General features: G+C 71.1%; 95 protein-coding genes, 3 tRNA genes, 3 pseudogenes and 1 riboswitch (1 of these 102 running past the window's edge). Of the genes and pseudogenes, 72 read left to right on the forward strand and 29 right to left on the reverse strand.

Translation table 11 applies throughout. The features are described 5' to 3' along the window. Positions 1 to 127 (forward strand): annotated as a pseudogene (locus MTQ12_RS08185) (IS5/IS1182 family transposase); the annotation flags it as partial. Here the strand turns inward: MTQ12_RS08185 and cas4 are convergent. The 6 genes from cas4 to MTQ12_RS15205 all read right to left on the reverse strand — a co-directional run bounded on the left by cas4 (position 110) and on the right by MTQ12_RS15205 (position 7,919). Further along, positions 110 to 874, reverse strand: coding sequence for a CRISPR-associated protein Cas4 (gene cas4 / locus MTQ12_RS08190; RefSeq protein WP_247618227.1), 765 nt, complete (start codon positions 872 to 874; stop codon positions 110 to 112). The pseudogene MTQ12_RS08185 and the gene cas4 sit on opposite strands and share 18 nt — an antisense overlap. Beyond that, a complete protein-coding gene (locus MTQ12_RS08195; protein ID WP_101652352.1) occupies positions 867 to 1,907 on the reverse strand; it encodes a hypothetical protein in 1,041 nt (346 codons plus the stop codon). Before MTQ12_RS08195 ends, cas4 begins: the two co-directional genes overlap by 8 nt. Continuing rightward, the gene (gene cas3u / locus MTQ12_RS08200) at positions 1,904 to 4,720 is read right to left on the reverse strand and encodes a type I-U CRISPR-associated helicase/endonuclease Cas3 (RefSeq protein ID WP_247618228.1); all 2,817 of its coding nucleotides are present in this window, start codon (positions 4,718 to 4,720) and stop codon (positions 1,904 to 1,906) included. The genes MTQ12_RS08195 and cas3u overlap by 4 nt, the downstream gene beginning before the upstream one ends. After that, positions 4,717 to 6,339, reverse strand: coding sequence for a type I-U CRISPR-associated protein Csb2 (gene csb2, locus MTQ12_RS08205; RefSeq protein WP_247618229.1), 1,623 nt, complete (start codon positions 6,337 to 6,339; stop codon positions 4,717 to 4,719). The genes cas3u and csb2 overlap by 4 nt, the downstream gene beginning before the upstream one ends. 5 nt (positions 6,340 to 6,344) lie before the next feature. Beyond that, positions 6,345 to 7,544, reverse strand: a complete 1,200-nt coding sequence (cas7u, locus tag MTQ12_RS08210) for a type I-U CRISPR-associated RAMP protein Csb1/Cas7u (RefSeq protein WP_101652346.1) — start codon at positions 7,542 to 7,544, stop codon at positions 6,345 to 6,347. Between the two features lie 210 nt (positions 7,545 to 7,754). Then, entirely contained in the window at positions 7,755 to 7,919 is a 165-nt protein-coding gene (locus MTQ12_RS15205) for a hypothetical protein (protein WP_219618257.1), read from the reverse strand. Here MTQ12_RS15205 and MTQ12_RS08220 point away from each other — a divergent pair. The 9 genes and pseudogenes from MTQ12_RS08220 (at position 7,846) to MTQ12_RS08260 (ending at position 18,667) form a co-directional block, all read left to right on the forward strand. Then, positions 7,846 to 8,130, forward strand: a complete 285-nt coding sequence (locus MTQ12_RS08220; protein WP_146000600.1) for a hypothetical protein — start codon at positions 7,846 to 7,848, stop codon at positions 8,128 to 8,130. The genes MTQ12_RS15205 and MTQ12_RS08220 overlap by 74 nt on opposite strands. 500 nt (positions 8,131 to 8,630) lie before the next feature. Continuing rightward, a pseudogene (locus tag MTQ12_RS08225) lies at positions 8,631 to 9,975 on the forward strand (IS256 family transposase). A gap of 150 nt (positions 9,976 to 10,125) precedes the next feature. Further along, positions 10,126 to 10,656 carry a MaoC family dehydratase gene (locus MTQ12_RS08230; protein ID WP_247618230.1) on the forward strand — a complete coding sequence of 177 codons (531 nt, stop codon included), beginning with the start codon at positions 10,126 to 10,128 and terminating at the stop codon, positions 10,654 to 10,656. Then, positions 10,653 to 11,516, forward strand: a complete 864-nt coding sequence (locus MTQ12_RS08235; RefSeq protein WP_247618231.1) for a CoA ester lyase — start codon at positions 10,653 to 10,655, stop codon at positions 11,514 to 11,516. The genes MTQ12_RS08230 and MTQ12_RS08235 overlap by 4 nt, the downstream gene beginning before the upstream one ends. A gap of 50 nt (positions 11,517 to 11,566) precedes the next feature. Further along, positions 11,567 to 12,088, forward strand: coding sequence for a peptide-methionine (S)-S-oxide reductase MsrA (gene msrA / locus MTQ12_RS08240; protein ID WP_247618232.1), 522 nt, complete (start codon positions 11,567 to 11,569; stop codon positions 12,086 to 12,088). Further along, positions 12,085 to 12,672, forward strand: a complete 588-nt coding sequence (locus MTQ12_RS08245; protein WP_247618233.1) for a nitroreductase family protein — start codon at positions 12,085 to 12,087, stop codon at positions 12,670 to 12,672. Before msrA ends, MTQ12_RS08245 begins: the two co-directional genes overlap by 4 nt. Next, positions 12,669 to 14,042: an MFS transporter gene (locus MTQ12_RS08250; protein ID WP_247618234.1), complete on the forward strand. Its 1,374-nt coding sequence runs from the start codon at positions 12,669 to 12,671 to the stop codon at positions 14,040 to 14,042. Before MTQ12_RS08245 ends, MTQ12_RS08250 begins: the two co-directional genes overlap by 4 nt. 177 nt (positions 14,043 to 14,219) lie before the next feature. Further along, positions 14,220 to 17,798 carry an efflux RND transporter permease subunit gene (locus tag MTQ12_RS08255; protein WP_247618235.1) on the forward strand — a complete coding sequence of 1,193 codons (3,579 nt, stop codon included), beginning with the start codon at positions 14,220 to 14,222 and terminating at the stop codon, positions 17,796 to 17,798. Between the two features lie 5 nt (positions 17,799 to 17,803). Continuing rightward, positions 17,804 to 18,667: a CPBP family intramembrane glutamic endopeptidase gene (locus MTQ12_RS08260; RefSeq protein ID WP_247618236.1), complete on the forward strand. Its 864-nt coding sequence runs from the start codon at positions 17,804 to 17,806 to the stop codon at positions 18,665 to 18,667. Between the two features lie 13 nt (positions 18,668 to 18,680). Here the strand turns inward: MTQ12_RS08260 and MTQ12_RS08265 are convergent, their stop codons facing one another. Both MTQ12_RS08265 and MTQ12_RS08270 read right to left on the reverse strand, forming a co-directional pair. Beyond that, positions 18,681 to 19,322 carry a VOC family protein gene (locus tag MTQ12_RS08265; RefSeq protein ID WP_247618237.1) on the reverse strand — a complete coding sequence of 214 codons (642 nt, stop codon included), beginning with the start codon at positions 19,320 to 19,322 and terminating at the stop codon, positions 18,681 to 18,683. 205 nt (positions 19,323 to 19,527) lie between these two features. Continuing rightward, entirely contained in the window at positions 19,528 to 20,064 is a 537-nt protein-coding gene (locus tag MTQ12_RS08270) for an inorganic diphosphatase (protein WP_137318066.1), read from the reverse strand. A 266-nt stretch (positions 20,065 to 20,330) separates the two neighbouring features. Between MTQ12_RS08270 and dacB the strand changes: the two genes are divergently transcribed. The 19 genes from dacB (at position 20,331) to MTQ12_RS08365 (ending at position 42,747) form a co-directional block, all read left to right on the forward strand. Then, positions 20,331 to 21,782 carry a D-alanyl-D-alanine carboxypeptidase/D-alanyl-D-alanine-endopeptidase gene (gene dacB / locus MTQ12_RS08275; protein ID WP_247618238.1) on the forward strand — a complete coding sequence of 484 codons (1,452 nt, stop codon included), beginning with the start codon at positions 20,331 to 20,333 and terminating at the stop codon, positions 21,780 to 21,782. Further along, the gene (locus MTQ12_RS08280; protein ID WP_247618239.1) at positions 21,779 to 22,972 is read left to right on the forward strand and encodes a zinc-dependent metalloprotease; all 1,194 of its coding nucleotides are present in this window, start codon (positions 21,779 to 21,781) and stop codon (positions 22,970 to 22,972) included. The genes dacB and MTQ12_RS08280 overlap by 4 nt, the downstream gene beginning before the upstream one ends. Positions 22,973 to 23,028: 56 nt before the next feature. Further along, positions 23,029 to 24,210 carry a tRNA lysidine(34) synthetase TilS gene (gene tilS / locus MTQ12_RS08285; protein ID WP_247618240.1) on the forward strand — a complete coding sequence of 394 codons (1,182 nt, stop codon included), beginning with the start codon at positions 23,029 to 23,031 and terminating at the stop codon, positions 24,208 to 24,210. Between the two features lie 44 nt (positions 24,211 to 24,254). Then, positions 24,255 to 24,806 (forward strand): hypoxanthine phosphoribosyltransferase, encoded by a 552-nt coding sequence (gene hpt / locus MTQ12_RS08290; protein ID WP_247618241.1) that lies wholly within the window; start codon positions 24,255 to 24,257, stop codon positions 24,804 to 24,806. Positions 24,807 to 25,015: 209 nt separating this feature from the next. Beyond that, on the forward strand, positions 25,016 to 27,217 hold the full coding sequence (ftsH, locus tag MTQ12_RS08295) for an ATP-dependent zinc metalloprotease FtsH (RefSeq protein ID WP_247618242.1): 2,202 nt from the start codon (positions 25,016 to 25,018) through the stop codon (positions 27,215 to 27,217). Between the two features lies 1 nt (position 27,218). Continuing rightward, positions 27,219 to 27,782 carry a GTP cyclohydrolase I FolE gene (gene folE / locus MTQ12_RS08300; RefSeq protein WP_247618243.1) on the forward strand — a complete coding sequence of 188 codons (564 nt, stop codon included), beginning with the start codon at positions 27,219 to 27,221 and terminating at the stop codon, positions 27,780 to 27,782. Between the two features lie 4 nt (positions 27,783 to 27,786). Next, on the forward strand, positions 27,787 to 28,722 hold the full coding sequence (gene folP / locus MTQ12_RS08305; RefSeq protein WP_247618244.1) for a dihydropteroate synthase: 936 nt from the start codon (positions 27,787 to 27,789) through the stop codon (positions 28,720 to 28,722). Further along, positions 28,722 to 29,759 (forward strand): 2-amino-4-hydroxy-6-hydroxymethyldihydropteridine diphosphokinase, encoded by a 1,038-nt coding sequence (folK, locus tag MTQ12_RS08310; protein WP_247618245.1) that lies wholly within the window; start codon positions 28,722 to 28,724, stop codon positions 29,757 to 29,759. Before folP ends, folK begins: the two co-directional genes overlap by 1 nt. Beyond that, positions 29,756 to 30,217, forward strand: a complete 462-nt coding sequence (locus MTQ12_RS08315; protein WP_137318058.1) for a DUF3180 domain-containing protein — start codon at positions 29,756 to 29,758, stop codon at positions 30,215 to 30,217. Before folK ends, MTQ12_RS08315 begins: the two co-directional genes overlap by 4 nt. Continuing rightward, positions 30,214 to 30,687 carry a PH domain-containing protein gene (locus MTQ12_RS08320; RefSeq protein ID WP_247618246.1) on the forward strand — a complete coding sequence of 158 codons (474 nt, stop codon included), beginning with the start codon at positions 30,214 to 30,216 and terminating at the stop codon, positions 30,685 to 30,687. The genes MTQ12_RS08315 and MTQ12_RS08320 overlap by 4 nt, the downstream gene beginning before the upstream one ends. A gap of 6 nt (positions 30,688 to 30,693) precedes the next feature. Then, positions 30,694 to 32,823, forward strand: coding sequence for a PH domain-containing protein (locus tag MTQ12_RS08325; protein WP_247618247.1), 2,130 nt, complete (start codon positions 30,694 to 30,696; stop codon positions 32,821 to 32,823). A 37-nt stretch (positions 32,824 to 32,860) separates the two neighbouring features. Further along, positions 32,861 to 33,364 (forward strand): Rrf2 family transcriptional regulator, encoded by a 504-nt coding sequence (locus tag MTQ12_RS08330; protein ID WP_137318055.1) that lies wholly within the window; start codon positions 32,861 to 32,863, stop codon positions 33,362 to 33,364. A 185-nt stretch (positions 33,365 to 33,549) separates the two neighbouring features. Next, a complete protein-coding gene (locus MTQ12_RS08335; RefSeq protein ID WP_247618248.1) occupies positions 33,550 to 34,818 on the forward strand; it encodes a globin domain-containing protein in 1,269 nt (422 codons plus the stop codon). A gap of 87 nt (positions 34,819 to 34,905) precedes the next feature. Next, on the forward strand, positions 34,906 to 35,799 hold the full coding sequence (locus MTQ12_RS08340; RefSeq protein WP_247618249.1) for a DUF2520 domain-containing protein: 894 nt from the start codon (positions 34,906 to 34,908) through the stop codon (positions 35,797 to 35,799). Between the two features lie 150 nt (positions 35,800 to 35,949). Next, entirely contained in the window at positions 35,950 to 37,485 is a 1,536-nt protein-coding gene (gene lysS, locus MTQ12_RS08345) for a lysine--tRNA ligase (protein ID WP_247618250.1), read from the forward strand. A 328-nt stretch (positions 37,486 to 37,813) separates the two neighbouring features. Next, positions 37,814 to 38,107 (forward strand): hypothetical protein, encoded by a 294-nt coding sequence (locus MTQ12_RS08350; RefSeq protein WP_247618251.1) that lies wholly within the window; start codon positions 37,814 to 37,816, stop codon positions 38,105 to 38,107. A 10-nt stretch (positions 38,108 to 38,117) separates the two neighbouring features. After that, positions 38,118 to 38,444: an Lsr2 family protein gene (locus MTQ12_RS08355; RefSeq protein ID WP_302630562.1), complete on the forward strand. Its 327-nt coding sequence runs from the start codon at positions 38,118 to 38,120 to the stop codon at positions 38,442 to 38,444. A 403-nt stretch (positions 38,445 to 38,847) separates the two neighbouring features. Then, positions 38,848 to 41,472 (forward strand): ATP-dependent Clp protease ATP-binding subunit, encoded by a 2,625-nt coding sequence (locus MTQ12_RS08360; protein ID WP_247618252.1) that lies wholly within the window; start codon positions 38,848 to 38,850, stop codon positions 41,470 to 41,472. Positions 41,473 to 42,231: 759 nt separating this feature from the next. After that, positions 42,232 to 42,747, forward strand: coding sequence for an amino-acid N-acetyltransferase (locus MTQ12_RS08365; RefSeq protein ID WP_247618360.1), 516 nt, complete (start codon positions 42,232 to 42,234; stop codon positions 42,745 to 42,747). 49 nt (positions 42,748 to 42,796) lie between these two features. Here MTQ12_RS08365 and MTQ12_RS08370 read toward each other — a convergent pair whose 3' ends face one another. Continuing rightward, on the reverse strand, positions 42,797 to 43,747 hold the full coding sequence (locus MTQ12_RS08370) for an A/G-specific adenine glycosylase (protein ID WP_348983860.1): 951 nt from the start codon (positions 43,745 to 43,747) through the stop codon (positions 42,797 to 42,799). Positions 43,748 to 44,225: 478 nt separating this feature from the next. Here MTQ12_RS08370 and MTQ12_RS08375 point away from each other — a divergent pair, with 478 nt between their 5' ends. After that, positions 44,226 to 44,891: a hypothetical protein gene (locus MTQ12_RS08375; protein WP_247618253.1), complete on the forward strand. Its 666-nt coding sequence runs from the start codon at positions 44,226 to 44,228 to the stop codon at positions 44,889 to 44,891. An 18-nt stretch (positions 44,892 to 44,909) separates the two neighbouring features. Here MTQ12_RS08375 and disA read toward each other — a convergent pair whose 3' ends face one another. The 4 genes from disA to MTQ12_RS08395 all read right to left on the reverse strand — a co-directional run bounded on the left by disA (position 44,910) and on the right by MTQ12_RS08395 (position 51,147). After that, positions 44,910 to 46,022 (reverse strand): DNA integrity scanning diadenylate cyclase DisA, encoded by a 1,113-nt coding sequence (gene disA / locus MTQ12_RS08380; protein WP_348983861.1) that lies wholly within the window; start codon positions 46,020 to 46,022, stop codon positions 44,910 to 44,912. A gap of 380 nt (positions 46,023 to 46,402) precedes the next feature. Continuing rightward, on the reverse strand, positions 46,403 to 47,809 hold the full coding sequence (radA, locus tag MTQ12_RS08385; protein ID WP_247618254.1) for a DNA repair protein RadA: 1,407 nt from the start codon (positions 47,807 to 47,809) through the stop codon (positions 46,403 to 46,405). 433 nt (positions 47,810 to 48,242) lie between these two features. Further along, on the reverse strand, positions 48,243 to 49,805 hold the full coding sequence (locus MTQ12_RS08390) for an aldehyde dehydrogenase family protein (protein ID WP_247618255.1): 1,563 nt from the start codon (positions 49,803 to 49,805) through the stop codon (positions 48,243 to 48,245). A gap of 169 nt (positions 49,806 to 49,974) precedes the next feature. Then, positions 49,975 to 51,147, reverse strand: coding sequence for an FAD-binding oxidoreductase (locus MTQ12_RS08395; RefSeq protein ID WP_247618256.1), 1,173 nt, complete (start codon positions 51,145 to 51,147; stop codon positions 49,975 to 49,977). A gap of 318 nt (positions 51,148 to 51,465) precedes the next feature. Here MTQ12_RS08395 and MTQ12_RS08400 point away from each other — a divergent pair, with 318 nt between their 5' ends. The 4 genes from MTQ12_RS08400 to MTQ12_RS08415 all read left to right on the forward strand — a co-directional run bounded on the left by MTQ12_RS08400 (position 51,466) and on the right by MTQ12_RS08415 (position 54,959). Further along, positions 51,466 to 52,389 carry a LysR family transcriptional regulator gene (locus tag MTQ12_RS08400; RefSeq protein WP_247618257.1) on the forward strand — a complete coding sequence of 308 codons (924 nt, stop codon included), beginning with the start codon at positions 51,466 to 51,468 and terminating at the stop codon, positions 52,387 to 52,389. Between the two features lie 199 nt (positions 52,390 to 52,588). Continuing rightward, on the forward strand, positions 52,589 to 53,275 hold the full coding sequence (locus MTQ12_RS08405; RefSeq protein WP_247618258.1) for a class I SAM-dependent methyltransferase: 687 nt from the start codon (positions 52,589 to 52,591) through the stop codon (positions 53,273 to 53,275). A gap of 245 nt (positions 53,276 to 53,520) precedes the next feature. After that, entirely contained in the window at positions 53,521 to 54,141 is a 621-nt protein-coding gene (locus MTQ12_RS08410) for a hypothetical protein (RefSeq protein ID WP_247618259.1), read from the forward strand. Further along, positions 54,138 to 54,959 carry a class I SAM-dependent methyltransferase gene (locus MTQ12_RS08415; protein WP_247618260.1) on the forward strand — a complete coding sequence of 274 codons (822 nt, stop codon included), beginning with the start codon at positions 54,138 to 54,140 and terminating at the stop codon, positions 54,957 to 54,959. The genes MTQ12_RS08410 and MTQ12_RS08415 overlap by 4 nt, the downstream gene beginning before the upstream one ends. A gap of 206 nt (positions 54,960 to 55,165) precedes the next feature. Here the strand turns inward: MTQ12_RS08415 and MTQ12_RS08420 are convergent, their stop codons facing one another. From MTQ12_RS08420 to MTQ12_RS08435, 4 genes are all read right to left on the reverse strand, one after another. Then, on the reverse strand, positions 55,166 to 55,945 hold the full coding sequence (locus MTQ12_RS08420; protein ID WP_247618261.1) for an energy-coupling factor transporter transmembrane component T: 780 nt from the start codon (positions 55,943 to 55,945) through the stop codon (positions 55,166 to 55,168). Further along, positions 55,942 to 57,477: an ABC transporter ATP-binding protein gene (locus tag MTQ12_RS08425; protein ID WP_247618262.1), complete on the reverse strand. Its 1,536-nt coding sequence runs from the start codon at positions 57,475 to 57,477 to the stop codon at positions 55,942 to 55,944. Before MTQ12_RS08425 ends, MTQ12_RS08420 begins: the two co-directional genes overlap by 4 nt. An 8-nt stretch (positions 57,478 to 57,485) precedes the next feature. Then, a complete protein-coding gene (locus tag MTQ12_RS08430; protein ID WP_265809127.1) occupies positions 57,486 to 58,226 on the reverse strand; it encodes an ECF transporter S component in 741 nt (246 codons plus the stop codon). 28 nt (positions 58,227 to 58,254) lie between these two features. Beyond that, positions 58,255 to 58,359: riboswitch (TPP riboswitch) on the reverse strand. A gap of 331 nt (positions 58,360 to 58,690) precedes the next feature. After that, on the reverse strand, positions 58,691 to 59,236 hold the full coding sequence (locus MTQ12_RS08435) for a DUF4916 domain-containing protein (RefSeq protein ID WP_137318037.1): 546 nt from the start codon (positions 59,234 to 59,236) through the stop codon (positions 58,691 to 58,693). Between the two features lie 224 nt (positions 59,237 to 59,460). On the opposite strand from MTQ12_RS08435, the gene MTQ12_RS08440 reads away from it, so the two are divergent. The 8 genes from MTQ12_RS08440 (at position 59,461) to proC (ending at position 67,649) form a co-directional block, all read left to right on the forward strand. Then, positions 59,461 to 60,957: an MmgE/PrpD family protein gene (locus MTQ12_RS08440; RefSeq protein ID WP_247618263.1), complete on the forward strand. Its 1,497-nt coding sequence runs from the start codon at positions 59,461 to 59,463 to the stop codon at positions 60,955 to 60,957. A gap of 1 nt (position 60,958) precedes the next feature. Continuing rightward, positions 60,959 to 61,864 (forward strand): methylisocitrate lyase, encoded by a 906-nt coding sequence (prpB, locus tag MTQ12_RS08445; protein WP_247618264.1) that lies wholly within the window; start codon positions 60,959 to 60,961, stop codon positions 61,862 to 61,864. Next, a complete protein-coding gene (locus MTQ12_RS08450; RefSeq protein WP_247618265.1) occupies positions 61,861 to 62,985 on the forward strand; it encodes a bifunctional 2-methylcitrate synthase/citrate synthase in 1,125 nt (374 codons plus the stop codon). The genes prpB and MTQ12_RS08450 overlap by 4 nt, the downstream gene beginning before the upstream one ends. A gap of 5 nt (positions 62,986 to 62,990) precedes the next feature. Continuing rightward, positions 62,991 to 63,761 (forward strand): enoyl-CoA hydratase/isomerase family protein, encoded by a 771-nt coding sequence (locus MTQ12_RS08455; protein ID WP_247618266.1) that lies wholly within the window; start codon positions 62,991 to 62,993, stop codon positions 63,759 to 63,761. Positions 63,762 to 64,064: 303 nt separating this feature from the next. Then, entirely contained in the window at positions 64,065 to 64,535 is a 471-nt protein-coding gene (locus MTQ12_RS08460) for a DUF3592 domain-containing protein (protein ID WP_137318033.1), read from the forward strand. Positions 64,536 to 64,733: 198 nt separating this feature from the next. Beyond that, positions 64,734 to 65,714 carry a Ppx/GppA phosphatase family protein gene (locus MTQ12_RS08465; RefSeq protein ID WP_137318032.1) on the forward strand — a complete coding sequence of 327 codons (981 nt, stop codon included), beginning with the start codon at positions 64,734 to 64,736 and terminating at the stop codon, positions 65,712 to 65,714. 148 nt (positions 65,715 to 65,862) lie between these two features. Next, positions 65,863 to 66,837, forward strand: coding sequence for a sugar phosphate isomerase/epimerase (locus MTQ12_RS08470; RefSeq protein ID WP_137318031.1), 975 nt, complete (start codon positions 65,863 to 65,865; stop codon positions 66,835 to 66,837). Continuing rightward, positions 66,834 to 67,649, forward strand: coding sequence for a pyrroline-5-carboxylate reductase (gene proC, locus MTQ12_RS08475; protein WP_247618267.1), 816 nt, complete (start codon positions 66,834 to 66,836; stop codon positions 67,647 to 67,649). Before MTQ12_RS08470 ends, proC begins: the two co-directional genes overlap by 4 nt. Before the next feature lie 175 nt (positions 67,650 to 67,824). Here the strand turns inward: proC and MTQ12_RS08480 are convergent, their stop codons facing one another. From MTQ12_RS08480 to dctP, 4 genes are all read right to left on the reverse strand, one after another. Continuing rightward, positions 67,825 to 68,757, reverse strand: coding sequence for a hypothetical protein (locus MTQ12_RS08480; RefSeq protein ID WP_247618268.1), 933 nt, complete (start codon positions 68,755 to 68,757; stop codon positions 67,825 to 67,827). Between the two features lie 344 nt (positions 68,758 to 69,101). Next, a complete protein-coding gene (locus MTQ12_RS08485; protein WP_175406789.1) occupies positions 69,102 to 69,797 on the reverse strand; it encodes a TrkA family potassium uptake protein in 696 nt (231 codons plus the stop codon). Beyond that, complete coding sequence (locus tag MTQ12_RS08490; RefSeq protein ID WP_247618269.1) at positions 69,790 to 71,193, reverse strand: potassium transporter TrkG; 1,404 nt, start codon at positions 71,191 to 71,193, stop codon at positions 69,790 to 69,792. Before MTQ12_RS08490 ends, MTQ12_RS08485 begins: the two co-directional genes overlap by 8 nt. Before the next feature lie 131 nt (positions 71,194 to 71,324). Then, positions 71,325 to 72,599, reverse strand: a complete 1,275-nt coding sequence (gene dctP / locus MTQ12_RS08495) for a TRAP transporter substrate-binding protein DctP (protein WP_247618270.1) — start codon at positions 72,597 to 72,599, stop codon at positions 71,325 to 71,327. Positions 72,600 to 72,939: 340 nt separating this feature from the next. On the opposite strand from dctP, the gene MTQ12_RS08500 reads away from it, so the two are divergent. The 14 genes from MTQ12_RS08500 to ccsB all read left to right on the forward strand — a co-directional run bounded on the left by MTQ12_RS08500 (position 72,940) and on the right by ccsB (position 87,496). After that, entirely contained in the window at positions 72,940 to 74,142 is a 1,203-nt protein-coding gene (locus MTQ12_RS08500; protein WP_247618271.1) for an acetoin utilization protein AcuC, read from the forward strand. Between the two features lie 241 nt (positions 74,143 to 74,383). Continuing rightward, positions 74,384 to 74,482 (forward strand): AURKAIP1/COX24 domain-containing protein, encoded by a 99-nt coding sequence (locus MTQ12_RS08505; RefSeq protein WP_003792170.1) that lies wholly within the window; start codon positions 74,384 to 74,386, stop codon positions 74,480 to 74,482. Between the two features lie 90 nt (positions 74,483 to 74,572). Then, positions 74,573 to 74,830, forward strand: coding sequence for a glutaredoxin family protein (locus MTQ12_RS08510; protein WP_137318026.1), 258 nt, complete (start codon positions 74,573 to 74,575; stop codon positions 74,828 to 74,830). A 78-nt stretch (positions 74,831 to 74,908) separates the two neighbouring features. After that, positions 74,909 to 75,640, forward strand: coding sequence for a redox-sensing transcriptional repressor Rex (locus tag MTQ12_RS08515; protein ID WP_247618272.1), 732 nt, complete (start codon positions 74,909 to 74,911; stop codon positions 75,638 to 75,640). Next, a complete protein-coding gene (hemA, locus tag MTQ12_RS15210; protein WP_348983862.1) occupies positions 75,637 to 78,135 on the forward strand; it encodes a glutamyl-tRNA reductase in 2,499 nt (832 codons plus the stop codon). Before MTQ12_RS08515 ends, hemA begins: the two co-directional genes overlap by 4 nt. Beyond that, complete coding sequence (locus MTQ12_RS08530) at positions 78,128 to 79,798, forward strand: uroporphyrinogen-III synthase (protein WP_247618273.1); 1,671 nt, start codon at positions 78,128 to 78,130, stop codon at positions 79,796 to 79,798. Before hemA ends, MTQ12_RS08530 begins: the two co-directional genes overlap by 8 nt. Position 79,799: 1 nt before the next feature. Then, entirely contained in the window at positions 79,800 to 80,798 is a 999-nt protein-coding gene (hemB, locus tag MTQ12_RS08535) for a porphobilinogen synthase (protein ID WP_247618274.1), read from the forward strand. After that, positions 80,795 to 81,274 (forward strand): MarR family winged helix-turn-helix transcriptional regulator, encoded by a 480-nt coding sequence (locus MTQ12_RS08540; protein ID WP_247618275.1) that lies wholly within the window; start codon positions 80,795 to 80,797, stop codon positions 81,272 to 81,274. The genes hemB and MTQ12_RS08540 overlap by 4 nt, the downstream gene beginning before the upstream one ends. 28 nt (positions 81,275 to 81,302) lie before the next feature. After that, on the forward strand, positions 81,303 to 82,649 hold the full coding sequence (gene hemL, locus MTQ12_RS08545) for a glutamate-1-semialdehyde 2,1-aminomutase (RefSeq protein WP_247618276.1): 1,347 nt from the start codon (positions 81,303 to 81,305) through the stop codon (positions 82,647 to 82,649). Continuing rightward, the gene (locus MTQ12_RS08550; protein ID WP_247618277.1) at positions 82,646 to 83,305 is read left to right on the forward strand and encodes a histidine phosphatase family protein; all 660 of its coding nucleotides are present in this window, start codon (positions 82,646 to 82,648) and stop codon (positions 83,303 to 83,305) included. The genes hemL and MTQ12_RS08550 overlap by 4 nt, the downstream gene beginning before the upstream one ends. Continuing rightward, positions 83,302 to 83,886, forward strand: a complete 585-nt coding sequence (locus MTQ12_RS08555) for a TlpA disulfide reductase family protein (protein ID WP_137318019.1) — start codon at positions 83,302 to 83,304, stop codon at positions 83,884 to 83,886. Before MTQ12_RS08550 ends, MTQ12_RS08555 begins: the two co-directional genes overlap by 4 nt. Before the next feature lie 3 nt (positions 83,887 to 83,889). Continuing rightward, positions 83,890 to 84,666: a cytochrome c biogenesis protein CcdA gene (locus tag MTQ12_RS08560; RefSeq protein WP_137318018.1), complete on the forward strand. Its 777-nt coding sequence runs from the start codon at positions 83,890 to 83,892 to the stop codon at positions 84,664 to 84,666. 34 nt (positions 84,667 to 84,700) lie between these two features. Further along, positions 84,701 to 86,275, forward strand: a complete 1,575-nt coding sequence (locus MTQ12_RS08565) for a cytochrome c biogenesis protein ResB (RefSeq protein WP_247618278.1) — start codon at positions 84,701 to 84,703, stop codon at positions 86,273 to 86,275. A gap of 63 nt (positions 86,276 to 86,338) precedes the next feature. Beyond that, positions 86,339 to 87,496: a c-type cytochrome biogenesis protein CcsB gene (gene ccsB, locus MTQ12_RS08570; protein WP_137318017.1), complete on the forward strand. Its 1,158-nt coding sequence runs from the start codon at positions 86,339 to 86,341 to the stop codon at positions 87,494 to 87,496. Positions 87,497 to 87,904: 408 nt separating this feature from the next. On the opposite strand, the gene MTQ12_RS08575 is transcribed toward ccsB, so the two are convergent. Further along, a complete protein-coding gene (locus MTQ12_RS08575) occupies positions 87,905 to 88,366 on the reverse strand; it encodes a PLD nuclease N-terminal domain-containing protein (RefSeq protein ID WP_247618279.1) in 462 nt (153 codons plus the stop codon). A gap of 51 nt (positions 88,367 to 88,417) precedes the next feature. On the opposite strand from MTQ12_RS08575, the gene MTQ12_RS08580 reads away from it, so the two are divergent. Further along, on the forward strand, positions 88,418 to 88,948 hold the full coding sequence (locus MTQ12_RS08580) for a DUF4229 domain-containing protein (protein ID WP_137318016.1): 531 nt from the start codon (positions 88,418 to 88,420) through the stop codon (positions 88,946 to 88,948). On the opposite strand, the gene MTQ12_RS08585 is transcribed toward MTQ12_RS08580, so the two are convergent. The 3 genes from MTQ12_RS08585 to MTQ12_RS08595 form a co-directional block, all read right to left on the reverse strand. Further along, a complete protein-coding gene (locus MTQ12_RS08585) occupies positions 88,916 to 89,851 on the reverse strand; it encodes a 1,4-dihydroxy-2-naphthoate polyprenyltransferase (protein WP_247618280.1) in 936 nt (311 codons plus the stop codon). The two genes, MTQ12_RS08580 and MTQ12_RS08585, sit on opposite strands and share 33 nt — an antisense overlap. A gap of 232 nt (positions 89,852 to 90,083) precedes the next feature. Then, positions 90,084 to 91,412 carry an AMP-binding protein gene (locus MTQ12_RS08590; protein ID WP_247618281.1) on the reverse strand — a complete coding sequence of 443 codons (1,329 nt, stop codon included), beginning with the start codon at positions 91,410 to 91,412 and terminating at the stop codon, positions 90,084 to 90,086. Positions 91,413 to 91,579: 167 nt separating this feature from the next. Further along, on the reverse strand, positions 91,580 to 92,509 hold the full coding sequence (locus tag MTQ12_RS08595; RefSeq protein WP_137318014.1) for a 1,4-dihydroxy-2-naphthoyl-CoA synthase: 930 nt from the start codon (positions 92,507 to 92,509) through the stop codon (positions 91,580 to 91,582). Positions 92,510 to 92,579: 70 nt separating this feature from the next. On the opposite strand from MTQ12_RS08595, the gene MTQ12_RS08600 reads away from it, so the two are divergent. Then, complete coding sequence (locus tag MTQ12_RS08600; protein ID WP_247618282.1) at positions 92,580 to 93,725, forward strand: o-succinylbenzoate synthase; 1,146 nt, start codon at positions 92,580 to 92,582, stop codon at positions 93,723 to 93,725. Here the strand turns inward: MTQ12_RS08600 and MTQ12_RS08605 are convergent. Beyond that, complete coding sequence (locus MTQ12_RS08605) at positions 93,634 to 95,283, reverse strand: alpha/beta hydrolase family protein (RefSeq protein WP_247618283.1); 1,650 nt, start codon at positions 95,281 to 95,283, stop codon at positions 93,634 to 93,636. The genes MTQ12_RS08600 and MTQ12_RS08605 overlap by 92 nt on opposite strands. Before the next feature lie 271 nt (positions 95,284 to 95,554). On the opposite strand from MTQ12_RS08605, the gene MTQ12_RS08610 reads away from it, so the two are divergent. Beyond that, a complete protein-coding gene (locus tag MTQ12_RS08610) occupies positions 95,555 to 97,273 on the forward strand; it encodes a thiamine pyrophosphate-binding protein (protein ID WP_247618284.1) in 1,719 nt (572 codons plus the stop codon). Between the two features lie 10 nt (positions 97,274 to 97,283). Here the strand turns inward: MTQ12_RS08610 and MTQ12_RS08615 are convergent, their stop codons facing one another. Beyond that, positions 97,284 to 98,741: an isochorismate synthase gene (locus MTQ12_RS08615; protein ID WP_247618285.1), complete on the reverse strand. Its 1,458-nt coding sequence runs from the start codon at positions 98,739 to 98,741 to the stop codon at positions 97,284 to 97,286. A gap of 81 nt (positions 98,742 to 98,822) precedes the next feature. Between MTQ12_RS08615 and MTQ12_RS08620 the strand changes: the two are divergent. The 3 genes and pseudogenes from MTQ12_RS08620 to MTQ12_RS08630 all read left to right on the forward strand — a co-directional run. Continuing rightward, a pseudogene (locus MTQ12_RS08620) lies at positions 98,823 to 99,512 on the forward strand (demethylmenaquinone methyltransferase); the annotation flags it as partial. A 197-nt stretch (positions 99,513 to 99,709) separates the two neighbouring features. Beyond that, positions 99,710 to 101,017 carry a geranylgeranyl reductase family protein gene (locus tag MTQ12_RS08625; RefSeq protein WP_137318010.1) on the forward strand — a complete coding sequence of 436 codons (1,308 nt, stop codon included), beginning with the start codon at positions 99,710 to 99,712 and terminating at the stop codon, positions 101,015 to 101,017. A 74-nt stretch (positions 101,018 to 101,091) separates the two neighbouring features. After that, complete coding sequence (locus MTQ12_RS08630; RefSeq protein ID WP_247618286.1) at positions 101,092 to 102,153, forward strand: polyprenyl synthetase family protein; 1,062 nt, start codon at positions 101,092 to 101,094, stop codon at positions 102,151 to 102,153. A gap of 261 nt (positions 102,154 to 102,414) precedes the next feature. Here the strand turns inward: MTQ12_RS08630 and rarD are convergent, their stop codons facing one another. Beyond that, a complete protein-coding gene (rarD, locus tag MTQ12_RS08635) occupies positions 102,415 to 103,338 on the reverse strand; it encodes an EamA family transporter RarD (RefSeq protein WP_247618287.1) in 924 nt (307 codons plus the stop codon). 123 nt (positions 103,339 to 103,461) lie between these two features. Between rarD and MTQ12_RS08640 the strand changes: the two genes are divergently transcribed. Then, on the forward strand, positions 103,462 to 104,868 hold the full coding sequence (locus tag MTQ12_RS08640) for an FAD-dependent oxidoreductase (protein ID WP_137318009.1): 1,407 nt from the start codon (positions 103,462 to 103,464) through the stop codon (positions 104,866 to 104,868). Between the two features lie 109 nt (positions 104,869 to 104,977). Here the strand turns inward: MTQ12_RS08640 and MTQ12_RS08645 are convergent, their stop codons facing one another. Next, complete coding sequence (locus MTQ12_RS08645; RefSeq protein ID WP_247618288.1) at positions 104,978 to 105,469, reverse strand: YajQ family cyclic di-GMP-binding protein; 492 nt, start codon at positions 105,467 to 105,469, stop codon at positions 104,978 to 104,980. Positions 105,470 to 105,594: 125 nt separating this feature from the next. Between MTQ12_RS08645 and MTQ12_RS08650 the strand changes: the two genes are divergently transcribed. The 9 genes from MTQ12_RS08650 to MTQ12_RS08690 form a co-directional block, all read left to right on the forward strand. Continuing rightward, a tRNA-Tyr gene (locus tag MTQ12_RS08650) sits at positions 105,595 to 105,676 on the forward strand. 182 nt (positions 105,677 to 105,858) lie between these two features. Next, positions 105,859 to 107,652, forward strand: coding sequence for a glutaminase A (gene glsA / locus MTQ12_RS08655; RefSeq protein ID WP_247618289.1), 1,794 nt, complete (start codon positions 105,859 to 105,861; stop codon positions 107,650 to 107,652). Next, complete coding sequence (locus MTQ12_RS08660) at positions 107,649 to 108,446, forward strand: glycerophosphodiester phosphodiesterase family protein (RefSeq protein WP_137318006.1); 798 nt, start codon at positions 107,649 to 107,651, stop codon at positions 108,444 to 108,446. The genes glsA and MTQ12_RS08660 overlap by 4 nt, the downstream gene beginning before the upstream one ends. A 143-nt stretch (positions 108,447 to 108,589) precedes the next feature. Beyond that, positions 108,590 to 110,899, forward strand: coding sequence for a hypothetical protein (locus MTQ12_RS08665; RefSeq protein WP_247618290.1), 2,310 nt, complete (start codon positions 108,590 to 108,592; stop codon positions 110,897 to 110,899). Positions 110,900 to 110,906: 7 nt separating this feature from the next. Beyond that, positions 110,907 to 112,238: a hypothetical protein gene (locus MTQ12_RS08670; protein ID WP_247618291.1), complete on the forward strand. Its 1,332-nt coding sequence runs from the start codon at positions 110,907 to 110,909 to the stop codon at positions 112,236 to 112,238. Between the two features lie 104 nt (positions 112,239 to 112,342). Next, a tRNA-Thr gene (locus tag MTQ12_RS08675) sits at positions 112,343 to 112,415 on the forward strand. A 26-nt stretch (positions 112,416 to 112,441) separates the two neighbouring features. Next, a tRNA-Met gene (locus MTQ12_RS08680) sits at positions 112,442 to 112,515 on the forward strand. A 166-nt stretch (positions 112,516 to 112,681) separates the two neighbouring features. Further along, positions 112,682 to 114,130, forward strand: a complete 1,449-nt coding sequence (locus tag MTQ12_RS08685) for a phosphotransferase family protein (protein WP_247618292.1) — start codon at positions 112,682 to 112,684, stop codon at positions 114,128 to 114,130. A 1-nt stretch (position 114,131) separates the two neighbouring features. After that, a protein-coding gene (locus MTQ12_RS08690) for an acyl-CoA dehydrogenase (RefSeq protein ID WP_247618293.1) crosses the window boundary here: on the forward strand, positions 114,132 to 115,343 show its 5' portion. Its footprint extends 57 nt past the window's final position; 1,212 of the gene's 1,269 nt are visible here — the first part of the coding sequence; the start codon lies at positions 114,132 to 114,134; the stop codon falls past the right edge of the window.

A 115,343-nucleotide genomic window follows, 5' to 3' on the forward strand; every position in this document is an offset into this window, starting at 1 on the left:
CTACAGCCGCCTGAAGCAGTGGCGGGCCCTGGCCACCCGCTACGACAAACTCGCCATCGTCTACCGCGCAGCAGTCGTACTCAACGCGGCTATTGCGTGGCTACACCATTTATCGGACACGCCCTAGTCGCTCACCGGCTTTGGTGACCACCAGACGGCCGCTGCGCACTCCGGCACGGCTTCCCGGAGTCGCCAGGTGGACGACTTGAGTATCCGGGTCAGCGACGAGGATCCGACGCGTTACCGGAACCGCAGATCGTTCGTCCGGAAGGCAAACCGAGACATGCGAGCATCGCGTGCATCGCGGGTCGTCCTCCAAAGGTTCGGGCGCCTTCGGAGCTGTGATCACCGCCCGGGTCTGATCGACGTAGCGGCGAGCGTCGGCGAAATCCGCTTCGTCGAGCTGCACCTCGACCCTGCGCCGGGTGGAGGTGAAGAAGACCTCCCATCCGGTGACCTCATTCCCCATGTCTTCCAGGCACAGCGTCTGGAGCGCCAGCTGAACACGGGTGGGGTGGGTGACCGAGCTCTGGCGCCGTACCGGATTCGCTTTAAACTCGACGACGGTCAATGGATCTCCAGGATCGCCTTCGACCACGTCGCACCTGCCGGAAAGGCCCAGCTCTGCATGCGTCACATCGAGTGCTCGGTGCTCGGAACCGCGTGATCTGCTCCGATCATCGCTCCGCGCATGGGCAGCTGCTCCGCTCTGCATCTGCGAGGTGTCGGTGTGCTCACCTGCGGCCTCGAGCCACGCCCTGCGCGGGCAGAAGACCGTGTGGGACACCAGGCTGAGCGGGATCGGACTCTCCACTTCTCGACGGAGATACTCCGTTGCAGGGGCGACGTACACCTCGTCGGTATCATCATCCATGACGATACTCCTCGCCGAGCGGGGTGACTTCGACGTCGAGAATGACCCGTTCGGGAGCTGAAGAACTGCCCCGAAGGTCGACCCGTGCGGCTCCGAGTGCAACCGAACCGAGTTCGACCAGCTGTGACTCCGCGGCGCGATCATATGCGCCCACGTGATCGTCATCGGCGATCTGTCTGCCCAGGACGGCCAGCGGCTCCGAGGCGATGACTGATCGCCAACGCGATAGGCTCACCGGTCGATCGAAGATCGGGACGACGAACCATCGCGTGTGCAACCGGTCCTGCGGAAACGCTCCTGCCGTCTGAGACTGCGCGTGCGGGTCGTGGGCCACCGGAAATGCGGTCAGTCCCCACAACGCCACCCATGCCTGAGCGGAATCGACTGGGCCGGGCCGCTGCAGGCCGGTGGCCGTCCGAGAATCGGGTGACCCATCGAGCTCGTCGTCGGTCCGCTCTCCCGTCACTCCGGCAAGTACGTCCTCCGGGGCACGGAGAGCAACCGTCCGGGCCAAGGGGGCGAAACGGTCCCCGATGAACTCAGCACCTCTGTTCCGGGTCTTCATCTCCCATCGACTGGCACCGGCGTCGGGCCGGGGCGACTGGCGCTCGAAGCGCCAGTAGGAGGGTTCCCCAAGAGCACCGATCATCGAAAGCGACAACCGATCATTGCGCTTGAGAAGCGCATCGAGGGAGCGTCTCCGCAGACGGGTGAGATTCGCCCACGAGTCGCCCGAGGTCGGTACTTTGATCCGTGGGCTAAAGACTCCCGTCGACTGCCTCTTTTCATGGTTCATGGTCTGCTGGACCCAGGATTCCGGATCTGCCATGCTCACAGCGTGTGCATGCAGCGAAGTGGCGATAGAGTCTGCCGACTCATGAGGGAAGCTCACTGATAGCCGAGGTTTGTCCTCGTCCGACCAGGACAACCGGATTCCGACAAACCCGGCGGCTTCGCCGATGGTGGCGAGCCCAAGGCCGGTGAAGTGCGTCAGCGCCGATTCGATCTCCCCGTTCACAACGATGTCGGTCATGATCTCTCCTTCGAGACTTGAGCGTCTGCGGCGCGCAGCACCGCCTCCAGATAGGCCATCCCCCACGTTCCATATGCGCGGCGGTTACGCTCGACGAGGCTGTCCCATTCCCCGCCGTCGAAGAGCTCGAAGGCTTCCCGGGCGGATTCGCACCGGTTGTCTCCGATCGCTGGCGAGTCGGCGGTGACGTCTTCCCTCGCGCGGGTGCCTTCGGAACTCATCGGCTCGGTCCCGAGGAGCAGCCGTTCGGCGCCGTGGGAGAAGAACGGTCGTCCATGCCCGTGTGTGGTTCCTACGAGCTGGATGAGGAGGTCCGACTCCGGCCTAGTCATCCTCCGTTCGAACGCAACACGGGCCGCTGCCGCAGCCGAGAGCTGTTCGTGGCGCCACCCGCTGGGCAATCCTGAGCGCTCTCGGGCGGCTCGAACCTCTACGGGAGAACGCTGCGTACTCTTCGCGATGAACCCCGTCTGCGTGCGTGCTCCCAGCATGCGCTGGAACCGCTCGGCCGATTTCCCCTCATCGTGGAGCAGCCCGGCCAATTCGACTACGGCACTGACATCGGAGTCCAACCCCAGGGCGTCGGAGTGGAACCGTGCGCGCGATGCGACTGCTCGTGCATGCTCGGAGAGCGCAACCGGGACCTCGGCCAGGCTGAACTCCTGCACAGTCGACTCGTCGTCGAGTGCACGAGCGCGCTCGGTGATGAGTACCCACGCCGGATCTTCGCCGGCAACCGGTTCGGAGAACCGCGCTTCTACATCGATGCCGGCAGGGTCACCCCAGATCACCTGGGCGTGGTCAGCAACGATCTCGTGATCCCAATCGGGACCCAACTCCGAAATCTCGGGTTCGGACAGGAGTGCGACCACGCCGTCGAGTTCGCTCCAATCCACCGCCGCGGCTCTGCGAGTCGGATTGCCGGACACCACGCCGTCCCGCAAGATCGGATGTATGTCGTCGACGATGACGATGTCCCCGCTCCGGACGTATTGGTGGAGAGCACCGGCATCACCGTTCGGGAGCTGCAGTACCATGCGGTCGCGGACGCGGAATGCTCGAGCGCGGGCCGCCGGCTCCCACTCGGCGGGGTCGTGCAGGATCCCTGCGATGAGGTCTCTGCCGTGCCGGGGCTCGACGGGGAATACCTCGAGCGCCTGCGGGAGAGCTTCGGACAGGAGTGCGAGGGCATCCCCGTCGTCCTCCGGAAGGCGACTCCGCACGACCAGACCCATGGATTCCCTCTCCGGCGAGAGGTCGTCGCGCAGGTGCAGCGTCACATCGTCCGAGCCGAAGCTCGGCTGCGAGGAGTGGGACCATCTCCGCGCGTCCCAGTCCTCAGGGCGCTGCAAGACCTCGCGGTCGAGTTCGGCCTCGGGCGGCGGGTTCCGGGTCACCGCCCATGGTGAGACCCCGTCCTTCGAATCGACTCGGGACCTCAGCCATTCCAGTGCACGGTCGAGTTCGTCAGTGGTATATGGCGGCCGGGCATAGTCGCCGGCGCGGTTCGCCGGGACGATGACGCTGATCATGGTTCTGGCGCTACGACCGATCCGGTTCACCCGGCCGAAGCGCTGTACGAGCGAACTCCCAGGGGCGAGCTCAGTCACCATCGCGGAGAAGTCGATATCCACACCGACCTCGACCGCCTGGGTGGTCACGAGAACGGACACATCCGGGTTGCCATCGATCGTGTAGAGGCCCGGGAAGCGCTGGACCGGTGCGCCCTCCTCGCCGGTGACGCCCCGCTCGATGTCGATCGGGCGGGACTGGCCAGTGCGGCAGACGACGGCGAGATCACGTCGTGAGCGGAGGAGTTCGGCGGCTACGAGGTTGGCGGTGTCGACATTGTTGACTACGCAACCGACCGTCCGTTCGCCGCCTTCCGCCGACATCAGGTCATGCACGTCGAGGACCTCGCGGCATAGCGCCTGAATGTACTTCTCGCGGGGTTTCGCGGTGCCGGAGTGCTCCGCCGATTCGACGATGCGCACAGGCTTCGGTGTGCACAGACGACGTCGCAGAACCTCATCGCTGTCGAGGTCAGCGGGCAGGACGCCTTCGACTTCATCGCTATGACCCTCCCCGGGAAGGGTCGCCGAGGTGCTCATAACCTGCAGGCAGGGAACAGTGGGAGGTCTGTCCGCCATGGATTCGAGAGCATCGATCCGGCGCGCGGTGAGATCGAGCTGGCGGGAGAGATGGGCCTCATCGATCACCGCGACGGTGTCATAGGCCAGGAGTCCGGCCTCGCGCGGCCGCGCGAGACGGCTGGAGCCGTAGCCGCGGAAAAGCAACCTGCTTCCGAACATCTCCGGAGTCGCACAGATCACCGTGCAGGTCGAGACGTCATCGACCCAGGACCGATCGCGAGGCGCGGCTCCGCGCAGCAGCACCGACCGCAGACCAGGCGTGGCCGTCCCCGGCGGTCGCGCAGGGGCCAGTAAACGGAGAGCCTCGCGAACCCGCGCGACGACGCCTCCTTCCGGCGCCATCGCCAAGCGATTGATCAGCTTCTGCGCCTGTGCGAGGTGGGAATCGACCAGTGCACGGCGACCCACGATCATCGCCATTCTGCGCGGCACGCGGGTGCCGGAGAGCGAAGCGGCGGCGACCGCGAATGCGTGGATCTCGATCACCGAGCTCTTGCCCGCGCCGGTGGGCGCCCCGAGAGCTGCCGGCCAACGGCCGGTGCGCAGCACCGTTTCGAGGAGCCTCGTCTGCCAGGCGAACGGCGTGTGCCCGGTGATCTCGGCGAAGAACTCGCTGAACTCCTCGGCGGTGAGCTGCGCGGTGGTGGAGGGCACATTCATCTCGATTCACCTCGAGTCCTGATGAGCGATGCCGGCATGTCGACCGGAACGAGGAGGCCCCCGCCCAGGTGGCGGCTCTGGCCGATGGCGGCCATCGCACCGTCCGGCAGGTGGTCACCGAGGTCGATGAGTGCTCTGAAGGGCACTGCCGGGACACCCTCGGGGAGTCGGTGAACGTAGTCCGAACCGTCGACGGGCAGCCGGTGGACGTCGAGGACAACGGGGTCGAGATCTTGTCTGACTGCGTCGACGAGTCGTCGATACCGCTCACCGCGACCGGCCAGCACAGGGCCGTATCCCTGCTGGTCCCGCCAGGTGAAGCCGATGGATGCGAGGACGGTCTCGACAAGAGACCACGGGGACCGCTGCCGGCGTATGTCGGCGATCATCGCGGGGATCGTCGACCGCAGGCGAACCATGCCGGCGGCCGGCGGATTCCAGAAGTCTTCGCACGAGACCTCGACGTCGCGCACCCGGACGCGGGCGAATCCGTGGCGGGAGCGAATCTCGCGCAGGCCGATGAGCGCATGCTCGAGTGCGAGCAGGTCATCACTTGCTGCCAAGGCGGGCAGGAGCAGCAGGAATGCGCCGTATTCTCCTGCGAGCGACGAGTACCTGCTGGCAGCCATGAGCGCCGGATCCAGATACTGGAGCGCAAGACGATTGGCCGGCTTCGTGAGGCCGTCCGGGTATCGCCCCGTGATAAACGACGGAGCCGGCCCGCTGATCCTCTTCACCAGCGCCCGGTGCAGCGCCACGCACCACGCGACGCGCTGCGGCTCGGGAATCTCGTCTGCGAACGCCCTCGGCTCCGCGCCGGGATGTGGTGTGAGCTCATCAACGGCGATGACGATAGCGTTCGTCCAGGGGAGCGAGGATGCGACACGTTGCGGGCGGACGTAGCGCTGACGCCGGTTCATCGATTCGGGGACCGGGTGCCGCCTCGACGACTCACTGGCCGTGTGCTTGTCACCGGCCACCGTCGGAGGCTTGAGCGGGTTCGCGTGCTCATGGGCATGCTGAAGCTCGTCGAGCCTGCCTGGCTGCGGGATGCGCACCCGGATGCCACCGCGGGTGAAGCGGCGCGCCTCCGGATCGCGCAGCCACGTGGCGTTCAGTTGCGTGCCTTCAGCGGAGGTTCTGGCGACCTCGAGGACCGCGGGTGAGAGCGCCTCGCCGATATGTGAGACCTCTGCGCAGAGGTGATCGAGCGCGGTGACGACCTCGTCGGGCGGGATCTCGTTCCATGACATACCGAACACCCCGTCGACGGAGACACCGTCGTCGGTCGCCTTCCCCGAAGTCTTGTCGACGAACCTCCCACCTTCCTTCGGAATGAGGCCCTCTTTGCGAAAGGCGATCGGCGCGTCCGGATTCGGGCGCGACGTCCGGGGCAGATGCAGCGCATCCGGCGGGTGGGTTTCGAACCAGCGCAGTGCCGCGCGGCTTTCCGGCGACGGCTGATTCCGGCCGGCTTCGACGACGGCGCTGGTACCGGTGAATGCGGATTGGGTCAGTGCGGAGTACACCCGGGCCGGGTCGGGGAAGTAGTCTGCGGAACCATCGGCGCGATGGCCGGTGTACGTTCCCAGGGGGAACCGGATTCTGAGCTCGAACACACCCATCATTCGTCCGATTCCTCTTCGGCGGCGTGGTGGACCTCAGGGTTGCCCACCACGTGGAGCACTTCGCCGTCCCAGCTGATGCCGGCGGTCGACTCTGCCTGCTGAATTGCAGCGGCGAGGAGCTCGTCCGCCTCAGGAATGGTCAGCGGCTCCAGCGTGACAGAGTTGCCGTGCCGCTGGTCGAGGGTGACCACGGGCGCGCCGTCCTCGACGAGGTGGCAGTCGGCTCGCAGGAGGAGTTCGGAATCCGACCGGGCAAGGCCATTGAGGGCGTATGCGGCCAGAAGTGCCCGGCACGCGGCATCTCCCTCAGGACCTGCGCCGAAGCGGAGCTGCCGCAGAGCGGCGAAGGACAGGACGTGGGAGCGGACGATTCGGGAGCAGGAGACTCCGCCGAGGGATTCCAGGGTGGGTGGTACCCCGCCCAGGCCCAGCGTGGATCCGGAGAGCGTGGCGCCTTTCGCCTTCTTGGCCTGTGCTCGCGTTTCCGTGACGGTCTTGGGGCTCAGCTCGTCCTCCTGCGCGTCGATGAGAGTGGTCATCTGGTCGCCGGTGAGCTGCACGCTCATGCCGACGGGGTCGACGCGAGCTCCGCCCTTCCGGGGAGGATCGGTAGCTTCTGCGCCGGACTGATCGGCGAGGAACCCAATGATCTCACCTGAGAGGGCGCTTTGATAGCGGCCCTGGTTCGATGCGCGGGAGGAGTCCCACGACCCGAACACGAGGCTACCGGGGCTGAGTTCGAGCAGCGCACGGGCGTTGGTCTTGCTCGCATTGCGGGCTTCGCGGTAGATCGGGTTTTTGGTCGCGGGCGCGCCGTCGATGGAGCCGGCACGGATATGCCCGTCGAATGCTCGGTGTGGGAGTTCGATATCGGTGAACGCCTGATCAGAGTACGTGACTCGAATGCGAGGTGTGCGGCTCAGAATTGCGTGACCATCGGCGATCGCAGCGGCGATCTGCTCCTCGCAGCGATTGAGCTGTGACTGCTTCGAATCGATGAGCACTGCATGCTGTGCCGAGCCGTTCACGAACCTGATGAAGTACGAGAACGCCGAGGATCGCCCTGAGACGAATTTCGCGGGGGAGACGGCTGCGTGTGGGCCGGCCGCAGGGCTCAGTGCGGTGACCGAGGTGAGGACGCTGGGGCCGCCTGCCCGGCAGGCGGCCGTGAGGGTTTCAAGAGTGAGCTTCTCCATGGGATCCTCCTGGATCAGAGTGTGGTGGGACGGGACGGAGATCGGAATGATCTGGGCAGAGGGATTGAAGGACTGCGAGCTCTGTGCGCATCACCGGATCAGTGACGCATGTCTGCTCCCGCGGGGCGCCGGCACGCTGCAGATCAGGGGCTCTCGTGGAGCTCCGCGTCCGTCTCCCCGGGGTCTCCGGGAAACGTCGGAGAATCGGGTCTACAGTTCCTCCTTCGTTTCGGCTGCTCTGGGCGGGACGGGCGTCACGACGGTGTTGCGGGATTTGATGAACTCACGCGTCCATCGGCGGATGGAAAACACGCTGACGTTCTCCTTGCGAGCGGTCTCGCTGATGTTCACCTCACCCGACAGGACGCTCAGCACGATCCGGCGCTGCTATTTCGGCGGAACCGGGGCAGTTCTAACCATGATCGAACTCTCCTTCGGGCGCGATGTTTCAGCACTGTCATCGGGCGTAGGTGCGACGGTTGTTTTCACCGCGCCCTCCGCCCTGCCCATGGTTCGTGTTGAGTCCACGATCATCATTGGCCGAGGCACGGACACGGGCTGCTGCGGAGGGTTCGTGCCCAATTAGTAGGGGTGATGACGATCACAGCCTAGCACGAGAGTGAGTGTTTAACAGAAGTTAACACATTAGCTCTTGTGGACGAGCTGGTGAATGCTGTCGAATGGTGTCACTGAGGTGATGGAGACCGGTGCCGCTCCCGAGCATTGAGCGGCACCGGAAACGAAGCGGAGAGGCGTGGGTGCGCATCTCCGGTGCGCGACGCGGCATGTGCGCGGTTCAAGTTGACACACCCTCAACGAAGTACTGCATATCGTACGCGTGTCGCGTCATTCACCCGCAGCAGTGGTCGTCGTTCTGACGGTGGGATGCGCGGCGCAAGCACGAGGCTAGCAGGGAAACGTCCCCGGGTGTGTGCCCGCGGACGCGCGACTCTCTCCCATACTCTGCCGAGAGAGCCACCGCATCGACCTCCCGGTTCCACCCTATTCCGGATCCAGCTCGTGATCCCCGGGCGTGCATGCCGGGGGTGTCAAATGAATTGTGTACCGGTTCACTCATGAGAGGACATGATGGTGACTGTGACCGATGCACAATCGAACCCGAATCAGGCATCCGAGCTGATTGAGCAGCTCAAGGCGTCCGGGGCTCTGGATGAGCTGTTTTCCAAGATCGATTCCGGTGAGGTCGAGCTGACCGGCGACGGTGGTCTGGTGCCGGCGCTGATCAAGGAGACACTCGAGCGAGGCCTGCAGGCGGAGATGACCTCGCACCTGGGCTACGGGCGACCGCGACGACAAGGTGACGGCCAATTCCCGCAACGGCTCCTATGCCAAGACCGTCGCGTCGGAGGCCGGCGATATCGAGATCGCCGTGCCCCGGGACCGGGACGGGTCGTTCACCCCCAGGCTGGTGCCGAAGGGCTCCCGGCGGTTGGGTGGACTCGATGACATGATCATCAGCCTCTACGCCGGCGGGATGACGATCCGGGACATCCAGTACCACCTGCTGTCGACGATCGGCACCGAGTTGTCGCACGAGACGATCGCCAATATCACCGATGCGGTGCTGGAGGCGGTGATGGAGTGGCAGAATCGACCCTTGGAGGAGTTCTACCCGGTCATCTACCTCGACGCGATCCGGGTCAAGGTCCGCGACAACGGCCACGTCAGATCCAAGGCCGCTCACATCGCCGTCGGTGTCGACATGGACGGCATCAAGCACGTGCTCGGCATCTGGGCGCAGAACACCGAAGGCGCCTCGTTCTGGGCCCACGTGTGCGCGGAGCTGGCCAACCGCGGCGTCCGCGACGTGCTCATCGTGTGCTGCGACGGACTGACCGGCCTGGCTGAGGCGATCGAGGCGACCTGGCCGGATTCCATGGTCCAGACCTGTGTCGTCCACCTGATCCGGGCAGCGAATCGGTTCGTCGCTTACGGCGACCGCAAGGCCGTGTCGAAGGAGCTCAAGACGATCTACGCCGCTGCGAACGAGGAGACGGCCCTGCAAGCGCTCACGGAGTTCGCCGAATCACCATTGGGCCAGAAGTACCCCTCAGCCGTGGCGGTATGGGAGAACGCCTGGGACCGATTCACCCCTTTCCTGCAGTTCCCACCCGACCTGCGCCGGGTGATCTACACGACCAACGCGATCGAGTCGCTGAACTACCAGCTGCGCAAGGTCACGAAGAACCGCTCCCAGCTCCCCACCGACGACTCCGTGGTCAAGCTGCTGTGGCTGGCGATCTGCAACATCGAGGACAAGCGCGCCCGTGAACGCGAGAAGGAGTGCGGCAAGGCCGGCACACGAAGAGCTTCCGGCCGGCTCGTCGAGGGCCAAGTCACGACGAACTGGAAACAAGCCCTGGCCCAGCTGGCCGTGGCCTACCCCGACCGAATCAACCGATACCTGTAAAACCCCGCACACAATTCACTTGACAAGCCCTGCATGCCCGGCTCACCAGCACAACACGTGCGCCATCGGGCCTGCGCATTCCGCTCGACGCCCGGGCCTGCGAGAATCGGGATCACGACCAGCATCGTCAGCACACGAAGGGACATCGGCATGACCACCGAGGCGAACCCAGACTCCACGTCCGCACCGAGGACCATCACCCAACGCGGCCTGTGGTTCGACGAGATGGAGGTCGGCACGGTCTACAAGCACGCGCCGGGCCGCACCATCACCGAGGCCGACAACACCTGGTTCACCGCGGTGACCATGAACACCCAGGCGCTGCACCTCGACGCTGCCTTCGCGGAGTCCGAGCCGTTCGGCCAGCGGCTGGTCAACTCGATGTTCACGCTCGCCACCCTCGTCGGGCTCTCCGTCTCGCAGCTCACCCAGGGCACGATCGTCGGCAACCTCGGCTTCTCCGAGGTCTCCTTCCCCAAGCCCCTGTTCCACGGCGACACCCTCTACGCGGAGACCACGATCCTCGACAAGCGCGAATCGAAGTCCCGCCCCAACCAGGGCATCGTCACCCTCGAACACATCGGCCGCAACCAGCGCGGCGAGGTCGTCGCCAAGGCCGTCCGCCAGACTATGGTCTTCACCTCCGCCCACGACCCGCAGAACCCGGAGATCACCGCATGAGCCCCACCGACTCCGCCCACACCGGCCCCACAACTGACAAGGCCACCACCCAGCCCGCCGACTTCGACTTCGCGCCGGCCTGGCTGTTCGTGCCCGCCGACCGCCCGGACCGCTATGCCAAGGCCGCCGAGCGCGCCGACATCGTCATCATCGACCTCGAGGACGCCGTCGCCCCTGCGGACAAGGCAGCCGCCCGCCAGTCGGTCAAGGAGAACCTCCTCGATCCCGCGCGCACGGTGGTGCGCATCAACCCGCGCGACACCGAGGAGTTCTCCGCCGACCTCGAACTCCTCGCCACCCTGCCCTACACCCACGTCATGCTGCCCAAGGCGGAATCCGCCGCTGACTCCGCACCCCTGTCCGACTACCGCGTCATTGCACTCATCGAGACCGCCCGCGGCGCCGTCAACCTCTCCGAGATCGCCGCCGCCCCCGAGGTCGCCGGCCTCATGTGGGGCTCCGAGGACCTCATCGCCGACCTCGGCGGCGGCTCCTCCCGCCTGCCGACCGGCGGCTACCGCGACGTCGCGCTCCACGTCCGCTCGCAGACCCTGCTCACCGGGCGCGCCCACGGCAAATGGGTGCTCGACTCGATCTGGGCCGACATCCACGACCTCGACGGGCTCGCCGCCGAGGCGCTCGACGCAGTGGAGAGCGGCTTCGCCGGTAAGGTCTCCATCCACCCCAAGCACATCCCCGTGGTCCGCGACGCCTACCGCCCCACCCCGGAGCAGCTCGCCTGGGCGCGCGCCGTGCTCGAACTCGCGGAGACCTCGGCCGGGGCCTTCAGTTACGAGGGCAAGATGATCGACGCCCCGCTGCTCAAGCACGCCGGCCACATCGTCGCCCGCGACCGCTGACGCACAGCCGCCCACGGAATAATCACCGGGTCGCGGGTGTCCTACACGGTATGCAGACTCTCACTCTGGCCGCCGGGTGCTTCTGGTGCCTCGACGCCGTCTACCGCCGCACCCGCGGCGTGACCGACGTGACCTCCGGGTACACCGGGGGAGAGGTCGAGGACCCGGACTACTACTCCGTGTGCGCCGGCATCACCGGCCACGCCGAGGCCCTCCAGGTCACCTTCGACGAATCGATCGTCCCCGCCGAGGTGATCCTCGGCCAGTTCTTCACCGGCCACGACCCCACCTCGCTCAACCGGCAGGGCAACGACGTCGGCACCCAGTACCGCTCCGCGATGTTCTACCGCGACGAGGACGAGCGCGCCCGCTTCGCCGCCGCCATCGAGCAGGCGCAGGAGCTCTTCGACGAGCCCATCGTCACCACCCTCGAACCCCTCGGCACGTTCTACCCCGCCGAGGAGGTCCACCAGGACTTCTACTCCCGCAACCCGTACAACGGCTACTGCACGTACATCATCGACCCCAAGCTCGCCCGGGCCCGCGCCGGGTACGCGAAGTGGATGTCGTGAAGCACTTCGAGGACCCCGTGCTCCAGGCCATGGCCTCGCGCCGCTCGGTGTCGAAGGTCGGCCCGCACACCCCCACGGACGCAGAGATCGCCCGGCTGCTCGCCGCCGTCACCCCGGTGGCGGATCACAAGGCGCTGCGCCCCTGGCGGCTCCTTCTGCTGCGCGGCGACGACCGCCTGCGCCTGGGTGAGGCCCTCGACACCGCCTCCGGCACCGAGCGCGCCCCCCGCGAGGTCAACCCCAAGCCCCTGCGCGCCGAACTCCTCATCGCCGTCATCGCCTCACCCACCGAACACCCCAAGGTCCCCGCCTGGGAGCAGCACGCGACCGCCGCCGGTGCCGCCCACCTCCTCGAGCTCGCCCTGTTCCAGGCCGGGTGGGGCGTGATGTGGCGCTCCGGACGGGAGGCCAACGCACCGGCCGTCCGCGCTCTCCACGGCCTCGACGACTCCGAGCTCCTCATGGGCTGGCTCTACGTCGGCGACATCGACCCCGCCTTCCGCGAGAAGCTCGCCGCCTCCAACCGGCCCCCGCTCGACCCAGCACCGTTCCTCGGCCGCCTCCCGGACCCGACGCCGAGGTGACCCGCACCCGCCCGGACACCACCGTCCCGGAGGCGAAGCTCCCCGCCGACATCTGGGTGCTCGTCTCCGCCGCCTTCATCGTCGCCATCGGCTACGGGATCATCGCCCCCGTGCTGCCCCAGTTCGCCGAATCCTTCGGCCTGGGCGTGACCGCCGCGACGATCGTCGTGAGCTCCTTCGCGTTCTTCCGGCTGATCTCCGCGCCCGCCGGCGGCCGCCTGGTCAACCGGCTGGGGGAGCGGCCCGTCTACGTCACCGGCCTCCTCATCGTCGCCGCCTCGACCTTCGCCGTCGCGCTCGCCCAGTCCTACTGGCAGCTCCTCCTGTTCCGCGCGCTCGGCGGGCTCGGCTCGACGATGTTCACCGTGTCCGCGATGGCGCTCATCATCCGCCTCGCCCCGCCCACCGCCCGGGCCCGCGCCGCCGGCCGCTACGCCACCGCCTTCCTGCTCGGCAACATCGCCGGCCCCGTGGTCGGCGGACTCATGGCCGGCTGGGGCATGCGCGTGCCGTTCCTCGTCTACGCCGCCGCCCTCGTGGCCGCCGCGGCCGTCGTGTACTTCCGGCTCGGCCGCAACGAACGCCTCCTCGCCGCCGAACAGGCCGCCCAGGACCAGGCCGACCGCGGGCCGGAAGACCGGGACCTGGTCACCGACGGCGGGGACACCGGGACCGCCGCCGAGGCGCCCGCAGCACCCCAGCCTGCCCCCAGTGCCGCCGAGCCCACCGCACCGGCCGAGCCCGCATCCGACCGCTCGGTCATGCGGTTCCGCGAGGCCTGGCGGGACTCCGCCTACCGGGCAGCACTTGTCTCCGGGGCCGCGCACGGCTGGACGTCCATGGGCATCCGGGTGGCGATCTACCCGCTGTTCGCCCTCCACGTGCTCGGCGCGGGTGCGGCCGTGTCCGGGCTCGCGCTCACCGTGTTCGCGCTCGGCAACACCTTCGCGGTGGCCGCGGTGGGCCGCTGGGCCGACCGCCTGGGTCGCCGCCCCTTCATCCTCACCGGCCTCCTCATCCTCGGCATCAGCACGCTCGCGCTCGGCTTCTCCGCCTCGATCACGATGTTCTTCGTGCTCTCCGTCATCGCCGGGATCGGCGCCGGCCTCCTCAACCCCTCCCAGCAGGCCGCCGTCGCCGACGTCGTCGGCAACCACCGCGCCGGCGGCATCGTGCTCTCCCGCTACCAGATGGCGATCGACACCGGCGCGATCTTCGGCCCGATCATCGCCGGCGTGCTCGCCGAATCGATGGGGTACTCCGCGGCGTTCATCGCCTCCGGCGTCGTCGTCCTCATCGCCTTCGCCGTGTGGCTCGGCGGCCGCGAGACGCTGCCCGCCCGCGCCGGCACCTCAGCAGCGCGCACCTGAGCGGCCGGCACCTCGGCCGCCGTCACCTCGGCCGCCGGCGCCCACCTCGGGCACCCGCCCGCAACCCCGCCCACCAGTAGGGAAACCCCGACCCGGATCCGGGGAGAACCCTGAGCGTGAGCCGAGCGCGAGCCGCCTAGACTTGGTGCGATCATCCCCGCCGGCGAAGGGCTCTCCGTGAACCAGCTGACCGCTATCAGCCTCAAGAACCGGGCCCTCATCGCCCTGATCTCGCTGTGCGCTGTGATCTTCGGCGTGATCGGCGCCGGCGCCCTCAAGCAGGAGCTGTTCCCCTCCTTCGAGCTCCCGCAGGCCGTGGTCTCCGCCCAGTACGAGGGCGCCTCCCCGGAGGCCGTCGAATCCGAGGTCACCGAACCCCTCGAAGCTGCGCTGGGCGGCGTCGAAGAGGTCGAATCGGTCAACTCGGTGTCCTCCACCGGGTCCTCCCAGATCACCGTCGAGACCTCCTACGGCACGAACTCCGACGACGTCGTCCGCTCCCTCCAGCGCGCCGTATCCCAGGTCGAGTCCCAGCTGCCCGACGGCGTCGAGCCCTCCGTCATGTCCGGCAGCCTCGCCGACTTCCCGATCATCGTTATGTCCGTCACCGGCGGGGACGACACCGAGCAGCTCGCCGCCGACCTCGAGGACATCGCGGTGCCCGAGCTGCGCGACATCGAGGGCGTGCGCGAGGTGCAGGTCACCGGCGACCTCCCGCAGGAGGTCGCGATCACCGTGCGCGAGGACGACCTCGAGGACGAGGGCATCTCCGTCGACCAGCTCGCCTCGATCCTCCAGGCCAACGGCATCCCCACCTCCGCCGGCGCGCTCGAGACCGGCGAGGGATCCGCCCCCGTGGAGATCGGCACCCGCCTCACCAGCGTCGAATCGATCGCCGACATCGCGCTCACCGGCCCCGACGGCCCCGTGCTCGTCCGCGACGTCGCCGACGTCGAGCTCCGCGACGAGGCGGCCACCTCGATCTCGCGCACCGACGGCAAGCCCTCTCTGACGCTCGCGGTGACGAAGAAGCCCGATGCGAACACCGTCGACGTCTCCAACGGCGTGCTCGCAGCGCTGCCGGAGATCAGCGACACCATGGGCGGCGACGTCGACTTCGTCACCGTGTTCGACCAGGCCCCGTTCATCGAGCAGTCGGTCGAGGACCTCGTCATGGAGGGCGCCCTCGGCCTGATCTTCGCCGTGGTCGTCATCCTCGTCTTCCTCTTCAGCATCCGCGCGACGATCATCACCGCGATCTCCATCCCGCTGTCCCTGCTCATCACGCTCATCGGCCTGTGGCTGGGCGGCTACACCCTCAACATGCTCACCCTCGGCGCGCTGACGATCTCGATCGGCCGGGTGGTCGACGACTCGATCGTCGTCATCGAATCGATCCGCCGCCGCCACTCCCTGGGCGGGGCGAAGTTCGCGAACATCCTCGCCGCCGTCGGCGAGGTCGCCGGCGCCATCACCGCCTCCACCCTGACATCCGTGGCGGTGTTCCTGCCGCTCGTGTTCGTCTCCGGGCAGACCGGCGAGCTCTTCCGGCCCTTCGCCCTCACCGCCACGATCGCGCTGCTGAGCTCCCTGTTCGTCGCGCTCACCATCGTCCCCGTGCTCGCCTACTGGTTCCTCCGCTCCCGGGAGAGCCGCGTCAAGCTCACGAGCGAGCAGAAGGCGCGCGCCAAGGAGAACCGGAAGGCCGCGCTCGCCGAATGGAAGGCCGAGCGGAAGAAGGAGAAGCGGCGCGACGTCGACGTCGAGAACCCGGCCGGCCGCCACTCGACCTCCGAGCTGCCGATCATCGGCCCCGGGCCCCGCCAGGAGGCCGCCGAGGTCGACGAGCTCGCGAGCCTGAAGTCCCCGGTCACCCGCCTGCAGAAGACCTACCTGCCCGTCATCTCCTTCACCACCAAGCACCCCGTGCTCACCGTGCTCGCCTCCGCGCTCGTGCTCGTCGCGACCTTCGCGATGACCCCGCTGCTCAAGACCGAGCTGTTCGGCGACACCGGCGAGGACAGCGTGCAGATGACGCAGACCTTCGCCGCCGGCACCGACCTCGACGAGGCCGGGCGCACCGCCGAACCCGTCGAGGACGTGCTCGCCAACCACCCCGACGTCGAGTCCTACCAGCTGTCGATCGGCGGGGACATGGCGTTCGGCTCCGGCGGCGGCGCGACCACCGGCAGCTACTTCGTCAACCTCGTCCCCGGCACCGACACCGCCGCGTTCACCACGGACCTGCAGGCCCAGGTCGACGAGCTCGAGGACGTCGGCGAGGTCGAGGTGCTCGCCGGCGGCACCATGCCCGGCGGGTCGACGATCGACATCACGCTCACCGCCAACGACCCCGACGAGCTCTCCGCCGCCGCCGAATCCCTCACCGGTGAGCTCGACGGGCTGACCGAGGTGCAGACGGTGACCACCGACCTCGAAGCGGTGCAGCCGGTCATCGAGGTCGACATCGACCGCGAGGAGGCCGCGGACAACGGCCTGTCCGAGGCCGAGGTCGGCAGCATCGTGTCCCGTGCGATGCGCGGCCAGGAGCTCGGCTCCGTCGTGCTCGACAACGTCACCCACCGCGTTCTCCTCTACGACGGCAGCATCGAATCCGTGGAGGAGCTGCGCGAGCTCGAGATCACCGTGCCGGCATCCGCCGCCGCTGCTCCCGCACCCGAGGCGCCCGGCCCGGGTGCCGGACCGGGCACCGGTCCCGGCGGCGGCGCCGGCGCCCCGGGTGCGCCCGCCGCCCCGGCTCCGGAGCCGGAGACCATCGAGCTCGACGAGATCGCCGACGTCAACGAGATCATGACCCCGCCGACGATCACCCACTCCGACGGCCTGCGCTCCGTCACCGTGAGCGTCACTCCGGCCGGCGACGACCTCGGTGCGGCGAGCACGGCCGTCACCCAGGGGATCGAGGACGCGGACCTGCCGGCCGCGGTGAGCGCCGACATCGGCGGTGCCACGGCAGAGCAGAACGAGTCGTTCCGCCAGCTCGGGCTGGCGATGCTCGCCGCCGTGCTCATCGTGTTCATCATCCTCGTCGCGACCTTCAAGTCGCTGCTGCAGCCGGTCATCCTGCTCGTGTCGATCCCCTTCGCCGCGACCGGCTCGATCGGCCTGCTGCTGCTGACCGACACCCCGCTGGGCCTGACCGCGATGATCGGTCTGCTCATGCTCATCGGCATCGTCGTGACGAACGCGATCGTCCTCATCGACCTCATCAACCACTTCCGGGCGCGCGGGGTGCCGCTGCGCACGGCGGTGGTGCACGGCTCGCGTCTGCGCTACCGGCCGATCCTCATGACCGCGGCGGCGACGATCTTCGCGCTCGTCCCGATGGCGCTCGGACTCACCGGCGGTGGGGTGTTCATCTCCAAGCCGCTGGCGATCACCGTGATCGGCGGGCTCGTGAGCTCCACCGTCCTCACGCTCGTCCTCGTGCCCGTGCTCTACCAGCTGCTCGAGGGCGTCAAGGAGCGCCGGGCGGAGCGGAAGGCGATCCGCGACATGACGCGCGGCGAGGTCATCGACGAGGCCGAGGCTGCCGAGGACGCCCGCCGCGAGCAGGAGCGCTCCGAGCGCATCCGCGCCGAGGCCGCGCAGAGCGCGGACAGCGTGAACACGGACCGCGTGAACGGTGACGCGGGTGGGACCGGTTCGGCGGGCGCTGCCCGTTCGGATGCCGGTGAGGCCGGCCCGGGTGGTGCGCCCGGATCGGCTGAGCCGGGTCCCGCCGCTGAGCGGTGACGCCGGTGGATGAGCGCCTCGGGCGGCCGCGGTGGGGGTGGGAGCTCACGCTCGTCGCCGCGCTCGCCCTCGGCCAGTCGGCGGTGTACGCGCTCGTCCGGTTCATCGACATCTCCACCCGCGGACCGCTCACCGAGGCCCAGGCCCGGCTCAACGTCGAGGCATCCCCGCGGCCGTGGTTCGACCTCGTGTACCAGCTCCTCGGCATCGGGTTCGCGCTCGTGCCAGTGCTCCTCGTCCTGTTCCTCCTCAACCGCGACCGGGTGTGGGCGGCCACCGGTGCCGACCTCGGCGGCGGGCCAGTTGCCCTGCGCGGCGTGTTCGGGAGGCGTGCGGAGAGCGCGGCGGACCCGGTGATCACCTCGGCAGCGGACACCCGGCCGGCGACCACCCGCGTGGGCTTCGACTTCCGGCGTCCCGGCTGGGACCTCGGGACGGGGACGGCGCTGTTCCTCGTCATCGGGATCGGCACGCTCGGCGTGTACGCGGCCGGCCGGGCGGCCGGGCTGACCGCGGAGATCCTCCCGAACAACCTCGCCGCCTACTGGTGGACGGTGCCGGTGCTCCTGCTGTCCGCGGCGAAGAACGGGATCCTCGAGGAGGTGCTCCTCCTGGGCTACGGCGTCGACCGGCTCGAGAAGCTGCGCGTGCGCCCGTGGATGATCATCGTCGGCCTCGCCCTGTTCCGCGCCTCCTACCACCTGTACCAGGGGGTGGGCCCGTTCGTCGGGAACGTCCTCATGGGGCTGCTGTTCGGCTGGCTGTACCTGCGGTGGCGCCGCGTCATGCCGTTCGTCGTCGCCCACACCCTCATCGACGCCGTGGGCTTCCTCGCGCCGGGCATCCTCGCCGCCGTCGACCCGCTCTGAGAGCGCCGGCCGCTCAGAGGGTGATCGAGCCCCGGGGGGTCTCGAAGGTCACCGACATGACGCCGGGCGTGCCGTGCGGGGCGGTCCAGTCGATGCTGATCTCCGGGATCGGCTTGGCCTGCTCGGTGCCGAGCCATTCGCGCAGGCGCTCCCGGTCGCCGGCGATCTCGATCGCGGAGATCGTCACGCCGGACTCGGCGCCGCGGGCGGAGGGGTGCTGGGCGGCCGGGGAGAGCCAGTGGATGAAGAACGGCAGCTGCGGGTCGGCGATGAGGCCCTTGACGCCGATCTGCTTCCACAGCAGCTCGACCCCGTCATCGGGGGTGCGGTTGCCGTCGACGGCCTTGCGCTCGAGGCGGTCCTCGACGGAGCCGAGGTCGTCGACGGAGACGCACCAGCCCATCCAGCCGCCGCCGAGCTCGCTGCGGGCGCGCACGGCCTGACCGAACGGGGTGCTCAGCGCGGCGGGGTGCTCGAGGGCTTCGACGACCTCGAGGTAGTGCCCGTCGGCGAGCGGGAAGATGAGGTTGCGGGTGCCGAACCGCGGGTGGACGCCGCCGTCGTACGGTTCGATCCCGAGCTTCTCGGAGATCCGGGCCGCGGTGGCCTGCAGACCGTCGTGTTCGCTGGCGAAGGAGACATGATCGAGATGCATGCCACGAGAATCCCATATCGCCGCCGCGTCTGTGAGTTAGGTCACCCTAACTTGTTTTCTGTGGCGCGCGTCACTCTCTCGTGCGCGCCCGGCCGAGCACCTGCGCCCGGCTGATCCCTGAATGCGACTGAGGTGTCGATCCAGTGCGGATTCCCGTGCGGAACCGCACTGGATCGACACCTCAGCGGAGGAGCGGGAGCTCAGCTCACTCGACGTCGCGGCCCTGGCGGCCTTCGCGGTCGTCGGGCTCGGAGGGCTCGCCGGCGGCCTGGAAGCGCTCGAGCGAGGCCTTGACCTCCGCCTCGGCCTCCTCGCGGCCCACCCAGTTCGAGCCCTTGACGAACTTGTTCGGCTCGAGGTCCTTGTAGTGGACGAAGAAGTGCTCGATCGCGTCGCGGGTGAAGGAGTCGACGTCGTCGATGTCCTGGATCGCGTCCCAGCGGGGATCGCCGGCGACCACGGCGAGGACCTTGTCGTCGCCCCCGGCCTCGTCGGTCATCTTGAACATGCCGATCGGGCGGACGTCCACGCCGCAGCCGGGGAACACCGATTCGGTGAGCAGCACCATGACGTCGAGCGGGTCGCCGTCGAGGCCGAGGGTGTCCTCGAAGTACCCGTAATCCGTGGGGTAGGCCATCGAGGTGTAGAGGTAGCGGTCGAGCTTGACGTGACCGGTCTCGTGGTCGACCTCGTACTTGTTGCGCGAACCCTTGGGGATTTCGACGGTGGCGAGCAGTTCCATGCGGACTCCTAGAAATGATGTGCGAACGGGGTGCACGACGTGCTGTGTGCGGCGCCACGAGCATTGTGCGACTCCACTAGCATAATGAAGGGCGAGCCGCGGCCCGCAATCGGTCCATGCGCCGCGCACCGCGTCATCACAGCGGCGCAGGGCCGGTACCGCTCCCGAGGTGCCCGCCGGGACCGCCCGGCCCGCACCACCGCACATCGCACCGCCGCTCACCACCGCACAGCGCACCACTGCACACGACAGGACAGGACGGTCACGTGGAGGACACCCGAGGCAGCCGCCGCGACGCCCGGCGCCGCGACCGGCGCCGTTCGCGTGCCCTGCCGCTCACCGCCGGCGCCCTGGCTCTGGCGCTCGTGGGCTACGGGACCGCCGACGCCTTCGACGTGGCCCCCGGAATCCTCACCCTCGATCCGCCGATCACCGTTCAGGCGCTGCCGCAGCCCCGGGCCGACGCGGCCTCCGCCGAACCGGTGAGCCCTCTGCCGGAGTCCGCCCCGATCCCGCAGGACCTCGCCTCCCGGATCGACCCGATCCTCGACCAGGACGGGATGACCGGCGGGTTGAGCATCGACATCCGCGACGCGATGACCGACGAGGTGCTCTACACGGCGGATGAGAACAGTGCCAAGACCCCGGCCTCCGTCACCAAGGTCCTCACCGCGGCCGCCGCGCTCGGCACGATCGGCGCCGACACCCGCTTCCGCACCGAGACCCGCCTCTCCGGCCAGTCCGACGCCGGCGCCACCGTGCACCTCGTGGGCGGGGGAGACGTGCTCCTGGGTGCCGGGGAGTCGAAGCCCGACGGTGTCATGGGCCACGCCGGGCTCGGCACGCTCGCCGCGGACACCGCCGCCGCCCTCAGCGAGGCCGGCATCGACACCGTCACCGTCGCCGCCGACCTCTCCCGCTACTCCGGGCCCGCGTTCAACCCCGGCTGGGACCGCGCGGATATCGGCAACGGCTACATCTCACCCATCGAACCCCTCATGACCGATTCCGGGCTCACCTCCACCCAGCGCGGCACCCCCCGCCAGGAGGACCCCGCCCAGGTCGCGCTCGACGCCTTCGCCGCAGCCCTCGAAGGCCACGGCATCGCCGTCGACACCGCCGAACCCGCTCCTGCACCCGAGGGCGCCACGGAACTCGCGTTCGTCGAGTCCGCGCCCGTCGCCGGGGTGGTGCGCCACCTCATGCTCGCCAGCGACAACGTCGTGTCCGAGGCGATCGGCCGGGAGGTCGCGCTCGCCCTCGGCCGTCCCGGGGCCGCCGCCGAGGCGCCCGCCGCGGTCATCGACGCGCTCGCCGCCCAGCAGCTCGACACCGGTTCGATCGAGCTCTCCGACACCTCCGGACTCGACTACGCGAACCGCATCTCCGCGCACGACCTCACGACGATCCTCCAGGCCGCCGCGGCCACCGATGGCGACCTCTCCCTCCTCCTGCCGAGCATGCCGGTGGGCGGGCTGTCCGGCACCCTGTTCGACCGCTACCTCGACGAGGACACCCGGGACGCCGCCGGGAAGGTGTCGGCGAAGACCGGCACCCTGCGCACCGTGACCTCGCTCGCCGGCGCCGTGCTCACCGCCGACGGCCGGCTCATCGTGTTCTCGATCCTCGCCGACGACCTCGACCCCGGCACCGCCGGCCGCGCCCGGCAGGTCGTCGACGAGGCGGTCACCGCGATCGCCGACTGCGGGTGCCCGTGAACCTCATCTCCGTCCCCGCCGTCACCGCTGCCGCCCGCGAGCTCATGCCGCCCGGCGCGCTGCCGGACCCCGCCGAGGCGCGCGCCCTCGTCCACGACCTCCGCGAGGCGGCGGAGACCTCGACCGACCTCGTCCTCGACGCGATGCGCCTGGCGCCCGCGGTGGAGGACGCCGCCCGGGCGCGCCTGGCTGCCGGGGAGACCCGCGTGGTCGACCGGCTCGGCTGGGTGCAGGCCAACGCGGAGACCTTCGCGAGCCTTCTCTCCGGCGCGCAGCCGGGCGAGTCCGGCGGGGCGCGGGAGCGCGGCACGGCGCACGGAGGAGTGCCCACGCCGGGCGGCACCGCCGGGACCGGACCCAGCGGCTCGCGTGGAACCGGGCCCGAGGGTTCGCGCGGGACCGTGCCCCAGGGTTCGCGCAGCCCCGGCATGCTCCGGCGGCTGCGCGATCGTTCGGCGCGGACCACGGCCTCGGTGGAGCTCGGCGGGGCGCTCGCGCTCGTCGGCTCCCGGGTGCTCGGCCAGTTCGACCCCTTCGCCGGGGAAGCCGGGGTGCTCTACCTCGTCGCCCCGAGCGTGTGGGAAGTCGAGCACGCCCTCGACGTCCCGCCGCGCGACTTCCGGCTCTGGGTCGCCCTCCACGAGCGCACCCACCACGTCCAGTTCGCCGCCGCGCCCTGGCTCGCCGACCACCTGCGCTCCCGGATCGACGGACTGCTGAACCCGCTGCTCGGCGCCGAGGCCGGCGACGGGTTCCTCGACAGCCTGCGCGCCCTGCCCGATGCGCTGCGCGAGGGCGAGAGCCTCCTCGATGCGGTCGTCGGACCGGAGCAGGCCGCCGCGGTCGAGGAGATCGGCGCCCTCATGAGCCTCCTCGAAGGCCACGCCGACGTCCTCATGGACACCGTCGGCCGGAAGGTCATCCCGCGCGTGGGCCGGATCCGCCGGGCCTTCGACGCGCGGAGGCGTTCGGCCACCGGGATCCGCGCGATCGTCTCCACGCTGCTCGGCATCGACGAGAAGATCGCCCAGTACGCCCGCGGTGCCGCGTTCGTCCGCGCCGTCGTCCGCGATCGCGGCCACGACGGGCTCGCCGCCGTGTGGGAGGCCCCCGAGCTCCTGCCGAGCGCGGCGGAGATCGCCGAGCCCGCACTCTGGCTCGCCCGCGTGCCCCGCCCCGGCGACGCCTGAGGCTGCTCCGATGGCAGGACCACGGCCGAGGCGGCGGCGATGACGGGACCGGCAGGATGACCGGGTCGGCGGGGAGTCGACTGCCGCGCCTGGACCGGGCGACCGCGGAGATCCGCAACGCGGTGCGCGCCCTGCTCGCCGAGGCGCCCGCCTGCCCACCGGACCACCCCGCCGTCGCGGCCCCGGCCCCGCAGCACGGGCAAGAGCCCGCGCCGCGGCCCGCGCCGGAGTTCGTCCTCGCGGTGTCCGGGGGAGCGGACTCGATGGCGCTCGCCGCCGCCTGCGCCCACCTCGGCACCCGCCCGGATCCGGGACCGAGCCTCCGCTCAGGAGCTGGCACCGCTGTCGGCACCCGCCCGGACCTGGCACAGAACTCCGCACCAGCAGCACCCGCTCCCCGCTTCCACGCCGTCGTCGTCGACCACGGCCTCCAGGACGGCTCCGCCGCGACCGCCGCCGCAGTCGTCGAGCGCCTCACCGGCCTCGGCCTGTCCGCGGAGTCCGTGCGCGTCGCCGTCGACCCCGCTCACTGCGGCATCGAGGCCGCCGCCCGCACCGCCCGCTACACCGCCCTCGAACGCATCCGCGCCACCCGGGGAGCAGCGGCGATCCTCACCGGGCACACCCGCGACGACCAGGCCGAGACCGTGCTCCTCGGGCTGCTGCGCGGCTCCGGTGCCCGGTCCCTGGCCGGCATGCGGTCCCGCTCCGGGTACCTGTGGCGGCCGCTCCTCGACGTCACCCGCGCACAGACACGGGCCTCCTGCGCCGCCTCCGGCATCCCCGTATGGGAGGACCCGATGAACGCCGACCCCCGGTTCGCGCGGGTCCGCGCCCGCACCCGCGTCCTGCCCGTGCTCGAGGCCGAACTCGGCCCCGGCGCCGCCCGCGCGCTCGCCCGCACCGCCGCCCTCCTCGCCGCCGACTCCGACGCCCTCGAGGCGCAGGCGGCGGCCGCCCGCCCGGCCCATACCTCGGGCCCGGAGGTGCACGCGAGCGCTGCCGGACTCCCGCAGGCGGTGCGCACCCGGGTGCTGCGCGACTGGCTGCGCGAGCACGCCGGCACCGCGCAGGAGGTCGGCGCCCACCACGTCGAGGCGGTCGACGATCTGCTCACCGGGCGGCGCCGCGGCGCGGTCTCGGTGCCCGGCGCCGCGGAGGTGCGGCGGACCGCCGGCGGAGGGCTGATCTTCACCCTGCTCGGCCTGCCGGCCCCCACCGGTTCTGGGATACGCTGAGACCGGACCCCGAGCATCGCGCACAGCACCGAGGAGCTGACACAGTGGATCAGAACGACCTGGGCACCGACATCGAGAAGGTGCTGGTGACCGAAGCGCAGATCGCGCACCGCCTCACCGAGATGGCCTCCGACATCGACCGCGACTACCAGGGCAGGGACGTGCTCCTCGTCGGCGTGCTCAAGGGTGCCGTCATGGTCATGGCCGACCTCGCCCGCGCACTCCACTCCCCGGTCCGGATGGACTGGATGGCGGTGTCCTCCTACGGCTCGGGCACCAAGTCCTCCGGCGTCGTGCGGATCCTCAAGGACCTCGACACCGACCTCAAAGACCAGCACGTGCTCATCGTCGAGGACATCATCGACTCCGGCCTCACCCTGTCGTGGCTGCTGTCCAACCTCCGCTCCCGCGGCGCGGCCTCGGTGGAGATCTGCACGCTGCTGCGCAAGCCGGAGGCCGTCAAGGTCGAGCTCGACGTGCGCTACGTGGGCTTCGACGTGCCCAACGAGTTCGTCATCGGCTACGGCCTCGACTACGCCGAGCGCTACCGCAACGTCCCCTTCGTCGCGACGCTCGCCCCGCACGTCTACCAGTGACCCGCCGCGGCCGCGAGCCGCGGCACGAGGCCGAGGCGCGAGGCCGAGGCACGGTGCCGAGGCGCGGGCGCCTCGGCACCGGTGGCCCACCGGCGCTGCGGTCCGCCGCCACCTGGCGGCTCCAGCCCTTCCGCTCCGTCACAGGGATTCCCAACCCACTCGGGTAGGCTGACCGTGCTCCGAACCGATCCGTCTGCCTGAGAGGACCCATGGCCGAGACCAAGAAGAGCGGCACCGACGTCAAGAAGCTGGCGCGCGGGCCGCTGATATGGATCATCCTGGCCATCATCATCGTGTCCTTCGGCACCATGCTGCTGTCCGGTGGCGGGTTCCAGCGGATCGACACCGATCAGGGGCTCAAGCTGCTCTCCGACGGCAAGGTCGAGCAGGCGAAGATCGTCGACAACGACCAGCGCGTCGACCTCGTTCTCACCGAGGACTTCACCGTCGACGACCGCGAGTATGGCACGCAGGTGCAGTTCTACTACGTCGAACCCCGCGGCGAGGCCGTCGTCGAAGCCGTGGAGCAGGCCGCCCCGGAGCAGGGCTACACCGACGAGGTGCCCCGCCAGTCGTGGCTCACCACCCTGCTGCTCAACATCGTCCCCTTCATCATCATCATCGCGATCTTCTGGTTCCTCCTGTCCCAGATGGGCGGCGGCGGCAAGATCATGAGCTTCGGGAAGTCCCGCGCCAAGCTCGTCAACAAGGAGAACCCGGACGTCACCTTCGCCGACGTCGCCGGCGTCGACGAGGCCCTCGAGGAGCTCGAGGAGATCAAGGAGTTCCTCGCCGAGCCGAAGAAGTTCCAGGACGTCGGGGCGAAGATCCCCAAGGGCGTCCTCCTCTACGGCTCCCCGGGCACCGGCAAGACCCTGCTCGCGCGCGCCGTCGCCGGCGAGGCCGGGGTCCCGTTCTACTCGATCTCCGGCTCCGACTTCGTCGAGATGTACGTCGGCGTCGGCGCCTCCCGCGTGCGCGACCTGTTCGAGCAGGCGAAGAACAACTCGCCGTGCATCATCTTCATCGACGAGATCGACGCCGTCGGCCGCCAGCGCGGCGCCGGCATGGGCGGCGGGCACGACGAGCGCGAGCAGACCCTCAACCAGCTCCTCGTCGAGATGGACGGCTTCGACGCGACGAGCAACGTCATCCTCATCGCCGCGACCAACCGCCCCGACGTCCTCGACCCCGCGCTGCTGCGCCCGGGCCGCTTCGACCGCCAGATCTCCGTCGAGGCCCCGGACATGAAGGGCCGCCAGCACATCCTCGAGGTCCACTCCCGCGGCAAGCCGCTGGCCCCCGACGTCGACCTCGCGATGGTCGCCAAGCGCACGCCCGGGTTCTCCGGCGCGGACCTGGCCAACGTCCTCAACGAGGCCGCGCTGCTCACCGCGCGGATGAACAGGACCGTCATCGACAAGTACGCCGTGGACGAGGCGATCGACCGCGTCATCGCCGGCCCGCAGAAGCGCACCCGGCTGATGAACGACAAGGAGCGGCTCGTCACCGCCTACCACGAGGGCGGGCACGCGCTCGTCGCCGCGGCGATGAACCAGACCGACCCCGTCACCAAGGTCACGATCCTGCCGCGCGGCCGGGCCCTGGGCTACACCATGGTCATGCCGACGGAGGACAAGTACTCGACCACCCGCAACGAGCTGCTCGACCAGCTCGCCTACGCGATGGGCGGCCGGGTGGCGGAGGAGATCGTCTTCCACGACCCCACCACCGGGGCGAGCAACGACATCGAGAAGGCGACCGGGATCGCGCGGAAGATGGTCACGCAGTACGGCATGAGCGAGAAGGTCGGCATGGTCAAGGTCGGCGAGGACAACTCCGAGCCGTTCGCCGGCAAGGGCTACGGCCACGGCGTCGACTACTCCGAGGACACCATCAGGGTCATCGACTCCGAGGTCCGCAGCCTCATCGACGAAGCCCACGCCGACGCCTACTGGGCGCTGACGACCAACCGCGACGTCCTCGACGCGCTCGCCCACGAGCTGCTCGAGAAGGAGACGCTCGACCAGCACGAGCTCGCCGCGATCTTCGCCCCCGTCACCAAGCGCCCCGTGCGCGAGGTGTGGCTCGCCAACGACGACCGCCCGGTGTCCGAGCGCGGCCCCATCCCGATCCCGGAGCGCCGCCTCAACCCCTTCGAGCCCGAGTTCATGGCCGGCGGCTCGCACGCGCCGGGTGCCCAAGGCGGACCGGGTGCCGGCGGCTCGCACGCGCCCGGTTCCGGTCCCGAGGGGCCGGGCGCCCCCGGTGCCGGCGGGCAGCCGCCGGTGCAGCCGGGCCCGACCCCGCCGGACGCCGGCCCGCAGCCCCCGCACGAGGGCCACGGCGGCGTGCCCCCGCAGGGCCCGACCCAGCCCCCGGAGAGCGGACCCCAGGGCCCGGTGCACTGACATGGTCGACCAGCCGCGCATCGAGGCCGCCGTGCGGGAGATCCTCGCCGCGATCGGCGAGAATCCCGACCGCGACGGCCTCAAGGGCACCCCGGCCCGCGTCGCCCGCGCCTACGAGGAGATCTTCTCCGGCCTCGGCCGCGACGCCGCCGAGGTGCTCGGCGTGCACTTCGACGTCGGCTACGACGAGATGGTGCTCGTCCGCAACATCGAGATGTACTCCACCTGCGAGCACCACCTCGTGCCCTTCCACGGTGTGGCCCACATCGGCTACATCCCGGGCACCGACGGGTACGTCACCGGGCTGTCCAAGCTCGCCCGGCTCGTCGACATCTACGCCCGCCGCCCGCAGGTGCAGGAGCGGCTCACCGCGCAGATCGCCGACGCGATGGTCACCCACCTCAACCCCGCCGGCGTCATCGTCGTCGTCGAGGCCGAGCACCTGTGCATGTCGATGCGCGGCGTGCAGCGCCCCGGCGCCTCGACGATCACCTCCGCGGTGCGCGGCCAGCTGCGCGACGGGGCCTCCCGCGCCGAGGCCATGAGCCTGATCCTGGGGAAGTGAGCCGATGCGGACGCAGATCATGGGCGTGCTCAACGTCACCGCGGACTCGTTCTCCGACGGCGGCCGCTGGCTCGACTTCGACCAGGCGGTCGGCCACGGCATCGCGCTGCTCGAGGCCGGCGCGGACATCATCGACATCGGCGGGGAGTCCACCCGCCCCGGCTCCGTCCGCGTGCCCGAGGACGAGGAGCTCGCCCGCGTCGTCCCCGTCACCCGCGAGCTCGCCCGGCAGGGCGCGGTGATCAGCGTCGACACCATGCGCGCCGCCGTCGCCCGGGCCGCACTCGACGCCGGCGCCCGCATCATCAACGACGTCTCCGCCGGGCTCGCCGACCCCGCGATGCTCGGCGTGGCCGCCGAATCCGGTGCCCCCATCGTCCTCATGCACTGGCGCGGCCTCCTCACCGACGCCCACGCGGAGTACACCTACGACGACGTCGTCGCCGAGGTGCGCACCGAGCTCAGCGAGCGGATCGACGCCGCGCTCGCCGCCGGGATCGCCGAATCCGACATCATCCTCGACCCCGGCCTGGGGTTCTCGAAGAACGCCGAGCACAACTGGCAGCTCCTCGCCGGCCTCGACGCCTTCACCCGGATGGGCTTCCGGCTGCTCGTCGCCGGCTCCCGCAAGCGCTTCCTCGCCTCCCTGCTCGACCCGCAGGACCCGGCCGGCGTGACGAACACCGACCGGGACTCAGCGACCGCCGCGATCAGCGCCTACTGCGCCCGCGCCGGGGCCTGGGCGGTGCGCGTCCACGAACCGCGCAGCTCCCTCATCGCCGTGCAGGTCGCCGAGGCGCTCGCCGAGCACGCCGCCCGCGCACCCGAGCTGCCGCTCGACCCGGCCGGGGCGGAGGACTCCCCGAGCCCGGAGGCGGCAGTCGGGCCGGGGACCTCCCGCCCGGCCCCCGGCACCCGACCGGACTCCGAGGTCCCCTGATGGACCGGATCCGGCTCACCGGGCTGCGCGCGTTCGGACACCACGGGGTGTTCGACCATGAGCGCACGGACGGGCAGGAGTTCCTCGTCGACCTCGAGGTGCCCGGAGACCTCTCCACGGCCGGGCGCGGCGACGCGCTCGCCGACACCGTCGACTACGGGGTGCTCGCCGAGGAGGCCGTCGCGGTGATCACCGGGGAGCCCTTCGACCTCATCGAGAGCGTGGCGGAGGGGATCGCCCGCCGCTGCCTGGCCCACTGCGCGCAGATCACCGTCACCGTCCACAAGCCGCAGGCCCCGATCCCGCACGCCTTCGCCGACGTGTCCGTCACCGTCACCCGCTCCCGAGGCGCGAGCAGCGCGGGCAGCCGGCCCGCCGGGACCGGTGAGGCGCAGGCCGGGACCGAGAGCGGTGGCGACGCGGCGCGGCAGCGCCCGGCCCGCGCGGTCCTCTCGCTCGGCGCGAACCTCGGCGAGCCGCTCACCGCGCTCCGCACCGCGGTCGCTGCGCTCGAAAGACACCCGCACATCACCGTCACCGCGGCCTCCCACGTGTACCGCACCGCACCCGTCGGCGGGGTCGAGCAGCCCGACTTCCTCAATGCCGCCGTCCTCGTCGACACCGCACTCACCCCGCTCGAACTCCTCGGCGTCGCCCAGGGGATCGAGGTCGCCGCCCACCGCACCCGCGACGTCCGCTGGGGCCCGCGCACCCTCGACATCGACCTCATCCGGTATGCCGCACCGGGTGCCGAGCTCGACGACCCGGCGCAGCAGATGCGCCTCGCGCTGCCCCGCCTCGACCTGCCCCACCCGCGGGCCGCCGAGCGCACCTTCGTCCTCGCCCCCTGGGAGGAGATCGCCCCCGGCGCTCGGGTGGAGGTCGCCGGTGCGGCCGTCGGCCTCGCCGAGGCGATCGCCCGTGCCGCCGACGCCGGCGGGATCGAGCGCACCGCGGACACCCTGGGGCCTGCGGTTCCGGAACCGCCCACCTCCCCGGCACCGCAGCCGGCTCCCGGGAGTGAGGAGGCGCGATGAAGCAGACCACCTCCACGCAGCTCTTCAGCTGGGGGTTCGTCGGACTCCTCGCCTCGCTCGCGTTCCACTACGTGTGGGAGTCGCTCGGCCAGGCGCTGCCCGGCCTGCCGTGGCCGGCGATCCTCGGGATGATCGTGCTCTCCCTCGTCCTCCTCGTCCTCGGCTGGCCGATCAAGAAGTGGAACGACGGCGACCGCAGCCGCGACATCGACCACGTCGCCGCCGCTCGCACGGCGATGCTCGCCAAGGCCGCCTCGCTCACCGGGAGCCTGCTCACCGGCTGGTACCTCGGCGCCGCCGCCTACCTGTTCATCAGCGCCGCCGGGGTGCGGGCGAGCGCCGCACTCGGCATGCTGCTCGCCGTCGCCGCCTCGGCGATCCTCATGATCGTAGGGCTCATCGTCGAGTCCTACTGCACCCTGCCACCCGACGACACCGCAGGAGCCGATCCCGCATGACCGACATCGAGTTCGTCCCCGTCAGCCGCAAGCTCATCCAAGTCCACCTCCTGGGACTGCTCATCTGGATGGTCCCGCTTCTCATCCCGATGATCGTGCTCGGCGTGATCTTCGAAGCCGTGCGTCCCTGGATGTGGGCCGCCGCCGCGCTGTGGCTCGTCGTCGTCGTGTGGAGTGCGATCGTCCTCATCCGCCAGGTCGGGCGGCTCGGGTACGCCGAGCGCCCCGACGACCTGCTCATCCGCCGCGGCATCCTCTTCCGCTCGACCACCGTGGTGCCGTTCGGGCGGATGCAGTTCGTCGACGTCAAGTCCGGGCCGATCGAGCGGCTGTTCGGGCTCGCCACCGTCGAGCTCCACACCGCCTCCGCCGCCACCGACGCCTCGATCCCCGGACTGCCCGCGGCGGAGGCCGAGCGCCTCCGCGATGCGCTCGCCGCCCGCGGCGAGGCCCGGCTCGCAGGGCTGTGATCGCCGATGACCGGAACGCCTGAACCCGGACTGCCCGAACCGCGTGTGCCCGAGCCCGGAGCGCCCGCCCGCGAGGTGCCCGCCTCCGGAACGCCTGAACCGGGGTCCTCGGCCCCCGACTTCACCGAGTGGCGGCGCGTCCATCCCCTGACCCCGGCACTCAAGAGCTGGCTGTTCATCCTCGCCGCGATCGGCGTGCTCCTGGCGCAGAGCCAGCAGTTCCTCCAGGAGCTCGTCACCGGCCGGTTCACCGGGACCAGCGGGCTCCTCGAGTGGCTGTTCGCCCACCCGCTCGCGGTGCTCGGCATCCTCGGCGGCCTCATCCTGCTCCTCGCACTCATCGGGTTCCTCAACTGGCTCGTGTGGCGGCGCACCGGCTACCACATCGACGACGAGGCGATCTACCTGCGCAAGGGCCTGCTCAACCGGCAGCTGCGCACCGCCCGGCTCGACCGGGTGCAGTCGATCGACATCAACCAGCCCCTCGTGCCGCGCCTGTTCGGGCTCGCGAAGCTGCGCTTCGACGTCGCCGGCGGCAAGGACTCCTCCGTCGACCTCGAATTCCTCGGCCGCGACCGTGCCGAGGCGCTCCGGGACGCGCTCCTCGAACGTGTGCGGGCGCTCCGCGCGGCCGAGGACAGCCGCCTCGCCGGCGGCCCGGCCGGTGCCGGTCCTGGTGCTGGACATGGCATCGCCCCCGGCACCGCCTCCGGCGCCGGCCCCGGAGGAACGTATCCCGGCGGTGCCGACCATCCCGGCGCCGTGAGTGCCGGGGGCGGGGTCCCCGGCGGCCCGGGAGCCGGCCCACCGGCCGCCGGGGCACCGACCGACCCGCACCTCGGCCCCGGTGGCGGCCCCGGTGGCGGTCCCGGAGCCCATCCGGGAGGCCACGCGGCGGGTGCTACGGGCAGCGCGCATGCGCCGGGTGCCGGACACGGCCGGGCGAGTGCCGCCTCGGCGCCGGGGGCGAACCTCGGCAGCCGGCTCATGGCGCGGATCGAACCGACCGCGGCCGGAGTGATCGGCGACATCGGCGGCACCCTCACCGACGTGCTCAGCCCGTACCGGGTGCGGGCGGGCGCCGACGACGACGGCCGGATCCTCCGCATCCCCGCCCACACCGTGCTGCTCTCCGGGCTGCTGTCGACCGGCACCCTCGTGACGCTCCTGTTCGTCCTCGCGGTGCTCGCCGGGTTCGTCGTCCTCGCCGTGCTCGGCCGCTGGGAGGCGATCACCGGAAGCGTGGTCGCGATCATCCCGCTCTTCGCGGCCGCCTACGGCATCGTGAAGAAGTCCTTCGACGAATCGAACTTCTCCGTCGCCGTCACCCGCGACGGGCTCGCCGTGACGCACGGGCTCACCACGACCACGCGCCGCATCATCCCGCTCGACCGGATCCAGGCGGTGCGGCTCTCGCAGCCGCTGCTGTGGCGCGGCCCCGGCTGGTGGCGCGCCGAGTACACGATCGCCGGGCAGGAGGGGGAGAAGAACTCGACGACCCTGCTGCCCGTCGGCTCGCTCGACCAGAGCCTCATGATGCTCGGGCTCGTCCTCCCGCACCCGGACGTGCCCGACGGCGTGAGCGGCCGCGAGCTCATGGTCGAGGCGATGTACGCCGGCCCCGCGCCGGGCGCGGATGCCGAACCGTCGGATGCCGACGGTCCGGGTGCCGAGAAGCCGGACGTCGAGGGGCCGCATGCCGAGCAGGGGAATGCCGGGGCGCGCGCCGCCGCCGCGCTGTTCCACCACCAGGACCGGGCCTCGCGCTGGCTCGACCCGCTGACCTTCCGGCGCAACGGCTGGGTCCGCACCGGCAGCATGCTCGTCATCCGCTCCGGCCGCTTCGACCGGCGCGTCGACTGCGTGCCGCATGCCCGCGTGCAGTCGATGCGGATGTTCGCCGGGCCCATCCAGCGAGCGCTCGGACTCGCGAGCGTCGATCTCCACTCCACCGCCGGCCCGGTCAAGCCGCAGGTGAGCCACCAGACGGCGGCGACGGCGGAGGAGTTCTTCTTCGAGCACGCGGAGATCACCCGGCAGGCCCGCGCCGCGCTCGACGCGCACACGGGCGGGCCGGATGTCATGGAGCCGCATAGCGGAGGGCCGAATGCTGTGGAGCACGGCCCGCTCCGTTAATTGGAGTTACAGACTCCGAATTAGGTACGGTGGAGCCATGCAGGTATCCCGGTTCACCGACCTCGGCCTCCGCGCACTCATGATGCTCGCCACGGCCGAGGCCGGGACGCGCATGACCACCGCCGAGCTCGCCCTGCGCCTCGAGGCCTCGGAGACGCACCTGGCGAAGGCGATCTCCCGACTGTCCGGGACCGGCGTCATCGCCTCACGGCGCGGGCGCACCGGAGGGCTCACACTCACCGAGGAGGGCCGCACCCGCCCGATCGGCTCGATCGTCCGCGAGCTCGAAGGGGTCGGCGCCGTCGTCGACTGCTCGACCTGCCCGCTGCGGGGGAACTGCCGGCTCAAGAGCGTTCTCGACCGCGCGGAGCAGGCGTTCCTCGCCGTCCTCGACGAGGTCTGCCTCAGCGATCTCGTCGACTCCCCGACCGGACCCGTGCTGCTGACCCTGCTCACCGGCTCGCCGGGCGACCCCGGGCCTGCGGTGCCTCCCTCCGAGCGTGCCGGCCCGGACTGCGGAAGACCGGCAGCGGTGTCGTGATCCCGGCCCTGCCCTGCCTTGCCCGACCCGATGCCCGCGCACCGACCGCCTCGGGCCCGGCCCGGTCCGATGCCCGGGCACTGACCGCCTCGGGCCCGGTGCCCGCGCGCTCCCCACAGATGTTCCACCAGCTCAGGCATGCCGCCGGCGGCGGTGTGTGAATCCGCAACAGTTCAGGAGAATCCATGAGCACGTCCGACCTCTACCTCGACGAGAAGGAACTCGACTCCATCGGCCTCACCCCGGAGCACGAGGAGATCATCAAGGCGACCCTGCCGCTCGTCGGGTCGAAGATCAACGAGATCACCCCGATCTTCTACTCCCGCATGTTCGAGGCCCACCCCGAGCTCATCGCCGACACCTTCAACCGCGGCAACCAGAAGCAGGGCGCCCAGCAGCGTGCGCTCGCCGCCTCCGTGGCGACCTTCGCCACCATGCTCGTCGACCCCGAGGCCCCGGCCCCGGTCAACCTGCTCTCGCGGATCGGGCACAAGCACGTGTCCCTGGGCATCACCAAGGACCAGTACCAGATCGTCCACGACAACCTCTTCGCCGCGATCGTCGAGGTGCTCGGCGAGGACGTCGTCACCCCGGACGTCGCCGCGGCCTGGGACTCCGTGTACTGGCTCATGGCCGACGTCCTCACCGACTTCGAGTACGACCTCTACCGCTCGGCCCGGGTGGAGCCCGGCGACGTGTTCCGTGCGACCACTGTGGTCGATCGCCGGGACCTGCCCGGCGACATCGCCCACTTCACCGTGCGCGCCGCCGAGGGCTCGGCGGACCTGCCCGGCCACCTCCCGGGCCAGTACGTGTCCGTCGGCGCACGCCTGCCCGACGGTGCCCGCCAGCTGCGCCAGTACTCCCTGGTGCGCGGCGGCAGCGCGGCCGGCGAGCTGTCCTTCGCCGTCAAGCGGATCCGTGCCACGGAGAGCGCCCCCGAGGGCGAGGTGTCCAACTGGCTCGGCGAGAACGTCCAGGTGGGCGACTCCCTCGAGGTCACCCTGCCCTCCGGCGACCTCGTGCTCGACACGCAGGCGACGAACCCGGTCGTGCTGATCTCCGCCGGGATCGGCGTGACCCCGATGCTCGGGATGCTCGACAGCCTGGCCGCGAGCGGTTCCGCCCGCACCGTGGTCGCGCTCCACGCCGACGACTCCGCCGAGGTCGACGCGTTCGGTGCCGCCCGCACCGGGTACGCCGCCGGTCTGGCCGAGGGCTCCGCGATCACCTGGTACGGCACCGGGACCCCCGACGCCGAGCTCCAGGGCGAGGTCCGCGAAGGCCTCATGGACCTCAGTGCGGTCGAGCTGCCGGAGGGCGCGAGCGTCTACATCTGCGGCTCCAACGGGTTCCTCCAGTTCATCAGGACGCAGCTGGACGAGCGCGGCGTCGCCGCCGCCGACGTCCACTACGAGCTGTTCGCCCCGAACGACTGGCTGCTCGACGCCTGAGTCGCACCACGGCGACTGCGTCCGTCGGCGCCCGGTAGCCTGTGTGGACTGGGCCCGGCGGACGCTCCGGGCAGGGGAGGGAGTGCGATGAATCTCGAGGATCAGACCCGGCTCGGGGTCGGCATCGTCGGCTGCGGGAAGGTCGGTGCGGTCATCGGCCGGGCGCTGCGGGCCGCCGGTCACGCCGTCGTCGGCGTCACCGCCACCTCCGAGGCGAGCCGCGACCGCGCCGAGGCGATGCTCCCAGGTGTGCCCGTCCTCGACATCGAGACCGTCGTCGAGCGCGCCGAGCTCGTCCTCTTCACCGTCTCCGACGACGTGCTCGGCGAGCTCGTGTCCGGGCTCGCCGCGCTCGGCCGCTTCAAGCCCGGGCAGATCATCATGCACTGCGCCGGCCGGTTCGGCACCGAGGTGCTCGGGCCCGCCGCCCGTGCCGGTGCCATCACCATCGCCCTGCATCCCTCGCTGTCATTCACCGGTACGAGCATGGACCTGCCGCGGCTGCAGGAGGCGACGATCGCCGTCACCGCCGCCCGCACCGTGCTGCCGATCGGGCAGGCGCTCGTCGTCGAGATGGGCGCGGAGCCGATCGTCGTCGCCGAGGCCGACCGCCCGCTCTACCACGCCGCGATCGCCCACGCCTCGAACCACACCGTCGCGATCGTCGGCCAGGCGCTCGAGGTGCTCGCCGGGCTCGGCATCGACGACGCCCCGCGGGTGCTCGCATCGCTGCTCCGCGCGAGCGTCGACAACACGCTGCAGTCCGGGCCGGGTGCGCTCACCGGGCCCGTGAGCCGCGGCGACGTCGACACCGTGCGCGCTCACCTCGAGGCGCTCTCCGAGCAGGCCGTCGAGGCCGGCTCCACCGAGGTGGGGGACACGTACCGGGCGCTCGCCCGGGCGACCGTGGCCCGTGCCCTGCGCAATGGCACGATCGACGACGCCAAGGCCCTGCAGATCATCGAGCTCCTCGAGAGCTGAGAAGCTCTGATTCCGGCCGGGCGGCCGGGACTGCGCGTGGTCTGCCGGGCCGGCGGGCGCCTCGGGACCCGCGGATTCCTGCCAGGCCGGCGGGCGCCTCGGGAACCGCGGATTCCTGCCGGGCGCACCGCACGCGGTAGCCTTGGAGCCATGCCAGAACTCGATCCCGCCCAGGCCGGTGCTGCCCCGGCCGACGCCCCGGACCACCTCGACCCCGAACAGCTGCGGATCCGCAAGGACAAGCGCGTCCGGCTGCTCGAGGAGGGGCAGGAGCCCTACCCGGTCCACGTGCCCCGCACCCACACCCTGGCCGAGGTGCGCGAGGCCTACCCCGCGCTCGAGGACGGGGAGGAGACCGAGGACGTCGTCGCCGTCGCCGGCCGCGTCGTGTTCTTCCGCAACACCGGCAAGCTCTGCTTCGTCACCCTGCAGGCCGGGGACGGCACCCGCCTCCAAGGCATGCTGTCGCAGAAGGAGGTCGGCAAGGAGCGGCTCGACGCCTGGAAGTCCGACGTCGACCTCGGCGACCACGTGTTCCTCCGCGGCCGGGTCATCAAGTCCAAGCGCGGCGAGCTCTCCGTCATGGCTTCGGAATGGCAGCTCGCGGCCAAGGCCCTGCGTCCGCTGCCCGCGCTCCACACCGAGCTCACCGACGAGACCCGGGTGCGCCAGCGCTACATCGACCTCATCACCCGCGACGCCGCGCGCCAGGCGGTCAAGCTCCGCTCCGACGTCATGATCTCCCTGCGCCGCACCTTCGCGGAGACCGGCTTCATGGAGATCGAGACGCCCATGCTCCAGACCCTCCACGGCGGCGCCGCCGCCCGGCCGTTCTCCACCCACATGAACGCCTACGACATGGAGCTGTTCCTGCGGATCGCCCCGGAGCTGTTCCTCAAGCGGGCGGTGGTCGGCGGCCTCGACAACGTGTTCGAGATCAACCGCAATTTCCGCAATGAGGGCGCGGATTCCACGCATTCCCCGGAATTCGCGATGCTCGAGGCCTATCAGGCATATGGCGATTATCATTCGATCGCGGATCTCACCAAGACGCTCATCCAGAATGCCGCCCGCGATGCCACCGGTTCGCTCCAGGTCACCCTGTCCGATGGCACGGAATACGATTTCGGCGGCGAATGGGCCGTCGTGAGCATGTATGATTCGCTGTCCGAGGAGGTCGGTGAGAAGATCACCGCGGAGACCAGCGTGGAGCGGCTCGCGGAGATTGCGCAGAAATACGATATCGATCTCGAAGGAGTGTTCCGCAGCCACGGCAAATACGTCGAGGAGATGTGGGAGCACTTCTATTCCGACCGGCTGTGGGCGCCGACATTCGTCGTCGATTTCCCGCTCGATACCTCGCCGCTCACCCGTGAGCACCGCTCGAAGCCGGGCGTGGTGGAGAAATGGGATCTCTATGTGCGCGGATTCGAGCTCGCCACCGGCTATTCGGAGCTCATCGACCCGGTGATCCAGCGCGAGCGCTTCGAATCGCAGGCCCGCGACGCCGCGCGCGGCGACGACGAGGCGATGGCGGTGGACGAGGAGTTCCTCATGGCCATGGAGTACGGCATGCCGCCCAGCGGCGGCATGGGCATGGGGATCGACCGTCTGCTCATGGCGCTCACCGGGCTGGGGATCCGGGAGACGGTGCTCTTCCCGCTCGTCAAGCCGCTCGAGAAGTGAGCGGACTCCGCTTCATCGTCAGATGGATCGCCCTGTGGTCAGCGACACTGCGAATTCCGGTTATCCGGTTCTGCATTCTGCGGTGACCCGCACAACTGCGCGGTGATCGATGGTAGCGGCCGATATCCCGCGCACGGTGCATTCGCCTCAGGTGCGGTTTATCGGCCCGATCCGGGCCGGATGCGGCGTTCCATGATATGCACATTCGAGCATATGCGGCGCGCGGTCACATGAAGTGCTCATCACGCGGTGGGAGAATAACCGTGTTGTCCAGATCATATTTCAGCTCTCTATTCGCCGCGGCGGTATTCGTCGGTTAGGATTCATTATGGAATACGTCAAAGTCCTCCTTCCTTCGATCTGTGTCGGACTGCTCTTCTGGTACGTCATCCGTTCCGTGGTCCGCGCCGACAGCATCGAACGGAGGGAGATGGACCGTTTCTATTCGGAGAACGAAGATTCCGCGGGTGAGTCCCCGGAATCCACGGGTGATCTGAATGATCTCCGTTCGTCCGGAGCGGATCCGACTCACGACGCACTGAATGCATCCGATTCGCCTGCGCACGACTCCACCGTGCCGGTCGAATCGACCTCCCGAAAGGACCCCGAACATGGCTCGTGAAATGAAACTCATGCTGACTGACGACATCGATGGCAGCGAGGCCGCGGAGACCGTGAGCTTCTCGCTCGACCAGCACAGCTACGAGATCGAACTCTCCAGCGCCAACGCCGCCAAGCTGCGCGAGGCCCTCGCCCCGTACATCGAGAAGGCGCGCCGCGTGGCCTCCCGCCAGCGTTCCACCGGTCGTCACCGCACCGGCGGCGGTGCAGGTGCCTCCTCGCGCACCGGCGCGGACACCTCGACGGTGCGCGCCTGGGCCAAGGCCAACGGCCACGACGTCTCCGACCGCGGCCGCATCCCGGCCGAGGTGTTCGAGGCCTACGACGCCGCGCACTGAGTTACGCGCAGTACTTGAACCGCAGCGCCACCGCGGACGGTTCATCGAACGGGTCGGTCCTCCTCGCGAGGGCCGGCCCGTTCGTCGCCCCTCCCTGCGCAGTGCCTAGTCGAACTGCGGAGTATCCGAAACGGAGCGCGCAATTGCGCGTCGATCCTCGGATACCCCGCAGTACGGCGGGTTGCGGTCTGTGCCCAAGCCGGCCCGCGCCTCGGGAACGGCGGATCCCCCACGCCCACTCCGCGCTCATCCCGCGATCACCCCGCGCGGTCATGCGGATTCCCGCCGCCGCACCCGGCGATTACGCCGTGAGCCGAATCCCTTTCGGCTGACCGCGAAACCGCAATAAATCGCCGCGAGCGGTGGTTAGAGTCGAAGGAATCAACAGACCGAGGAGGGGCAAATGTTCGAACGGTTCACAGATCGTGCCCGTCGCGTAGTGGTCTTGGCGCAGGAAGAGGCCAAGCTGCTCAAACACAACTACATCGGCACCGAGCACATCCTGCTCGGCCTCATCCACGAGGGCGAGGGCGTCGCCGCCAAGGCGCTCGAAGGCATGGGCATCTCGCTCGACCAGGTCCGTGAACAGGTCACCGAGATCATCGGCCAGGGACAGCAGGCCCCGAGCGGCCACATCCCGTTCACCCCGCGTGCCAAGAAGGTGCTCGAGCTCAGCCTCCGCGAGGCGCTCCAGCTCGGCCACACCTACATCGGCACCGAGCACATCCTCCTCGGCCTCATCCGCGAGGGCGAGGGCGTCGCCGCCCAGGTGCTCGTCAAGCTCGGCGCGGACCTCGGGCGCGTGCGCCAAGAGGTCATCAAGCTGATCTCCGGCTACCAGGGCAAGGAGCCCGTGGCCGCCGGCGGTCGCGAGGAGGGCACGCCCTCGGGCTCGCTCGTCCTCGACCAGTTCGGTCGCAACCTCACCGCCGCCGCCCGCGAGGGCAAGCTCGACCCGGTCATCGGCCGCAAGGAGCAGATGCAGCGGGTCATGCAGGTGCTGTCGCGCCGGACCAAGAACAACCCGGTGCTCATCGGCGAGCCCGGCGTCGGCAAGACCGCCGTCGTCGAAGGCCTCGCCGCCGCGATCGTCAACGACGAGGTGCCGGAGACGCTCAAGGACAAGCAGCTCTACACGCTCGACCTGGGCTCGCTCGTCGCCGGATCCCGCTACCGCGGTGACTTCGAGGAGCGCCTGAAGAAGGTCCTCAAGGAGATCCGCACCCGCGGCGACATCATCCTGTTCATCGATGAGATCCACACCCTCGTGGGTGCCGGCGCGGCCGAGGGCGCGATCGACGCCGCCTCGATCCTCAAGCCGATGCTCGCCCGCGGTGAGCTCCAGACGATCGGTGCGACCACCCTCGACGAGTACCGGAAGAACATCGAGAAGGACGCCGCGCTCGAGCGCCGGTTCCAGCCGATCCAGGTCCCGGAGCCCTCGCTGTCGGACGCGATCAAGATCCTCGAGGGTCTGCGCGACCGCTACGAGTCGCACCACAAGGTGACGATCACCGACGGTGCGCTCGCCGCAGCCGTCAACCTCTCCGACCGCTACGTCAACGACCGGTTCCTGCCGGACAAGGCGATCGATCTCATCGACGAGGCCGGCGCGAAGCTGCGGATCTCGCGGCTGTCGACCCCGCCGGAGATCAAGGAGCTCGAGGAGCAGATCGTCGAGGCCCGCCACCGCAAGGAGGCGGCGATCGACGCGCAGGACTTCGAGCTCGCCGCCAACGAGCGCGATGCGGAGATGAAGCTCCAGACCAAGCACGACGAGGCGGAGAAGGAATGGCGCTCCGGTGCCAAGAACGGCTCCGCGATCGTCGACGAGGAGCTCATCGCCGACGTGCTCGCCTCGGCGACCGGGATCCCGATCTTCAAGCTCACCGAGGAGGAGTCCGCGCGGCTGCTCCGCATGGAGGACGAGCTGCACAAGCGGATCATCGGCCAGCAGGACGCCATCAAGTCGGTGTCCCGGGCGATTCGCCGTACCCGCGCCGGCCTCAAGGACCCCAAGCGGCCTTCGGGCTCGTTCATCTTCGCCGGGCCCACGGGCGTCGGCAAGACCGAGCTCGCCAAGGCGCTCGCGGAGTTCCTGTTCGGCGACGAGTCCTCGCTGATCTCGCTCGACATGAGCGAGTTCTCGGAGAAGCACACGGTGTCGCGGCTGTTCGGCTCGCCTCCCGGCTACGTGGGCTACGAGGAGGGCGGGCAGCTCACCGAGAAGGTGCGGCGCAAGCCGTTCTCCGTGGTCCTGTTCGACGAGGTCGAGAAGGCGCACGCGGACATCTTCAACTCGTTGCTCCAGATCCTCGAGGACGGGCGTCTGACGGATTCGCAGGGTCGTGAGGTGGACTTCAAGAACACCATCATCATCATGACCACGAACCTCGGCACGCGCGACATCGCCAAGGGTCAGCAGCTGGGCTTCCAGATCGAGGGGGACACCTCCACCTCGTACGAGCGGATGAAGCAGCGCGTCAACGACGAGCTCAAGCAGCACTTCCGGCCGGAGTTCCTCAACCGCGTGGACGACACCATCGTGTTCCCGCAGCTGAGCAAGCCGGAGATCGTGCGGATCGTCGACCTGTTCCTCGCCCGCCTGGACGAGCGCCTGGCGGACAAGGGCATGAAGGTCGAGGTCACCCAGGAGGCCAAGAACCTGCTGGCCGAACGCGGCTACGATCCGGTGCTCGGTGCGCGCCCGCTGCGCCGCACCATCCAGTCGGAGATCGAGGACCAGCTCTCGGAGCGGATCCTGTTCGACGAGCTGCACTCGGGCCAGACGGTGTTCGTCGATGTCGAGGGCGAGGGCGCGGACGCCAAGTTCACGTTCGACGGCCGCGACACCGAGCGGGTGCCGGTGACCGTGGGCGCGGACGAGTCCGAGGACGCGAGCGGGGCCATCCCGGAGGCCGGTGTCGCGAACGCGGCGGCCACCTCGCACGCGGACCCGGATGCGGATGACTCCTCCGAGGGTCCCGCCGGAGGGGCCGCGGCCGGAGGCGCCGAGCGCACCCTCTGAGCCGGCCCACTGAGGTCCGTCGGCTGAGTCCGGCCGATTGAGTCTGGTCGGTTGAGTCTGGTCGGTTGAGCTCGGCCCGCTGAGCTCGGCCCGCTGAGTCCGGTCGGCTCGCGGTTCATACAGCAGAATCCTGCGGTTCCTGAGAACGGAACCGCAGGATTCTGCTGTGTCAGGACGGCGTTGGGGCGTCGGTGCTGCGTATCGGGTGGGTCTACTGAGTGCCGGGTACGGCGTCGGTGCTGTGTCGAGGGCGATTCGGTGGGTGCTGCAACGGGTGGTGCGTCCGCGCTGTGTTTGGTGCGCGCGGGTGGGCACGGCAGCGGGTGCGGCCGATCCATCGCCGACCAACTGCGGAGTATCCCGAACGGAGCGCGCAATTGAGCGTTGATCATCGGATACCGCGCAGTCGGCGGTGCCGGCACGGCAGCGACGCCCCGGGGTCGGCGTGCCGTCGTTGCTCGCCGGCCCGGGGTCAGGCCCCGTGACCTTGCGCTATTTGGCGGATCCGCTCTCAGGAACCTTGGGAAATTGCAGTCTCGGGTGTTGAATGGAGGAATGCCTGCCGACCCCGCGACGCCACCGATCTCCGGTCCCGAGCGGACCACCGTGTCCGAGGCGACCACGGCACCCCAGGCGACCACGGCACCCCAGGCGACCACCGCCACCGAGGCGACCACCGCGCATGAGCGGGCCTCCGCCTCCCAGGTGACCACCGTCGGTTCCGACCCCGGGACGCCGCAGCTGCCCGAGGCCCGGGAGCTGCCGAGCGGACTGTTCATCCGCCGCGTGCGCACCCCGGACGTCAAGGCGATCCGCGGGCTGGTCGAGCCGCTCGCCGAGGCGCGGATCCTCGTCGCGAAGGACCCGGTGAACTACTTCGAGTCGCTCCAGGAGTTCCGCCTCGTCGTCGACCGCTCCGGGCCGCACGAGGTCGTCGTCGGCTGCGCGGCCCTCCACGTGCTGTGGGACGACCTCGCCGAGGCGCGCACCGTCGCCACCCACCCCGACTACCGGGGGCGCGGCATCGGCCGCTCGCTCATGGAGCAGATCCTCGCCGACGCCCGGGACATCGGGGTCTCCCGCGTGTTCTGCCTGACCTTCGAGACCCGCTTCTTCCAGTCGCTCGGCTTCGAGGAGATCTCCGGCACCCCCGTGTCGCCCGAGGTCTACGTCGAGCTCCTCCACTCCCACGACGAGGGCACCGCCGAGTTCCTCGACCTCGCCCGCGTCAAGCCGAACACCCTGGGCAACTCACGGATGCTCAAGCACCTCTGACCCGTACGCGCCTGCCCGCACCCGCCTGCCCACGCGCCTGCCCGCACTGCTACTGCGGGAGGTGGAGGACGCCGCCGGACTCCGCGGCCAGCCCGTCGGCGACGAGCGCGCGCACCAGCCGGTCCACCCGCTCGGAGTCCCCGAGCTCCCGCACGCGCAGCACCGCCGCCTCGACCCGGTCGGGCAGCGCGGCGAGCGCCTCGGCGTCGAGGTCCGCAGTGCCCGCGGTGAGGAGCGCCCGCGCCACGCCGCTCACCTGGCCCGCCCCGGCCGGTGCAGTTTCACTCGCGGCTGCTGCATCAGATCCCGCCGCCTCGTTCGCGCCGGCTGCGGCGACCGCCTCGGCCGGCGCGCCTGAACCGTAAGCGCCTGGCGGCCCGGCGGCGCGGAGCACGGCCATGATCGCCCCGCGCAGCTGCCGGTCCGTGCCGTGCCAGGCCTGGGTCGTGGGCTTCCGCCCGGCGTCCGCCGGCCGCCCGGCGGCGAACCACCGGCACTCGGCCTGCAACGGGCACTCTTCGCACGCGGGGTTCCGCGAGGTGCACACGAGCGCCCCGAACTCCATGAGCCCGGCGTTCCACTCGACGTGCTCCTCAGTCGGCACAAGGGCCGCGGCCCAGTCGCGCTCGGCCCGGGTGGGTGCGGGAGTCGGGTGCGAGCGGCCGGCGAACACCCGGCCGAGCACCCGCCGGATGTTGACGTCGAGCACGGTTGCAGGCTGTCGGTGCGCGAACGCGGTGACCGCCGCGGCGGTGTAGTCGCCGACCCCGGGCAGTGCACGCAGCGCCGCCTCACCCACCGGAACCGCGTTGTCGTGGTCGTCGGCGATCGCCCGCGCGGTGTCGCGCAGCCGCAGGGCGCGCCGCGGGTAGCCGAGCGAGTCCCAGGCGAGGAGCACCTCGGCGGGGGAGGCGTCCGCGAGGTCCGCCGGGGTGGGCCAGCGCCGCATCCACTCCGTCCAGCGCGGCGCGACCCGGACCATCGGTGTCTGCTGGGACATCACCTCGCTCACGAGGATGCCCCATGCCGAGGTGCCCTCCGCCCGCCACGGCAGGTCGCGGGCGTGCGCGGCGAACCAGTCGACGACAGTGCGCCGGACCCGTGCGAGCTGGGATTCGTGCGGGATCCGGAGTGTCTGGGCGGTGTTCGCGGCCCGGCGTTCTACTCTCGAGATGATGTCTCCTTCGACCCGTGGTCCTGGTTCCGAACCCCCGCGCTCATCCGGCTCCTCCGGCGCCCGGCGCCGCGGGGGTCAGTCCGCTGCCGGCGGATCGCGCCGCGGCGCCGGGAAGGCGAGCGGCACCGGCCGGAGCAGCGGCTCGGCAGGCGGGCGCTCCGCCTCAGCGCAGTCTAGTGGCCGCACGTCCACCGGCCCCCGCTCGTCCGGCGCCGGACCGGCCGCGAACCGGGCCCGAGGTGCGCGCACCTCGGCGACCGGAGGCGGCTCGGGCAGCGGGCGCGGAGGCGGTGGACAGGGCATGGATGCCGTGTACCGTCGCCGCCGGATGACCGTGGCCGTGCTCGGTCTGATCATCCTCGCCGTCATCGTCGGTGCGACCATCGTCATCGTCCAGGCGCTGCGGTCCCCGTCCGAGGATCCCGCCCCCGTCGCGGAGCCAAGGGAGACCGCGGAGCCCACCGCGCCCATGCCCACCGGCGACGACGCGAGCGGAGCCTGCCCGACGGAGGCGGTGACCGTGGGGGCGGCGACCAATGAGAAGTCCTACGACCCCGGGGCGAGCGCCACCCTCGAGCTCATCGTCACGAACACCCACGACGCCGCTTGCCGGATCGCGGTCGGCACGAGCGAGCAGACCTTCACCGTCCGCAAGGACGGGGAGACGGTGTGGAGCTCGGAGTATTGCGCGGACCCCGAGGCCGACGGCGACGCCGCCGAGGCCGAGGTCGTGTTCGCCGCCGGGGCGGAGAAGCGCGCGGCGCTCAAGTGGACCGTGGAGCCCGTGGACAAGAACTGCAACCGCATGGCCGAGGGCTTCGAGGGCGGGAAGTACGAGCTCGTGACCTCGCTGGGGGAGACGGAGAGCGAACCCGTCGAGTTCGAGATCACCGCCCCGGAGCCCACCGAGGAGCCGTCCGAGGAATCCGCCGAGGAGGAACCCGCCGAGGAGGACACCGGCGAGTGACCGGAGCCGCGCCGGGTCTCAGCTCTCGGTCGCCTCTTCCACGATCCGGTTGAGGCCCTCGCGCACGATCCGCGCCCGGTGCTCGCCCACGCCCTCGACCGATTTGAGCTCGGTGACGTCGGCGGCGAGGAGCTCGGTGAAGCGACCGAAGTGCTCGGCCAGCCGCTCGACGACGAGCGAGGGGACGCGTCGCATCGAGGACAGCACCCGGTAGCCGAGCGGGTAGACGTGGCGGTCGAGCGATTCGCTCGCCGCCGAGGAGCCGATCGAGCGGGCGACGACGTCGATGTCGACGAGCTCGCTGCCGGACAGGCGGGAGAGGTTGCGCATGACGTCGTCGATCTCCCCGTGCTCGGGGATCGCATCGATGTAGTCGCGCAGCAGGTTGAACTGGACGTTGCCGAACGAACCCATGAGCTCCTCGTGCTGGAGCGTGACGAGTCGGCCGTCCTGCCCGAGCTCGAGGATGTAGGTGGAGATCTCCGCGGAGATCCGGCGCACCATCTCCTGGCGCTGGAGGACGACGAGGACGTCGGCGAGCGTGGCGCGGTCGACGACCTCGAGGTAGGTCAGCGTGCCGGTGACCTCGTCGAGCCGCGCCTTGTAGCGCTCGAGCGTGTCGAGGGCCTGGTTGGCGTGGGACAGGATCCGGTCGGACACCTGGAGGACGTGCCGGGAGTTGTGGACGTAGATCTGCACGATCTGCATCGACTGGCTCACCGAGATCACCGGGAACCCGGTCTGCTTGGCCACGCGCTCGGCGGTGCGGTGGCGGGTCCCGGACTCGGTCGTGTCGATCGCCGGGTCGGGGAGCAGCTGGACGCCGGCGGAGTGGATGCGCGAGGCGCCGCGGTCGAGGACGATCGCCCCGTCCATCTTCGCGAGCTCGCGCAGCCGGGTGGCGGAGAACTCGATGTCGATGGGGAAGCCGCCGGTGGAGATCGACTCCACGGTGCGCGAGCTGCCGAGCACGATGAGCGCACCGGTGCGCCCGCGCAGGATCCGCTCGAGGCCGTCGCGGAGCTCCGTCCCGGGGGCGGCCGCGGCGAGGGTGGAGAGGAGCAGATCGCCGCTCGCCCGGTCCTCCTCCGACTGGGGGTCGAGGATGTGCGGATTGGAATGGGTGCGCACCGGCAAGGCCTTTCGGAGCAAGGGGGAGGACCCCACAAGCCTATCGATGAAGGGTGCTGAGCGGCCGGCGTCGCAGGTAACGAATGGGGTTCGGAACTGTATCGATACCGACAACCCGGCTTGCGGCGAGCTCGACGTCTGCGGCTGCACGCGAGCGACCGCCCCGCCGAAGCCGAAACAGAGGCCGAGGCCGGGTCTGGTGTTGACGCTGATGCCGGGTCTGGTGTCGGTTCCGGTGCTGACGTTGGAGCTGATGCCGGTGCTGGGACTCGTGCGCTTGCCCGCGCCATCTTCGTCTGCGCCACCAGGACCTGCGCCGCGCGTGCCACTACACCTGTGCCTCGTCACCTGCGTCTTGCGCCCACTTACACCGCGCCCACCTACACCGGTGCCTCCTGTCCCGGTGCGCGGCTGCCCTTCCACACCGGCCGGGTCTCCTCGGCGCCGGTGAGCACGACGTCGATCGCATCGATGACGGTCTCACACTCCTTGACCCGCATCCCCGCCGGGACTGCGACGTTCTCCAGCGCCCCGCGCGCCACGACGGCGTTCGTCACCCCGAGCCGGGCGGCCTCGGCCAGCCGGAGTCCGACGTTCGGGACGTTGCGGATCTCCCCGGACAGGCTGATCTCACCGATCGCCACGAGTCGCGAGTACAGCGGGCGGTCGACGGCGGCGGATACGAGCGCCAGGCACACCGCGAGGTCCGCGGCCGGTTCGCTCACCCGCACCCCTCCGACGGTCGCGACGAACACGTCGTGCTTGCCGAGCTTGGTGTACTTCGAGGTCACCGCGATGTTCATCGCCACCCGGTTGCCGTCGACACCGCTCACGGTGCGCCGCGGATTGCCCGCCGCGGACTCCTCGACGAGCGCCTGCACCTCGACGACCATCGGCCGGCGGCCCTCCTGGCTCACCGCCAGGCACGTGCCCGGCGCACGCGTGTTCGACCGCGACAGGAACAGCCCGGAGGGATCGGCGAGGCTCTCGATCCCGGTCTCCGTCATGTCGAAGCAGCCGACCTCGTCCGCGGGGCCGAACCGGTTCTTCGTGGTCCGCAGCAGGCGCAGCCGCGAATGCCGGTCGCCCTCGAAGGAGCACACGACGTCGACGAGGTGCTCGAGCAGGCGGGGCCCGGCGACCGTGCCCTCCTTGGTGATGTGGCCGACGAGGATCGTCGGGATGCCGTGGTCCTTGGCCGCGCGGATGACCCCGGCGGCGACCTCGCGCACCTGGGTGACACCGCCGGGCACGCCCTCGACATCGCTCGAGGCGAGAGTCTGCACCGAGTCGATGACGAGGAGGTCGGGCTTCTCCGAATCGATCATCCCGAGCACGACGCCGAGGTCGGTCTCCGCGGCGAGGAGGAGCGAGTCCTCGAGTGCGCCGATCCGCTCCGCGCGCAGCCGCACCTGCCCGGCGGACTCCTCGCCGGACACGTAGAGCGCCCGCGCCGAGGCGCGCGCCGCCCGGGCGGCCACGTCGAGCAGCAGGGTCGACTTGCCGACCCCGGGCTCGCCGGCGAGCAGGATCACCGCGCCGGGCACGAGGCCGCCGCCGAGCACCCGGTCGAACTCGCCGACCCCGGTGGGCCGGGCACGGGCCAAGGTGCCGTCGACCCCGGTGATGGGGGCGGCGCGACGGCCGGCCGGGGCGGCCTTCGCCTTCGTGCGCACGGACGTGGCGGCCGGGCCGGTCTCCTCGAGGGTGCCCCAGGCCTGGCACTGGGGGCAGCGGCCGAGCCACTTGGGGTTCGAATGACCGCATTCGGTGCAGGTGTATGCCATGGCCCTCAGTCTGGCACGCACCCCGGACACGGCACTTCGGCTCGGGCCCGGCGACCACCTTGCAGCGACCCGCCTCGGGCTAGGCGACCACCTCGGACCCGGCGATCCGCCTCGGGGACGGGGGCCAACGAACTCGGTGGTCCACCTCGGACTCGACAGCGCACCCGGACACGACGATGCCGCCGCTCCCGGACGGAGCGGCGGCATCGGTGGGCCGCAGAACGCAGCGGCGTCAGGTGTTCCGGAGTCGGTTCAGTGCGCTTACCGGCGAGTATCCGCACTGGTGTGACTCGGGAATCGTGGAACCGCACTGGAATGACCCGGTAACCGGGGAACCGCACTGGAGTGCCCAGGAAGCCCCGCCTACCCGGGAACAGGGAGCCCGCCTGCCCGGGAACGGGGCAACCGCGCCCGCCTGCCCGGAAACCCCGGCTCAGAGGAACTCGACGCCCTGGGCCAGCGGCAGCTCACCGGAGTAGTTGACGGTGTTCGTCGCCTGGCGCATGTAGGCCTGCCAGGAGTCGGTGCCGGACTCGCGCCCGCCGCCGGTCTCCTTGTTGCCGCCGAACGCCCCGCCGATCTCCGCACCCGAGGTGCCGATGTTGACGTTCGCGATCCCCGTGTCCGAGCGGGCGATGAACCGCTCCGCCTCGGACAGGTCGGAGGTGAACACCGCCGAGGACAGCCCCTGCGGCACCGCGTTGTTGAGTTCGATCGCGGCGTCGAAGTCGGTGTACTCCATGACGTAGAGGATCGGCGCGAAGGTCTCGTCCTCGACGATCTCCGTCTGACCCGGCATCCGCACGACGGCGGGCTCGACGTAGTAGGCGTCGGCCGCGGCATCGGCGAGCACGCGGGTGCCGCCGCACAGCACCTCGCCGCCCTGCGCCTGTGCGGCTTCGAGCGAGGCCTGCATCTTCTCGTAGGACGCCTGGTTGACGAGCGGTCCGACGAGCACGCCCTCGGCGGTCGGGGAGCCGATGCTCAGCGTGCCGTAGGCGGCGACGATCTTGTCGACGAGCTCGCCGGCGATGTCGGAGTGGACGATGAGGCGGCGCAGCGTCGTGCAGCGCTGCCCGGCGGTGCCGGCTGCGGCGAACACGACGCCGCGCAGCGCCAGATCGATGTCCGCGCTCGGGGTGACGATCGCGGCGTTGTTGCCGCCGAGCTCGAGCAGCGAGCGGCCGAACCGCTGCGCCACCCGCGGGCCGACCTCGCGGCCCATCCGCACCGAGCCGGTCGCCGACAGGAGCTCGACGCGCGGGTCATCGACGAGCGCCTCGCCGATCGCGCGCTCGCCGACGAGCAGCCCGTTGAGGCCGGCCGGGCCGCCCTTCTCCTCGATCGCGCGGGTCAGCAGCGCGTTCGCCCCGACCGCCGACAGCGTGGACACCTCCGAGGGCTTCCACACCACGGAGTCGCCGCAGATCAGGGCGAGCGCGGTGTTCCACGAGTAGACGGCGACGGGGAAGTTGAAGGCGGAGATGATGCCGACCACGCCGAGCGGGTGCCAGGTCTCCATGAGCCGGTGGCCGGGCCGCTCGCTCGGCAGGGTCTTGCCGAACAGCTGCCGGGACTGGCCGATGGCGAGCTCGCAGATGTCGATCATCTCCTGCACCTCGCCCGCGGCCTCGGAGGGGGTCTTCCCGGCCTCGAGGGTGACGAGCTTGGCGAGGTCCTCCTTGTGCTCGGTGAGGAGCTGGCCCCAGCGCTGCACGACCATGCCGCGCACCGGGGCGGGCACGTCGCGCCAGGCGAGGAACGCCTCGTGCGCCTTCCCGATCGTGTCTGTCGCGGACTCCGCGGTGTCCGCGGCCATCTGCCCGAGCACCTGGCCGGTGATCGGGGAGCGGAGCGTGATCGTGGACGACGCCTCGGCGCCGCCGGCGAGCAGCGCGTCGAGGTCGGCGCCGCACGCGAACAGGCCGCTGCGGGCGAGGTCGATGATCGCGTCCTCGGTGGGGAGGGCGGTCGTCGTGGAGTCGGGAGCGGTCATGGTGTGTCCTCTCTGGAGCGGTGTGCTCACGGTCGTGGAGCGGTCTGCTGTCATCGTGTCATGGCTCACAGGGAGCCGGTTCGGGGTGCGGGATCACCGGCGCCGAGGTGCCCTGCCGGTGGGGCCGGGCCGGCGCCGAGGTGCCCCGCGGCTCGGCCGACCCGGGCGCTCAGACGATGTTGAGCTCGACACGGAGCTCATCGGTGCTGAAGCGGCCGACGCCCATCGGGCTGACGTCGACGAAGGGCTGTCGGCCCAGGTAGAGGTCGCGCATGACCTCGCCGACGGCCGGGCCCTGGAGGAAGCCGTGGCCGGAGAACCCGCAGGCGTAGAGGAAGCCGCTGACCTCCTCGGCCGAGCCGATGAGTGCGTTGTGGTCCGGGGTGCACTCGTAGAGGCCGGCCCAGCCGCTGCGCACGCACACGTCCTCGAGCGCGGGGGCGCGGCGGCTGATGAGCCCGGACAGGTGCTCCGCCCACTCGGGGTCGCGGTGCATGTCGAACTCGCGCACGTCAGCGACCTCGGGCGCGCCCATGAGCAGTCCGTCGCCCTCGGAGTGGAAGTAGAACGAGGTGGAGAAGTCGATGGTGAACGGCAGCGACCGGGCGTCGAAGTCGACCGGCTCGGTGACCATGATCTGGCGACGCAGCGGCGTCACCGGCAGCTCGACGCCGGCCATCGCCCCGAGTGCCTGCGACCACACGCCGGCGGCGCACACCACGGTGTCCGTGGCGATCGGCCCGCGGCTCGTCTCCACCCCGGTGACCGCGCCGTTCTCCACGACGATGCCGGTGACCTCGGTGTGCTTGCACACGGTGACCCCGCGGCGGCGGGCGGCGCGGGCGAACCCGGCGACGGCCGCCTCGGGCGTGCAGTGGGCGTCCTCCGGGTTGAAGGCCCCGGCGACCAGGCCGGTGGTGCTGATGATCGGGGACAGGGCGGCCGCCTCGGCGACGGAGACCATCCGCGAGGCCTGGCCGAGCGACTGCTGGAGCGCGACATTGCGCTCGAAGGCGGCCGCGTCCTCGTCGTTGTCGAGGAGGAACAGGTAGCCGCTCGTGACGAGGTCGATGTCGTGGTCGAAGTCCGTGGCGAACCGGCGGAACGTCTCGAGGCTGCGCGCCCCGAGGGCGATGTTGACCTCGTCGGAGAACTGCGAGCGGAGCCCGCCGGCCGCCTTCGAGGTCGAGCCGCTGCCGAGCTCGTCGCGTTCGACGAGGACGACGTCCTCGACTCCGGCCTCGGCGAGGTAGTGCGCTGTGGCCGCGCCCATGATGCCGCCGCCGATGACGACGACGGAGGCATGGGACGGGGCCACCTGGGGTGTCGATCCCGTGGTCATCGGTCCTCCCGCTGTGAAGGGAACTGTGCGCGGCGACCGGGTGCGGTCGTGCGCTGCTCGGATCCCGTGCGGTGACGGAGATCCGTGGTGCACAGCGATCCATGCCACCCGGAGCCGTCTCCTGTGACGGAGATCACTGTTCCTTCATCGTGCGGTCTCGGCGAGGTTCAGACAAGCGATAGGACGTCAACGGTGCTATCAGTGATACTGAATCACGCATAGGATTGATGCAGGGTCGGCTGGTGGGCGGTGGCCGGTGCGAGGCGCCGACGCTTGATGGATAGGGTGCCGCCCCTGGGGTGGTCAGGAGGAGCGGGGATGGCGCAGAGCACGATGCAGGGTTCGATGAACTGGACTCTCGGCCAGCTGCGGACCTTCGTCGCGGTGGCCGACCACGGCACGATGACCGCCGCCGCCCGGGTGCTCGGCTACACGCCCGGGGCGGTGAGTCAGCACATGAGCGCCCTGCGGCGGGTCGTGGGCACCGACCTCGTCGTGCAGTCCGGCCGCGGGCTCGCGCTCACCGAGACCGGGCAGCTGCTGCTCGGCCGGGCGCGCGCCGTGCTCGCCGCCGAGGAGCAGGCGGCCCAGGCGGTGCGCGGACGGGTGGAGGGCAGTCTCCACGGGGTGACGCTCGGGGTGTTCGGCTCCGCCTCGGTCGTGGCCTTCGGCCCGGCGGCCGCCAAGCTCTCCGGCTCCGGCATCAGCCTGCAGGCGCGCGAGGTCGACGTCGAGGTCATGCAGTCGGCCGTGCTCGAGGGCCGGATCGACGTGGGCATCGGGATCGACTACCCGTCCTCGCCGCTCGCCCCGCAGCGTGGTCTCCTCATGCACACCATGCGCTCCGAGCGGTTCGGCGTCGTGGCCGCCGCCCACCTCCCCGACCCCACCGTGGAGGAGCTCGCCGCCGCGTCCTGGATCCTGCCGCGCAACGAGTCGACCTTCGGCCGCGCGATGCGCTTCGCGTGTGCGGAGCTCGGCTTCGCGCCGCGCGAATCCCACATCGTCGTCGACTCCGCGGTGGCGCTCGCGATGGTCGGCAGCGGCATGGGCTACACGCTCGCGACCCCGGTGATGATGTCGCTCGCGCCGAGCACCGCGCGCCTGGTCCCGGGGATCGCCGCCGGCGGCCGGCGGATCGTCATCATGGTGCACGAGCGGATGGCCGAGCAGCCGGCGATCGCCCACGTCGTCGACGTGCTCGGCGAGGTCTTCACCGAGCTCAGCCTCGCCGCCGACTGACCCGCGGCGCCCACCCGGCCCGAGGTGAGGGCAGGTTGGGCCTGGGTCGAGTGCGGCCTGGGTTGCCTGGGTTGAGGTCAACCCGAGGTGAGGGCGGCCTGGGTTGAGGGCGGGAAAGGGCGAGGGCAGGACGGGGCGCCGTGCGCAGCCGGCCCGCACGTCCCTCGGCGGTGTCCGCGGGAGTCCGTAGGATGGCGCCATGAGCTACACGCACAGGTGGGACGAGATGCGGGAGCGGGACCCGGAGCACTCCGCGCGCTACGCCCAGCGCTGGCGGGACCTCGCCGCCCAGGGGCTCGACCTCGACGGGGAGGCGCGGTTCGTCGACGCGCTCGCCGAGCGCGGCAGTCGGATCCTCGACGCCGGCTGCGGCACCGGCCGGGTGGGCGGATACCTCGCCGAGCGCGGTCACGAGGTCGTCGGCGTCGACCTCGACGACTACCTCATCGCCGAGGCGCAGGAGACCTACCCCGGCGCGGACTGGTACGTCGGGGACCTCGCCCGGTTCGACTTCGCCGCGCTCGACGAGGGGCGCGACACCCGGGATCCCGGCGCCCACCCCTCCACCGACCTCCTCGGGCGGCCGGAGCCCGCCCCGGAGAGCGACCGGCCCGGCTTCGACGTCATCGTCTCCGCCGGCAACGTCATGACCTTCCTCGACCCGGCCAGCCGCTCCGCGGTCATGGGCAACCTCGCCGGCGCCCTGCGGCCCGACGGCCGGCTCGTGTGCGGGTTCGGGGCCGGCCGCGGCTACGACTTCGACGACTTCGATGCGGACCTCGCCGCCGCCGGGCTCACGCTCACCACCCGCTTCTCGACGTGGACGCTGCGCCCCTTCACCGACCCCGGCGACTTCCTCGTCGCGATCGCCGCCCCCGCGCACTGAGCGGCCGGATCCGCGGGGCTGAACGGCCGGATCCGCCGGGTTGAGCGGCCGGACCGGCCGGGCTGAGCGGCCGGACCCGTCGGGCTGGACGGCCGGCCTTCGCCGGGTGAGCCCCTCGCGCGGATCCGCTCCACGCACCGCTCCCACGACACCATTTCGCCCACGACACCACTCTCCATATCTCTCCCGCACGACCGCCGCCCTGCCCGCCTCGCACTCTCCCACTCCACGGAGGACCGCACGCCATGACCACCCGGCCCGGCAGCACCGCCGCCATCGAATCCGCCACCGGCCTGCCGTGGTCGGAGATCAGCGCCGCCCTCGATGCCGCCGGCGGTGCGGACACCGATCACGCCGGGCTCGCCGCGGCCGCCCACACGCTGTTCCGGGGGAAGGTCGACAACGCCGGCTGGTGGGCGCAGAGCGCCGCCGTCGCCTTTGAGCAGCAGATCGGCCGCCGCCTCCCGGGCCAGGTGAGCGACGGCACCTTCCAGGTCAGCGTGTCGAAGACACTGCCCGGCGACCCCGCACAGGTGCTCGCCGCCGTCGAAACCCTCATGGCCGGCCGCACCGGGCTGGGTGGGGTCGACTTCGCGGAGGAGCCCACCACCTCGGGCACGGAGAAGTGGCAGTACTGGCGGGCGAAGCTCGCCGACGGCACCCGCGTGACCGCGACGATCGGCGCCAAGGCCCCGACCCGCGATCGGAAGCAGGCCGAGGGCGCAGCGGGCGAATCCGGCCGGGAGGCTGTCCGCAGTGCGGATGTGCGGAGCACTGCGGCCTTCCAGATCAGCAGACTGGGCAGCGCAGGCGCCGTCGAGGAATGGCGGGCCTGGTTCAAGGACCTGCTGAAGGAGCTGCGATGAGCGCACAGCCGAAGTACACCCACGGGTACGCGGAGTCGGTGATTCGTTCCCACTCGTGGCGCACCGCGCAGCGCTGCGCACCGGACCTGCTCGCACGCCTCGAGCCCGGGATGCGGATCCTCGACATCGGCTCCGGCGCCGGCACGATCACCTGCGACCTCGCCGGGCACGTGGCGCACGTGACCGCGGTGGAGCGGGCCGAGGAGAGCGCCGCCCTCACCCGTGCGGAGGCGCAGCGGCGCGGCGTCGACATGATCGACGTCGTCGTCGCCGACTGCCATGAGCTGCCCTTCGAGGACGCCTTCTTCGATGCCGTCCACATCCACCAGGTGCTCCAGCACGTCGCGGATCCGGTGACCGCACTCGCCGAGGCGATCCGCGTGGTCCGCCCGGGCGGCACCGTGTCCGTCACGGAATCCGACTACGCCGGCTTCCGCTGGCACCCCGAGTCCCCGGAGATCAGCCGCTGGCTCGAGCTCTACCGGGAGACGGCCCGGCGCAACGGCGGCGAGCCCGACGCCGGGGTGTTCCTCCGCGCCTGGACGAACGCCGCGTCCCCGCGGGTGCTCGGCCACGGGCCGGCCGCGGTCGACTACCTGTCCCGGCCGTGGGTGTTCGCGAACCCGGAGGACTGCGGCTGGTGGTCGCAGACCTGGGCCGACCGCGTCTCACGCACCGCGCTCGCCGAGGACATCGTGGCCTACGGGTTCGCCTCCCAGGAGGAGCTCGAGCGGATCGCCGACGGCTGGCGCACCTGGTGCGAGGGCCCCGACGCCTGGTTCACCGTCGCCCACAGCGTCGCCCTCATCACCCGCTAGGTCGAACGCGCCCGCCACCCGGGGACCCGCGCCCTCACCTGGTCGCTCACTCGCGCGCCCTCACCATCGAACTGCGGAGTATCCAGAGCGCAACGCGCAATTGCGCGCCTGTTTTCGGATACTCCGCAGTTCGGTCAGCCGCGCCGCACCGCCCGCGCCGCACCGCCCGCGCCGCACCGCCCGCGCCCCCGCGCCCCGGGCGCATCTCACACGATGAGGTTCCAGGAGCCCGTCGCGATCGCCGCGCCCACGGCGGTCGCGGCCATGAGCAGTGCCCCGGCGAGGAGCCCGAGGTCGCGCGCGGCGAAGCGCGAGGTCCGGGCCCAGGTGCGGCCCGGGGCTCCGAACGCACGCCCCTCCATCGCCATCGCCAGGCGGGTGCCGCGACGGATCGCCTGGACCAGGAGGGCGAACATCACCGGGAAGAACGCGCCGAGGTGCGATAGCGGCCCGGAGCCGCCGACCCCGCGCGCCCGCCGCGCCATCCGCAGCACCTGCCACTCCGCGATCAACAGGGAGACGAGCCGCCCGGCCGCGAGCGCCGCGAGCGCGAAGCGCTCCGACACGCGGAGCTTCTGGATGAGCCCGTCGGCCAGATCCGTGGGGTCGATCGTGGCGAGGAGTACGACCGCCGGCAGCGCGAGCGCCATGGTGCGCAGGCCGATCGCCGCCCCGGCCGTGAGCGAGTCCGCGGTGAGGAGCACCGGACCGAGGTCGACGACGGTCGCCCCGGTCTTCTCCGCCAACAGCGCAGTGCTCCAGCCGCCGGTGAGCGCGATGATCGGGAGGAACCACGTCCGGCCCACGACGGTGCGCCACGGCAGGCCGGAGAGCGGCAGGAGCGCGAGCTCGAGCAGGAGGAGCACCCCGGCGGACACGACGTCGACGCTGAGCAGGACGGCGAACATGAGGATGAACCCGGCCGCGAGCTTGGTCACCGGGTTGCAGCGCACGAGCGGCGTGGCCCGGGGTGCGAGTGTGCTCATGCCGCGCCCTCCGCCGTGCGCGCCCTGACGGGGTGCTCGTGCGCCCCGAGCGCTGCGATGAACGGCTCGTCGTGGGACACGAGGAGGATCCCGGTCCCACGGTCGAGCTCCGCGGTGAGCAGCAGGCGCAGCCCCTCCCAGGTCGCGGCATCCTGCCCGAACGTCGGCTCGTCGAGGACGAGCAGGGGCGGGGAGCAGGCGAGCATGCACGCCACGGACAGCCGCCGCTTCTCCCCGCCGGACAGGGTGTGGGGGTGGGCGCGGGCGAGGTGCGCGAGGCGCAGCACGCCGAGCAGCTCCTCGACCCGGTCCCGGATCCGCGCCTCGGGGAGCCTGGCCCGGTGGAGTCCGAAGGCGAGCTCGGAGGCGACCGAGTCGGTGAGGAACTGGTGCTCGGGCTCCTGGAACACCGAGCCGATGCGGGTGACGAGCTCGCGCGAGCGCCACGCGGCCGGTTCCCTGCGGCGGGGGACCTGCCGGTGGGTGCGGAGCAGCGCGTCGGTCGCCCGGATCGCGCCGGCCGCCGGGCGCAGCAGCCCGCCGAGGGTGAGCGCGGTCGTCGACTTCCCCGCTCCGTTCGGCCCGACGAGCGCGGTCGCCGTGCCGGCGCAGAGCGTGAGGTCGATGCCGCCTGCGACGGGTTCCCGCCGGCCGGGACGGGTGACGGCCAGGTCGCGGGCGGTGAGCAGCGCCTCCCCTCCGGCGGCGGGCCGTCGTGCCGGTGGCGGGGGAGTGCCGGGGATGCGGACGCCTGCGGTGCGCAGCAGGTCGCGGAGTCCGGGGTCGGTGAGGAGGTCCGGGGTGCCATCGGCGACGATCCGCGACCGGTCGAGGACGACGACGCGGTCGACGTGATCGCACCACAGGTCCACGCGATGGTCGACGACGAGGAGGGTGGCCCCGGTGACCGCCTGCGCGCGGAGCGCGGCATCGCGCAGCACCGGGGCCGAGGCGGGGTCGATGTTCGCCGTCGGCTCGTCGAGTGCGATGAGCCCCGGTTCCATCGCGAGCACCCCGGCGAGCGCGAGGCGCTGCTTCTGCCCGCCGGACAGGGTGCGGGTGAGCCGGGCGCGCGCCTCGGCAGCGGCGGCCCCGCCCGGACCGAGGCCGACGGTGTGCAGCGCGGCGTCGACGCGCGGCCAGATGTCAGCGGGGTCGATCCCGAGGTTCTCCATCCCGAAGGCCGCGTCGTCCCCGGCCCGGGCGAGGATCACCTGGGATTCGGGATCCTGGAGGACGAGCCCGGAGCGGCCGCGCGCTGGATCGGGATGACGGCCGTCGACGAGCAGCTCCCCGGTGCGGTGCCCGGAGTCGGCCGGCAGCACTCCGGTGAGCGCGTGGAGGAGCGTCGACTTCCCCGAGCCCGAGGCGCCGACGAGGAGCACCCGCTGACCGGCGGGCACGGCGAGGTCGATGTCGGCGAGCGCGGGCGCCTTCCGGCCGGCGTGCCGCCAGCCGTAGCCGCGGGCGGTGATGACCGCAGGCCCCCGGGAGGTGCTCACTGCCGGGGCCGGGCGGCCGGTGGTGCGCATCGGCCGGCTCACACCTCGGCGGCGGTGCGGCCGGAGGCGAGCGGGGCGAGCACCCCGGTGCGGCGCAGCGCCCGGACAGCCAGCAGGGTGCCGCCCCCGGCGAGCACGAGCCCGGAGACGCCGGCCGCGGCGAGGTAGACGAGCTGCCAGGCCGGCTGCCATTCGGTGTTGTACATGAGGTTCTCGCCGAGGCCCAGGAACAGTCCGGCCCCGAGTCCGGAGAGCAGGGTGACGACCGGTCCGAAGCGGCGGTAGAGCAGGAGGAGGACGACGAGCTCGGCGCCGAGGCCCTGGAGCGCGCCGGAGATGAGGACCTGCATGCCCCACTGGGTGCCGAGCACGGCGGACACGGCGGCGGCGAGGATCTCGCAGTAGAGCGCGGCGCCGGGCCGGCGGATGATCATCGCGCCGAGCGGCCCGGCGAGCACCCACACACCGGTGAGCAGGCCCGCGGCGGGCGGGAAGGCGAGGAACGGCAGCGAGAGTGTCGACCAGGCCGTCGACCACACCCAGAACACGACGCCCACTGCGACGCCGAGCACCGAGGCGACGACGATGTCGACGACCCGCCAGCGCAGACGGCTCGGCGGTGCGGGGTCCGGTTCAGGGGTGGGCGAATGCGCGTCTGCGTTCGAGGCCGGGGACGGAGCCGTGTCCGCGGGAGCAGTGTCCGCGGGAGCAGTCTCCGCGGGAACCCGGTCCGCGGGAACCCGGTCCGCGGGTTCGGGGAATGACGATGACGGTGCCATGGTGGATCCTCCTGTGAATGGCAGGAGGGGATGAAGAGACTCGACTTCCTCCGGCGGTATGAACCGCGTCAGGTTCGAGGGTCTGCGATGCTCGCACTCTCAGCGCCCTGGTGGCGCTCCCCTGTCGTGAGGACGAGCATAGCGCAGAGGTGGGGTCCGTGCAGTCCGTGGGGGACTCGTGGACGAGAAGGCCCATGGGCGGGAGGACCTATGTATGGGATGACCCATGGACGAACTGCGCGGTATCCGGAACCTGAAGCGCAATTGCGCGCTCGGTCTCGGATACCGCGCAGTTCGAGTGGCGGTCTGCGCGCGAGGGCGCCGGGACCTCAGTGCTCAGGCCTCCAGACCACCAGACCTTCAGGGCTTCAGGGCTTCAGGCGTTCAAACCTTCAAGCCTTCAGGTCCAGGCGCCTCGGAACCCCAGGCTTCTCAGAACCTCAGAACCTCAGTGCCTCAGAACCTCAGGGAAGGATTCCGAGGTGGGCCAGGGCGGCGCGCACGATGTGCTCCTGGCCGTGGCACATCTCTGCGACGACGTCCTCGCGGATCGCCTCGGCCGGGGTCAGCCAGTCGAGGCTGAGCGCATCGCGGCGCGGGGAGCACTCGCCCTGCACCGGCAGGATGTAGCACAGGGCGACCGCGTGCTGGCGCGGGTCCTGATAGGGCGAGGGCCCCATCTGCGTGGGGAAGTACTCCGCGACGTGGAACGGGGTCAGCGCCGGGGGGATCTGCGGCAGCGCGAGCGGGCCGAGGTCCTTCTCCACATGGCGCACGAGCGCCGAGCGGAGCGGCTCGTGGTAGCGCACCCGGCCGCCGACGATCTCCCGGCCGAGCGAGCCGTCGTCCTCGAGCGTGCGCAGCAGCAGGCCCACCTTCGTCACCTGGCCGTGGTCGCCGAGCTGCACCGGCACCGCGTTGACATAGGTGATCGGCATGCGGCGGCGGATGCTCGCGAGCTCGTCCGGTTCGAGCCAGTTGTCGTCGTAGTCGAGTGCGGTGCGCGTCATGGTTTCATGCTGTCACACGCGACCGCCGCGGGGAAGGAAGGCGGTTCCCCTGGGCCCCGGCGGGGTTGCCGAGTCGCCCGCGCACCAAGTATCTTGATATCGAGATACATTGTTGCCCGGAGCACACCCGCCTGCACCCAGGGCATAGAGTGGAAGGGACGGCCGCTCGCCGAACACCCGCGCCCGCCCTGTCCGCGGTCGATGTCGACACGAGGAGAATCTCCATGATCAATCACGAAGTCCGGACCTACAAGAGCTCCGAGGACCTGCCGCGCGAAGAGCAGCTGGCCTGGAAGATCGCCGAGGTCGCCTCCGACCCGGTCGCGGTCGACGCAGACGTCACCGACATGGTCATCAACCGCATCATCGACAACGCCTCCGTCGCGGCCGCCTCGGTTCGGCGCGGTGCCCCCACCCACGCGCGCGAGCAGGCGCAGACTCACCCGACGAAGCCCGGTGCCCCGGTCTTCGGCCTGCAGCTGAGCGAGCGCGTTTCACCGGAGTGGGCCGCATGGGCCAACGGCGTGGCCGTGCGCGAGCTCGACTTCCACGACACCTTCCTCGCCAAGGAGTACTCGCACCCCGGCGACAACATCCCGCCGATCCTCGCCGTCGCCCAGCACGCGGGCATCGGCGGCAAGGACCTCATCAACGGCATCGCCACCGGCTACGAGATCCAGGTCGACCTCGCCAAGGGCATCTGCCTCCACGAGCACAAGATCGACCACGTCGCGCACCTCGGCCCGTCCGCCGCGGCCGGCATCGGCGCGCTCCTCCACCTGCCCACCGAGGTGACCTTCCAGGCCATCCAGCAGGCGCTCCACGTCACCACCGCCACCCGCCAGTCCCGCAAGGGCGAGATCTCGACCTGGAAGGCCCACGCCCCGGCGTTCGCCGGCAAGATGGCCGTCGAGGCCGTCGACCGGGCGATGCGCGGCGAAGGCGCCCCGAGCCCGATCTACGAGGGCGAGGACGGCTTCATCGCCTGGATCCTGTCCGGTCCCGAGGCCCGCTACACCGTGCCGCTGCCGGGCCAGGGCGAGGCCAAGCGCGCGATCCTCGACACCTACACCAAGGAGCACTCCGCGGAGTACCAGGCGCAGGCGCTCATCGACCTCGCCCGCCGGATGGGAGCGCAGATCGAGGACAAGTCGAAGATCCGCAAGATCACCATCCACACCTCGCACCACACCCACAACGTCATCGGCACCGGGGCGAACGACCCGCAGAAGATGGACCCGAAGGCCTCGCGCGAGACCCTCGACCACTCGATCATGTACATCTTCGCCGTCGCGATGGAGGACCAGGGCTGGCACCACGAGAAGTCCTACGCCCCCGAGCGCGCCGGCCGCCCGGAGACCGTCGAGCTGTGGCGCAAGATCGTCACCACCGAGGATCCCGAGTGGACCCGCCGCTACCACTCGACCGACCCGGACGAGATCGCCTTCGGCGGTCGTGTGGTCGTCGAGATGGAGGACGGCTCCGTGATCGAGGACCAGATCGCCGTCGCCGACGCCCACCCGCACGGTGCGCGTCCGTTCGCCCGGGCGAACTACGTCGAGAAGTTCCGCACCCTGGCCGACGGCATCGTGTCCGACGCCGAGCAGGACCGGTTCCTCGACCTCGCCCAGAACCTCGAGAACCTCGGCGCCGACGACGTCGCGCAGCTGAGCTTCGCGGTCGACGGCCTCGAGCACACCGGATCGAAGGGAATCTTCTGAGATGCTCGGAGCCACCACCACACCCGCCGACCGGCGCAGGCGGTTCCGCGAACTGCTCGCCGGCAGTGAGATCGTCCAGTTCCCGGGTGCGATCAACCCGATCAACGCCCAGATCATCGAGCAGATCGGCTTCGAGGGCATCTACATCTCCGGCGGCGCGTTCTCCGCGGCGCAGGGGCTGCCCGACATCGGCCTGACCACGCTCACCGAGGTCGCCGACCACGGCCGGGCGATCTCCCGGGTGACGAACCTGCCGACGTTCATCGACGCGGACACCGGCTGGGGCGAGGCGATGAACGTCGCGCGCACCGTGCAGGAGTTCGAGGACGCCGGCCTGGCCGGCATGCACCTCGAGGACCAGGTCAACCCCAAGCGGTGCGGCCACCTCGACGGCAAGGAGGTCGTGGGCACCGCGGAGATGGTCAAGCGGATCTCCGCGGCCGTCAAGGGTCGGCGGGATGAGAACTTCGTCATCTGCGCCCGCACCGACTCCCGCGCCGGCGAGGGCCTCGACGCCGCGATCGACCGGGCCAAGGCCTACATCGATGCCGGGGCGGACATGATCTTCCCCGAGGCGATGCGCGACCTCGGCGAGTTCGAGACCTTCGCGCAGGCCGTCGACGTGCCGATCCTGGCGAACATGACCGAGTTCGGCAAGAGCGAGCTGTTCACCACCGAGCAGCTCGCCGACGCCGGCGTGCGCCTGGTGATCTACCCGGTCACCACGCTGCGCCTGGCGATGGGCGCGATCAAGTCCGGACTGCAGACGATCCGCGACACCGGCACCCAGGTGACGCTGCTCGACGGCATGCAGACCCGGGCCGACCTCTACGAAACCATCGACTACGCGGCGTACAACGACTTCGACGCCGCCGTCTTCAACTTCTCTCAGGAGGGTCACCAGTGACCGATCAGGACATCAAGAAGGGCCTCGCCGGCGTCGTCGTCGACACGACGAAGGTCTCCAAGGTCGTGCAGGAGACCAACTCGCTGACCTACCGCGGCTACCCCGTGCAGGAGCTCGCCGCGAACTGCTCGTTCGAGGAGGTCGCCTACCTCATCTGGCACGGCGAGCTGCCGACGCCCGAGCAGCTCGCGGAGTTCACCGCCCGGGAGCGCGGCCAGCGCGCGATCGACCAGAAGCTCATCGATCTCATCCTCTCCCTGCCCACCGACTGCCACCCGATGCACGTCGTGCAGACCGCGGCGGCCTACCTCGGCGCCGTGGACCCGGAGGCCGATGTCGAGGGGCCGGAGGCGAACCTCGCCAAGGCCGAGCGGATGTACGCCCAGCTGCCGACGATCGTCGCCGTCGACCACCGCCGTCGCCACGGCCTCGACCCGGTCGCACCGACCGAGGACCTCGGCTACGCGGCCAACTTCTTCAAGATGGTCTTCGACGAGGTGCCGGCCGAGGAGGTCGTGCGCTGCTTCGACGTGTCGATGATCCTCTACGCCGAGCACTCCTTCAACGCCTCGACGTTCACCGCCCGCGTCATCACCTCGACGACCTCGGACATGTACTCCGCGGTCGCCGGTGCGATCGGCGCCCTCAAGGGACCGCTGCACGGCGGTGCCAACGAGGCCGTCATGGCGATGCTCGAGGAGGTCGGCACCGCCGACAAGGCCTCGGCGTGGATCGACAAGGCGCTCGAGAACAAAGAGAAGATCATGGGTTTCGGCCACCGCGTCTACAAGAACGGCGACTCGCGCGTGCCCACCATGCGCAAGGCGTTCGAGGACATGGTCGAGGCCAAGGGCGCGACCGATCTCCTCGACCTGTACAACGCCTTCGAGGAGGACTTCGTCGGGCGCAAGGGGATCTACCCGAACCTCGACTACCCGTCGGGCCCGGCCTACCACCTCATGGGCTTCGACACCCCGCAGTTCACGCCGATCTTCGTCATGGCCCGCATCACCGGCTGGACGGCGCACATCATGGAGCAGCAGGCCTCCAACGCGCTGATCCGCCCGCTGTCGGCCTACGACGGCGAGGAGCAGCGCTCGGTCCCGACGAAGTCGGACTGAGCAGCGTGAACGATCACGCACTGGTCGAGGGTTTCGATCTCACCGTCTCCGGTGGGGTCGGGACCCTCGTCCTGTCCCGTCCGGCCAAGCGCAATGCGCTCTCGCGCGAGATGTGGCTGGCGCTGCCGGACATCATGGCCGCGATCGACGCCGACCCCGGGATCGAGGTGCTCATCCTCACCGGGGCCGGCGGGCACTTCTCCGCCGGGTCCGACATCGGGGATCTCGATGTGCCGCTGGCGGACTTCTGGGCGGCGAACGCCGAGGCCGAGGAGGCGCTCGCCGCCGTGGATGTCCCGACGATCGCCGCGATCGAGGGCAACTGCGTGGGCGGCGGCACCGAGCTCGCCGCGGCCTGCGACGTCCGGATCGCGGCACCCGGAACGATCTACGGGGTCACCGCCGCGAAGCTCGGACTCGTCTACCCGCCCGGACCCACTCGGCGGCTCGCCGGGATCATCGGGGATGCCTGGGCGACGTACTTCCTGCTCACGGCGGAGATCATCGATTTCGACCAGGCGCTCAACCTCGGGTTCATCCATCGGGTGAGCGACACCCCGCTCGATACGGCACGGGAGATGGCGGCGACGATCGCCGGCCGCTCCGCGCTGAGCCAGACCGGGGCCAAGCGGATCCTGCGCGGCGAGGACCCGGATCCCGCAGCCGGCGGATGGCTGGCCGAGGCGTATGCGAGCGAGATCGTCCGCGGACAGGAGGGCTTCTTCGCCAAGCAGCCCCCCGAGTTCACCTTCGCCCGCCACGACTGGCGCTCCTGAAGCCGGGATCCCGCAAGACCATTCCAGACCTCAATTTTCGAAGGTTTCTGAGAGCGGATCCGCCAGAGTTCGCAAGGTCAGATCGCCGTGAGGGGCGCGTGCGCGGTGCGTACCGCACTGCATCGCTGCAGACTCGCCGAACTGCGCGGTATCCGAATTCCGACGCGCAATTGCGCGCCTCGATTCGGATACTCCGCAGTTCGGCGCAGCTTCGGCCGGGCGCAGCTTCGGTCTGGCGACCCGCGCCTCGGCGACCTGTGCCTCGGTGTCCCGCTCCCCATTGACCATCCGTAGACTGAGCCCATGATGCGACGCCCTCCGACCGAGGCCCGCCGCCGCGGGACGAGCGTCGGCCTTATCCTCGCGTTCTACGGCATCGCCGCCGCGCTCACGCTCATTGCCGCCGCGATCACCTTCGCCGCGCTCAGCGCGCGGGAAGTGGGCGCCGTCGAAACCACCGGCACGATCACCGCGAGCGAGGAGCGCCGGGTGCACGACAGCGTCGGCCCGCCGCGCACCGTGCATCGACCGACCATCGAGTTCACCGACGAGTCCGGCACCCGTCACACGATCCGCGGGGATGACCAGGGTCGGCCGGCGACCGTGGGGGACCCTGCCATCGTCCACTACCACCCCGACGATCCCGCCGACGCATGGCATGCGGACAAGCGCAACGAGATCGTAATCCCGTTCATCATCCTCCTCTTCACCGCCGGGTTCGTCATCGCCGGCCTTGTCCACCTCCTCAAGGAGCTCCTCCGGCGCAGCCGCTGAACCCGGATGCTCCGAACTGCGCGGTATCCGAAAGCCGACGCTCAATTGCGCGCCTCGATTCGGATACTCCGCAGTACGAGCACGAGGCGCGCCCATGCCCCCGTCCCGCCCGCGCTCCCGCCCCCGCTCCCGCTCCCGCTCCCGACCGCATGCCAGTCCGCGGTCCGCGTCCCCGCACCCTGCCAGTAGACTGACCTCGTGCGCCTCGCAGTCCTCGACATCGGATCCAACAGCGTCCACCTCCTCGTGGTCGACGCCCGGGTGGGAGCCCCACCCCTGCCCGCGACCTCCCACAAGGAGGTCCTCCGCCTCGCCGAGCACCTCAAGGACGACGGCTCGATCTCCGGCTACGGCCAGAACCGACTCGTCGAGTTCTGCCGCGAGGCGATCACCGTCGCCGAGGAGCAGGGCTCCGAGCAGATCCTCGCCTTCGCCACCTCGGCGATCCGCGGCGCCCCCAACGGCGAGGAGACGATCGCCCGGATCCGCGAGGAGTCGGGGATCACCCTCAACGTCATGAGCGGCGAGGAGGAGGCACGCATCACCTTCCTCGCCGTCCGCCGCTGGTTCGGCTGGTCGGCCGGCAGCATCCAGCTCCTCGACATCGGCGGCGGCTCCCTCGAGATCGCCGCCGGCATGGACGAGTACCCCGACGCAGCGCTGTCCGTGCCGCTGGGCGCCGGCCGCATGCACTCGCGCTTCCTGTCCGCAGACACTCCGAGCGCCGACGACATCGACGCCCTGCGCCGGCACGCCCGCCACACGATCGGCCGCGTGGCCGGCGAGATCAACCGGGTGGGCCGGCCGGAGAAGGTCGTCGGCTCCTCGAAGACGTTCCGCTCGCTCGCCCGGATCGGCGGGGCGGCGGCGAGCAGCGAGGGCATCTACGCGCCGCGGATGCTGCGCCGCGCGGACCTGCCCGACATCATCGAGGCGCTCGCGAGCCGCAGCCCCAAGGAGCGGGCCGAGCTGCCGGGCGTCTCCCTGGCCCGCGGCGGCCAGGTGCTCGCCGGGGCGATCGTCGCCGAGGCGGCATTCACGATCTTCGGGATCGAGGAGATGCACATCTCGCCGTGGGCGCTGCGCGAGGGCATCATCATGCGCAAGCTCGATCTGCTCGACACCTCGGAGGAGATCTCGCTCCCGGGCGTCCCCGCGACCGAGGTCCTCACCGACTGAACCCGACCGTCGCCGAGGCGCGGGCGCGGTCCGCATCACGGAGTCGCCCGCGTGCCCCGGCGGGCGGGACCGGGCGCTGACGACTGCCTGCACCCCCGTGCTCCGCCCGAGCCCTGCGCCGGCCGGTCCGGGGGCTAGACTCGGTGCCGTGAGTGCGAAGAAGCGATCCCCCCGCAAGGTGCTGACCAAGAAGAACTCGGCGCGCGCCGACTCGCGCCAGCACCGTGAGCAGCTCGCGCGGAACCCGGTCTACGAGCACGACCGCACCCACGTCTCCGACCACCCGATCCGGGTGGGCCTCTCGACCTCCTCCGTCTACCCGATGACGGTGACCGAGGTGTTCGGCACCGCCCAGCGCCTGGGCTACGACGGCGTCGAGGTGATGATCACGAACAACGCCGAGACCCAGGACGTCGACCTCATGCGCGGCCTCACCGCGCAGACCGGGCTGCCGGTGATGTCGCTCCACGCCCCCACCCTGCTCTTCATGCCGCGCGTCCTCGACAAGGACCACTGGGTCAAGCTGCGCCGGACCTGCGAGATGGCGAAGGAGGTGGGCGCGCGCTCCGTCGTCGTCCACCCGCCGTTCCGCTGGCAGGGCGAGTACGCCAAGGGGTTCGTGCCCGGCGTGCGGGAGCTGTCGAAGGAGACCGGGATGATCCTCGCGGTGGAGAACATGTACCCGTGGCGCGCCGGCGTGCGCGAGGTGCTCGTCTACTACCCGGACTGGAATCCGCTCGACGAGGACTACGACGCGATGACCTTCGACTTCTCCCACGCCGCGACGGCCGGGATGAACGCGCTCGAGACCGTCGCCGGCATCATCGACCGCCTCGCCCACGTCCACCTCACCGACGGCGCCGGCTCCCTCAAGGACGAGCACCTGGTGCCCGGCCGCGGCACGATGCCCGTCGCGGAGACCCTCCAGCACCTCGCCAAGCACAACTGGTCCGGCGACGTCATCGTCGAGGTCAACACCCGGTTCGCCCGCAAGAAGTCCACGCGCGAGGAGATGCTCGCCGAATCCCTCGCGTTCGCCCGCAAGCACCTGGGACTCGATGCCGCTCAGGCGCGAGCCGAGTCGGGGGGATCGGCCGTGACCGCAGACGAGGAGAACGCATGACCATCGCATTCATCGGCACCGGATCCATGGGCGGGGCGCTGCTCGCCGGCGTGCTCCGCGGGGACACCGATCCGGCATCGATCATCGCCACCACGCAGTCCCGCGAGTCCGCCCGGCGGCTCCACGACGAGCTCGGGGTGCGGACCACCGCGGTCGAGGACGACGCGGAGGCCAACCGCGGTGCGGCGGCCGAGGCCGACTACGTGTTCCTCGGGGTCAAGCCCTGGCTCATGGCCGACACGCTCGCCGAGATCGCCGACTCCCTGCGCCCGGGCGCGGTCCTCGTGTCGATGGCGGCCGGGGTGTCTCTCGCCCAGCTCGCCGAGGGGTCCGGCGGCGCGCCGGTCATCCGGGTCATGCCGAACACGCCGAGCGGGATCGGCCACGGGGTCATCGCGCTCGCCGCCACCGCAGACGTCCCGGAGGACGCCGTGACCGAGGTGTCGGAACTGCTCGCCGGGGCCGGTGACGTCGTGCCGATGACCGAGGACGAGCTGCAGACGATGATCGGGCTGTCCGGTTCCGGCGTGGCGTACTTCTTCCTCCTCGCCGAGGAGCTCGTCGCGGCCGGCATCGCCCAGGGGATGAGCCCGGACATGGCGCGGCGGATCGTCGTCGGCACCGCCAGCGGGGCCGGCCGCCTGCTCGAGGACACCCCGGATCCCCGGAAGCTGCGCACCGCGGTGACGAGCAAGGGCGGCACCACGCACGCCGCGATCACCTCGTTCGCCGCCGACGACTTCTCAGCGATCGTCGAGCGCGCCGCCCGCGCTGCCTCCGCCCGGGCCCGGGAGATGGAATCCGGCGACTGATCGCACGGCTGCGGCCGCGGCGCCGGGAACCCATCCACCTGACGCGTGTGCTCGAACCCTCCGTCGACCTGCCATGTGTGCTCGCCGGAGGGCTCGATCATCGAGCGCATGTGCCAGGTCGATGATGCACAGGTGGCTGGTCGGCGTACCGGAGCATGACCTGTTCCAGGGCAACTCACACCGGGACTGCACGCAGTTCGAGGGCCTCCCGGATCTCCCGGCAGAACCGCGCCGCCGAGGTGCGCCGCGTGGTCCGGATGACGATCCATCCGTGCCGGACGAGCGCGCCGTAGCGTTCGATGTCGCGATCCCACTGCGATTCGTCGAGCCGGTGCTGGGGGCCTTCGTACTCGATCGCGATCCGCGGACCGACATATGCCATGTCCGGGTGGATCGCGGTGGGGAGACTCGGCAGCCGCACTGCGGGTGCCACCTCGGGCTCGGGCAGCCCCGCAGCGACGATCGCGAGCCGTGTCCGCGTCTCTCCCGGAGACCGGACACCGGCGCGCGCTCTCGTCAGGGCCTCGAGCGCAGCGCGCCGGCCCCGGTAGTGGGCACGTCCGGTGAGGAGGTCGCGGAGTTCCTCCGCAGTGAGATCCGGGGTGTCCTGCCAGGTGCCGAGCAGCGCGTCGAAGACTGCGATGAGATCGCCGATGCGCAGGTGTCCGGCGAGTTCGTGGATCACCAGATCCCCGCGGTTGATCCGCACGCCGCAGTGCCCACGCGGGTCCAGATGCCGGCTCGCGTGCCCGACGACCCCGGGTCGGCGGACGGGGCGGGTGCCGAAGGGGACCGTGACGTGGAGAAGCGCATCGGCCCGATAGGGGGTCGGGAGACCGAGGAGGAGCGCTGCAGTCGTGTGGGATCCCACGGCGTCCGGGCGAACGGTCTGCAGGGCGGCGAGTCGCTGCTGCACCTCGATCCATGTCGGATCCGCCCACCGGGGAGCGATGACGACGCGGGTGCGGCCGGCATCCTCGTAGACCCCGCGGTGGATGCGCGTGGCGCCGCGCGAGCGCGTCAGCTGATAGCGGGACAGGCCGTGCTCGGCGCGGTCGGCGGAGCAGAACAGTGCCGGCAGTTCGATGCGCTTCGGTGAGGCGGACATGGCGTTCATGCTGTGCGGATCGAACCCGTGGCGCACGGGACGCGGCCGAGGTGTGGACAGCGACCGACGATCCACAGCCTGGCTCTCGCACCGGTCACCCCGGTATCCACAGCCGACACTCGCATCGGTCGGCCGACGTGCGCCCCGAGTCTCAGACCACCAGGTGCGTCATCGACCTGCCGCTTCTGCTCGAACCGGTCATCGATCTGTCAGCAATGCTCGATTCCCGGGCCGATTGTCGTGCACAACTGGCAGGTCGATGGGATCGTCGTGCACAAGTGGCAGGTCGACGGGGAAGAGGGGACGTGTGCTCGAGGGATTCGGTTCCTGGGGCGCTTCAGCCCTCAGGGGCGGCCGGCGAAGCGGCCGAGGAGCTCGACGTGCCCGGCGACGATGAGCACGTCCTGGCTGCCCACCCGGCTCGAGGGCTCGGCATAGGTGAAGTCGCGGCCGGGGCTCTTGATGCCCACCACGGTGACGCCGTACGTGTCGCGGATCCCCGCCTCGGCCAGGGTGAACCCCTGGACCTCCTTGGGCGGGCGCATCTTGACGACGGCGAAGTGCCCGTCGTCGAACTCGATGAAGTCGAGCATCCGGGACGACACGAGGTGCGCCACGCGGGCGCCCGCCTCGGACTCCGGGTAGAGGACGTGCTCGGCGCCGATCCGTCGCAGGATCTTGCCGTGCGAGTTCGACATCGCCTTCGCCCACACCTGGTCGATCCCGAGGTCGACGAGGTTCGCGGTGGTGAGCACGCTCGCCTCGATCGAGGTGCCGATCCCCACGACCGCGGTGCTGAACTCCCCGGCGCCGATCTGCCGCAGCGCCTCGATGTTCGTCGAATCGGCCTCGACGACGTGGGTGAGGCGGCCCGACCACTCCTGCACGGCCTCGGGGTTCTTCTCGATCGCCATGACCTCGCGGCCGAGCTTCATGAGGTTCTCCGCCGTCGCTCCGCCGAACCGTCCGAGCCCGATGACGAGGATCGAGGCGCTCGACTCGATCGCTGACGCGCGGTCGGCGCGGGACTTCCTAGCCAATGATCGGCCTCTCTTCCGGATAGCGGAACAACCGGCGCGAGTTCTGCTGCGACAGCGCTGCGGCAAGCGTAATCGTACCGAGCCGCCCGAGGAACATGAGCACGCTGAGCACGTAGAGGCCGGAGTCCGGTGCCTCGGCGGTGACCCCCGAGCTCAGGCCGCACGTGCCGAAGGCGGAGATCACCTCGAACAGCACGAGGTCGAGCGGCATCCGGGTGAAGTGGAGCATCGCGAGGGTGCCGGCGAACACGAGCGCGCTGCCGGCGAGCGTCACCGAGATCGCGACCTTGATGACCGGCGGGTCGATCCGGCGATGGAACGCGGTGACCTCCTGGAGGCCGCGGGCCTCGGACAGCGCGGCGAGGGCGAGCACCGCGAGCGTGGTGACCTTGATGCCCCCGGCCGTCGACGAGGAGCCGCCGCCGATGAACATGAGCACGTCGAGGAGCAGATGGCTCGTCTGATTCATGTCCGCGATCTCCATCGTGGCGAACCCGCCCGAGCGCGGCATGACCGCCATGAAGAGTACCTCGAGGGCGGTGTGGCCCGGGCCCTCGGCGCCGAGGGTACGGGGGTTCGAGGCCTCGAAGAAGAGGAGCATGACGAAGCCGATGAACACGAGGATCGCCGAGGTCGCGAGCGTGAGCTTGGTGTGGAGGTCCCACGACCGCGGCCGGTTCCACGCGATGGTGATCATGAGGACGACGGGGAAGCCGAGCGAGCCAACGAACACCGAGACCATGATCACCGAGAGGAACCACGGGTCGTTCGTGAAGTGCTCCATCCCGCCGGGGTGGACGGTGAAGCCGGCGTTGTTGAACGAGGAGATCGCGTAGAACACCGAGTGCCAGATCGCGGTGCCGATCGACTCGCCCTTGCCGAGGAACGACGGCAGGAGGAGGCCGGCGACGATGACCTCGGCGATGAGGATCGTCGAGACCACGGTGCGCAGCAGGGTGCCGACCTGGCCGATCTGGAAGGTGTTCGTCGCCTGGGCGGCGATGAGGCGCTGCCGCACCCCGAGCTTCTTCGACACGGCCATGCCGAGCACCGAGGCGAGGGTGAGGATGCCGAGGCCGCCCACCTGGATGGCCGCGGTGATGACGCCGATGCCGAAATCCGACCAGTATTCCTCGGTCACCACGGGGGAGAGGCCGGTGACGCAGACCGCCGAGACCGCGACGAACAGGCTGACGGCGAAGCTGAAGTCCTCGGGGTTCCGATGGGCGACCGGCAGGCAGAGGAGCGCGGTGAAGATCGCGATCGCCCCGAGGAACGACACCATCGCCAGGCGCGCGGGCGAGGCGTCGGCGACCTCGTCGATGAAGTCGCGGAGGCGCCGGCCGGGGGAGAGCACCCGGTCGCGGAACGGGGAGGCCGGCCGGCGACCGTTCACGGGGACAGTCCATTCATAGGGACAGTGTAGACAGTGCCGACGCCCACCAGGAGCGATGGCGCTCCGGGTGGGCGTCGGCGGTTCGTGCGGACGGTCAACGGGCACGTGTCCGCCCGGCGGTCACCTCCCGATCACTGCGGGCGGTGGGGGAGTGCGGTCTCCTCGAACACGCGCTCGGCCATCGGGGCCATGTCGGCCTCGCCGCTCTCCCACCACTCGTCCATCTCCTCGAATGAGCCGCCGTCCTCGAAGCCGAGCTCCTCGACCGCGCCGCTCCAGGTCTCGATCGACTCGCTGACCCGGGCGTCGATGTCCTCGCCGAGGATGCCGCCGTCCACGACCTCCTGGCGCTGCCGGGCGTTCTCCTCCTTGATGAGCTCCTCGGTCCCCGGGTCGAAGACCGCGATCTCACCGCCGGCCTCCTTGGCCTGGCGCACGCTCTCCGCATTGCCGTCGGCCGTGATCCCGACGAAGCCGGAGTACGAGGTGGCCGCCGCGTCGAAGATGATCTGCTGGTAGGCCAGCGGGAGGTTCGCGAAGCTCGACCCGGCGAGCTCGGCGCCGACCGCGCGCGAGGACATGCTCGCCTCGTCCGTGCTGTAGGAGATGTTCGGGGCGACCTCGAGGATCCCCGATTCCGCCGAGGGGAGCAGCTGTGCAAAGGTGCAGTCCACGGTGCCGCGTTGGAGCGCCTCGAAGACCTCGACGTATTCCATCGACACCGGCGAGGCGCCGAGGGCGTTGGCGACGCCGTGATGCGAGGTGCTCGCGACGCGGATCTGCCGGCCCTTCCAGTCGTCGGGCTGCGAGCCCGGTTCGGCGCACACGGCGTAGTAGCCGCCCGAGGACACGATCGGGGTCAGGGGAGTGACGCCCTGCGCCTCGTACTCCTCGAGCAGCGATTCCGAGCTCCAGCCGATGTCCGCCGAGACCGCGGTCATCACCATCTCACCGGTCATCGGCGAGATCGGCACGCCGGAGAAGGACTTCGCCGCGGCGTCGAACGACGGGTAGTCGCTCGGGTTGTAGATCGGCAGATCGTAGGCGAGGTCGAGGCGGCCGTCGGCCAGCGCATCGTCGACCTCCGCGTACCCGGCGATGGCCTGGCCCCAGATGATCTCGATCTCGATCTTGCCGCCCGAGCGCTCCTCGATGTACTCCTTGTACCCGAGCGCGGCCGGAGCCATCACCGAGTTCTGCGAAGCTGCCGGCGGCTGGTACTTGAGCGTCACCGGTTCGAGGTCGGCGATCGCGGCGTCGACCTCCTCCTGCGAGGCGCCGTACTCGAATCCCTCGCCCCCGCCGGAGCCTGCGCCTCCGCCGCTGCCGGCGGAGCCCGCGCAGCCGCTGAGAACGAGTGCGCTCGAGGAGGCGAGTGCGAGGAGAGGAAGGGTTCTGGTCTTCATGCGTGAGGACACCTTTGTCGTCGGAGTGGATCGGGTGGATCAGGGGGTGACTGAAGACTACTAAACATTCGGTTGGGTTTGAAGACGGAGCGACGGCATGGACTTCCTGCCCGCTCCGGCAGCGGCATCGCACCGCGGTGCCCGGGTGCCGCCCCGGTTCCGGGGAGCGCCCGCGTCGGCCGGACCGACGCCCCGCATCACCCCCGTCCCACCTCTCCCGCACCCCCGAACCGACACCGGCCACTGCCCCGAACCCACACCGGCCACCACTGTGAACCCACACCGGCCACTACCCCGAACCGACAGTGACCCGGCTCGCATTCGGCGCTACAGTGGGGGAATGAGCAGGCGCGAGACCGACGTTTTCGTCATCTGGGACGACTCCTTCACGGAGTACAATTTCGGGCCCGAGCACCCGATGAACCCGCTGCGCCTCGACCTCACGGCCAAGCTCGCCACCGATTTCGGACTCTTCGACAACGCCCGCGTCCACATCTCCGGCGTCCCCGAGGTCGACGAGCCCACCCTGCTCCGCCTCCACTCGCAGGAGTTCGTCGACGCGGTCAAGGACGCGGAGCGCTCGAGCTCGATCGACGAGGCGACCGCGCAGAAGTACGGCGTCGGCACCGAGGACGTCCCCCGCTTCGAGAAGATCCACGAGGCCTCCGGCCGGATCTTCCAGGGCAGCGCCGAGGCCGCCCGCGCGATCACCGGCGGCAACTACGAGCGCGCCGTGAACTTCTGCGGCGGCATGCACCACGCGATGCCGGGCCGCGCCGCCGGCTTCTGCGTCTACAACGACCTCGCCGGCGCGATCGACCACTTCCTCGCCGAGGGCTACGAGCGCATCGCCTACCTCGACCTCGACGCCCACCACGGCGACGGGGTGGAGAGCTTCTACTGGGACGACCCCCGGGTGCTCACGATCTCGCTCCACGAGAACGGCCGCTTCCTGTTCCCGGGCACCGGCTTCGCCAACGACATCGGCGGGCTGTCGGCCTCCGCCTCGGCGGTCAACGTCGCCCTGCCCCCGCGCACCGACGACGCCGATTGGCTGCGCGCCATCGACTCCGTCGTGCCGGCCGTGCTCCGCGAGTTCCGCCCGCAGGTGCTCATCTCCCAGCACGGCTGCGACGGCCACCGCCTCGACCCGCTCACCCACCTCCGGCTCAGCGTCGACGCGATGCGCCGCGCCGCCGAATGGGTGCGCGACCTCGCCGACGACTACGCCGAGGGCAAGTGGCTCGCCACCGGCGGTGGCGGGTACGCGCTCGTCGACGTCGTCCCGCGCGCCTGGGTCAACCTCGTCGCGATCGCCGCCGGGGCCGACATCGCGCCCTCGACCGCCCTGCCCGAGCGCTGGAAGGACTACGTCACCGCGATCGCCGGCATCACCCCGCCGGAGGTCATGACCGACGGCCACGACGGGATGTTCAGCTCCTGGGCCGAGGGCTTCGATCCCGAGTCCGACCTCGACCGCACGGTGATGTCGACGCGGAAGAACATCTTCCCCTTCTACGGACTCGACGCCTACTACGACTGACGCCCGCCGCCCCTGTTCCCGCAGGCGCCCACCGCCCCGCAGGCCGCCGCCGAGGCGCCCCGCAGGCCGCCGCCGAGGCGCCCCGCCGTCCCGAGGTGAGCACCCCGCCCGCCGCGTGGGGTGCGTCTCACCGAGACTCGAAACTTGGGGTTCGACGCCGGGAGGCGATAGAATCGAGCGGTTCAGTTCAGCAGGTGCGCACGGCGTGTTCACCTGGATTTCGACTCCGTGAGGAAACACTGTGGGTTCTGTCATCAAGAAGCGTCGCAAGCGTATGGCCAAGAAGAAGCACCGCAAGCTTCTCCGCAAGACCCGCCACCAGCGCCGCAACAAGAAGTAAGCCGCTGGGCCGCGGCTTCGGACCCCCGTCGGAGACGCCGGCGGGGCTTCGTACTGCCGCCGCGGCACGGCGCGCGTCGAGGGAGAGAGCATGAGTGTCGAGCTGACGTTCCTCACCCGTCGGGACTGCCATCTGTGCGAGACCGCGCGGGAGAACGTGCAGACCGCGATCGCCTCCCGCGACGTGACGCTCACCGAGGTCGACGTCGACACCGACGCCGACCTCCGCGACAAGTACGGCTGGGACGTGCCGGTGGTCCTCCTCGACGGCCGGCAGCACAGCTTCTACCGCGTCGACCCGCAGCGGCTCGCCCGCGCGATCGACGCGCTCATCGCCCGCCGGCCATGACCACGGCCGCCGGCGACCACATGGAACAGGAGTGACGCGGTGGTGGATACCGTGCCCCGGTCGGCATCCCGACCCGGCATGCCCGCACGCGCCGTCCCCGCCCCGGTGGTGGGCCGGCTGCCCGGGTACCTCCAGGCCCTCGAGGTGCTCATCTCCGATGACGTGCCCACCGTGTCGAGCGAGGAGCTCGCCGGGATGTGCGGGGTGCGCTCCGCGATCCTGCGCCGCGACCTCAGCCACCTCGAATCCGCCGGCCGGCGCGGCGTCGGCTACGAGTGCGCGGCGCTCGCCGCCACCATCCGAGAGTTCCTCGGGGTCGACCGGACGCGCCGGATCGGCATCATCGGCGCCGGCCGCCTGGGCTCCGCGCTCGCCGACTACGCCGGCATCCCCGACCGCGGCTTCGCCCTCCACGGCGTCTTCGACATCGACCCCGCGGTCATCGGCACGACCGTCGGCGGCGTCGCCGTCGCACCGGTCGCCGAGCTCGCCCGCGCCGTCGCCGCCGAGCGCATCGAGCTCATCATCATCGCCGTCCCCGCCTCCTCGGCCCAGGCCGCCGCGGACGCCGCAGTGGACGCCGGGGTGCGCGGACTCATGAGCTTCGCCCCCGTCGTCCTCACCGTCCCCTCCGAGGTCCGCGTCCGGCACGTCGACCTCGCCACCGAGCTGCAGGTGCTCGCCTACTACACCGCTGCGGAATCCCCGGACGCAGCCGCAGCCGAACCCGCAGCACCCCGGCCGGCCCCCGGGTCCGGGACGCACACAGACGCCATCGCACCAGCAGACACAACGGAGCAGCAGCAGTGACCCTTCTCGTCCTGGGAATCTCCCACCGGTCCGCGCCCATGTCGGTCCTCGACGCGCTGGCCCTCGATGCGCAGGGGGTCGACGCGCTCCTCGACCGCGCCCGGGCGGGCAGGTACGTCGACGGGGCGACCGTGCTCGCCACGTGCAACCGGCTCGAGCTCATCGCCGATGTCGAGGCCTTCCACGGCGGCCTCGCCGACCTCGGCTCCGCGCTCGTCGAGGCGGTCGGACTGCCCTGGGACGAGCTCGCCCACCACGTCTACGTGTACTTCGACACCAAGGCGATGGAGCACCTCCTCACCCTCGCCGCCGGCCTCGACTCGATGGCGCTCGGCGAGGCGCAGATCCTCGGCCAGCTCCGCCAGTCCTTCACCTCCGCGCAGGAGTCCGGGGCACTCACCGGCGACCTGTCCCGCGCCCTCCAGGAGGCGCTGCGCGTCGGCAAGCGAGCCCACTCCGAGACCGCCCTCGACAGCGTCTCCCAGTCGCTCCTCGACACCGCGCTCGCCGCTGCGGTGCCCCACATCGGCCCGCTCGAGCAGGCGAACGCGCTCGTCGTCGGGGCCGGTGCGATGTCCGGGCTCACCGTCGCCACCCTCCACCGCGCCGGGGTCGCACGCATCACCGTGATCAACCGGACGCTCGAGCGCGCCGAACGGCTCGTGGCCCCCGTGGGCGGCCGTGCGATCACCCTCGACGAGGAGTCCCTCGCCCGCGAGATCGCCGATGCGGACCTCGTCGTGTCCGTCACCGGCTCCCGCGGCACCGTGCTCGGCCAGGACCAGATCATCGCCGGCATGCAGCAGGACCTCGACGACCAGCCCAACAAGTTCCTCATCGACCTCGCGCTGCCCCACGACATCGCCCCCGACGTCGAGGAGCTCCCGCACATCCGCCTGCTCGGCCTCGAGGACCTGTCCGCGATGTTCGCCGACACCGGCCACCGCACCGACTCCGACGTCGTGTCCGTCATCACCGAGGTGCGCGGAATCATCCGCACCGAGATGGAGAGCCTCGCCGCTCACCGCGAGGCCCGCCGCATCGCTCCGACGGTGAGCGCGCTGCGCTCCCAGGCCGAGGCGACCGTCGACTCCGAGTACGCGCGCCTGGAGAAGAAGCTCGCCGGGAAGGTCGACGAGAGGGCGCTCGCGGAGATCCGCAAGGCGATGGCCCGCGCGGTGGACAAGATCATCCACACGCCCACCGTCAAGGTCAAGGAGCTCTCCGCCGGCGACTCCGAGGTCGACTACGCCGCGGCGCTCACCACCCTGTTCGACCTCTCCGCCAAGCCCAAGGCCGACGGCATCGACCGCTCCAAGGTCGCCGTCAGCGCCCCCGGCGTGCCGCCGGTGACCGCGCGGAACAACCACTACATCCCCGCCGACGGCCTGCGCCCGGTCGCCGACCACACACTCGACGTCATCGAGCCGGCCAAGCCCACCGGGCGCACCCTGCGGCTCGGCACCCGCCGGTCGATGCTCGCCCGCTCCCAGTCCACTGCGATCGCCCAGCAGATCGCCGCGCAGACCGGCTGGCGGGTGGAGATCGTCGAGGTCGTGACCGAGGGCGACGTCAACATGAACCCGCTCGCCCAGATGGGCGGCACCGGGGTGTTCGTGTCCGCCGTCCGCACCGCGCTCCTCACCGGCAAGATCGACGTCGCCGTGCACTCGCTCAAGGATCTGCCGACAGCGCCGGCGCCGGGCATCGAGCTCGCCGCGGTGCCGCCGCGCGTCGACCCCTCCGACGTCCTCATCGCCCGCGACGGGCTCGCACTGTCCGAGCTGCCCGCCGGGTCGATCGTCGGCACCGGCTCGCCGCGCCGGGCTGCCCAGCTGCGCGCCGCCCGCCCCGACATCGAGGTGCGCGGGGTGCGCGGCAACGTCGACACCCGCATCCGCCACGTCACCGAGGGCCGGATCGACGGCGTCGTGCTCGCCGCCGCGGGCATCCGCCGCCTCGGCCGGCTCGCCGAGGTCACCGACGTCATCGACTCCTCCGTCATGCTCCCGGCCCCCGGCCAGGGCGCGCTCGCGATCGAGTGCCGCTCGGTCGACTCCGACCTCGGCGAGTTCGACGCCGAGGTGCGCCGCGCCCTCGACTCGATCCACGACGAGGCGACGGCGCTCGCGGTGATGTGCGAGCGCGCCGTGCTGTCCCGCGCCGAGGCCGGCTGCTCCGCCCCGATCGGCGCGCTCGCGCAGATCGACGGCCACTCGCTGAGCATCACCGGGGTCATGGCCGACGACGCCGGCCGCCTCCAGCGCGTCAGCCGGATGGCGAGCCTGCCCCGCCGCAGCGCCGAGGTCACCCGCGCCGAGGTGCGCCACGCCGCCCGCTCGCTGGGCGCGGAGACCGCCGACGAGATGCTCTCCGCCCTCGGCATCACGATCGGCGGCTCGGCCGGCACCAACGCCCCGTCCGAGCACGTCGACCCGCGCACCCCGGCGACCGTCGGCGCCGGCGGCGGAACCCGGGACGGTGCGCATGACTGAGCCGACGACCGCACAGACGAGCACCCCGACGACCGCACCGGCGGGTGCCCCGGAGACCGCACCCGCCGCGCTCGCCGCCTGGCCCGCCGTGCCGACGCGCCCCCTCGTCTACTTCCTCGGCGTGGGCCCCGGCGACCCCGGTCTCATGACCTACAAGGGTGCGGAGCTGCTCGAGCGCGCCGCGCTCGTCGTCCGCGACCCGGGCGTGCTCGACGAGATCGTCGAGGCCTTCGTCGACACCGAGGTGCCGCTCGTCGACGCCGAGGAGCTCGGCCAGGCCGCCTCGACCCGCGGCCGCCGACTCGCCGAGCTCGCCCGCGAGCACGGCACCGTCGTGCGCCTCGTCCCGCACGACGGCATCCTGTTCTCCACCACCACGGACGAGGCCGCCGCCTGCCGCCGCAACGAAGTCGAGTTCGAGATCGTCCCCGGCGTCGGCACGAGCTCGTCCATGTCGGCCTACACCGGCACCCCGATCACCACCAACCGGGTGCGCTCCGTGCGCTTCGTCGAGGCCGGCTCGCAGACCCACACCGACGTCTCCAAGCACCGCAACACCGGCCACGTCATCAGCGGCACCGTCGAGCAGATGATCGAGGCCCTGACCGCGCTGCTGTCCGATGGCTGGCCGGAGTCCACCCCGGTGCTGCTCGCCACCCAGATCTCCACCGTCCACCAGGTCACGATCGAGGCGACGATGTCGACGGCCGCCGCCCGCCTGCTCGACGAGGCCGAGCCCGGTGAACCCGTCGTCATGCTCATGGGCCAGGGCATCGAGCAGCGCACCGACCTGTCCTGGTTCGAGTCCAAGCCGCTGTTCGGCTGGCAGGTGCTCATCCCGCGCACCCGCGAGCAGGGCGCCTCGACCGCGGAGCTGCTCGCCGAGCACGGCGCGGTCGGCACGATCGTGCCGACGATCGCGATCCAGCCGCCGCGCACCCCCAACCAGATGGAGAAGGCGATCCGCGCCCTCGTCACCGGCGACTACCAGTGGGTGGGCTTCACCTCGGTCAACGCCGTGCGGGCGGTGCGCGACTGGCTCGAGCAGTTCGGCCTCGACACCCGCTGCCTCGCCGGCGTCAAGGTCGCCGCGGTCGGCGGACCCACCGCGCAGGCGCTGCTCGACTGGGGCGTGGCGCCCGACCTCGTGCCGAGCGGGGAATGGTCGGCCCGCGGCCTGCTCGAGGACTGGCCGGAGTTCGAGGACTCCGCCGACCCCATCAACCGGGTGCTGCTCCCGCGCGCCGACATCGCCACCGAGGTGCTCGTCGACGGGCTGCGCGAGGCCGGCTGGGACGTCGACGACGTCACCGCCTACCGCACCGTGCGCGCCGCCCCGCCTCCGGCGCCCATCCGCGAGAGCATCAAGCGCGGCGACTTCGACGCCGTCCTCTTCACCTCCTCGTCGACCGTGCGCAACCTCGTGGGGATCGCGGGCAAGCCGCACCCCACGACCGTCGTCGCATGCATCGGCCCGGCCACCGCGCAGACTGCGGAGGACCACGGACTGACCGTCGACGTCATCGCCTCCGAAGCGCACCTCGGCTCGCTCATCGCCGGGCTCGTCGAGCACGCGCGGTCCCTGCGGGCTGCCGACAGCGCCGCCAACCGCTCCCCGCTGCGCCCCTCGCAGCGCCGCCGCACCGCCCGGAAGAAGAGATGACATGAACGACTACGCCCTGGCCCCCGGAGCCCCCCGAACCCGCCGCCTGCGCCGTTCGGCGGCCGTGCGCCGGCTGGTCCGGGAGCACCGGCTCAACCCCGCGGACCTCGTCCTGCCGATGTTCGTCAAGGAGAGCCTGCACGAACCCGCCGAGCTGCAGAGCATGCCCGGCGTCCACCAGCACACGCTCGACTCGCTCGTCGAGGCCGCGGTCGCCGCCGCCGACGCCGGGGTCGGCGGGCTCATGCTGTTCGGCATCCCCGCCGAGCGCGACGAGATCGGCTCGCAGGGGTGGGCGCCCGACGGCATCCTCAACCGGGCGATCGCCGCGGTCCGCGCCGCAGTGGGGGAGCGCACCGTCGTCATGGCCGACCTGTGCCTCGACGAGTTCACGTCCCACGGCCACTGCGGCGTGCTCGACGACGCCGGGGAGGTCGACAACGACGCGACGCTCGACGCCTACGCCCGGATGGCGCTCGCCCAGGCCGCCGCCGGGGCCGAGGTGCTCGGCCTGTCCGGCATGATGGACGGCCAGGTCGCCGCCGTGCGCCACGCGCTCGACACCGCCGGGCGCACCGACGTCATCGTGCTCGGCTACACCGCGAAGTACTCCTCGGCGTTCTACGGCCCGTTCCGCGAGGCCGTCGACTCCCAGCTCTCCGGCGACCGCCGCACCTACCAGCAGGACCCGGCGAACGGGCGCGAGGCGCTGCGCGAGCTCGAGCTCGACCTCGCCGAGGGGGCCGACATCGTCATGGTCAAGCCCGGCCTGCCCTACCTCGACGTGCTCGCCGAGGTTGCCGTCGCCAGCCCGGTGCCGGTGTGGAGCTACCAGATCTCCGGGGAGTACGCGATGGTCGAATTCGCCGCTCGCGCCGGGGCGATCGACCGGATGCACGCGATCCTCGAGAGCCTGCTCGCCTTCAAGCGGGCCGGCGCCGACGCGATCCTCACCTACTGGGCCGCCGAGGTCGCCGCGGAGCTCGGAGCCTCCCGGTGACCGCGGAGAACGGGGCCCCGGAGCCGCGCTGGCTCTCCACCACCGAGCAGCACGCCTGGCGGAACCTCGTCGAGGCCTTCGAGCTCCTCATGCGCCAGCTCGACAAGGACCTGCGTGCGAACTTCCCCATCGGCATGCCCGAGTACGAGCTCCTCGTGCGGCTCTCCGAGCAGCCCGAGCGCACGATGCGCATGGCGGTGCTCGCCGACGAGGTCGGGATGTCCCGCTCCCGGCTCACCCACATCGTGTCCCGGATGGAGAAGCGCGGACTCGTCATCCGGTGCTCGATCGCCGAGGACGGCCGCGGCGTCAACTGCACGATGACCGACGACGGCTACGCGCTGCTCGTCGAGGCCGCCCCGCTCCACGTCGCCGGGGTCCGCGAGCACCTCATCGATTTGCTGGACGAGCACGAGATCGAGACGATGAGGGACACCTTCCGCACCGTCAACGCCCACATGCGCACCCAGCGCTGAGACCCGAACCCCGATCCCGAGGAGCGACATGACCCCGCAGCCCACCGACCGGTCCCGGAGCCTGTTCGAGCGGGCCTCCGCCGTCATCCCCGGAGGCGTGAACTCCCCGGTGCGGGCGTTCGGCGCCGTGGGCGGCACCCCGCGCTTCATCGACCGTGCCGAGGGCGCGCTGCTCACCGACGTCGACGGCAACGAGTACGTCGATCTCATCGGCTCCTGGGGTCCGATGATCCTCGGCCACGCCCACCCGCAGGTGCTCGACGCCGTCCAGCAGGCCGCGGCCAGGGGATTCTCCTTCGGCACCCCGAGCGAGAACGAGGTGCTGCTGGCCGAGGCGATCACCGCCCGGATCGACCCGGTCGACGAGGTGCGCCTCGTGTCCTCGGGCACCGAGGCGACGATGTCGGCGATCCGGCTGGCCCGCGGCTACACCGGCCGGCCCGTCGTCGTGAAGTTCGCCGGCTGCTACCACGGGCACGTCGACGCGCTGCTCGCCGAGGCCGGCTCCGGGCTCGCGACCTTCTCCCTGCCCGACACCCCGGGCGTGACCGGGGCGAGCGCGGCGGACACCATCGTCCTGCCCTACAACGATCAGGACGCGCTGCGCGCGGCCTTCGCCGAGCACGGCGACCGGATCGCCTGCGTCATCACCGAGGCCTGCCCGGGCAACATGGGCATCGTGCCGCCGCGCGACGGCTTCACCCAGCTCATGCGAGAACTCACCCACCAGCACGGGGCACTGCTGATCTCCGACGAGGTCATGACCGGCTTCCGGGTGTCGGCCACCGGCTGGTACGGCTGGGAGCACGAGCGCGCCGGCTACCCCGACGGACCCCCGGACCTCTTCACCTTCGGCAAGGTCATGGGCGGCGGCTTCCCGGCCGCGGCCTTCGGCGGCCGCCGCGAGGTCATGTCCCACCTCGCCCCGGCCGGACCCGTCTACCAGGCCGGCACGCTGTCGGGGAACCCCGTCGCCACCGCCGCCGGGCTCGCCACGCTGCGCCTGACCGAGGAGCTCGACGTGTACCCGACGCTCGAGGCCGCCGCGGACGCCCTGCGCCCGGAGATCTCCGCCGCGCTGACCGCCGCCGGGGTGCCCCACGTCATCCAGAGCGCGAACTCGATGTTCTCGGTGTTCTTCACCGACCGCGAGGTCGTCGACTACGCCGACTCCCGCAGCCAGGACAGCGCGGCCTACGCCGCGTTCTTCACCTCGATGCTCGAGCAGGGCATCCACCTGCCGCCGAGCGCCTTCGAGGTGTGGTTCCTCTCCCTCGCCCACACCGGGGACGTCCTCGACCGGATCGTGTCCGCCCTCCCGGCGGCCGCCCGCGCCGCGGCCGGCGCCCAGACCGGTGGGACGGGGTCGGCATGAGCCGCGTGACGATCCACCTCACCCGGCACGGCGAGGTCCACAACCCCGAGGGCATCCTCTACGGGCGGATCCCCGGCTACGGCCTGTCCGAGCGGGGCCGCGCGATGGCCGAGCGCCTCGGCGGGTTCTACGCGGAGGCCGGCCGGGACGTGCGGCTCCTCGTGAGCTCCCCGCTCCAGCGCGCCCAGGAGACCATCGCCCCGATCGCGTCCGCGCTCGCGCTCGAGCCGCGCATCGATGAGCGGGTGATCGAGGCGGGCAACGCGTTCGAGGGCATGCTCGTCGACCGCAGCAGCCTGTCCCGCCCGGAGAACCTCGCGAAGGTCTACAACCCGTTCCGCCCGTCCTGGGGCGAGGCCTACACCGACCAGGTCAAGCGCATGCGCGCTGCGATGGCGAGCCTGCGGGTGCGCCTCGAGGCCCGCGCCCGGGCCGACGGCGGGGAGCCCGAGGGCGTCATCGTGTCCCACCAGCTGCCGATCTGGGTCACCCGCCGCGCAGCCGAGGGCCGGCCGCTGTGGCACGACCCCCGGGACCGGGAGTGCGCGCTCGCCTCTGTCACCTCATTCACATTCGAGTCTGGCACACTGGTGGCCGTGGAATACCAGGACGTGTGCGTAGACCTCCAGCCGAACCGGGCGGTGCCCGGGGCATGACGAGCCGACGCCAGCTGCTGTCCCTCGCCGCCACCGCCGCCGTCGGCGTGCTCGCCGTCGGCTGCTCCGCGGAGTCCGATGCGCTCGCCGAGCAGGCCGGCTCCGACCAGGGCTACGTGTCCGGCACCGGCGTCATCACCCAGGTGCCGGCCGAGGAGCGCGGCGAGCCCCTCGAGCTCGAGTTCGAGCTGCTCGACGGGACCACCGCCTCGCTCGCGGAGTGGCGGCCGAAGGCCGTCGTCATCAACCTCTGGTACGCCGCCTGCCCGCCGTGCCGCAAGGAGGCCCCGGACCTCGCGAACGCCGCGCAGGCCTTCTCCGAGGAGACGATGTTCCTCGGCGTCAACGTCCGCGACCAGGCCGCCGCCGCGCAGGCGTTCGTCGACTCCTTCTCCGTGCCGTACCCGAACATGCTCGACACCGACGGCACCATGGTCGCCGCGCTGTCGACGATCCTGCCGCCGCAGGCCACCCCCTCGACGGTGATCCTCGACGCGCAGGGCCGCGCCGCCGCCCGCGTCGTCGGCGCCGTCGAGGAGTCGACGCTGCGCGGTCTCATCGAAGACGTGCTGGCGGAATGATCCGTGCCTGACGTCCTCGCCGGAATCGGATCGACCTTCGCCCAGACCGCGCTCGACGGCCCGCTGCTCGCCGCGATCGCGGTCGCCGCGCTCGCCGGGGCCGTGTCCTTCGCCTCGCCGTGCGTGCTCCCGCTCGTGCCCGGCTACGTCGGCTACGTCACCGGGCTGTCCGGCGATGCGCTGAGCGACCGGCGGACCGGCCGGGTGGTGCTCGGGATCAGCCTGTTCGTCCTCGGCTTCGCCGTCGTGTTCGTCGCGCTCGGCACCCTGTTCTCCGGCCTCGGGATGATCCTCGCGCCGTGGATCGACCTCGTCACCCGGATCATGGGTGTCGTCGTCATCATCGCCGGCATCGTGTTCCTCGGCGGCCTGCGGATCTTCCAGCGCGAGGCCCGCATCCACGCCCGGCCGCGCGCCGGCCTGTGGGGCGCCCCCGTGCTCGGGGCGACCTTCGCGCTCGGCTGGGCGCCGTGCATCGGCCCCACGCTCGCCGCCGTGCTCGCGCTGTCGACCGGTTTCGGGGCCGAGGGCGGCCTGTGGCGCGGCGCGCTCCTGACCTTCGTCTACTGCCTGGGTCTCGGCATCCCCTTCATCCTGCTCGCCGTCGCCCTCCACAAGGGGATGGGCCGGGTCGCCTGGCTGCGTCGGCACCAGCGGACCATCGTGCAGGTCGGCGGCGCCATGCTCATCCTGCTCGGCATCCTCCTCGTCACCGGCCTGTGGACGCGCTGGATCTACAGCCTGCAGGGACTCATCTCCGGGTTCGAGATGGTGATCTGAGACCGCCATGAAGCGAGAGGAGACGAACGCGCCCGTGACGCGCACGAACGAGACGGCCGACCGGCAGGGATCCGGGTCCGCTGCGAAGAAGTCCGGCGCCAAGGCCGCGCCGGCGGACATCGGCACGATCGGGATGCTGCGCTGGGCCTGGCGCCAGCTCACCACCATGCGGGTGGCGCTCATCCTCCTCCTCATCCTCGCGCTCGCCGCGATTCCCGGATCCCTGTTCCCGCAGCGCATCCAGGATCCGGGCCGAGTGACGCGCTTCATCGAGGAGAACGGCCGCTGGGGGGAGATCCTCGACAGCCTCCAGGTCTTCGACGTCTATTCCTCGTTCTGGTTCTCCGCCGTCTACATCCTGCTCATGATCTCGCTCGTGGGCTGCATCCTGCCGCGCACCGCGCAGCACTGGAGGGCGATGCGCGCCCGGCCGCCCAAGGCCCCGCGCCGGCTGACCCGGATGCCGGGCTACGCGACCTTCCCACTCGGCGACGACGACCCCGCGGACCTCCTCGACCTCGCCGAGGAGCGGCTGCGCAAGCACGGCTACCGGACCGCCCGCAACGCCGACCACATCGCCGCCGAGCGCGGCTATCTCAAGGAGACCGGCAACCTCGTCTTCCACGCCGCGGTGCTCGGCACCGTCATCACCATGGCGGTCGGCGCGCTGCTCGGCTACTCCGGCCAGCGGGTGCTCGTCGAGGGCGACACCTTCACGAACTCGCTCGTGTCCTACGACTCGTTCGAGCGCGGCACGTACTTCGACGCCGACCGGCTCGACGACTACCGGCTGCGGCTCAACTCCTTCACCTCGACCTTCGACGACGAGGCGATCGGCAACCAGTTCGGCCAGCCGCGCAGCTTCGAGGCGGACATCACCGCGTTCCACGACGGCGCGGAGACCCAGCACCGGGTGCGGGTCAACGAGCCGATCCGGATCGACGGCAGCCGCATCTACCTCACCGGCAACGGCTATGCCCCCGTCCTGACCACCCGCGACGCCGACGGCGACGTGACCTTCTCCGGGCCCGTCGTGTTCCTCCCGCAGGACGGCGTGTACACCTCGCGCGGGGTGCTCAAAGTGCCCGATGCTTCCCCGGAGCAGCTGGGCTTCGTCGGCATCCTGCTCCCCACCGCCGCGCTCAACGACGACGGGGAGCTCGTGTCCGAGTTCGCGGAGCTGCGGAACCCGTACCTGGTGATGAGCGCCTACGCCGGCGACCTCGGGCTCGACGACGGGGTGCCGCAGTCGGTGTACGAGCTCGAGGCGGAGAACATGGCCGAGGTGATCGACCCCGCGGGCGTCCCGGTCACCCTCCAGCTCGCCCCGGGGGAGACCACCGATCTCCCCGGCGGCCACGGGAGCGTGACCTTCGAGGGCGTGCAGACCTTCATCGCCCTCGACATCCGCCACGACCCCACGCAGGGGCTCCTGCTCCTCTTCTCCACCCTGCTGCTCGCCGGCCTCGGGCTCTCGCTCTTCATCCCCCGCCGCCGCGTGTGGGTGCGGGTGAACGGGGCCGAGGTCGAGGTCGCCGCGCTCGCCCGCGGCGAGGACCCCAGGGTGGAGCAGACCGTGGAGGACCTCGCAGTAGAATTGAACGACTGACCGCCGGAACCGCCGGGCGCTCCGTCAGCGGAGCGCCGCCAACCTCGTAGGGGATACGCACCCATGGATGTCGATTACGAACTCGCCAGCTGGTCGAACCTGCTGACCTATTCGGCGATGGCGGTGTACGCGATCGCGTTCATCGTCTACGCCTTCGACCTGTTCGGCGGGCAGCGGCTCCGCTCCACCGAGGCGGCCTCCGGCGACCGGAAGGCGACGGCGAGCGCGCGCGGGGCCGGGGCGGCAGATCGATCGGGTGCGCGGGCGGATGCCCGGACGAGCGCACGCAGCGGGGTGCGGCGCACCTCGCGCGGGGCATCCGTCGCCGTCCTCGACGAGGCCGACACGACGACCGCGGAGGCCCCGGCCTCCGGCGGCCCGGCGGGCGGCGCCGGTTCCGGTGGCCGCGGCGGCGTGAAGGGGCGCGCGAGCGGCGGCGATGCGGCGGAGGCGCTCGACCTCGGCCCGCGCTCGCGGAAGCTCGCGCGCATCGCGACCTCGCTCACCGTGCTCGCACTCGTGCTCCACGTGGGTGCGGTGCTCACGCGCGCGCTGTCGGTCATGCGGGTGCCGTGGGGCAACATGATGGAGTACGCGATGACCGCCGCGGCCATCGCCGGCATCGTCTACCTCGTGGCGCTGCGGTTCCGCGACATGCGCTACCTGGGCACCTTCGTCACCGGCGCGATCCTCGTCACCCTGGGTGTGTGCATCACCGTGTTCTACACCCCGGCCGCCCAGCTCGTGCCGGCGCTGCAGAACTACTGGATCTACATCCACGTGCCGATCGCGATCCTCTCCACCGCGCTGCTGTCGGTCTCTGCGGCACTGGCGCTGTTCCAGATCTGCAAGGCCTGGTCGGAGTCGCGCGGCTCGTCGCGCCGTCTGGCGTTCATGGACCGGGTGCCGAGCAGCGGCGACATCGAGCAGGTGTCCTACCGGATCGCCGCGGTCGGCTTCATCACCTGGACCTTCACCCTCATCGCCGGTGCGATCTGGGCCGAGCTCGCCTGGGGCCGGCCGTGGGGCTGGGACTCCAAGGAGATCTGGACCTTCGTCGTCTGGGTCATCTACGCCGCCTACCTCCACGCCCGGGCGACCCGCGGTTGGGGTCCGACGAAGGTCGCCGTCCTCAACCTCATCGGCATGGCCTCGCTCGTGTTCAACTTCGCGATCGTCAACGTCTACTTCGACGGCCTCCACTCCTACTCCGGCATCTGAGCACTCAGTTCACGAAGCTTGAGCACTCAATTCACGAAGGTTCCTGAGAGCGAAACCGCAAGATTCTGCGATCTCACGGCGGGTGAGGAGGGCGGACCCTCCGGCGGAGTTCGGCCCCACCGCAGCGGAGTCCGAACCCTCCGGCGGAGCCCGGCCCCACCGCAACGAACTGCGCGGTATCCGAAACCAGGCGCGCAATTGCGCGCGTGAATCCGGATACTCCGCGGTTGGACGAAGCCCTGCCAGTGCGTGGTCGGGATCGGGGCGAAGTCGCGGGTCGATAGGGCGCCGCAGGCACGGTGACTGTCCCCGCAACGAACTGCGCGGTATCCGAAACCAGGCGCGCAATTGCGCGCATGATTCGGGATACCGCGCAGTCGGGTGAAGTGCTGCTTGCTGCTCCGGAGCTCAGCTGCCGGGCTTGGGATCCTGACCGTCACCGGGCGCGGGACCGGTGGCACCGCTGTTCGGGCCGTTGTCCGGGTCGGCGTCCGTGCTCTGCTCCTCGGTCCGCTTATCGCTCCGGCCCGCGGCCGAGGTGCCGTGCTTCTCCGCACGGGCGCGCTCCTCGGCCTCGGCGCGGTGCCGGCGGCGACGCTTCTCCGCCTCGACATCGTCGGCGATCCGGCGCAGGAACTCGGGATCGTCGTCGGGGGCGACCGGGCCGGACTCCGCGCGCGGCTTGAACGAGGACCGTCCGAACACGTACCAGAGGACGACGCCGAACACCGGCACGAGCAGGATGACGAGCGCCCAGGCCCACTTGGGCATGATCCGGATGTGCTCGCGGTCGCGCAGCAGACAGTCGAACACCCCGTAGAGGGTGATGGCGGTCAACAGGACGATCGCTCCGACGAGGATTCTGGGCATGCCATCCAGCGTAATCGACCGACCTGGGAAGCCACTAAACTCGGAGGCATCATGCAGAACATCGTCGTGTACTCCCTCCTCCGCCTCGTCCTCCTCGCCGCCACCGTGGGCATCGTGTGGTGGATCGCCGGGATCTCGCTGCTGAGCACGCTCGCGGCGATCATCATCGCCACCCTGCTGAGCATCCTGCTGCTCGGCGGAGCACGGCGGAAGGCCACGTCGACGATGGAGAGCTGGGACGGCGAGCGGAAGCAGCGCCGGGCCGCCCGCCGCAGCGCCGTCGCCCCGGATTCCGACGAATCCGTCGAGGACGCCGCGCTCGAGGACATCTCCGGTCACGTGGGCGCACCGAGCGAGGCGGCCGAGGCGCGCGCCGAGCAGGATGCGCAGGTCGAGGAGGGTGGATCGGATCGCTCCGCTGCCGAGGGTCACGTCGCAGATCATCCCGCGGCCGACCGTCCGGAGACGAACCCTGCTGCTGCCGGCCGCCCGGTCACCGATCTGCCTGTCTCCGGCCAGCCCGGCACCGATCGCCCGGCAACCGACCCGTCAGAGAGCGAGGCCGAGCGCGAGGAGCGCTGAGTACGTCAGGGCCGTGAGCCCGGTGTTCTTGATCGGCGGGATGAGCGCGGTGCCCTGGGATCCGCTGAGCACCGTCTGCAGCGGGCCGATCGCGAGCACGAGCGAGAGCGCGGCGAGGACCGCCGCCGGGTGGCCGGACAGGATCGGCACGAGGAGCAGCAGGTACGGGACAGCGACGAGCAGGGTGTAGGCCGCCCGCGCCCGCTGATCGCCGAGCAGCACCGCGAGCGTCGTCTTGCCGGCCTCGGAGTCGGTGGGGATGTCGCGGAGGTTGTTCACCATGAGCACGGCGCACGAGAACAGGCCGATCGCCACCGCTCCCGCCCATGCGGCCGGGGGCAGCTGCTGGATCATGACGTAGGTGGTGCCGAGCGTGGCGACGAGCCCGAAGAAGATGAAGACGAACACCTCTCCGAGCGCGTAGTAGCCATAGGGGTGGCCGCCGCCGGTGTAGAACCACGCGGCGAGCACCGCGAGGATCCCCACCGGGACGAACCACCAGGACTGCGACACGAGGACGAGCACGATGCCGGCGAGCGCGGCGACTCCGAAGGAGATGAACGCCGCCCGCTTGACGGCTCCGGGCGGGACCGCGCCCGAGGCGGTGAGCCGCTGCGGGCCCACCCGGACGTCGTCGGTGCCGCGGATCCCGTCGGAGTAGTCGTTGGCGAAGTTCGAGCCGATCTGCAGGCCGAGGGAGACGATGACGGCGAGCAGCGCCCGGAACAGCAGGGTGCCGATCCCGAGCTCGGGCCGGTCGGCCGGATCCACGGAGCCGATGATGAGCGAGGAGAACCCGCCGATCGCCCCGAATGCGGCGCCGGTGCCGATTAGCACCGGTGCGATCGCGAGCGGCAGGGTGCGCAGCCGCGCGCCTTCCGCCCACTGGGCGATGGTGGCCATCGCACCTCTTTCCTCACAGCTGACGAAAACCGACGTCCTCATGGTACCGACGTGCAGGTGAGGGACCTCGGGCGGGTGGGTTTCAGCTTGATAACCATTGACCCGCGCATGTGCTCCCCGGCCGATCGCCGTCGACCTGCCGGTTCCGATCGACGACACGCCGGGCGCGCGTGCAGGAGCGGCAGGTCGACGGTCGGGAGGTGACCGCTGGTGCCGGTCGACCGTGGATCGCTCAGTTGGGGCCAAGGAGCTCGCCGGCGAGGCGACGGGCCGCGGCACGATCCGGCTTGCCGATCGAACGCACCGGCAGACTGTCGACCGCGTACACATGGCGCGGCAGCGCATGACGGGGGAGGGCGCCCGCCGCGAGGTCGCGCACCTGCTCGGTGAGCTGTTCCGCCGCCGAGGCGCCCGCCCCGGACACGGTTCCCGTGCCGGGCCCCGGCATGGCCTCGGGAGCCGTCCCGGCATCCACCCCGGTCCCAACACCTCCCGTTCTGCGGTCACCGCTCCTGGCACCGGCGGCCGGGCTCAGCAGCGCGACGAGCGCTTCGCCCCACTCCGGGTCCGGGACGGAGGTGACGAGCACCTCGGCGATGCCGTGCGGCTCGAGCAGGGCGAGCAGGGTGTTCTCCACCGCGTGCGGGGAGACGTTCTCCCCGCCGGTGATGATGACGTCGTCGGCGCGGCCGAGGATCTCGAGGACGCCCGCGTCGAGTCGGCCGAGGTCGCTCGTGAGGAAGGACCGGGCGCCGGTCGCGGTGTGCCCGAACCCGGTGCCCGAATCCGGCAGAGCGATGAGCCGCAGCCCGTGGTCGGAGTCCTCGACCCGCAGGTATCCGTCGGCGACGACGGGGCCGGCGAGCGCGACCCGCCCGTCCTCGATCGTCACGGCGACCTCGTCGAAGGGGTGCCCGTCGTACACGCAGCCACCGCAGGTCTCGCTCATCCCGTAGGTCCGCACGATCCGCAGCCCGGCGGCCTGCGCGGCGGTGAGCAGCGCAGGCGAGATCGCCGAGCCGCCGAGCAGGATCGCGTCGAAGGCGCGGGCGGCGGCCTGCGCGCGCGGGTCGGCCATGATCCGCACGAGCTGGGTGGGGACGAGCGAGGTGTAGAGCGGGGTGCGCGCCGCGGGGCTCCTGCGCGCGCCGGATTCCTCGCTTCCCGCAGCGTCTTCGGCCCGCACCGTCATCCGGCCGACATCGGCGGCGAACGCCTCGGCGGTGAACCGTCCCTGCGCCACCACCGGCTCGGTGCCGGCGAGGATCGAGCGCAGGAGCACCTGCACCCCGGCGATGTGGTTGTCCGGCAGCGTGAGGTACCAGCGACCGGGCCCGGCGAGGAACCGCTCGGTCGCCCGGGCCGAGGCGGTGAGGGCCGCCGCGGAGAGCGCCACGGCCTTGGGAGCGCCTGTGGAGCCGGAGGTGAAGAGCACGAGCGCGGGGTGCTCGCGCCCGGTGCCGGCGGGATCGAAGCTCGCCGGATCGACGACGCGGAGCTCTCCGCCGCGGTCACGGGGGAGGACGACGGCGACCTCGCCGGCGAGGGCACGCCGGAGCACGGCCAGGGTGGCCTGCGGCGAGGGTGCGTTCCGCTCAGCAGATGCGTCCGCCGCCGGCCCCGTGCTGGCCGGCCCCGCGTCCGCTGCCGGCACCGCGCTCGCTGTTCCCGTGCTCCGAGCCTCGGCTGCGTCCGGGGCCCCGGCTCCGCTCAACCCGCCCACCGGGCTCAGTAGTACCAGGGGTAGGGCGACCAGTCGGGGTCGCGCTTCTCGAGGAAGGCGTCGCGGCCCTCGACGGCCTCGTCGGTCATGTAGCCCAGGCGGGTCGCCTCGCCGGCGAACACCTGCTGGCCGACGAGCCCGTCGTCGACGAGGTTGAACGCGAACTTGAGCATGCGCTGCGCATTGGGCGACTTGCCGAGGATCTCGCGCGCCATGGTCAGGGCCGCGGTCTCGAGCTCGGCGTGGTCGACGACCTCGTTGACCGCCCCCATGTCCGCCATGTCCTGCGCGGAGTAGGTGCGGCCGAGGAAGAAGATCTCTCGCGCCTTCTTCTGCCCCACCATCTTCGCGAGATAGGCGGAGCCGTAGCCGGCGTCGTAGGATCCGACGTCCGCATCGGTCTGCTTGAAGCGCGCGTGCTCGCGGGAGGCGATCGTCATGTCGCACACGACGTGGAGGCTGTGGCCGCCGCCGGCCGCCCAGCCGGGCACGACCGCGATGACGACCTTGGGCATCATCCGGATGAGCCGCTGCACCTCGAGGATGTGGAGGCGGCCGGCGCGCGCCGGGTCGACGGTCTCCGCGGTGTCGCCGCTCGCGTACTGGTACCCGGAGCGGCCGCGGATCCGCTGGTCCCCGCCGGAGCAGAACGCCCAGCCGCCGTCCTTGGGGCTGGGCCCGTTGCCGGTGAGGAGCACGCAGCCGACGTCCGGGGTCTGGCGCGCGTGGTCGAGCGCGCGGTAGAGCTCGTCGACGGTGTGCGGTCGGAAGGCGTTGCGCACCTCGGGCCGGTCGAAGGCGATCCGGACGCATCCCAGATCGCTGCCGTCGGGGTCGAGGGCGCGGTGGTAGGTGATGTCCGTGAAGTCGAATCCGGACACCTCCCGCCAGGCGCTCGGGTCGAAGATCTCGGACACGGTGCTGGTCTCGGTCATGGGCCCCAGCATATCGGCGGCTCGCCGGGCCGTGAGACAGTGTCCCACCGGTGCGCCCTAGCATGGGGGCATGACCACACGCGACGGCAGCGCTGGACACCCCGGTCGAAGTGTGGGGGATTCGGCGATCGGTGGTGGTGCTGTTGCCACCACTCGAAGCCGAAAGTCCCACACTCCGGGGGCGAACATCGCCTTCGCCGCGCTGCCCGCGGACCCGCGCGAGGTGTTCTCCCGGATCGCCGTCGTGTCCCTGCCGATGGTCACCCGCTTCCGCGGCATCACCACCCGTGAGGCGATGCTCGTCGAGGGCCCGGCCGGCTGGGCGGAGTTCTCCCCGTTCGTGGAGTACGCGGTGCCCGAGGCGTCCCGCTGGCTCGCCGCCGCCCTCGAGCACGCCTGCACCGAGCCGCCGCCCCCGCAGGTCGACGCGGTGCCCGTCAACGGCACGATCCCCGCCTGCCCACCGGGATCCGTCGCCGAGGTCGCCGCCCGCTACTCCGGTGTCTGCACCTTCAAGATCAAGGTCGCCGAGCACGGCCTCGACTCGCTGGCCGAGGACTGTGCCCGCATCGAGGCGCTGCGCACCGCGGCTCCCGGAGCGCAGGTGCGCCTCGACGCCAACGGCCGCTACACCGTGGCCGAGGCGCGCACCGCGCTGCGGACGTTCTCCCGGTTCGAGCTCGACTACATCGAGCAGCCGGTGATGGACGTCGAGGACCTGGCCCGGGTCCGCGCGGACGTGGACCGCGCGGGCCTGGGGATCCGGATCGCTGCGGACGAATCGATCCGCAAGGCCTCGGATCCGCTGCGGGTCGCCGCGCTCGGCGCCGCCGACGTCATCATCGTCAAGGTCCAGCCGCTCGGCGGCGTGCGCGCCGCGCTCAACGTCATCGGGGCCTCGGGGCTGCCGGCGGTGGTGTCGTCGGCGCTCGACACCTCGGTGGGGCTGAGCGCCGGAATCGCGCTCGCCGCGAGCCTGCCCGCGAGCGCCCGGCCGGGAGAGGGCATCCCCGCGTGCGGGCTGGGAACGAGCGCCCTGTTCCGCTCCGACGTCGCGGACCCGCCGCTGCGCGCCGCGGGCGGGGTGCTGCCGGTCGGCCGGGTGACGCCCGCGGAGGAGCGGCTCAGCGCGCTCGCCGCGGCTCCGGACCGGGTGCGCTGGTGGACGGATCGGCTGCAGCGCTGCTGGGACCACCTGCGGACCTCTCCGCACTGACCGGACCCGAGAACGCCTCCGCGCCGGAGCGCGAGCCCGTGCCCATGCCGGAGCCCGTACCGGCTGCCGCATCGGCGCCCATCGCGTCCTCGGGCGAGTCCAGCGGGGTGATGCTCACCGTGGTGAGTGCGTCCTGGCCCCAGGTGCGGAAGTGGCGGGTGCGCTTGCCGGGGACGATCGGGTCGTGGAGCGCGCCGGCCATCCGGCCGGTGAGCTCGAGGCGCCCGTCCGCGTCGGCGGCGAGATCGTAGACGTTCTCCGCCAGCGGCGAGGAGATCGCGATCCGGTAGCGCTGCCCGGGGTGGTAGAGCGCCGGCGTGCGCACGCGGAAGGTGCCCGCGCCGTTGAGCGTGAAGGACGCCGGGGTGACCTCGGCGAAGGTGACGAGCTGGGCGCGCCGCCGCGAGATCGCCACATCCCAGCCGTGCACGGCGAACACCGGCTCCCCGGTGACGTAGGTGAAGGCCGCGCCGTCGTGCACGCCCCGCGCGCCCGCAGCCACCGGCTGCTCGTCGCGCAGCCCCGGCAGCCCGCCGCCTGCCGCCGAGGTGCCCCGCCGGCTGGGATCGTCGAGCGCGGCGAGCCATTCGGCGAGCTCCCGCTGCCAGGCGAACCAGTTGTGGAGGCCGGTGGCGCGCGGCGACCAGGTGTGGTCGATCCCGAGCTCGGTGAGGCGCTCGTGGAACTTCAGCCCGTGCTGGTTGACCGTCGCCTCGAGGACGTCGACGTGATCCTCGTCCTCGTCGTCCGCATGCGGAGTGCCGGAGCCGGCGGTGAACCACAGGTCGGTGCCGGCGAGGTTGGGCGCCAGGCTCATCGGCGAGTTCGCCTGCCATTCGGCGAGATCCCGCTTGGGGTCGCCGAACAGCGACTTCGCGGCCCCTCCTTCGCGCAGCGCGATGATGTCGAACAGCGGCACCGCGGAGAGCGGGTCGAGCGGGGAGGAGAACGCGGCGGCCGCGCAGTAGCGGTCGGGGTGCTGAGCGGCGTACTTCATCGCCCCGTACCCGCCCATCGACAGGCCGGCGAGCAGCGCCCCGGAGCGCTCCGGGTTCACCGAGTAGCGGTCGGCGATGAAGGCGGGCAGCTCCGCGGTGTGGAAGGTCGGCCAGTCGAGGGTGGTCTCTGTGCGCTCGCCGCCGCCGATCGTGTGGCGGGAGTACGAGGCGGCGCCGGCATCGGGCATGACGACGAGGTACGGGCTGTCCGCCGTGAGCTGCTCGGCGGCGCCGAGGTCGGTCCACGACCGGAAGTCGTCCCCGCCGCCGTGGAACAGGTAGATGACGTCGGCGACCTCGCTCGGCCGGCCGGGCAGGAGCACGCGCACGCCCACGGTGCGCCCGAGCGCCGGAGAGTAGACGAAGAACTCGCGCAGCCGGGCCGACAGCTTGCGCTTCTCCCGCACATGGAAGGTCGCCGTCGCCTCGCCCGTGGGCTCGGGTCCGAGGAAGCTCAGGGTCTGGTTGCGGCCGGGGAATTCCCCGGCGCGGGTGCGGGCAGCGGTGAGTACCCGCACGAAGCGGGCGCCGACGGAGAGCATGAGGGAGCGGGAGTTCATGGAGGATCCTCGGGGTGGAACGTGGGGTTCTGAGTTCGGGGTTCTGAGTTCTGCCGGTCGGAGGGTGCGGGGCGGCGCACGGCCGGCAGATGCGCGGCCGACCAAGCGCGCGGTCCGCGCGCTTCGGGCGGGAGTCGGGGGAATCGGAGGGCGGACATGGACGCGGGGTTGCGAATATACCTCCCGAAGGTGAACGGACCACCCGGGGAATCCGGAGAGCTCGCTCGGAATCCACCGCATGATCGCTGCACCCCATGATTGAATCGAGGCGATGAACACCTCCACCGCGACCGCCCGCGCCCTCGTCTCCGCCCTGCTCGCCGCCGGGGTGCGCGATGTCGTCGTCTCCCCGGGCTCGCGGTCCGCCCCGCTCACCTACGCCGTCGCCGAGGCGACCGCCGCCGGGCTCCTCGACGTCCGGGTGCGCATCGACGAGCGCGAGGCCGGCTTCCTCGCCCTCGGCATCGCCAAGGGCCGGCGGGCCGCCGGGACCGAGCGGCCGGTGGCCGTGGTGACGACCTCCGGCAGCGCCGTCGCCAACCTCCACCCCGCCGTGCTCGAGGCGTCCTACGGCTGCCTCCCGCTGCTCGCCCTCACCGCCGACCGGCCCGCCCGCCTCCGCGCCACCGGCGCCAACCAGACGATCGACGACCAGTCGCTCGTACTCAGCGACGTGCGCGAGCGCTTCGACCTCACCGCCGGCCCGGATGCCGCGGCGCTCGCCGCGGACGTCGCGGCCACCGCAGTGCGGCTGAGCATGGGCGAGGGATTCGCCGGGGGCCGCCCGCCCGGCCCCGTCCAGCTCAACGTCCAGTTCGACGTGCCGCTGGTCCCGGACGCCGCGGATCCGGACGCCTGGTGGGGATCGAAGGCGCGCCTCGAGCGCGAGCCGGTGCCGCTCGACTCCGCCTTCGTCCGCACGGTCCTGCCCGCGCTCGCCGGTGAGGTCGCGGCGCTCGGCGGGGATGCCTTCGGGCTGTCGGCGGAGCGCCTCGGCGGGCTCCTCGCGGAGTTCCGGGTGCCGGTGCTCGCCGAACCGTCCTCCCCGCTCCTGCGCTCGCCGCACCTCGTCACGGATCACACGCGCGTCCTCGATGCCCGCGGCGACCTCGCCGAGCGCATCACCGATCTCATCGTGCTCGGCAAGCCGACGCTGTCCCGCCAGGACCAGCGGCTCCTCAGCCGCCCCGGGCTGCGGGTGCACCGCGTGCAGCCCGACCTCGACCAGGTGGCCGGAGAGGAATGGCAGGCCGCGCTCGCCCAGGCCCTGCCCGAGGTGCCCACCGGCCGCGACGCCTGGACCGCCGCCTGGCTCGACGCGGCACGCACGGTCCAGCCCGATGAGCATTCCGCCCCGCCGGCGACCCGGGGCGGCACACCGCACGCAGACCTCGACGACGACCCTGCCCACCTGGACGATCCCGCCCACCTGGACGACCCTGCCCACCTCGACGGCTCGGCCCCGCTCACCGGCGAGGCCGCCGCCGCGGCGGTCGCAGGTGCCCCGGGCACGGTGTACATCGGGAGCTCGAACGCGGTGCGCTACCTCGACCGGGTGCTGGCCCCCGGAGCGCCGGTGGAGGTGTTCGCCTCCCGTGGGCTCGCGGGGATCGACGGGCTCGTCTCCACCGCGATCGGCTTCGCCGCCGGCAGCGGACGCCCGGTGCGGCTGCTGCTCGGCGACGTGTCGCTCCTCCACGGCATCGGCGGTCTGCTCCGCGAGGCCGAGGAGCCGCTGCCACCGGTGCAGATCTTCGTCCTCAACGACGACGGGGGCGCGATCTTCGCCGGCCTCGAGCACGGCCGGCCGCACCTCGCCGCGCACTTCCCGCGCTTCTTCGCCACCGCGCACGGCCGGACCTTCGCCGAGCTCGCCCGCGGCTACGGGTGGCCCTACGCGGTGTGCCGGACGACCGCGGAGGTCGGCGCGGCCGCGGCGACCGGCGAGCCGGGGGTCTACGAGATCCCGATCGTCCCGGTGCTGGGCTGAGCCGACGCCCTCAGTGCTCGACCCCGAGCGCGCGCTTCATCGGGGCGAGCTTCGCCTCGGTCTCGGCGAGCTCGGAGGCCGGGTCGGAATCGGGCATGATCCCGGCGCCGGCGAACAGCCGGATCCGGTTCGGCGCCTCGAGCTGACCGCAGCGCAGCGCGATCCCGAACTGGCCGTTGCCGCGCTCGTCGATCCAGCCCACGGGCCCGGCGAAGCGGCCCCGGTCTGCGCCCTCGAGCTCTTCGATGACCTCGAGCGCCCGGTCCTTGGGGAAGCCGCCGACCGCCGCGGTCGGGTGGACCGCCCGGGCGACCTCGAGCGCGGTCGGGCAGCCGTTCTCGCCCCGGCGCAGCGTGCCGTGGGCGTCGGAGGCGAGGTGGATGACGGTGGCGAGCTGGAGCAGATGGGGCTCGGCGTCGACGTGGAGGTCCTCGCTCACCGTCGACAGGCTCGCGGCGAGCGAATCGATCGCGAAGGCGTGCTCGCTCGAGTCCTTCGCGGAGCCCAGCTGGGCGCGGGCGGCGGCGATCTCCTCAGCCGGATCGCCCTGCACCTGATAGGTGCCGGCGAGCACCCGGGAGGTCACCTGCCCGTCGGTGACGCCGATGAGGAGCTCCGGCGTGGCGCCCACGAGCCCGGCGACGTCGAACGTCCAGCAGGTCGGGTAGGCGGAGTTGAGGCGGCCGAGCACGGCGCGCACATCGATCTCCTCGTCGGTCTCGACGACCTCGTCGCGCGCGAGCACGACCTTGCCGAGCGGCTCCCCGGCCGCGGGCCCGGCTCCGGCGGACGTGCCGCCCCCGGTCGAGGCGCCCGCCCCGGCCGGTGTGCCCGGTGCGCCGTCCGCTCCCGCCTCGGCTCCGGCTCCCGTGCCCGCCTCGGCGCGGAGGCGCTCGACGGCCCGGGCGACGATCTCGACGTAGTCCTCCGGGGTGACATGGCCCGGCCGGGTCCGCGGAGCGCGCGGGGGAGCGAGCGGCGTGTGGGAGAGCGCGAGGCCGCCGGCGTCCTCGGGATCCCCGGGCGTGGTCACGGCGGTCAGCCACACCCGGCCGTCGCGGCGGCCCATGACGAAGCGCGGGATGTCGATGACCGAGGCGGTCGCCGAGTGTGCGGAGAAGGCGAGCGCGGCGAACCCGATGAGCCCGGAGCCCGGCAGCCCGACCTCGTTGTCGACCTCGGCCGCGGCGGCGATCTCCTGCCAGGCCGCGGACAGCGCATCGAAGCGGTCCGGCCCGGCGGCGCGCAGGCGCAGCGCCCGGCCGATCCCCACGAGACCCGCGGTGCCGCGCACCCAGCAGCTGAAGCCCGATGGCGGGAGCTGGGCGAGGAACTCCTGGGGGCTCGCCGGCAGGCCCTGCACGAACGGTCGGGGAGCCTGCGGGCTCACGCCGTCGATGAACCACGAGCGCACCGCGAACCCGGGTGCCGGGGCCGGCATGCCGGCGGTGACGTCGAAGGTCTTCATCGCCCTCGATCCTAACCGGGACGCCGATCGGCCGGGACGCCGATTGGCGCGCGGGTGCGCTCCCTTGAGACCATGGGACGCATGACTCGCGCGCGGCTCGACAAGCAGAAGACCGATATGGCGTCGATGTTCGACGGCGTCGCTCGGCGCTACGACATCACCAACGATGCGATGACCTTCGGTCTCGCCCGACTGTGGCGCCGGGAGATCACGAAGTCCGTGGACCCGCGGCCCGGCGACCGGATCCTCGACCTCGCCGCCGGCACCGGGGTGTCCTCGGTGCCGCTCCAGCGCGCCGGCGCCCAGGTGGTCGCCGGGGACATCTCGGAGGGGATGCTCGACGTCGGCCGGCAGAAGCACCCGGAGATCGAGTTCGTCTACGCCGACGCCACGGACCTGCCGTTCGACGACGATTCCTTCGACGCCGTGACGATCACCTACGGCCTGCGCAATGTGCAGAACCCGGAGCTCGCCCTCCACGAGATGCTCCGGGTCCTCAAGCCCGGTGGCCGCCTCGTCATCGCCGAGTTCTCCACCCTCGAGTCCGCGCCGCTGCACACCGTGTACTCGGAATACATCATGGCCGCGCTGCCGGCGATCGCCCGCGCCGTGAGCTCGAACCCCGACGCCTACGTCTACCTCGCCGAGAGCATCCGCGAGTGGCCCGACCAGGTGACGCTGGCCCATCTCATCCGCGACGCCGGCTTCGACCAGGTGAAGTACCGCAACCTCACCGGCGGGATCGTCGCCGTCCACCACGCGCTCAAGCCGCAGGCCGGGGCCGAGGCGCCCGCCGCACCGTCCGCTGCCCGCAGCGACTCCGACGGATCCCGCGCCGACGCCGGCGATACCGGCCCCCGGAGCGGTTCCGACGACGCCCCTGCCCGCGACAGCGCCTCCGACGGCGACCACGACGTCGAGGTCCGGCTCGCAGTAGAGGCCGCGGACGCCCGCCCGGAGCCGGGTGCATGACCACCACCATCGACGCCGACGTCATCGTCGTCGGCGCCGGACCGGCTGGCTCGACGGCCGCGGCGCACCTCGCCCGCGCCGGGCTCGAGGTCGTCGTCCTCGAGAAGTCGTCCTTCCCGCGCGACAAGGTGTGCGGCGACGCCCTGACCCCGCGCGCCGTCCAGGAGCTCGATCACCTGGGATTCGCGACCCCGGAGGCGTCCGGCTGGCACCGCAACCGGGGGCTGCGGCTGATCGGCGGCGGCCACCGGCTCGAGATCGACTGGCCCGAGGTCCAGGGAGTCCCGTCCTACGGGCTCACCCGCGCCCGCTCCCGCCTCGACGAGGAGCTCGCCCGCCACGCCCAGGCCTGCGGCGCGCGTCTGTTCGAGCAGGTCCACGCCTCGGAGCCGGTGTTCGGCGCCGACGGCTGGGTGCGCGGGATCAAGGCGACCGGGACTGACCACCGCGGTCGCAAGGTCGGGCCCGAGGCGCTGTTCCGGGCGCCCACCGTGATCGCCGCCGACGGGGTGTCCGCGCGGATGGCGATCGCGCTCGGCATCGAGAAGCGCGACGACCGGCCGATCGGCGTGGCCGTGCGCACCTACCACTCCTCCCCGCGGCACTCCGAGGCCTACCTCGAGAGCTGGCTCGAGCTGCGCGCCCGCACCGATGCCGGTGCGCTCGGCGAGCCGATGCCCGGCTACGGCTGGCTGTTCCCCATGGGCGACGGCACCGTCAACGTGGGCCTCGGCATCCTCGACACCTCGCCCCAGTTCGGGAAGGTCGACTACCGGGCGGTGCTCCGCGACTGGATCGCCGCGATGGGCGAGGAGTGGTCGATCGGGGAGGAGACGCGGCTCGAGCCCGTGCGCAGCGCCGCCCTGCCGATGGCCTTCAACCGCACCCCGCACCTCAAGCAGGGCGTGCTGCTCGTCGGGGACGCCGCCGGGATGGTCAACCCGTTCAACGGGGAGGGCATCGACTACGCGATGCTCAGCTCCCGGCTCGCCGCCGAGGTCGTCGCCACCTACGCCCGGTACCCGGAGCGGATCCGGCGGGAGAAGCTCGCGGAGTACCCGGCGCTCGTGCGCGGACACCTCGGGAGCTATTTCACGCTCGGCCGGGTGTTCGCCGCGCTCATCGGCAGGCCCGAGATCATGGCGCTGGGGATCAAGTACGGTATGAGTGTCGACACCCTGATGCGTTTCGTCGTCAAGCTCTTGGCCAATCTGTATCAGGACTCGGCGGTGCGCGAGCGCGATCTGTACGATCGCCTCATCACCGCTCTGACGACCGTGGTCCCCGCGACCAGCAATGACTGAGCAGCGAAGCGATGACTGAGCGCCGCGCCCCACAGCGCGCGGCGCCCGAGCCCCTGAGGACGATTGAAGAGGACATGACGAACGCCGCCGAGACCTCGCCCACCCCGGTGGAGCACGGCACGCGCGAGGCGCGGCCGCTGACCCCGGCGGCGTTCGTGCAGGCCGACTCCGCGCTCGCGGAGCGGCTGGCGGACCGACTGGTGCGGATCGAATCGCTCCTCGACGCGGTCGTCGAGCAGGCGAGCGCGCTGCCCGACGAGGCCTGCCACCACCTGCTGCGCGCCGGCGGCAAGCGGGTGCGCCCGCTGCTCGTGCTGCTCGCCGCGGAGTTCGGGGAGTCCGACCGGGTCGACGTCGACCGGGCCGCGGCCGCCGTCGAGCTCATCCATCTCGCCACCCTCTACCACGACGACGTCATGGACGATGCGCCGATGCGCCGCGGGGCGCCCGCCGCCCACACGGTGTGGGGCAACAGCGTCGCGATCCTCACCGGCGACCTGCTGTTCGCCCGTGCCTCCCTGCTGACCTCGCAGATGGGGACGGCCGCGGTGCGGCTGCAGGCGGAGACCTTCGAGCGCCTCGTGCTCGGCCAGCTCCACGAGTTCACCGGGCCCGCCGACGGCATCGACCCGATCGACCACTACCTCGAGGTGCTCGGCGACAAGACCGGGTCCCTCATCGCGGCCGCCGGCGAGTTCGGGCTGCGCTACTCCGACGCCCCGGGCGAGCTCATCGCCCCGCTGCGGGAGTACGGGGAGAAGGTCGGGGTGGCGTTCCAGCTCGCCGACGACCTCATCGACCTCGTGTCCGACGGTGCGAAGTCCGGCAAGACTCCGGGCACCGACCTGCGCGAGGGCGTGGCGACCCTGCCCGTCCTCTACGTCCGGCAGGACGCCCGGGCCGGTGACGCCGCCGCCCGTGAGGTCGTCGCGCTGCTCGAGGAGGACCTGGGCTCGGACGCCGCGCTCGAGCGCGCCCGGCAGGCCCTCGTCGCGCACCCTGCCACTGCCCGGGCCCGGCGCGCCGCCGAGGCGTGGGCCGAGGATGCCGTGGCCGCGCTCGCCCCGGTGCCCGACGGCGAGGTCAAGGACGGGCTCGTCGAGTTCGCCCGCTCCGCCGTCACCCGCGCCGCCTGATCCCGCAGGGGTGCACCCGGCCCTGCGCTTCACTCGGCTCTGCTTTCCCAGGTCGATCCAGTGCGGTTACCCTCGGGTATCCGCACTGAGGTGACCGCGGAACGCCCGCGACCACACTGGAGTGTCCCCGGAACGCCCGAGGCCCCTGCCGTCGCGCCTGTCCGCCGACCCGGCGCCTGATCCCGGCCCGCGCTTCAGCCGGCTCTGCGCCTCAGCCGGCCTGCGCTTCAGCCGGCTCCGCGCCTCAGCCGGCTCCGCGCTTCAGCGGCGGGGGCGGCGGCGGGAGGCGCGGACCATGTCCACGGTGAGGATCGCGACCGCGGACCAGATGATGAAGAAGCCGATCCAGCGGGCGGTCGACATCTCCTCCCCGAGCACGGTGACGCCGAGGATGAACTGCATCGTCGGGGTGATGTACTGCATCATCCCCACCCAGGACAGCGGCACCCGGCGGGTCGCCGCCCCGAACAGGATGAGCGGGATCGCGGTCACCGGCCCGAGCGAGAGCATGATGAGCGTGTGGCCCATCCCCTCGGTGCCGAAGTGCGAGTTCCCGCTGAGCACGAACCAGGCGATGGCGGCGAGCGCGAACGGGGTGAGCACGGTGGACTCGACGGTGAGCCCCTCGAGCGCGCCGACCCGCCCACCGACCTTGTTCTTGATGAGTCCGTAGAGGCCGAAGGAGAACGACACGAGCAGCGCCAGCCATGGCACCTGGCCGTAGCCCACCGCGATGACGACGACGGCGATCGTGCCCACGGCCATCGCGACCCACTGGAGCGGTCGGAGCTTCTCGCCGAGGAACACCACACCGAGGAACACGGTGACGAGCGGATTGAAGAAGTAGCCGAGCGAGATCTCGATGACGCGCTCGAGCTGCACGCCGAGCAGGAACCCGAACCAGTTGATCGCGACGACGAAGCTCGCCAGCGCCAGCGTCCAGAACACGCCGCGGTTCCGGAACGCCGTGAGGACCCGGCCGTAGCCGCGGGCGGCGGTGAGGAGGAGGACGCAGGTGACGAGCGACCACACGATCCGGTGGGCGAGGATCTCGACCGGGCCGGCCGGCTGGGCGGCGGCGAAGATCAGCGGCATCCCGCCCCAGAACAGGTACCCCGAGAGTCCGAGGATGAGGCCCGCTCTGCGCCGTGCGGACTCGTCGTCCGGGATCTCTGGGTCATTCACATCGGCAGTCTAGTGACTATCTGCACAGTGTGCTGTGACTTCGGTGATTTCGGACACTTCGGTTCGCCCCGATTCCGCGCCCTCACTAGACTGGGTGGCTGACCGAAACGAAAGGTTGTGAGAATGACACGTCCCCTCCGGGTGGCCATCATCGGCGCAGGTCCAGCAGGGATCTACGCGGCCGACCTCCTCACCAAGGCCGAACGGGACTTCGACGTCAGCATCGATCTCTTCGAACGGCTCCCGGCCCCCTTCGGACTCGTGCGCTACGGCGTGGCACCCGACCACCCGCGCATCAAAGGCATCATCAACGCACTCATCAAGGTCCTCGACCGCGGCGACATCCGGCTGTTCGCGAACGTCGAGTACGGCACGGACATCACGCGCGAGGAGCTCCAGCGCCACTACGACGCGGTGATCTTCTCGACCGGGTGCTTCATCGACGCCAAGCTCGACATCCCGGGCGTCGACCTCGACCGGTCCTACGGGGCGGCGGACTTCGTCAACTGGTACGACGCGCACCCCGACGTGCCGCAGACCTGGCCGCTCGATGCCGAGCGCGTCGCGGTGATCGGCAACGGCAACGTCGCCCTCGACGTCGCGCGCGTGCTCGCCAAGCAGGCCGACGACATGCTCAGCACCGAGATCCCGGACCACGTGTACGAAGGTCTCAAGCAGTCGCGGGTCACCGATGTCCACGTGTTCGGCCGGCGCGGTCCCGCGCAGGCGAAGTTCACGCCGCTCGAGCTCCGCGAGCTCGGTCACGTCAAGGACGTCGACATCATCGTGTACCCGGAGGACTTCGAGTTCGACGAGGCCTCGATGGCGACGATCCATTCGAACAATCAGGTCAAGCAGGTGACGAAGACGCTCACCGACTTCACCCTGCGCGAACCCACCGGCGCCCCGCGCCGTCTCCACCTGCACTTCCTCCACGCGCCCGTCGCGGTGCTCGGCGACACGGGCGTGACCGGCCTGCGCACCGAGCGCCAGGAGCTCGACGGCAGCGGCGGCGTGACCGGCACCGGCGAGTTCACCGACTGGCCGATGGACGCCGTCTACCGGGCGGTCGGCTACTTCGGCACCGCCCTGCCCCAGCTGCCGTTCGACGACCGGCGCGGCGTCATCCCCAACCACGAGGGACGGGTCGCGGACACCCTGCGCCAGGCCGACGCCGCCGAGGCCCCCGTGCTGCCCGGCGTCTACGCCACCGGGTGGATCAAGCGCGGGCCCGTCGGCCTCATCGGCCACACCAAGGGCGACGCGCTCGAGACGATCACCCACCTCATCGCCGACCGCGCCGCCGGCGGCCTGCCCGAGCCCGAGGCGCCCACCGAGGACGCGATCATCGAGCTGCTCCGCTCGAAGTCTGTCGACTTCGTCGACTGGGAGGGCTACCACCTCCTCGAGGCGGCGGAGAAGGCGCTCGGCGAGCCCCACGGGCGCGAGCGCATCAAGATCGCCACGCGCGAGGCGATGCTCGCCGAGGCGCGCCGGGCCGTCGTCGCCGCCGACGAGACCGTCGGCTGAGTCGGACTCAGCACCGCACGGCACCGCACCGGAACATGACAGGGCCGGGACGAGGAATCCTCGTCCCGGCCCCGACGGGTCCGAGCCCGCGCCTCGGCGGCGGTCCGGCTCAGCGGTAGTTGGTGAACTGGAGATCGACGTCGAGGTCCTTGCCCTTGAGGAGGGCGATGACGGCCTGGAGGTCGTCGCGCTTCTTCGAGCTCACGCGCAGCTCGTCGCCCTGGATCTGGGCCTTGACGCCCTTGGGCCCCTCGTCGCGGATCGTCTTGGAGATCTTCTTCGCGTTCTCCTGGTCGATGCCCTCCTTGAGGCTCCCCTCGATCCGGAACTCCTTGCCGGAGGGGAACGGCTCGCCGGTGTCGAGCGACTTGAGCGAGATGCCGCGCTTGACGAGCTTCGACTGGAAGACGTCGAGGACGGCCTTGACGCGGTCCTCGCTCACCGCCTTCATGAGGACCTTCTCGCCGGACCACTCGATCGAGGCCTCGGTGCCCTTGAAGTCGTAGCGGGAACCGATCTCCTTGGCCGCCTGGTTGAGCGCGTTGTCGGCCTCCTGCCGGTCCACCTTGGACACGATGTCGAACGATGAATCACTGGCCATTGCTGCTCCTCGCGATGGGGGATGTCGGTCGACGGCCAGTCTAGTGGGCGCGGTTTGGCGTTTTCCGGGAGGGCCTAGTATTCTTCCATAGGTGCTCGGCGAGGAATCGGCGGGCGCGCAGCATTGGCAGGTTGCCCGAGCGGCCAAAGGGATCTGACTGTAAATCAGACGGCTTCGCCTTCATAGGTTCGAATCCTATACCTGCCACAGCTCGGACGGCCCCGGCCCGGTGGAGACACCGGACCGGGGCCGACGTCGTCCGCCGCCGAGGGGCGGCCCGGCCCCCTCACCCGCCCGCACGGCCACGCCCGCAGCGCCCCGCTCGCGTGCGGTCCGCGCCCGGCCGGACGCCGACTCGCGCCCGCGCGCGATTCCGATAGTGTGGCCGTATGTACGCACCCATCCAGAGATACCTCGACACCGTCCACGAGAGCCTCCTCGACATCCGCGGCGGGTCCACGAAATCGCCGAACGCCGTGCTCGCCTCCCAGGACCCCAACCTGTGCGGGCTGGCGATGACGACGTCCGACGGCTTCACCTACACGGCCGGCGATGCCGAGGTGCCCTTCGCGATCCAGTCGATCTCGAAGGTCTTCTGCTACGCGATCGCGCTGCAGGACCGGGGCTTCGCCTACATGGACTCGAAGATCGACGTCGAGCCCTCCGGCTCGTCCTTCGCGGACCTGTCCTCGGAGTCCGGCAGCGGCCGGCCGAAGAACGCGCTCATCAACATCGGCGCGATCGCCGCGACCGGCCAGATCCTCCCCGAGCGCGGCAGGACCGTGTTCGACAAGATCCTCACCGTGATGTCCGCGTGCGCCGGCCGCGAGCTCGAGATGGACGAGGACGTCCACTCGCAGGACAGCCAGGGCAGCGCCCACAACCGCGGCCTCACCTGGTTCCTCTCCTCCTGGGGCATCCTCGAGGGCGATCCGAACCCGGCGCACGACGACTACACCAAGCAGTGCGCGATCGCGGTGACCGCCAAGGACCTCTCCGTCATGGCCGCCACGCTGGCCAATCTCGGCGTCAACCCGGTGACCCAGGAGCGGGTGTTCGACACCCGTGTCGTGGAGCGGGTGCTCTCCGTCATGCTCACCTGCGGCATGTACGACGACTCCGGCGACTGGGTGGCGAGCGTCGGCCTGCCCGCCAAGAGCGGCGTGGGCGGCGGCATCATCTCCGTGCTCCCCGGCCAGCTGGGCCTCGCCTCCTTCTCCCCTCCGCTCGACGAGCACGGCTCGAGCGTGCGCGGGCTCGCCGCGCACCGGCAGATCTCGAGCGATCTCGAGCTCCACTTCGTCCGCACCTCGAAGGCCGGGCTGTCGACCATCCGCTCGAACGAGACGATCGACAAGACCCCGTCGACCACCCGTCGCCCCGAGGCCGCTGAGAAGGTGCTCGCCGAGCACGGCCACCAGGCGCACGTCGTCGAGGTCATGGGTGACCTGCTGTTCTCCGGTGCGGAGGTGCTCTCCCGCGAGGCCGCGAAGTTCGGCGACGACACCGAGTGCATCGTCCTCGACCTCAGCCGCGCCGACGACATCGCCGAGGTGTCCGTGCGCCAGCTGTCGCGCATGGCGCGCGCGCTCGACGAGGTCGGGGTCGCCCTCGGCCTCGTCGACCCCGACAACCGGCTCAGCGAGCTCATGGTCCCGGTGGAGATGGACGTCGAGATCTTCGGCTCCCGCAACGAGGCGCTGACCTGGGCGGAGAACCGGATCCTCGAGGAGTACGGCGACGCGGACTGCTTCCCCGACGAGGAGGCCGACCGCCCCACCCTCATCGGCTCGATCGACCCCGAGTTCCGGGAGAAGATCGCCGAGCACCTCGTCGACGAGGAGTACGCCGCCGGCGACGTCATCCGCCGGATCGGGCAGAAGTTCGACGGGATCCGCTTCATCACCTCGGGCACGGTCCACACCCTCTCCCCGGCCGACCGCGGCCGGGAGGTCGTGTCGATCCTCACCGCGGGCATGTCGTTCGGGGAGCTCTCCCTCAACGACCACTTCAAGCAGCCCTTCACCGTCAAGGCCGTGACCGACACGGAGATCAAGCTCCTGCCCAAGGACGCGATCGAGAAGATGATGGAGACCGACCCGATCACGGCCTCGCACCTGTGGCGGGCCATCGCGGTGGAGGGCTACGCGCGGCTCGGCCAGGTGCTCCGGGGCCACAGTTGAGATTCGCCGAGTACCTCCGCGCACAGCGGGTGGCCGCGGCACCGGGCCGGGACGACCGGCCCTGGGTCATCGCCCACCGCGGCTACTCGGGTGCCGCGCCGGAGAACACCCTGGCCGCGGTCGACGCGGCTCGGGCGATCGGCTGCGACTTCATCGAGGTCGACCTCGGGATCAGCGGGGACGGCACCCCGATGGTGCTCCACGACTCGACCCTCAACCGCACGACGACCGCCACCGGCACGATCGCGCAGATGAGCGACGAGCGGATCTCGCTCGCCGATGCCGGGTCCTGGCTGGGGCCCGGTTTCGCCGGCCAGCGGGTGCCGAAGCTGCGGACCCTGCTCGCCGACCTCGCCGAGCACGGCGGCAGGCTCCTCCTCGAATTCAAGGACGACTGGTCCCCGGGGGCGGTGTCCCAGGTCGCCGCGGACATCATCGAGACCGGGATGGCCGACCGGATCATCATCCAGAGCTTCTCCGTGCGCACCCTCGAGGCCGCCCGTGACCTCATCCCCATGGTCCCGCGCTGCCTGCTGCGCCTCATGCCGCGCGACGGCGACGTCGAGCTCGCGCACGCCCTCGAGGTCATCGGCTACAACCCCTCCGAGCGCGGCTTCTTCGCCCGCCGTCAGCTCGCCGAGGAGTTCATGGAGCTCGGCTTCGGGATGTTCGTGTGGACCGTCGACGCGCCTGCGGTGTGGGAGCGGCTGCTGGGCTCGGGGATCTCCGCGATCATCACCAACCACCCGGGACGACTCCAGGGCTACCTCGCCGCCAAGTACGACGCGGTGTGACAGCGGGGCGAGCGCGCGGAACCGTCGGCGGTCGGGACCGGTGACGTCGGCGCACCGACCCGGTGACGCTCTCGCCGCAGCTGTGCCGGAACCGGAACACCCCGGCCCGGCCATGGACCGCCCCGCGTCATAGAGTGCTCAGTATGCTCATCCGACCGCTGTCCTCCGTGGAGCCCGCCCACCGCGGCGCGCGCCGTGCCCCGGTGCTCCGGAGGCTCCTCGTGACGGCTGCGTGCGCCGTCCTCGGGGCCGGATCCGTCATCTCCGCCGTGCCCGTGACGCCGACCGTCGCAGCCCCGGCCCCCACCGCCGAGGCGCCCGCCCCGAGCCGGACACCCGCCCCGGACGAGGGACCCGACGAACAGGCCGCCGGCGCCTCGGATGAGACCGAGCTCGCTGAGTCCGCCCGGCAGTGGTACATCGACGGCTACGTCGAGCGCATGGGGGAGGCCTGGGACGACGGCGAAGTTTTCACCGACAGCGCCACCGCTGCGTTCTGGGACGAGAGGCAGCGCGGGATCGTCGACGATGCGCTCGCCGAGCTCGAATCAGATGTCCCCCCGGTGTACATCGGGCTGATGAATCGCTTCCCGTCCCGCGATCGCACCGGAGAGCAACTCAGTGGGGACACGTCGGAACGGATGCTCGAGGAGATCCTCCTCGCCGACGCCGAAGCGCGTGCCATCGAGACCGCCTACTACGTCCTGTGGAACTCGGATGCTGAGCTCTACACGATGGGATTCTCCGAGGGGGTCCTCACCCGCTCTCTCACGAAGGAGAGGGTCCCCGAGCTCAATGCGGAGGTTCCGGGCCCGGCGATCCACTACGCGATCCGCACCGGGCTCGATCACGCAGAGGACCCCGCTGCGAACGACATCGAGAGGCTGACCTCCGCGGCCCAGGATGTGCGACCCGAGCACGCCGCCGTCGATCGGGTTCCGCTGTTCCCCGTCTTCCACACCATCGTGCTCATCGGGGTGGGCGGACTCCTCGGTGCCGGCTACCTCGTGCTCGGCGGGATGATCCGCTCCGGCGCCGAGGTCCTCGGCTCCCTGCTGTTCGGGCGCCGGGAGAAGCGGCGCGCCCGCGCGGCGGCGGACTCCGTCGAGCAGCTGCGCGACCTCAATCGGATGCGTGACCGCGCTATCGGAGCACGCCTGAGCTTGCGCCGGCGCGAGCCGCTGCCGGGCGATCTCGGCGCGGCCGTCGACCGGCTGCCCGCACCGGGCGACACGACCAACCCGCTCGTATGGACCGCATGGACGGTCCTCGACGACGAGGCGCGCGGGCGCCGTCGTGAGCGGTGTTTCTTCCTCCCGCACCTCGAGGCCCAGGAGCGGCGGACCTGGGACGGCTTCGGCGGCGACATCGAGGTGCCGGTCTCGACCGTCATCGCCCAGGAGCTCGCGGCCGGGGAGGCGCCCGACTTCCTCTCGGACAGGGGAATCGCGCAGGGCCGTCCCTACTGGCAGGACGAGGATTCGCCGTTCGCGCTCAGCGGCTTCGGCGCGTTCGGTCCGCTGAGCACGGCGCTCGCCTCGGCGTCCGAGGGCTGGGAGCCCTCGCCGGGATTGTTCGAGAGCCCGTCCGAGTTCGAGGCGGCGTTGAGCGCGGCCGACGAACAGGATCGTGCCCGGAAGGGTCATCGAACAGGCGGTCGCAAGACGGCTCCGAGGAGCGCACCGGTGCGTCCCTGGCTGCCTGCGTGGATCCACATCACAGCCGTCTCGCTCGTCATCCCGGTTCTCGTCACGGGGCTCGGGTGCCTGTACGAGCAGAATCGGCGTGCGGGCATCGCTTCCGTCGCCTCGCCGGCCCACCTGCCGCTCGTCGCCCTCGAGGGCGAGGTCGACACGACACGGGTCGATGCCGCGGCCCGGGCCGTCGAGGAGGACGGTGTGTACATCGATCCCACCCAGCGGCTCGGGTACGCTCCCGAGGACGAAGAGCGCTTCGCCCGCCTCGTCGCCGAAGCCGAGGACCCGGTCGCCGTCGTGGTGATCGACTTCGAGAGCACCGACGCGTACCGCGGCGGGTCCACAGGCTTCGAGCTCGCACTGCACGACCGGATCCCGGAGGACACCACCCTCGTGATCGCGAGCAGCGGCTTCGTGCAGCTCAGCCGCTACGAGGCGATCCCGCGCTACGACGGCGGGGAGGCCGAGCTCCGTGAACGCACCGCCGACCTGCCGGTGCGCGACGTGGTGAAGGAGTACATCACTGCGCTGCCCGGCATCGGGTGGTCGGAGACGCGGGACCCGGAGACCGAGCACCGGAACTTCTACGACTATCAGGCCGAGGAATACGAACCGGGGCCGTTCCCGGGTACCCCGGAGTACTTCGACCGGGTGCGGACCTCGGTGATCAGCTCCGGCGCCGTCGCGCTCGTCCTGCTCATCATCGGCGGTCTGGTGTTCGGCCGCGCATACCTCGACAACACGAGAAGGAAGTGAGGATCCGGTGGGACGCTTGCTTGCAGCCGCGGTGCTGACCGGAGCACTGCTCGGAGGCGGCCCTGTGCTCGCGGCGGCGGTGGAGGCCCCGGACCGTGCCGCAGTGGTCGCTTCCGCGGGGAGCGCGGAAGCGGCGGAGGGCACGGCCGAGGATTCCGGAGCCCCCGAGCCGACCGATGCGGAGAGGGTCGAAGAGCTCTTCGAGGGCACCGAGACGACACTCGAGGCCGCGGTGCGGATCGCCGCGGAACTCGACGAATCCCCGCTCTACGTCGATGAGGCCGCGGCGGATCGCTATCCGCAGGCCACCCTGGACGTGTTCGAGGAGAAGGTCGCCGCGACCGAGCACCCGACCTATCTCGTTCTGCTCGGGGTGACCGATTACGCCGATTCCCGCGACCTTCCCATGCTCATCGCGCAGGCGCACGGCGGCGAGGGCGCCTTCATCGTCGTGCCCGCCGACGGGATCCTCCGGCACACCGTCGAACTCGCGGACCTCGACGCGCATCTGGCCGTCGAGCAGCAGTTCGACCGATGGCATCACGATCCCGACTCTCGGGTGTCGAGCGTCGAATGGCTCAACGATGTGCTCGATCGGCTGGCTGACCCGCAGTACGAGGAGTACGAGCCGCCGCTGTCGGACCGGATCCGCCAGGCGATCACCTACCACCCGGTGCGCTCCGCCGTCATCGCCGGGGTGGTGCTCGTCGGGCTCGTGGGCGGGGTCTGGTTCCTCGCCCGGAGGCGTCCGGTGCGCACCCGCAAGTACCGGATCCCCGACAGCGTCATGGCCGCGGCCAGGGACTCCGACCGCAGCAGGATGCGTCGCGTGCTCGGCCAGGACGCGCTGCGGATCGCGGAGAAGCTCGAAGCGCTGCAGACGGAGGGGCTCAGCGCCGAGCAGTCGGCGACCGTGCAGCGCGGGCTCGACGCCTTCGGCCTGGCACGGCGCATCGCCGAGGACGAATCCGCGGCCGAGGACGACCTCGTGGGCTCGCTCGTCCTGTTCGACATCGCAGAGCGGTCTCTCGAATCGGTCGAGCGCCAGCGCTCGGCGCGGCTCACCGGCGGCCGGCCGCTGCGCGGGCCGTGCACGGTGAACCCGCGCCACGGCGAGGCGCACAAGGTGGGGAAGGTCACCGCCGGCGGCGGTCGCGGACTCACCGTGCCGATGTGCGCCAAGTGTGCGCTCGAGCAGCGCCGCGGCCACCCGCTCCAGTGGCTGCGCGTGGACGGCGCCCCCTACCCGGACCGCGACACGGTGTGGGCGCGCACCCTCTACGGTGCGACCGAGGCCGACCTCGTCGAGGAGGTCATCCGCTCCCGCGCCATGCGCTGAGCCGGTGCGAATACGGTGCATCCGGGCCTCCGGATCGCGGTGCGAGACCCCGGTTCAGCCGATTTTGCGTTCACGGAAGCGGGTGTGTAGAGTATCTTCTCGTTGCCCCAATAGCTCAGTCGGCAGAGCGTTTCCATGGTAAGGAAAAGGTCAAGGGTTCGATTCCCTTTTGGGGCTCTCGTACGAATCACGATTCGTGCCGGGGCGGGGTAGCTCAGCTGGTTAGAGCGCACGACTCATAATCGTGAGGTCGCGGGATCGAGTCCCGCTCCCGCTACAGAACAGAAGGCCCATCGGCATCATGCCGATGGGCCTTCGTCGTCCCCTCTTGACCTCGCCCCGTCGTCCGGGCAGACTAAAGTCACTATCCTGAACGTTCGCTCGGTGGATTGAATCCGACGCGGAGGTGCACCGCAGCGCATCGATCTCGAGGAGGAGACGCGATGGGAGCCGACGGCCCGACCGCAGCCCACCCGCCGCAGGCGGACAGCAGCCGGCCGACTGCCAGCACGCACCTCGCCCGCGCCCTGTCCCGGATCCTCGGCACCCCGGTCCACGAGGTCGCGGTGAGCACACTGGCCGGGGGAGCGAGCCGGGAGATCCTCCGGTTCGACGCACGCACCGCCGACGGCACCCTCACCTGCGTGCTCCGGGCGGACCACCGCGGGAACGAGGCGCCGGAGGCGAACGCCGCCGAGGCGGCCGTGCTCGCCGCCGCCGGCCACGCCGAGGTGCCCTGCGCGCGCCTGATCCACGACGACACCGCCGGAGAGCTCATCGGCACGCCGGCCCTCCTCCTCGAGCACGTCACCGGGGAGGCGATCGCCCGTCGGATCCTCCGCGACGAGCGCTTCGCCGCCGCCCGCACCGCGCTGCCCGACGACCTCGCCCGCGCCGCCGCCCGGGTCCATGCGATCGACCCGGCCGCAGTCGCCCGGGCTGAGCTGACCCGCCTGAGCGATCCCGTCGAACGGCTCGCCGCGGACTACCGGGAGATCGGCATCGTCCGCCCCGTCATCGAGGTCTCCCTGCGCCGGCTCGCGGAGACCCGGCCCCCGGTCGGGGGCGAATCCCTGGTCCACGGCGACTTCCGGCTCGGGAACCTCATGGTCGACGAGTCCGGACTCGCCGCGGTCCTCGACTGGGAGCTCGCCCACCTCGGCGACCCGGACGAGGACCTCGGCTACCTCTGCATGCGGGCCTGGCGGTTCGGCGGACCCGGAGAGGTCGCCGGCCTCGGCGACCTCGATGCCTTCCTCGGCGCCTACGCCGAGGCATCCGGTCGCCGCCCCGACACCGCCGCGGTCCGCTGGTGGCAGGCCCGCGCCACCCTGTGGTGGGCGATCGGCACGCTGCGGCAGATGCAGCGCGCCCATGAGGAGCACCCCAACGAGCTCGAGCTGCTCGCGATCGGCCGGCGCTGTGCCGAGCAGGAGCACGACCTCCTCCGCCTCCTCTTCGCCGAGCACCTCGACCCCGCAGCCGAGGCCCCTGCCTCGTCAGCACCCGGGTCCCCCGCGACATCGCGCGGCCCCGGACTCAGCGCCGACGCGCTGTTCTCCGCCCCGACCGCCGACGAGCTCCTCGGCGCGCTGTCGCGCTGGCTCACCCGCGACATCGTGGCCGGTGACGGGACCGTCACCGCGTTCCGCGGCCGGGTGGCCCGCAACGTCGTCGACCTCGTGCGCCGCCAGCGCGCACTCGAACCCGCCGCGCTCGCCGAGGTGTCCGCCGGCCTGGCGCGCCTCGGCGCCGTCGATGAGCACGCCCTCGCGGCACGGATCCGGGAGGGTGCCGACCCTGCCGAGGCCGCCGCGCTCGTCCCCGTCCTCGACGCCATCACCCGCTGGCGCCTGCGCACCTCCAACCCCGCCTACCTCCAGGAGACCTGACATGGACTACCGCCTGCCCGACCATCTCACGACGCTCATGGGCGAGCTCGACACCTTCATCGAGAGCACCCTGCGCCCGCTCGAGCAGACCGACGACAACATCCAGTTCTTCGACCACCGCCGCGAATGGGCGCGCACCGACTGGGACCGGGGCGGCATCCCGCGCACCGAATGGGAGGACCTCCTCGGCACCGCACGGCGGCTGGCCGACGAGGCCGGATTCTTCCGCTACCACCTGCCGCGCGAGGCCGGCGGCTCCGGCGGCACGAACTTCGACATGGCGGTGCTCCGCGACTTCCTCGCCGCCAAGGGCCTCGGCCTCCACTGCGACCTGCAGAACGAGCACTGCATCATCGGCAACAACGTCGGCCTCCTCCTCATGCACGCCTACGGCTCCCCGGAGCAGCAGGCGGAGTGGAACGAGGGCCTCGCCGACGGCAGCCGCCATCTGGCGTTCGGCATCACCGAACCCGACCACGGCTCCGACGCCACCCGCATGGAGACCACCGCGACGCGCACCGCCGACGGCTGGCGCATCACCGGGGAGAAGATGTGGAACACCGGCGTCCACACCGCCGAGCGCGACATCATCTTCGCCCGCACGAGCGGCGAGCCCGGCGACGCCCGCGGCATCACCGCCTTCCTCGTCCCCACCGATGCGCCCGGCTTCGAGGTGCTCGAGTACGTGTGGACCTTCAACATGCCCTCCGACCACGCCCACATCCGCCTCACCGATGTCGAGGTGGGCGGCGCGGACATCCTCGGCGAGGAGGGCCGCGGACTGCAGATCGTGCAGCACTTCTTCAACGAGAACCGGATCCGGCAGGCCGCCTCGAGCCTGGGCGCGGCGACGTACTGCATCGAGGAGTCGGTGGCGTACGCGCAGGAGCGCGCGCCGTTCGGCAAGCCCCTGGCGTCCAACCAGGCCATCCAGTTCCCGCTCGCGGAGCTCCACGCCCGGGCGTCCTCGCTGCGCTCGTTCATCCGGGAGACCGCGTGGCTCATGGACACCGACGGCGCGTTCTCGGTCTCCGACCGGGTGTCGATGGCGAACTACCTCGCCAACCGGCTGTGCTGCGAGGCCGCCGACCGGGCGATCCAGGTGCACGGCGGCATGGGGTACTCGCGGAAGAAGCCCTTCGAGCATATCTACCGCCACCACCGCCGCTACCGCATCACCGAGGGCTCCGACGAGATCCAGCTCCGCCGGGTC

Origin of the sequence: Brevibacterium sp. R8603A2 (assembly GCF_023072605.1) — a bacterium.
In the GTDB taxonomy this organism is placed as follows: Bacteria; Actinomycetota; Actinomycetes; order Actinomycetales; family Brevibacteriaceae; genus Brevibacterium; species Brevibacterium pityocampae.

Coding starts and splice junctions, on each gene's coding strand:
- MTQ12_RS08395 (WP_247618256.1), bottom strand. CDS start 51,147: ATGACCACGGGATCGACACCCCAGGTGGCCCCGTCCCATGCCTCCGTC.
- MTQ12_RS08335 (WP_247618248.1), top strand. CDS start 33,550: ATGAGCACGTCCGACCTCTACCTCGACGAGAAGGAACTCGACTCCATC.
- MTQ12_RS08425 (WP_247618262.1), bottom strand. CDS start 57,477: ATGCGCACCACCGGCCGCCCGGCCCCGGCAGTGAGCACCTCCCGGGGG.
- MTQ12_RS08370 (WP_348983860.1), bottom strand. CDS start 43,747: ATGTCCCAGCAGACACCGATGGTCCGGGTCGCGCCGCGCTGGACGGAG.
- MTQ12_RS08580 (WP_137318016.1), top strand. CDS start 88,418: ATGCAGAACATCGTCGTGTACTCCCTCCTCCGCCTCGTCCTCCTCGCC.
- MTQ12_RS08440 (WP_247618263.1), top strand. CDS start 59,461: ATGATCAATCACGAAGTCCGGACCTACAAGAGCTCCGAGGACCTGCCG.
- MTQ12_RS08600 (WP_247618282.1), top strand. CDS start 92,580: ATGACCACACGCGACGGCAGCGCTGGACACCCCGGTCGAAGTGTGGGG.
- MTQ12_RS08430 (WP_265809127.1), bottom strand. CDS start 58,226: ATGGCACCGTCATCGTCATTCCCCGAACCCGCGGACCGGGTTCCCGCG.
- MTQ12_RS08530 (WP_247618273.1), top strand. CDS start 78,128: ATGACTGAGCCGACGACCGCACAGACGAGCACCCCGACGACCGCACCG.
- MTQ12_RS08320 (WP_247618246.1), top strand. CDS start 30,214: ATGACCGACATCGAGTTCGTCCCCGTCAGCCGCAAGCTCATCCAAGTC.
- prpB (WP_247618264.1), top strand. CDS start 60,959: ATGCTCGGAGCCACCACCACACCCGCCGACCGGCGCAGGCGGTTCCGC.
- MTQ12_RS08340 (WP_247618249.1), top strand. CDS start 34,906: ATGAATCTCGAGGATCAGACCCGGCTCGGGGTCGGCATCGTCGGCTGC.
- cas4 (WP_247618227.1), bottom strand. CDS start 874: ATGGATGATGATACCGACGAGGTGTACGTCGCCCCTGCAACGGAGTAT.
- tilS (WP_247618240.1), top strand. CDS start 23,029: ATGACCGGGTCGGCGGGGAGTCGACTGCCGCGCCTGGACCGGGCGACC.
- MTQ12_RS08405 (WP_247618258.1), top strand. CDS start 52,589: ATGAGCTACACGCACAGGTGGGACGAGATGCGGGAGCGGGACCCGGAG.
- msrA (WP_247618232.1), top strand. CDS start 11,567: ATGCAGACTCTCACTCTGGCCGCCGGGTGCTTCTGGTGCCTCGACGCC.
- ftsH (WP_247618242.1), top strand. CDS start 25,016: ATGGCCGAGACCAAGAAGAGCGGCACCGACGTCAAGAAGCTGGCGCGC.
- lysS (WP_247618250.1), top strand. CDS start 35,950: ATGCCAGAACTCGATCCCGCCCAGGCCGGTGCTGCCCCGGCCGACGCC.
- radA (WP_247618254.1), bottom strand. CDS start 47,809: ATGGCATACACCTGCACCGAATGCGGTCATTCGAACCCCAAGTGGCTC.
- MTQ12_RS08235 (WP_247618231.1), top strand. CDS start 10,653: ATGAGCCCCACCGACTCCGCCCACACCGGCCCCACAACTGACAAGGCC.
- MTQ12_RS08420 (WP_247618261.1), bottom strand. CDS start 55,945: ATGAGCACACTCGCACCCCGGGCCACGCCGCTCGTGCGCTGCAACCCG.
- MTQ12_RS08625 (WP_137318010.1), top strand. CDS start 99,710: ATGACCACCACCATCGACGCCGACGTCATCGTCGTCGGCGCCGGACCG.
- hemB (WP_247618274.1), top strand. CDS start 79,800: ATGAACGACTACGCCCTGGCCCCCGGAGCCCCCCGAACCCGCCGCCTG.
- folE (WP_247618243.1), top strand. CDS start 27,219: ATGGTCGACCAGCCGCGCATCGAGGCCGCCGTGCGGGAGATCCTCGCC.
- MTQ12_RS08265 (WP_247618237.1), bottom strand. CDS start 19,322: ATGCATCTCGATCATGTCTCCTTCGCCAGCGAACACGACGGTCTGCAG.
- MTQ12_RS08550 (WP_247618277.1), top strand. CDS start 82,646: ATGAGCCGCGTGACGATCCACCTCACCCGGCACGGCGAGGTCCACAAC.
- MTQ12_RS08460 (WP_137318033.1), top strand. CDS start 64,065: ATGATGCGACGCCCTCCGACCGAGGCCCGCCGCCGCGGGACGAGCGTC.
- MTQ12_RS08315 (WP_137318058.1), top strand. CDS start 29,756: ATGAAGCAGACCACCTCCACGCAGCTCTTCAGCTGGGGGTTCGTCGGA.
- MTQ12_RS08630 (WP_247618286.1), top strand. CDS start 101,092: ATGACGAACGCCGCCGAGACCTCGCCCACCCCGGTGGAGCACGGCACG.
- MTQ12_RS08415 (WP_247618260.1), top strand. CDS start 54,138: ATGAGCGCACAGCCGAAGTACACCCACGGGTACGCGGAGTCGGTGATT.
- MTQ12_RS08220 (WP_146000600.1), top strand. CDS start 7,846: ATGGAAAACACGCTGACGTTCTCCTTGCGAGCGGTCTCGCTGATGTTC.
- MTQ12_RS08605 (WP_247618283.1), bottom strand. CDS start 95,283: ATGAACTCCCGCTCCCTCATGCTCTCCGTCGGCGCCCGCTTCGTGCGG.
- MTQ12_RS08645 (WP_247618288.1), bottom strand. CDS start 105,469: ATGGCCAGTGATTCATCGTTCGACATCGTGTCCAAGGTGGACCGGCAG.
- MTQ12_RS08350 (WP_247618251.1), top strand. CDS start 37,814: ATGGAATACGTCAAAGTCCTCCTTCCTTCGATCTGTGTCGGACTGCTC.
- proC (WP_247618267.1), top strand. CDS start 66,834: ATGACCATCGCATTCATCGGCACCGGATCCATGGGCGGGGCGCTGCTC.
- MTQ12_RS08640 (WP_137318009.1), top strand. CDS start 103,462: ATGACACGTCCCCTCCGGGTGGCCATCATCGGCGCAGGTCCAGCAGGG.
- MTQ12_RS08575 (WP_247618279.1), bottom strand. CDS start 88,366: ATGCCCAGAATCCTCGTCGGAGCGATCGTCCTGTTGACCGCCATCACC.
- MTQ12_RS08195 (WP_101652352.1), bottom strand. CDS start 1,907: ATGACCGACATCGTTGTGAACGGGGAGATCGAATCGGCGCTGACGCAC.
- MTQ12_RS08270 (WP_137318066.1), bottom strand. CDS start 20,064: ATGGAACTGCTCGCCACCGTCGAAATCCCCAAGGGTTCGCGCAACAAG.
- MTQ12_RS08360 (WP_247618252.1), top strand. CDS start 38,848: ATGTTCGAACGGTTCACAGATCGTGCCCGTCGCGTAGTGGTCTTGGCG.
- MTQ12_RS08400 (WP_247618257.1), top strand. CDS start 51,466: ATGGCGCAGAGCACGATGCAGGGTTCGATGAACTGGACTCTCGGCCAG.
- MTQ12_RS08685 (WP_247618292.1), top strand. CDS start 112,682: ATGGGAGCCGACGGCCCGACCGCAGCCCACCCGCCGCAGGCGGACAGC.
- cas7u (WP_101652346.1), bottom strand. CDS start 7,544: ATGGAGAAGCTCACTCTTGAAACCCTCACGGCCGCCTGCCGGGCAGGC.
- MTQ12_RS08435 (WP_137318037.1), bottom strand. CDS start 59,236: ATGACGCGCACCGCACTCGACTACGACGACAACTGGCTCGAACCGGAC.
- dctP (WP_247618270.1), bottom strand. CDS start 72,599: ATGAAGACCAGAACCCTTCCTCTCCTCGCACTCGCCTCCTCGAGCGCA.
- MTQ12_RS08615 (WP_247618285.1), bottom strand. CDS start 98,741: ATGAAGACCTTCGACGTCACCGCCGGCATGCCGGCCCCGGCACCCGGG.
- MTQ12_RS08555 (WP_137318019.1), top strand. CDS start 83,302: ATGACGAGCCGACGCCAGCTGCTGTCCCTCGCCGCCACCGCCGCCGTC.
- MTQ12_RS08355 (WP_302630562.1), top strand. CDS start 38,118: ATGCTGACTGACGACATCGATGGCAGCGAGGCCGCGGAGACCGTGAGC.
- MTQ12_RS08325 (WP_247618247.1), top strand. CDS start 30,694: ATGACCGGAACGCCTGAACCCGGACTGCCCGAACCGCGTGTGCCCGAG.
- MTQ12_RS08410 (WP_247618259.1), top strand. CDS start 53,521: ATGACCACCCGGCCCGGCAGCACCGCCGCCATCGAATCCGCCACCGGC.
- MTQ12_RS08330 (WP_137318055.1), top strand. CDS start 32,861: ATGCAGGTATCCCGGTTCACCGACCTCGGCCTCCGCGCACTCATGATG.
- MTQ12_RS08610 (WP_247618284.1), top strand. CDS start 95,555: ATGAACACCTCCACCGCGACCGCCCGCGCCCTCGTCTCCGCCCTGCTC.
- MTQ12_RS08390 (WP_247618255.1), bottom strand. CDS start 49,805: ATGACCGCTCCCGACTCCACGACGACCGCCCTCCCCACCGAGGACGCG.
- MTQ12_RS08375 (WP_247618253.1), top strand. CDS start 44,226: ATGGATGCCGTGTACCGTCGCCGCCGGATGACCGTGGCCGTGCTCGGT.
- glsA (WP_247618289.1), top strand. CDS start 105,859: ATGTACGCACCCATCCAGAGATACCTCGACACCGTCCACGAGAGCCTC.
- MTQ12_RS08665 (WP_247618290.1), top strand. CDS start 108,590: ATGCTCATCCGACCGCTGTCCTCCGTGGAGCCCGCCCACCGCGGCGCG.
- MTQ12_RS08500 (WP_247618271.1), top strand. CDS start 72,940: ATGAGCAGGCGCGAGACCGACGTTTTCGTCATCTGGGACGACTCCTTC.
- MTQ12_RS08510 (WP_137318026.1), top strand. CDS start 74,573: ATGAGTGTCGAGCTGACGTTCCTCACCCGTCGGGACTGCCATCTGTGC.
- MTQ12_RS08585 (WP_247618280.1), bottom strand. CDS start 89,851: ATGGCCACCATCGCCCAGTGGGCGGAAGGCGCGCGGCTGCGCACCCTG.
- MTQ12_RS08595 (WP_137318014.1), bottom strand. CDS start 92,509: ATGACCGAGACCAGCACCGTGTCCGAGATCTTCGACCCGAGCGCCTGG.
- cas3u (WP_247618228.1), bottom strand. CDS start 4,720: ATGAATGTGCCCTCCACCACCGCGCAGCTCACCGCCGAGGAGTTCAGC.
- folK (WP_247618245.1), top strand. CDS start 28,722: ATGGACCGGATCCGGCTCACCGGGCTGCGCGCGTTCGGACACCACGGG.
- MTQ12_RS08230 (WP_247618230.1), top strand. CDS start 10,126: ATGACCACCGAGGCGAACCCAGACTCCACGTCCGCACCGAGGACCATC.
- MTQ12_RS08480 (WP_247618268.1), bottom strand. CDS start 68,757: ATGTCCGCCTCACCGAAGCGCATCGAACTGCCGGCACTGTTCTGCTCC.
- ccsB (WP_137318017.1), top strand. CDS start 86,339: ATGGATGTCGATTACGAACTCGCCAGCTGGTCGAACCTGCTGACCTAT.
- MTQ12_RS08515 (WP_247618272.1), top strand. CDS start 74,909: ATGCCCGCACGCGCCGTCCCCGCCCCGGTGGTGGGCCGGCTGCCCGGG.
- folP (WP_247618244.1), top strand. CDS start 27,787: ATGCGGACGCAGATCATGGGCGTGCTCAACGTCACCGCGGACTCGTTC.
- hemL (WP_247618276.1), top strand. CDS start 81,303: ATGACCCCGCAGCCCACCGACCGGTCCCGGAGCCTGTTCGAGCGGGCC.